Origin of the sequence: Microcystis protocystis FBCC-A270 (assembly GCF_050500235.1) — a bacterium.
GTDB lineage: Bacteria > Cyanobacteriota > Cyanobacteriia > Cyanobacteriales > Microcystaceae > Microcystis > Microcystis ichthyoblabe_A.
The window spans coordinates 399,159-514,501 of record NZ_CP191407.1; the positions used below are offsets into that span (position 1 = coordinate 399,159).

A 115,343-nucleotide genomic window follows, 5' to 3' on the forward strand; every position below is an offset into this window, starting at 1 on the left:
TTTTTGTCCTTTTATCTTTTATTGCCTATAATTTTCTTAATCCTCACTTTTTCAGTTAATAAGGAGAAGACAATCATGCAACCTCTGAACTTTTCTATTATCCAAGAAATCAAACATCAAGGAATTTGTGATGCTTCTGCAGCCACTGCTTTAGGAGAAAATAAATTTGTTATTGGTAATGATGAGGCAGATGTAGAATTAGGTAATATTCTCTGGATTTATTCCTCTCAAGAGTCGGGAAAAGCGCTGGAAACCATTGACATTAATGGTTGGCTAAAAAACAATCCTAAAAATAGAGAAATCGACTTAGAAGGGGTAACTGTGCTAAATGACATAATCTATTGGATTACTTCCCACGGTCGCAATAAAAATGCTGAACAAAAACTCCCTCGTCATCAATTTTTTGCTAGTAAAATTACCGATGACGGCTCTAGTATAGTTCAAGTGGGTGAGTCTTATACTCAGTTAGTATTGCGCGATATTATCGAAGACTCTCAATTGGCTAAAATATTTGATTTCAAAACAGCAGAAACCAAAGCTCCCAAAGCTGAAGGAGGATTAAATATTGAAGGTTTAACGGCAACTCCAGACGGAAATATCTTAATCGGTTTTCGTAATCCTGTCCCCAACGGTAAAGCTCTTTTATTACCCCTAAAAAATCCCAAGAGTTTAGTTACTAATTCAACCACGGCTAAAGCTGAATTTGGTGATCCTATCCTGCTAGATTTGGGAGGATTAGGAATTCGTAGCCTTGAATTTTGGCCAGCTTTAGAAGTATATTTAATTATTGCCGGAGAATTTCATGGAGGCGATCAATTTGTTTTCTATACTTGGTCAGGAAAAAAAGAAGATGCACCGGAAAAGATAGAATCACTGCAATTCCCTGACGGGTTTCGTCCAGAAGCTTTGTTGTTTTATCCCCATTTCCCAGATCGCTTTCAGATTTTAAGCGATGATGGTACAATCGAGCGAGTTGGTAATACTCCCTGTAAAAATACCGATAAAAATAATCCCGAAAAATATTTCCGCAGTATTTGGGTAAAAGTTAATTAATACCAATTCTCACCCATAAAAACTACAGATCGAATTATCGAATTTAAGTTCCCCTTTTCCCCTTTTTCCCATTTTAAGGGAGACGAAGGCAGGGGGATCAAACTCCTGTAGCCGGATTTTGGGGAATTGCTATAATTAGCCATCCTTCTTAGTGGAACCTCAACAAAACCTAGAACAAAAATAGCTTTAAACCCATATAGGGATAAGCTTTAAGCTCAAAAAAACCGTTGATCACGTCTTCTCAATGGTTTTTTATCCTAGAAGCTCTATTAACCTTTTTCTCTGATCCAGAGGACTTCTGGGTTCGCAAAGGGACAAAAAAGTGTGGAGAATCCTCCCATAATCGCTACAATTTTTCTAGAGGCTAAGTATTGCCCTCATTTAAGTTCTTTTGTACTCATTAAAAACCATGAAAATTCTTCACGGTACTTGGATTCCCCAATCAACGGATGAATTTATTCAGAAGGGTAGCTTTTATCTTTGGGGAGAAACTAGCACCCCGAAAAAGAGTCGCACCACTGCCGATAATTATCATCCTTTTCAGTTAAGCAAAGAAGAATTAACTAGCTTTCTCACTGGAGAGTTAGGAATAGTTCAATCGAATTATAATCCTCTTAGTCGGCAATTTGTCCCCCGCTACTTTCTTTTACCTAGTCACGAGAATCAACCTTTACCCTCCTTAGAATTACTGCGTTATCTAGAAAAAGAACCCCCAGAAAATAGCCAATGGCAATCTTGGCAAATTGATTGTTATCCCCTTAATCCTGTACTTAAACTGCTCAATGATCTGCACTTCATCTGTCTTTACAACTCCTCAGAGATTCAGTTAGGTGCAGATCTACTTTTTTGGTATCACTACAGTCAAGCTTTTAAAGAAATAATTCTCAAAGATAACTATATTCCTGCCTTTAAATATCGAGAATTAACCACAAATAACAAGAAAACCGCTAACTTTGCCATCTACCCTCTTTGGGAAATTATATCAGCAACCTACGAAACCAATCTCGATCACTATCTCGAATATCTTCCCCGCATTTGTCTTGCTGGCGCTGAAAATCCCCATGCTTCGCCACAATTATACGATCCCAAAACCCTACTCCAGCACTTCTCCGAATGTCTCCTCAATGAAATTGTCACTAATACGGCAATTCCTGCCAGTTTTGATAAAAAAATTAGCGAGACAATTATAGGTGATTGCTTCTCTGTGACTAAGACTGCTGGATTTCTGCAAACCGCTGCCGCTTTAGAAAAATATCAACAGTGGCAAACTTGGAGACAGCAATTACTAGGAGACCAAAATATATCTAATTTTACCCTGGGTTTTAAACTAACCGAGGTCCCAGAAAATAATATTGAACAGTGGCAAATTACTTTTATCCTCATCTCTAAACAAGACCCCTCCCTGCGATTAGAATTAGACGAATATTGGTATGCAGTACCCGAAACTAGGACAAGCATACGAGCGCATTTTGGTCAAGATTTAGACAAAAATATTTTACTAAGTTTGGGTTATGCTGCCCGTATTTATCCCCCCATTTGGCAAGGATTAGAAACGGATAAACCGACGGGATTTTATCTCAACCTTACAGAAGCTTTTACTTTCTTAAAAGAAACTGCTTGGATTTTAGAAGATGCGGGATATAAGGTAATTATTCCCGCTTGGTGGACTCCCGAAGGCCGTCAACGCGCTAAAGTTCGGCTAAAAACCACTTCTAAATCAGGCAAATCTACCCCCGTTAGTAAAGGGATTTTTAGCCTCGAAAACATCATTGAATATCAATATGAATTAGCCATCGGTGAAGAAACTATTAGTCAAGAGGAATGGCAACAATTAATTAACACCAAAACACCCTTAGTTAAATTTCGAGGTCAATGGGTAGAATTAGAACAAAATAAAATGCAGCAAATGCTGGATTTTTGGCAGAAATATCAGCAGGAAAATCCTGAGATGAATCTGATTGAGTTAATGAAAAAAGCTGCCGAATATCCAGAGGAGATTATTGTTGAAACCGATGATTTTTTAGGTTCTATGCTAGAGAAATTACAAAATCCTAGTCAACTAGAACCGATCGAAAATCCTCCCCAATTACAAGGAACGCTGCGGGAGTACCAAAAGCGCGGAGTTGCCTGGATTCAATACCTGGAACAATTGGGTTTAAATGGTTGTCTTGCTGACGATATGGGACTGGGGAAAACCCTACAAGTAATTGCTAGATTGATTGGGGAAAGAGAGGGAGATAATAATGTTTTACCAACTCTGCTAGTTGCACCCACTTCCGTGGTCGGAAATTGGGCAAAAGAAATTGAAAAATTTGCCCCCCATCTTCAGGTTTTAATTCACCATGGTAGTAAGCGCTATCAAGATGAGAACGAATTTCAGACAGTAGCTAGTCAAAAGGATATCGTCATTACTTCTTTTACCTTAGTTCGCAAGGATTTGAAATTATTTAACTCGCAATCCTGGCAACGTTTAGTAATTGATGAAGCACAAAATATCAAAAATCCTAAAGCGGCACAAACTAAAGCAATCTTGAGTTTATCTGCACAACATCGTCTCGCATTAACGGGAACTCCAGTAGAAAATAGACTGCTTGATTTATGGTCAATTTTTAACTTCCTTAATCCTGGTTATTTAGGTAAAGAAACTCAATTTCGTAAAGCTTTTGAAGTGCCAATCCAAAAACAAAATGATCGTCTCCAGTCCACGGTTCTCAAAAAATTAGTGGAACCTTTTATTCTGCGTCGGGTAAAAACCGATAAGCAGATAATTAAAGATTTGCCTGACAAAGTGGAAAACAAACAGTATTGTAATTTAACTAAAGAACAAGCTTCTCTCTACGAAGTTGTTATCAAAGAAGTGGAAAAACAATTAGAAGAAGCGGAGGGAATAAAACGCAAAGGATTAATTTTATCTACCCTGATGCGCTTGAAACAAATTTGTAATCATCCCCGTCAATTTTTACAGGATAACAGTGCTTTTACCCCTGAGCGATCGCATAAGTTAGAGCGTTTGGGAGAAATGCTAGAAGAAGTAATTTTAGAGGGAGATAGTCTGCTAATTTTCACTCAATTTACTGAAATCGGTGACTCCTTACAAAAGTACCTCAAACAAACTTTTCGCTATAATACTTATTATCTTCACGGGGGGACTTCTCAACCAAAACGAGAACAAATGATCGAAGAATTTCAACATCCTGAAACAGAACCTTCCGTATTTATTTTATCCCTAAAAGCTGGGGGAGTGGGGATTACTTTAACCAAAGCAAATCATGTTTTTCATTTCGATCGTTGGTGGAATCCTGCGGTGGAAAATCAAGCAACCGATCGCGCTTTTAGAATTGGTCAACAAAAAAATGTTTTCGTGCATAAATTTGTCACATTGGGAACCTTAGAGGAAAGAATTGATGAAATGATCGAGGAAAAGAAAAAGGTAGCTAATGCTATTGTTAGTAATGATGAATCCTGGTTAACGGAATTAGATAACGAAAGTTTTCGTCAGTTAATCGCATTGAATAAACAGACAATTATTTAATCGAGGTAAACCTATGAATAAATTTAGTAAAACTTGGTGGGGACAACGCTTTATAGAAACATTAGAGGAATTTACCGACTCAGCGCGTTTGAGTCGAGGACGTTCCTACGCTAAAAATGATAAAGTCAAGAATTACGAAATTGACGGTAATTTAATTACTGCTCAGGTGCGAGGTTCCATTAATCCCTACTTTGGGGTTTACAAAGAACCTTTGTATAAGGTGAGTATCGAGATTAAACCAATTACTAAAGCAGAGTGGTCACAAGCTTTATACAATCTTGGTTCAAGAGCGAGTATGATCTCTAAACTGCTGCTCAAAGAAGTTCCCGATAATATTGATGAAGCATTTAGCGATCTGAATATCCACTTATTACCCCACAGTCAAAAGGATTTTATCACCAATTGTTCCTGTCCCGATTGGGAAAATCCCTGTAAACATATTGCTGGAGTTTATTACCTCGTTGCTTCCCAATTAGATCAGGATCCTTTCCTCTTATTTGAATTACGGGGTATCTCTCGTCAAAAATTACTGCAAGAGTTAGCAAAAACTCCCCTCGGTAAGCTGCTTTCCTCCTCCATCCAAGAGGAAAAAATTCCTCTTAACCCCGGGACTTCCTATCACACTAAACCCGAAACCATACCAGCAGCACAAACAATTGATCTCAAAGAATTTTGGCACTCCCATCACCGTTTACCAGAAAATCCTCAGTTAGTTAAATCCGCAACTATTCCTGCAATTGTTATTAAAAAAGCTGGTGATTATCCTGCATTTTGGGATAAGGATACTTCCTTTATCGAAGTAATGGAAGAAATGTATCAACGGGTACGCAATAAAAATGCTGGTATGTTATAATTAGGTGGGTGTTAAAAATTGTCAGACACCCTTCTTATTAAGAAAAAATTAAGGCTAGATTAAGGGGAGATCAGCACCCCCCTTATCAAGGGGGGCAGGGGGGATCAGAAGTTTGAAAAATCCTTCTATTTTTTAAGACAAGCAGAATCTATGAACCAAGAATCTCTCAGCTTTGTCGATGGGAATGTCAAGTTAGCCGATCGCTTTTTAGTTTGTGGATTGGGTAGTCTCGGACAACACTGCGTCAAGTCTTTAAAAGAGTTTGGGGTTAGCGTCGTCGGTATCGAACTAATACAGCCTCCCAGTTGGGAAATTAATGATTTTCCCGATTTATTAGAGGAAATAATTATCGGTGATTGTCGTCAAAAAAACATTTTAGCAAGAGCGGGAATCGATCGCTGTCGGGCTGCTTTAATTGTCACCAGTGATGAGCGAATTAATGCCACTACTGCCCTAATTATTCGGCAATTAAATCCCCTTACCCGCTTAGTGGTGCGTTCTTCTAAAGATAATCTCAATCAGCTACTCAAGGAACGTTTAGGCAATTTTATCGCCTATGAACCCACCCAACTACCCGCCAATGCCTTTGCTTTAGCCACATTAGGCACAGAAACCCTCGGTTTTTTGCATCTCGACGGTCAGAAATTGCGGATTATCCAGAGACAAATTAGCCCCGAAGATGGTTTACTCGATCGCTTTTTAGGTGATTTAAATACTCCCACCCGTCGTCTGTTAGCACACACAGCCCCCGATGAACCTTTAAGGGCCGGATTTTATCAATGGTCTCCCACCACCACTATCAGGGCTGGTGATACCATTACCACTATAGAGACTACCTATCAAAACATCGATTCTACCCGCCAGAAACCGTCAAATTCTCCCCAGAAGTTGCGGGATTTTTGGCAGAAATTCCTCAAAGAAATCCAACAATTCTGGCAATTGAGTTTTCAGCAGCAAATTCATCGGGTGGCTTTCCTGTCAGTATTTATCATTATCCTCCTAGTAATTATCGGGACTTTTCTTTTCCATCTCTACGCCCCGAGAGCTTCCTTTATTTCCTCTCTTTCAGGAACAGCGATCCTTTTATTAGGTGGTTACGGCGATGTTTTCGGTGGCTCTAACCCCGAAGATTTAAATGCGGTTCCCTGGTGGATGCAGCTATTTAGTCTCTTTTTAACCTTAGCTGGAACCGCTTTTATCGGGGTTCTCTATGCCATTTTGACAGAAACTTTATTATCATCAAGATTTCAATTTATCCCTAACCGTCCCCCAGTTCCCCAACAGAATCATATCGTTATTGTTGGCTTAGGTCGAGTCGGCAGAGAAGTGGCTAATTTATTACTAGAAATGCAACAGGCGATCGTCGGGGTGAGCTTAAATAGGGATTTTGATGGGACTATGCTGCCAAAAATGCCCCTGATGACGGGAAATATCGAAGAATCTTTAAAAAATGTCAATTTAGATAGGGCCAAAAGTATAGCCATCGTTACCGATGACGAAATCCTCAATTTAGAAGTGGCCCTAACCACCCGCAAACTCAACCCCCAAAGCTACTTAGTCATCCGCACCACCGACGACAACCTTAGTCAACAATTAAGTCAAATTCTGCCCCGATCTCACATTTTAGGAACCAACACCGTAGCGGCAGAAGCCTTTACGGGAGCGGCTTTCGGAGAAAATATTATCTATCTGTTCCGTTGGGCGCAAAAAACGATTCTGGTGACAGAATACGAGATCGAAGCCGGAGATACTCTCAATGGTAGCTCGATCGGGGATATTGCCTACGGTTATCGAGTCGTGCCGATCCTACACCAACGAGAACGGCAAGCCCCGAAATTAATGCCCGAAGATTATCTCAATTTACGCATCGGCGATCGCATTGTGGTGCTGGCCACCATCAACGGACTGCGACGGGTGGAGCAGGGTCGTCGCACTCCCAAAACTTGGCGCGTGCGGGTGGAAAAAGCCTTTAACCGCAATATTGCCGCGGAAGCACCCACCGTGATCAGTCGTTTTTCTAATTGTCCCCTGAAAACCGCCAGCGATCTCATGGAAAATTTGCCAGCGACTCTCGGCGCCCCCCTCTACGAACAGCAGGCGATTCGATTAGTTTCCGAGTTAAAAAAAATTCAAGTTCAAGCCTTGGCTATTCCCATTAACCCGAAATCGGGGTAAATGGGAGTTATCCTTTTTTGTCTGGAGGTAGTCCCTGTCCAGTGGAACTAGCCTCTACAGTTACTTTTTTCTCTACTTGACTAATTAAATCGGGAATAAGACGTTCGCTAAATCCAGCCACAAAAGCCATTGCCAAAAGTAAATAGGTGTCATTCCCCTTATCTCCATTGCCACTCCGAATTTGTATAGGAAAAATGTTAGATTGAAGAATTAGCATAATAAAGAAAGCGAAACTTCCCCCTAAAATGGGTTTGGTTAAACCAATTAACAATGGCAAGAGGTCATCGTCATATTTTTGATTTTTGGGATTATCAAAATCTTGCAAACGAGTTAGAAGACTAACTCCTCCCCCTAAAGTGCCTGTTATCCACATCAAACGTATAATTGCCTGAGTATTTTGGTTACCTTTTCCCTGAGTATTTTGGTTACCTTTTCCCTGAGTATTTTGGTTACCTTCTCCTGGAGTATTTTGGTTACCTTCTCCCTGAGCATTTTGGTTACCTTCTCCTGGAGTATTTTGGTTACCTTTTCCCTGAGTATTTTGGTTACCTTCTCCTGGAGTATTTTGGTTACCTTCTCCTGGAGCATTTTGGTTACCTTCTCCTGGAGTATTTTGGTTACCTTCTTCCTGAGTATTTTGGTTACCTTCTCCCTGAGTATTTTGGCTACTAGATTTTATGATTGGAGGTAAGGAGAGTAACTCTTTCACCGGAGAGAAGTTCATAATAAACCAATTTACAGGGAAAGCGAACACTAATCCAATTAAAACTTTCGTAGGTATTTTGAAAGAATGGAAAAGATTATCTGTGAAGTTTGCTAAACGACGTAAACGACGACTAGAACCTTTTTGGATTTCTCTTAATCCCGTTGTTGCAGCGTAGCGTAATTTTTGTGCCAAAACAATATTAGGTTGACCTGTTAAAGATTTAATCGCAATTTCTTCGGCATCTACTACCGACTTTACTTGCATGATATCACAAGGTTTTGAAATGTTCATGAGTTCTACCTGCGCTATCCCTAGTATTTTAATTAATTTGGCTAATTCTCCCTGTACTTCCCGGTCTAATTCTGGAGGGAATCCCGCTACTTGTTCTTTGGTTTTTTCCAGCAAAATATCAATTCTTTTATTTAGTTTGATCACCTCATTAGCTTTAATTTCATTGATTAAATCGTCTAAAGTTTGAAATAAAACACTTGCTTCTTGTAGTTGTGCAAAATTATCTTTAAATTCCTTGACTAACTCTTCAAAGGGTTCATCTACTTCAGGAATTGAACTATATTTGTCTAAGTTATCCTTCAGTTCAGCAATCAAAGACTCATTTTTCTTTTGTAATTCCACAGTGGCGGAAAATTTAACCAAAGTATCTTTAACTTTTGTTTGCCAAGCAGTTAGCTTTTCCTTGAGTTTTGGCAAGTTTGCATCGTTAGCATTAGCATCGAATAGAGTCGTAATTGTTGCAACTAAACTATCAGTTTCTTGGGTGAAAGTATCAAGAGGAGTTTCTGAACTTTTGCCAGTAGATAAAAGGTTGATTGTCTCCACAAGCTGCTCTGTATGAGCTATTATTTGTTTTTCTAATTCTTCTCTGCTAGGTAAAGGGTCTGAAAAAGTTAATCCACCTAGTTTTTGAATAAGTTCATCTTTTAAATTCTTCGTTTCTTGAATGATATCTGTGGCTTCTTTTTGGTGAGCTAATTTAACTTTCAGAATAAATTCATTAATTTTTTGTTCGATAGCAGGATTAAGATTAATCATGATTGTCTTCTCCTAAAAAAAGGCGAAAATGGGCTAAAATTCGATTATCTCCCCGATGCTACAATAGTTATCATTGATTTTCTGCAATTATTCATAAATCTTGATAAATTTTTATTTTTTTAACTCAATTCAGTCTGCCGTGGGGAGATAACACCCTGATCTCCTCAATGACCGCACACCTAGATTAGCACTCAAGCCCTAAGAGTGCTAAATTAACTATAAGGAGTCCTATCACAACAGCGATACCATGTCCAAAATCATTGCCTTTAAAGATGAATCCCGTCGCGCCCTAGAAAAAGGTGTCAACGCCTTGGCCGATGCGGTAAAAATCACCCTCGGTCCGAAAGGACGCAATGTCTTGTTAGAAAAGAAATACGGCGCCCCCCAGATCGTTAATGACGGTATCACCGTCGCCAAAGAAATCGAATTGTCCGATCCCCTCGAAAACACCGGGGCGAGATTAATTCAGGAAGTAGCGTCAAAAACCAAAGATTTAGCGGGCGATGGCACCACTACCGCCACCATCATCGCCCAGGCTTTAATTAAAGAAGGTCTCAAAAACGTTACCGCCGGGGCCAATCCCGTCGCTTTAAGACGCGGACTAGACAAAACCATCGCCTATCTGGTGGAAGAAATCGCCGCCGTCGCTAAACCGATCGCTGGAGATGCGATCGCTCAAGTGGCCACCGTTTCTTCCGGCAACGACGAAGAAGTGGGACAAATGATCGCCACCGCCATGGAAAAAGTCACCACCGATGGCGTAATCACCGTGGAAGAATCGAAATCCCTAACCACGGAATTAGAAGTAGTGGAAGGGATGCAGATCGATCGCGGTTATATCTCTCCCTATTTCATCACCGATCAGGAAAGACAGATCGTCGAGTACGACAACCCCCTGATCCTGATTACCGATAAAAAAATCAGTGCGATCGCTGAATTAGTCCCCGTCCTCGAAGCCGTTGCTCGTCAAGGTCGTCCCCTATTAATTATCGCCGAAGATGTGGACGGCGAAGCCTTAGCCACTCTAGTGGTCAACAAGGCCCGGGGGGTCTTAAATGTCGTCGCCATCAAGGCCCCCAGTTTCGGGGAACGTCGCAAGGCGGTTTTACAAGATATTGCCATCCTCACCGGTGGTCGTCTGATTTCCGAAGAAGTGGGCTTGAGTCTTGACACGGTTAGCCTCGATCTGCTAGGGCAAGCAGCAAAAATTACCCTAGAAAAAGACAATACAATTATTGTCGCCTCCGGGGACAGCCGCAATAAGGCCGATGTGCAGAAACGTCTCGCCCAACTGAAAAAACAGTTAGAAGAAACCGATTCCGAATTCGATAAGGAAAAATTACAGGAACGCATCGCTAAATTAGCCGGCGGTGTGGCCGTCATTAAGGTCGGGGCGGCCACAGAAACCGAACTCAAGGATCGCAAACTCCGCATCGAAGATGCCCTCAATGCCACCAAAGCCGCCGTGGAAGAAGGTATCGTCCCGGGCGGTGGTACAACCTTGATTCATCTGGCTTCTAAGGTGAAGGCTTTCAAAGCTTCTCTCACTAACGATGAGGAAAAAGTCGCCGCCGATATCGTCGCCAAAGCCCTAGAAGCCCCCCTGCGTCAGTTAGCTAATAACGCCGGTGTGGAAGGCGATGTGATCGTGGAGGGTGTGCGCGAAACCGCTTTTAGCGTCGGTTACAATGTCCTCACCGGCAAGTACGAAGACTTAATCGCCGCCGGAATTATCGATCCGGCTAAAGTGGTACGGTCAGCCGTTCAAAACGCCGCTTCTATCGCCGGTATGGTCCTAACTACGGAAGCCCTCGTGGTCGAAAAACCCGTTAAAGAAGCCGCAGCCCCCGATATGGGCGGCATGGGTGGCATGGGCGGCATGGGTGGCATGGGCGGCATGGGCGGCATGGGTATGATGTAATTCCTGATGCCGTCTGGCCCCTGAAAATAATCTCATTCCATTGAGCCAATCTGTCCCTTTTCTCGTTATCGTCGGCATTAGGGACAGGTTTTTTTTCATCGGGAAAAACTTTTTCAGCAGAACCTGCTTAATCTATCCTTTGCATTAGTCCAGACACTACACTAGAAAAGAAGGATTATTCCCAGAAATCATGACACTGCTGACGGTTCGATCGCTCAAAAAAGACTTCGGTATCAAGGAAATTCTCAAAGATGCGAGTTTTAGTCTCGATGATCGCGATAAAGTCGGCCTGATCGGTACGAATGGATCGGGAAAATCGACCCTATTGAAAATGATCGCCGGATTAGAAGCGATCGATGGTGGCGAAATTCAAATCAATTCCGGGATGAAAATCGTCTATTTACCCCAGCAACCGGAGCTAGACGACGATAAAACGGTTTTAGAGCAGGTTTTCGCCGATAGTGGCGAAAGTATGACTTTAATTAAGGAATACGAGGAATTGTCCGATCGCCTTGTCCATGAGCCAGAAAATCTGGATACTATTATGGAGCGTTTGTCAAGGGTTTCGCAACAAATTGATAAACTTGCCGCCTGGGATTTAGAAACTAACGCTAAAGTTATTTTAAGTAAACTGGGCATCGATAATTTTAATGCTCGCGTGGGAGATTTATCGGGGGGATATCGCAAAAGAATCGCCATCGCTACCGCACTTTTAGCCGATCCTGACTGTTTATTGATGGATGAACCCACCAACCATTTAGACGCGCTTTCCGTGGAGTGGTTACAGAGTTATTTGTCCCGTTTTCGGGGAGGATTATTATTAATTACTCACGATCGCTATTTTCTTGATCGAGTGACTAATCGCATCATTGAAATCGATCGGGGAGATTTATCTACTTATTCCGGTAATTATGCCTATTATCTAGAAAAAAAAGCCTTAGCGGAAGAATCGATCGCCAGTAGTCAACGCAAACACGCGGGAGTTTTGCGACGGGAATTAGAATGGTTATCCCGGGGACCAAAAGCGCGCAGCACCAAACAAAAAGCGCGGATTGATCGCATTCAAGCAATGGGTAATAAGGAATTTAAACAGGTGGAGGGAAAAGTCGATATTGCCACCGCAGGAAGACGCATCGGCAAAAAAGTTATCGAAGTAGAAAAGATATCGAAAGCTTACGGCGATCATACTTTAATTAAAGATTTTACCTATATTTTTACCCCCGAAGATCGCATCGGTATTATTGGCAGTAACGGGGTAGGAAAATCTACTCTCATGGATATTATTACCGGGAAAACTCTCCCCGATTCAGGCACGGTTGACATCGGTTCCACTATTCATATTGGTTACTTCGATCAACAATCCGATGATCTCAATATCAACGAAAATCAAAGAGTAATCGAATATCTGAAAAGTGTGGCCGAATTAGTCAAAACCCTAGACGGCAGCGTCATCACCGCTTCCCAGATGTTAGAAAAATTTCTTTTTCCTCCCGATCAACAGTATGCACCAATTTATAAACTTTCTGGAGGGGAAAGAAGACGCTTATTTTTGCTACGAGTTTTGATGAGTGCGCCTAATGTTTTAATCTTAGATGAACCCACCAATGATCTCGATGTGCAGACTTTAGCAATTTTAGAAGAATATTTAGAGGACTTTAACGGTTGTGTGATTGTCGTTTCCCATGATCGCTATTTTCTCGATCGAGTAGTTGATACTATTTTTGCCTTTGAAACCGGGGGTAATATCCGTCAATATCCGGGTAATTATTCCCTTTATCTCGATCAGAAAAAAGAGGAGGAGGAACCAAAAGAAAAAAAAGTCACCCCAAAAACTGTTAAAGCTTCTCCCTCACCCGTCAATAAGAAAATCTCTTTTAAAGAGAAAAAAGAATACGAAGATATCGAAAAACAAATACCAATTTTAGAATCAAAAAAAGCTGAAATTGAAAAAATACTTTATGGAGAACCCCTAGAAGATTTTACCAAAATAACCACCCTGACCGAAGAATTAGCTCAATTAAGTCAAAAAATTGATAATTTAACCGATCGCTGGTTAGAATTAGCGGAAAAATTAGGCTAGGATAATCCCTATTTTCCCGATCAATTTAGTTAAAACTGAGTGATAATTTCTGGTGAATCATCCTCATCCATAACCAGATCTACCGACTCCACCCGCAAGAGGGCCAAATTATCGTTAACCACCCCTTGAAGATAGATTTCCCCCATCCCTTCACCCCCCAGATCGATCGAGCCAAAAACTTGACCGGTTTTTGTATTAAAATTAAACTGAAAATAATTAGCTGAGGAAATTCCCTCGCTGACATTATCGTATCTAGCGATCTCTTGACCACTGTTATCATAAAAAGATACCTGAAAATCTTCTAAGACTCGCATTTTTCCCGAACCTTTTTCCGAAAAGATAGTCGGGGCCGTTTTTTCATCATAACTAAAAGAACCTTTAGCTGTATAACCCTGATTTCCCAACCATTGAAAATCGATCGTCACCGCTAAAACCCCTTGGCTATTCATGTTAGCAACTAAAAGCAAAGCTAATAGTAAAGTCAATATCCTCTTTTTCATGGTCAATCCGAATATCATTAGTCGGTTATTTCAGTTATCAGTGATCAATGACTACAACCAGTCTTCGGGGGAATTTTTATAAGGGACTCTGTCTATCCCTATAAACCTTAAGAAAACTTCAATTACATGGGTACAAGAAAAGGAAACCCAAATGCTCTTTTGTGGGGGGGGTAACTTCTGTTTGCTGATATTACCCTATTTTAAGACAAAAATCGTCAAAAACCGCCATAACGTTCCTCCAACCAGGGATCACCTCGTCGATGGTAGCCATTAAGTTCCCAGAAACCCAATTGCTCTCGATCGAGAAATTCTAAGCCATTAATCCATTTAGAACTTTTCCAAGCGTAGAGATGGGGGACAACTAAACGCAGCGGACCACCGTGGTCGGGGGGTAAAGGTTGACCAAACAGTTGAAAAGCGAAAAAATTATCCTCGTGCAGGAATTCCTCTAGGGTGAGGTTAGTGGTATAACCACCATAACAGTGTTGCATGACGTGGGTAGCCTCCGGCAACAGGTCAATTAAGGTGATAAAATCCGATACCTTAATTCCCGTCCAAGTCACATCTAATTTTGACCAACGGGTGACACAGTGAAAATCCTTAGTAAATTCCCACTGCGGTAGGGCCATAAAATCCGACCAGTTAAAAATTTTAGTCGTGGCCACCTTTCCCCAAACCTTGAATAACCATTCCTCGGTCTTGATTTGGGGAGTATCTCCGTAGGTAAGCACAGGAAAACCACTAGCGAGATATTGGCCCGGAGGAACTCGGTCTTGATCGGGAGATTCTGGTTTTTTAAAGAATTTGCCTAACATTAGTTGAGACTCACAACGAAAACCCTAAACAAATCTTAAAATACTAGGGAGCGAAAAGGTTTTCTCCACCTCACTCCCCATCATCAAGTTATTCCTCGTCTTCCCCTTCTTCTTCCTCTTTAGTGGGATAGACAAAGCTGTTAGAACGACCAGAAAGAACAGATTTACCCAAAGATAAGGCTTTTTGCGCTTCCCGAGCCGCTTGCTTTCTCCAGTGCGCTCTCCGTTGGTCGCGCTTGGCATTTGAGGTTTTCTTCTTGGGACAAGCCATAGTATTTTAACGATAGTTATAGACTCACAACCTTTCTATTCTACTCCCTATTTCCCTAATCGGCTCGCTACTTGTCTGATTCCCTTGCTCACTACTGCCCAAAATATTGATAAAACTTAATAATTATCATTGGCTTACCTATTTATGTTTAAAATCTTATATAGCTATGTAGTCAAGTAATTTCCATCATGGTCACTACCGTCGAACCTCCCTCCCAGAAAAAAGCTGCTCTGCGCGAAACTATCCTCACCCCGCGTTTCTATACCACCGATTTTGAGGCTGCCGCTAATTTTGACCTTTCTTTGCAAGAAACCGAAATCAAAGCGATGTTAGAGGAGATGCGGACCGATTACAACCGGCATCACTTTGAACGTCAGCAAGAATTTGAGAACTATCAAGATAATCTCGATGAAAAAACGAGAAATGCTTTTATAGATTACCTAGAACGCTCCTGTATCTCCGAATTTTCTGGCTTTTTGTTATTTAAGGAACTGTCACGACAACTAAAAAGCCGTAATCCCTTGTTAGGGGAGATATTTCATCTTATGGCTAGAGATGAAGCGCGCCATGCAGGATTTCTCAATAAAGCCATGGCTGACTTTAATATTTCCCTCGATCTAGCCAAAATTACCAAAACCCGCACCTACACCTTTTTCCCCCTTGAATGGGTGTTATATACGGTCTATCTCTCCGAAAAAATCGGTTATTGGCGTTATATCCTCATTTATCGTCATTTAGAAGAACATCCCCAGTATAAATTTAATCCTCTCTTTAATTACTTCGAGAGTTGGTGTCAGGACGAAAATCGCCACGGAGATATCTTTAAAACCTTACTGCGAGCTAAACCACAATTGTGGAATAATTGGCGATCGAGATTATGGAGTCGTTTTTTTCTGCTTTCCGTCTTTGCTACCCACAGTTTAACTGTACGCGAACGCTCAGACTTTTATGATGCTTTGGGAATGGATGCGATCGCTTTTGATCAAGAGGTAATTCGTCAGACTAATAATACCTCTGCTCGCGCTTTTCCCACCATTTTAAATGTGGACCATCCCCAATTTTTCCCCCGTTTAAACCGTTGTGCCGAACGTAATTTACAATTAAAAGCGATCGATGAAAGTAGCGCTCCTCAATGGCTAAAAACAATGCGTAAGTTACCCTTACAGTTAGGTATCGTCGGAGATCTGTTGCGATTGTATCTAATTAAACCCATAGATGCAGAGGCCACCAGAGAAATGGTACTTTAATTAGTTATCAGTTATCAGTTATCAGTTCACAGCAAAAAACTCCCCAATTTCCAATTCATAATCCATAATTCCCACACCCTACACCCCACACCCCACACCCACGAAAAACTGGTGGTGATTCGGTAGTAGTGATGGCGGCTTAATCCTTTGCTTTGCTGTGCATTGTAGTCATGGATAAAATACCAAAGGGTTCCCCAAGGTGATTCTCCATTTTTTTAGAGAAAGATAGACTCTCTCTCACCAGCCGAGAAATCCTTTGTCTAAAGGTATTATTTAATCTTTCAATATGATTAGTTTGACCAGTTTCTTTTCCGACTGGTCGATGACGTTTACTAGGAATTACTGTCTTATAGGACTCCCAAAAGTCTGTGTAAGCAACAGCACATTGTCGGTAAATATCGGGTAGGCTTGCCCAAAGTTTTTTGGCTGATTGACGACTCCTATCTCCGCGCATAGCAACCAATAATTTCCCTTGTTTTTCTATCAATTAACCGCCAAATATACACCTTGATTGTTTTAGAAAAAACAAAAGACCACATCTCATCACATTCTATAACTAATTTACCTTTTAGTTTGTCTGAAACCTTTATTTGACGGGGTACAGCCGCCAGTTTATTGTTGACATAATTTTGTAACCATGACCAAATTACCCCTGTTACTCTGGCAATTCCTCGCCAGGAAATTCGTTCGAGCAAGAGTTTATCAATTAATTGTTTGGTTTCCTCAGAGACGGTTTTATTAGTGGGATTGATCACAAACTGACGACCACATTCTTTACATTGACGTTTGGGTTTTCCATTATGAATAGAACCATTCTTAATCCTATGGTGAGAACCACAATTAGAACAGGGGAATAGAGGTGAACTAGGGGGGGATTTTGTTCGGTGCTAGACTGATATTTGAGTAAGCCAGACAGAAGCCAGAAAAAGATATTTATCAGAAAAGTCATGATCAAGCTAGAGGTTTAAAGACTGATCGGGTTCCAATTATTTTTATTCATAAATATTTTACACAATTCATACCAGGTAAGCAACAGAGCTACGCCACTACTACCGAATCATTACCTTCTCGAGAAAAAAAACTGGAGCGAGCGCTTTTCGCCACCCCAGTGCTGTCACGGAATTCAATTCTGTATCTAAATTAACACATTATTGGCAGCAAGCATGATTAAGGAAATTGGAAATTTTTCCGAAAGGGGTTTCCAAAGGCTGTAACCTTGACTGACAGGGGATTTCGAGCCTGATAAGGCCAAAGTTTTTGAAGTCTATCCTCGAAAATTAAACTTCGGCACTGAGATGTTCCCCCAGATGAACGGTTTTCACCCATTTTAAACGTTTAGGACGCAAAGCCATCCGGAGGCTGACACTGGGAATAATAATAAACCAGTGCATCATATAAATCATGCCGCGAAGGGTTTGAGCAAGGATGTCTAAACCGAGAGCGAAAGTGAATTTTCTACCCGTATTGACTCGGATTAATCCTGTCACCATCCCCCAGAGAGAAAGGGAAAGAGCCAAACCAGTTAAAGGAGTTAAAATCGGAGCTTGATGCTGGGTAATAGTGATTAAAAGATCGGGAATAGCGGCCGCAGGTAAGATATATTGAACGAGCAAAAAAGCAATTAAATCAAACTTTTTCGGCCAAGGCATGGGAGACTTTAAAATTGCTTTCCAATAGTCGAGATAACGCTGAAAACCACCTTCGGCCCAACGATTGCGCTGATGCCATAAAGCGATCGCAGTTGTCACCCCTTCTTCTGCTACTGCGGGAAAATTTAAGACATTAATTTTCCAATTATCGATATGGAGACGAATAGTTAAATCAAGATCATCGGTGATCGTTTGTTCATTCCAACCCCCGCAACGATTTAAGGCACTACGACGGACAAATTGACCATTTCCGCGCAATTCTCCGATCCCTCCCACCGCGATCCGTTGCTGTTGGAAACAGCTATCAAAGATCATTTCTACCGCTTGTCCTTTTGTCCAGAAGTTTTCGGCGGCATTGGCGATCGCTTTTCGCACCTGTACCGCACCCACTTCTCGATCGTCGAACATTGGGACCACATGACGGAGTAAATCGGAGGATAATCCCGCATCGGCATCGAATACGCCGATAATTTCCCCGTTAGTCAGGGATAAAACCTGATTCAAGGCGCCGGATTTGCCACCTCCGGCATTAGCAGGACGATGGAGAATTTTTAATTGGGGATATTCTAAAGCAAGGCGATCGAGAATTGCACCGGTGTTATCGGTGCTATAGTCATCGACGATCCAAACTTCTAACTTATCTTGGGGATAGTCTAGATGACAGAGATAATTAACCAGTTTCGTGATTACGGTTTCTTCATTTTTGGCCGCTACTAAGAGGGACACCCTGGGGACAGAGGTTAAATCCCAATCTGGTAAAGGAATTGGCGGCGTTTCTGGTTTCGTGAACAGCAGCCGCAAAGCTTGCCCCGATAGTACCATAGTTAGGGCGATAATTGCCCAATAACCCCAACTCAGCCAATGAAGTCCGATAATTATTGTCCAGATCGCCATGAGGCTAAAAGCCGCTTTCTGTCTGCGTCCCGATCGGCCTTGAAAAATTTCGCTCCTAAATTCGTCCTCCTCATCTTCGGGATCGGACCAGTCAGATAGGAGGGAACCAATCGGGTCTAATTCTTCGTTATCATCCTCTCGCGACCAATAATTTTCTGCCATAATCGACTCAGGTTAAGTAACTGTTCAAATAGAAGCTTATTTCTTGCTTTATCTTACCGAAAATTGTTAAAATTTTTAACGGAATCTTAAGTTTTTTTCGGGAAAGAAACCCCAGTTTTTCAGGCTATTGGTTCCTTTTACCCGATAAATGCGCTTTTTTGGGCTAAGATTACTTTGTTTACATTCGTTGAGAAAATTTAACATTTATCCCCTATGTCAAACCTGCTCCTCTGTGTCGGACTGATTTGTGGCTCAATTATTTGGGTGGAGATCGTGCGTGATAGCTATCATGCTCTGGCCCACCATTGGCAGCCCCTTTATCGTCTGCACGTCTGGCATCATCGGGTTTTTCGTCCCGATCTGTCGGTAATGAGCGAGGAAATTTATCGTCGGGCCCACTGGTACAATGATGTACCGGAGGCCTTGGTTATGTTGGCTGCCAGTGTTTTACCGGTACTACTGGCCTACTCTTGGGGTTTCGATCGCCCTTGGTTGGGTTGGTTAGGTTCCCTTTATACTTTGGCTTTTCTCAGTACGGCGATCGGTCGAGGTTTAGGGATCGCCAATCTGGAGGAATTAACCGATTTAACCCATCGTCCGGGGCAATTTGAGAGTTTCCCCGCTCAATGGCGCGTTAATCGTACTTACCACTGGCGACACCATTTTGATAACCAAAAGGCTTATTATTGTGGAACTTTCACCTTTATGGATAAATTGATGGGGACGGCACTTTCTCTCAAGGGTAAAACGATCGCCATTACTGGAGCGAATGGAACATTAGGGCGATCGCTGTTAAAGTACCTACAACTGAAGGGAGCCAAGGTAATCGCGCTCACTTCTGGGGAGAATGCGATCGCTATTGAAATTAACGGCGAATCAGTACCTGTAAAAACCGTACAATGGCAAATCGGTGAAGAAACGCAACTTGAGGACCTATTTAAGTCTGTAGATATACTGATTTTAAATCATGGCGTTAATGTCCACGGCCAAAGAACCCCAGAAGCGATCGAATTAGCCTACCAAGTGAACACTTTTTCTGTCTGGCGTTTAATGGAATTATTCTTCAAAACTGTCCGCACTAACGAGCAAATTGCCCGCAAGGAAGTCTGGGTGAATACCTCGGAAGCGGAGGTTAATCCTGCCTTTAGTCCCCTCTACGAACTCAGTAAACGGGCGATCGGTGATATGATTACCCTGCGTCGTTTAGATGCTCCCTGTGTGGTAAGAAAGCTAATTCTTGGCCCTTTTAAGAGTAATTTAAATCCTGTGGGTATTATGTCCGCCGATTGGGTGGCTAAACAGATTATCAAGGCGGTACAAAGGGATAGCCGCAATATTATTATTACTATTAATCCCTTGACTTTTATCACCTTTCCAATTAAAGAATTCTCGGTTTCTACCTACTTAAAACTATTTACTCGTTCCCCAAAAAAACAGAAAAATCCCTAACTATTTATCCTTAATCGGGTATCAGGACTATTTTTCCTCGCACTCTTTCCGATTCACTATAACTATGAGCTGCTGCCACCTGGGAAAAAGTATAGGTGCGATCGATTCTAACAGTTAATTTACCCGATTCGATCGCTTCTTTGAGAAATTGCCAGTCAGACGCTTGTGCTTGAGCAAAAAATATCAGTTTCCCTTTTTGGGGCAACCAAGCACCGAGATAATTTAGGAAGATAATTCCTGGATTTGGGAGGGTGGTTATATAGGTGCCTTGGGGTTTTAAAAGCTGACGACAGTGCCAAAAAGAAGACTTAGCCACAGCATCGAAGATTATATCATATTTCTGCTCGGTTTTTCTCCAATCTTCTTGGGTATAATCGATAACTTTATCTGCTCCTAAAGAGGTGACATAATCGATATTTTTGCTACTACAAACTCCATCCACTTGCGCGGAGAAAATTTTCCCTATCTGCACAGCAAAGCTACCCACTCCTCCCGATGCACCATTAACTAAAATCCGATTTCCTGCTTGAATATTGCCAAAATCTCGCAAGACTTGCAAAGCGGTAGAAGCAGCTAAAGGAGTGGCGGCAGCTTCAATAAAACTCTGATTATGCGGTTTTTTAACTAAGAGGGAAGCGGGAATAATTGCATATTCAGCATAGGTTTTACCGGGCAATTGATTGAGAAAACCAAAAACCTCATCTCCGATCTGAAATTGTTCCACCTGACTACCTTTTTCAACGATAATTCCACTATAATCAAAACCTAATTGCAGGGGAAATTTATTACCTGTGGCTATTTTGAGCATCCCCCGACGAATCTTCCAATCAATCGGATTAATTCCCGCTGCCATAATCTTAATTAAGACTTCTTTCCCTTGGGGAATTGGCTTTTCTATGTCTGTGTATTGGAGAACATTACTATCGCCATAGCGATTAATGATAATAGCTTTCATAATTAAGAAAAAAGTTGATAAAATAGTAAGGGAGCAAAAGTAATGACCAAGAGAACCAAAATCCAAACTCGTCCCGCTAAAAGATTATAATCTTGCCCTAATCTTGACCAAGAGTGACCGGCGATAAAATGGCCGAACAGAAATTCAAAACCCACTGTTAATAGTAACCAAATTAAACCGATAGTAATTGCTTGACCGGAGGATTCTAGACCCCAAAAATAGACAAGAGTGCCAATATAAAGACTAAAAAAGAGGATTCCTGTCAGGGTAGAAATTTGATGAGCGCGCAGTTCATCGAGATATTTTCCGTAGGTGCTTTCCCTGAGAATACCGTTACTAATTCCTATTACGATCATCGGGAGCCATAGAATAATGTAGCGACTAATCATAAGTTGTTGGTTTAGAACTCGCTCTAATTGCATTATATACCGCAGCTGCTCTGGGCAAATCTCTCAAGGCAAGAGAAAAAGACAAAAATTGCATTTATCCCATTAATTGACCATTTTTCTAGTTACGGCGTTTCTCATAAAGATGAAGTATAAACTGATCGGGTATCGTCTCGGAGTCTCACCAAAACGAAAACCTCATACCTCACCATTAAGATAACTGCCATAAGTGAGGATAGGGGTGACAGTAGGGTAAATTGTTAATTTTTTTGCTAATTCAGCTAAATCATCCGAAAAATGTCACACTAGAGGTAGAGGAGCGTCAACTATCAATCATCAGCTTTCAGCAATTTTTGGCTATTTCCCCGGGGTATTGCTGGCAGCCGATGGGAAAAAAGATTAACTTCAACCCTGACGTTATCTGCTATCGAGGAGGTTAATTCGATGAATAATACGGAAACACTCTCAGTCGATCGGGATACCAACAAACTCTATAATAAAATTCTCGTGGCTGTGGATTATCAAGATCCCACTCCAGAGGTTTTGAATGCGGCTATTCTCTTAGCGAAAACCTACGCTAGTGAGTTGCGAATTGTTTATAGTATGTCTCAACCTTTGACTCCCTACACGGAAACTTTTATTTATGGTAATCTGATCGGTTATGGTGGCGGTTATCCCCCTGATATGATCGCCTTAGAACAACAAATCACCGAAGAAATGCAAGCGGAATTACAAGCTTGGTTAAACGGTTTAGTCGATCGAGCTAAGGAAGATAATATCACGGCCAAGGCTGATTATTATATCGGTGATCCGGGGCAGAAAATTTGTCAAGTTGCCCAGCAGGAGGGGATAGATTTAATTATTGTTGGTCGTCACGGTCGATCGGGTTTATCTGAGTTAATCTTAGGTAGTGTCAGTAATTACGTGGTACATCATGCTCCCTGTTCAGTTTTGGTGATACACATCACTCATTAATTAGAAAGGGTTGAAATCCATTTTTTGCTGTCCATTGAATCGCTCCATCTCTCCCGGTCCAGTAAGTCTTAATCCGGGCCTTTCTCAGTTGATTTTTGGCATTGCGGGAGAGATTGTTAGTGACAGCGATCGCTGTTTGGGGTCGAATTGACTCTAGCCATTGTTTATCTAGATTGCTTCCCTGCCATAATAACACTAGGGGGCTGAATTCTTGGGATAAATTAACGGGAATTTTCGGGTTGACAATCCATAGCCAAGATTGATTTTTTACCTGAAATTTAAATAAATTTTTCTCGAGCAATTGTCCAGTAATTTCACCAAGATTAAATTTTTCTAACTGGGATAAATTAATAGTTTTTTTGATCGGTATGCTCTCACTGATAGTTGAGAATTGCGCCGAATTATTGACGGTTATTGCTCTTTGTATTTGATTAATTCCCTCCTGTCGCAAAAAAGGCAAAACTGTATAACGTGCTGTTGCGGGTTCCTCCCCATTAATTAAGAGAGTATTTCCTCGATTTTGAATAATGATTACCGGTTGCGATTTGGTGGCTAAAACTGTCACCTGAGTTAAAGTAAAATGCTGATAAATAATCGGTATTAAAATTAAAGTGAGGATAAATAAACCAACTAAATGCCACCGTTGACGAAACCAGAGGTTGCAGCAGATTAAGGTAAGGCAAATATAAATAATTAACATCACTCCTAAAGATAATTTACCCGTGGAGTAGGTACTAAAAGGAAGCAGACTAAAAAAGTGGGTAATTTGCAGTAATAACTTGAGAGGGTAATAGAGAATACTAGCGCCGATACTGCCCAAAGGGGGATAAATTAAGCCTAAAAAAGCAGTAAAAACTCCTCCTAAACTAATTAGGGTAATTAGGGGAGTTGTGATAATATTAATGGGTATATTATAAAGAGTGATCGAGTTAAACGTAAACATTAATAAAGGCATAGTCCAGAGAGTGGCAGCTAGACTAATAGCTATAGGTTCAGCGATTAAATTAGGGAAATAGTCAATTTTATTTTTCAGTAAGGGAACGGTAATAATTAATCCCAAAGTCGCTAAAAAACTTAGCTGAAATCCTAAATCCCAAATCCAGAGAGGCTGCCATAATAATAGAATTGTAGCTGCTAGTAATAGGGAGCCTAAACTATTAACTTGTCGATTATAAAGCAGACCGATTAATGCCCCAATTCCCATCAAAATCGCCCGCATAACTGAAGGTTGTAACCCTGTTAAGGTGCCGTAAATTATTAAGATAGTAACGGCAATAATAAACTGTTTTTTGGGGGATAAATTGCGAGTAATAGTTAAAACAAATCCCAACAAAATAGCCACATGAAAGCCAGAAGCTGCTAAAATGTGAGCTAATCCAGTTTTAATAAATAAATCTGTGATTTTTGCTGGCAAATTAACCGCTTGTCGTCCGAGGGTAATGGAACTTAATAAAGTCCCTTTTTCTTGGCCTAGTCCTTGAATTTGTGCCTCAACAATGCGCTGACGAATCTGCCAAACTCCCCAAGTCGGTGACTTTTTATCAATAATTATTTCCCCTTTTAAACCAGCAAAAGCACCCTGACGCGCTAGATAATTAGCAAAGTCAAAAGCACTGGGATTATTGGCACGACGGGGACGATAAAGTAATCCTTTAACTGTTATTTCTTGTCCGGGATAAACCTGATTTTCTGCTAGATTTGGTAGAGTAACGTAGAGTTTACCCTCGGATTTTTTTGTGGGTAAATTCTTGAGGCTAAATTCTTTTACTTCTAACCAAAATTGTAAATTTTCTCGGCGATTGAGACGGATTTCTGATATAATACTCCCCGTGATTTTAATAGAGTTAACTACATTATTTTTTAAAAGATGACTGATATCGTTTGCGCTGGGGTAAGGAGTGCGAATTTCTAGATAAACAACGGCAAATATAGCTATTAATCCCGCTATCAGCCAAATTTTTTTCGGGGGACTTTGCCACCAAAAACGACGGATAAAAATTGTGGTTAACGTGGTAATTAGACTAAGAATAACAATTCTAATTACCACTTCTTGCCATCGGTTTAACTGGGGACTAAAATCTACCAGACCTGTAGATAATAATCCCAGAATATAGGCTAAACCAAGAATAACACTATTAGGGCGATTCATAGAAATTTTTGTCAAAGAATTTCAGAATTAGCGAGCATTATTTTTACCTAATATCAGCGAAAATCGAGATTAAAAAGTAACTTAGCATAAACACGATGGGGATCGTTAAATGTAGGTAACTTTAATAATTCCTGCTGAAAATTTTGCCATTCCTGCGTCAAAGGATGATTATTTTTAGTGAGAGGAGGAAGATAGGTTTGTAAGAAATTAGAGAGAAGTTCTTCTTGCCAACTTTGCGATCGAGGATATTCTTGAAGACTCCAATCATCCCCTAATTTAGCTGTTTTGGCCGCATATTGTACTGCCACTTCTAGACCACCAATTTGATCAACTAAACCAATTTTAACCGCATCTTTTCCTGTCCAGACACGACCTTGGGCCACAGTTCTAACCTTGTCTGGGGATAATTTTCGCCCCTTGGCTACCGTCTCGATAAATAAATCATAGAACCGATTAACTGCCGCTTGATAAATTTCTAATTCTTGGGGATTTTTCGGTCTGGTAATAGTAGATATATCGGCTAATTCTCCAGTTTTCACTGTATCCCAATCGATGCCATTATTATTAGCAATCTTCTGGATATTTAACAATAATCCAAACACACCGATGGAACCAGTAATTGTATCATTATCGGCAAAAATTCTTTGACCCCCCATGGCGATCCAATAACCCCCAGAAGCTGCCACATCACCCATAGAAATAATTACCGGTTTGGTCGCATCTAAACGCTTAATTTCCCGCAGAATCACCTCAGAAGCGGTGGCACTTCCCCCCGGACTATTAATCCGCAAAACTACCGCTTTCACCTCCTCCTTCCCCTGTAATTTTCGCAGTTCCTTCGCCAATTTATCCCCACCGATTTGGCCTCTATCTCCCTGACCTTCTACGATTGTCCCTTCTGCATAAACTATCGCTATTTGATTGCTACTATCTTCCTCCTCATCGAGAGAACTAGCATAATTGGCTAAAGAAATTTGCGAAAAAGAGCTAGAATTTCCCTCCTCATTAGTTTTATTTTTTGCTTCTCCCGTCAACTCTTTAGCTAAAACAATTACTCGATCTAAATAGGCCACTTCATCAACAAAACCCGCCTTTTTCGCCGTGGTTGCTTCCAGAATACCTTGAGTATCAGAAATAGTTTGCAGCTGTTGGGGGGTTAAATTGCGACTTTTGGCCACTGTGGAACTATAGTTAGACCAAATTGTATCGAGTAGGGTTTGCAGCTGCTGACGATTCTGGACACTTAAATCCTGACGCGTATAGGGTTCCACTGCACCTTTAAAAGAACCCACTTTTACCACTTGCACCCCCACACCATACTTTTCTAGTGCATCGGCAAAAAAGGTTTGTTGACTACTTAAACCATTAATTTCCATTCTCCCCACGGGATTAATAATCACCGTTTCAGCAACGGAAGCGAGATAATATTCCTTTTCCGTCCATTCCATATCGTAGGCGATAATTTTTTTACCCGATTGGCGAAATTTTGCCAAAGCTTGCCGCACTTCCGTCAGGGTAGCATAGCCATATTCACCGATATTGTCGCGACCATAGAGTAACAGACCGACAATGTTATCATCAAGGGCGGCCTTTTCGATCGCCGCTATCACCTGTCGCAAATTTAAAGTGGTCGTACTCTCACCGGTCAAACTATCGGCTAAACTGGAACTAGGAGGAGCATCGCTGATATTGGTGGCCAAGTTAAAAACTAAGACCGATTTTTCCTTAACTGAGGAGCTATCGCTAGAAATAAGCAAGGAAAGCAGTAAAAATGCTAATCCTCCCACACCTAAGACCGAAAATGCCAATAATCCCAGTAAAGTTCCCAAGCAACTAGCGAAAGTTTGTTTAAAAAACTGCCCCATCGGTTTTCATCTGCTACTAATTATCCTGTTTCCTATTGTAGGGATTCCCCGCCCAGAAACAAGTTTTTTCTTTCCGAACAAATGTACTAAAAACTTTGGAGATAGTGACTGGAGTTGTGAAGTGTCAAGGGATCGGCTAAGATTGTGATAGATAATTTCCAGTAAAAGAGATGAATCAATTAAAACCCAAACTTGTCAATTATCCAGATTGGGATCGAAAAGAACAAATTAAACGAAATCGTTCGGCCTTGGCTATCTTAGAACAAAGACGACAAAAACGGTCACAAATAACCGATGAGCAAGACCAAGAAATTTCCCAGTGTTTGCTCAATTTTCAGACCGCGATTGATAATGCTCGTCCTTTGGGTTCAAAGCTTTATAGCTAAGGATGATTGTCTTTATCGATTCGGGGGTTTTGGGTTTATTAACTCATCCTAAAAAAGCGGGTAAACCGGCTGACTGCGAAGACTGGCTTTATTCACTTTTCTCCAAGGGCGTTTATGTAGTTAGTTCCGATATCTGTGATTATGAAGTCAGAAGAAGCCTATTATTAGAATCGGTCAAAAAAAATTCCTTTAATAGCCCAGATAATCTTAATGAATTACGCAATGTCATTGATTTTTTAAATTTAGATACCGATGTGATGTTAGCAGCGTCACAAATTTGGGTAGAAACTCGAAAGATTGGCAAACAAACGGCTGATAATTACAATATTGATGTAGATATTATTATTCTTGCTCATTGGCAGTTATTAAAAAAACAATATCCGAGTCGTTATCTAGTCATCGCTACTACTAATGTCAAACATTTTCAGGGATTTGCAGAAGCTTTAAATTGGCAAGATATTAACATATAACAGCTTTAAGCTTGATCATTTTTTCACTTTAACTACTTAATCTTATGCAGTTTATTGATCGCGCCGAAATAGAAGTGGAAGGGGGTAAGGGAGGTGATGGAATTGTCGCTTTCCGTCGGGAAAAATACGTCCCCGCTGGCGGTCCGGCCGGAGGTAATGGGGGAAAAGGTGGTTCGGTGATTTTTGTGGCGACTCAGAACCTGCAAACCCTGCTAGATTTCCAGTATAGTCGCTATTTTAAGGCCGATGACGGTAAACGGGGCGGTCCGAACAACTGCACTGGAGCCAACGGTAGCGATCGCATTATTAAAGTTCCCTGTGGTACAGTGGTTTACGATCTCGATAGCGAGGAAATTATCGGCGATTTGGTCACTCCCGAACAGACTTTAATCGTGGCTGCCGGGGGAAAAGGGGGATTAGGCAACCGCCACTTTTTAAGTAATAATAATCGCGCACCCGAATACGCTTTACCCGGTTTAGACGGAGAAAAACGCCATTTACGCCTAGAATTGAAGTTATTAGCGGAAGTGGGCATTATCGGGCTGCCCAATGCGGGAAAATCCACCCTAATCTCGGCCGTTTCCTCTGCTCGTCCCAAAATCGCCGATTATCCCTTTACGACTCTCATTCCTAACTTGGGAGTGGTACGCAAACCCACGGGAGATGGGACGGTATTCGCCGATATTCCTGGATTAATCGAGGGAGCGCACCTAGGAATCGGCTTAGGACACGAATTTTTGCGCCATATCGAACGCACACGCCTGTTAATTCATCTTGTCTCCTTGACAGCAGAAGACCCGATCGCCGATTATCAAATTATCCAAGGAGAATTGGCCGCCTATGGTCGGGAATTAGAAAAGCGATCGCAAATACTGGTTTTCAACAAAATTGATGCTGTGGACGAGGAAACGATAGATAACTATCAAAAGCAGTTTGCTAAAATAACCAATGCCGAGATTTTGACTATTTCCGCCGTAACAGGAGCCGGATTAACCACTTTACTCGCCAAAGTTTGGCAGCAATTAGAGCAACTGGAGAGGGTCGAGGATGAAACCCCTTCCCTGTTTTCCTAAAATCGCTCGTTAGTTGTTGAGCTGCCGGGGTGCAGGTGGTCGGCGATTGCTCGGCCTTCTTTCCGTACCTTCAAAGTTACCATTAGAACGACGGGTGCGGCGCTGTTCGCCTTCATTTTCGGCCGCATAGACTTCTAGATAAAGAGAGCGACCCGCATTTGCGGCCGCCATCTCTAGGGTAGTTCTAATCGCCTGTAAATTGCGTCCTCCCCGGCCGTAAACTTTGCCTTTATCGGCATCATCGAAGGCTACACGCACCCAAAGACGTTCATTTTCCTTACAGCGCTCGATATCCAATCTCAGACTGGCCGGATCTTCCAAAAACGGCTCGATCATAAATTTCACCAGTTCGAGATAATTGGGGGTACTAGGCATTGATTTTCTCGAAAATTTTCTGTTTGGTGAGAATGCTGCGCACGGTGTCCGTCGGTTGCGCTCCTTGTTGTAAGCGTCGGATGATCCCTTCTTCATCGAGACGCACTTCATCGGTGCGGGGATTGTAAAATCCTAATTCCTCTAGGGGACGACCATCGCGACGACTGGTGCTAACGGCCGCAACGATACGATAACTGGCTTCGCGTTTTTTACCAAAGCGTTTTAGACGTAATTTGATCATGGTTACTCAAAAATTCTTCTTTCCGATTCTAACTCATCCCGACGGTATTTCCACAAGTGGTGATCGAGGGAACGGTCGGCAGCCATTCGATATTATTGAAAATAACGCCGATATCTTATCAGTGATCAGTAAACAGTGAACTAAAAACTCAAATCTGATCCCGTCGAGCGTCTCCCGTAGGCTGCATCTCCTATTTGTGACTTTCTCTCACTTATGGTCAGCAGCAGTTATTAAAAGAGGGCGAATGCAATTCGCCCCTACAATAATATTATTGCGCCAATGGTAGGGGCGCACCGTGGTCAGTGAGTTTATCGAACTGCGTGCGCCCAAAATATGATATAGATATTTCTATAAAATTGAGATGCAGCCTTTCACTGATTACTGTTTACTGTTTACTGATCACTGAAAGGCCTCCCGTCTTGACTAGGAAATTAATTTTGCACGACTACTTACCCTTCTCTAACCGTAAACTTTCCCATAATACTCTTGATATTCTTTGGATAACAAAGGTTGCCACCAATCCCGATGATCGAGATACCATTGAATGGTTTTTCTTAATCCCCCCTCTACCGTTTCTTGAGGTTGCCAACCTAATTCGGTGCGAATTTTAGTGGCATCAATAGCATACCGGCGATCATGTCCGGGGCGATCCTTGACAAAAGTAATTAAATTCTGAGCAGGTTTCACGGGTAAATCGGGAGCTAATTCATCCATTAAATCACATAACATCCTGACTAAATCGATATTTTTTACCTCATTATTTCCGCCAATATTATAGGTTTCTCCCGCTTTTCCTTTGTGAATAACTGTATCTAAAGCTTGACAATGATCCCGCACATATAACCAATCTCGAACATTTTGACCATCACCATAAACAGGTAAAGGTTTACCCAAAAGAATATTAATACACATCAAAGGAATTAACTTTTCGGGAAAATGATAAGAACCATAATTATTAGAGCAATTAGTAATAATTGTCGGCATTCCGTAGGTATGAAAATAAGCTCTCGCTAGATGATCACTCCCCGCTTTTGAGGCAGAATAGGGACTATTAGGAGCATAGGGAGTAGTTTCGGTAAAAGCCGGATCATCTAATCCTAAACTGCCATAAACCTCATCGGTGGAAACGTGCAGAAAAAGATAGTTATCGGGTTGGTGATTACTTAACCAATGTTGCCGAAAACTTTCTAATAGAGTAAAAGTTCCCACCACATTAGTTTGCACAAAAGCTCCAGGACCAAGAATCGATCGATCCACATGGGATTCGGCGGCAAAATGGGCAACTGTATCGATATTTTCACTGGCAAATAACTCATCAACTAAAGCTTGATCGCAGATATCCCCTTGCAAAAAACGGAAATTCTTTCTATCTTTCAGTGTCGCTAAATTATGCAAATTGCCCGCATAGGTAAGAGCATCGAGAACAATAACACGATCCTCGGGATAATTCTCGCACCAATGATGAACAAAATTCGAGCCGATAAATCCTGCTCCACCAGTAATTACTATGCTTCTAGCTTGATTTTCTGTCGCCATGGTCACCTCTAGCAAAAGTTCGCTACTTATTTTAGGCTTTTTTGCTTCACACTTCTTCATCAAAAGTGATCTTATCGGAGTGATAATCCGGCGGTTCAACGTGAATTAAAATTCTCACAGGGCTAAATTGTTGGCTTAATCTTGCTTCTACCGCTTCCGTGATTGCGTGAGCAGTTTCCACATCTTGAGCGGAGACAATTAGGTGCATTTCTATAAATACCTGTCTTCCTACCACTCCCCGAGATGCGATCGCATGACAATTAAGCACCCCCGGCACCTCCAGGACAATTTGATGAATCACTTCAGGAGCGATCGCCATTTCATCCACTAACAAAGGTAAATTTTCCATCAGAACTTTCCAACCACTGCTAAACACCAAAAAAGCGACGGGAAAGGACAAAATCACATCTAACCATTGTAATTGGGGAATATTAGCCGTATTACCCACCCAAACCCCAACTAACCCCAATAAAACCGTAATTGTCACCCACACATCACTCATGGTATGACGAGCATCGGCAATCAAAATCACACTACCGACACGCTGCCCCACCGATCTTTCATAGTAGGTGACAAAAATATTTACCCCTAAAACGATAATTAATAGCCATAATTCAGGACCGGCAATCTCGACAGGTTTTCCGCCTTTAATAATACGCATGATCGCCCCCTGCAAGATTTCAAAACAGGCAATTCCCAAAAAGGCAGCGATCGCTAAAGCTCCGATCGCTTCGTATTTCAGATGTCCGTAGGGATGATCTCGATCGGGATAGGGAGAGGAAAACCGCATCGCCACCAATCCCAAGACATTATTAGCACTATCGGTGACACTATGGAGAGCATCCGCTTGCAAACTCAAAGAACTAATTCTCAAACCCACCCCCGCTTTGATCCCCATAACCAAAATGTTCAGCAGCAGGGTGATCCAAAGAACCTTTTGGACAGTAGCCCGATTATCTTTTAAAACAGCCACAGGATTATCAGTTATCAGTGATCAGTGTTAATTTTCCCACTCTTATCTCCGTTTTTTTTCCTTTTTACTTTTGGCTCTTCTAGAGTACTGGACAGTGGGAAGTTCTTGCCGGGGGGGGGAAATCTGACTATCCCCAGGATGTTCAGGCCCACATTCCGCACCCTAAGTGTCACAACGTCTCAAAAGAGGAAGGGGCGTGAGTCAAAATACTTATCTAGAGGAGTGAGTTGGCGGCAAGCTGCCGGCAACTAAGCCGAAAATTTCAGGGTTCCCCCAGTAATTCTCAATAAACAGTGCTTATTGAGAATTACTGGGCAATCAGACTTAACATCTAGGGGGAGATGTTCGAGTAGTGCTTAAGTTTTATTACCCCTTGAAGTCAATACCTCTCGTCAAGATAAGAGATAATATTCTTGGCAAGGTTTGGGAAAAAATCTCAAAATGTTGCGCCTCTCATCCGTTAAGTTGCTAATCTTTTGATTGTCTTGAATAGGTCGGAGATGAATCCCTTGAAAGTTCTGAAATATCCAGCGTAATGTTGGTCGGTCAGTTAACTTACCCAACTGATTTTTCAGTCCCGTCTCCTGCTGTTTTAAGTTCAGACGAAGTTGTCTTTGACCAATAGTATAAACCAGCAGGCACAAGCCCATGAGCATGGCCATGACCTCAATTCTGTGGGGAGATTTGAGAAAGACACTGTGGGCAAAAAAGCAGGGGTCTTTGAGAAAAGAAAATCCTCTTTCTGGAGCTTGTTGCCCTTTATATTTTTTGAGTATATCCTCACTGCTCAATCGTTTTTTCTCCAATTCGTTAGTTGCTAAAACGAATCGTCCTGCTCGTTTCTTTAGCCTCTCAATGGCGGACAAATTTAACTCTAATTCGGCTTGAACTTGATAGCTTTGAGAGGGTAAATCGTCTTTTGATTTGAGTTTTGACCCCTGGGACTCAGGCGGAATGAGATTGACTTTAATCTCCGTTAACTGATGATATTTTAAGGAGTCAGATAATCCCTTGACTATCGCCAAAGCCACCGCTCTATTCTCAAATTCTCTTCGGGATAGTTGGCGGATTTTTTCTTGAGCAGAATTCTTTTCCTGCTCGATTTTTTTCTCTAATTTTTTCAAGTATGATTCTTGTCTAGCTTGACTTTCAACTAGCAACCATCTTTGTTCTATCCCCCCATAGTTAGAGCTTGTTTCCTGCCAGGAATAACCCGGTATTTCTGAATCGGTTAACTCTTTTTCTGAGATGCTATCGACTAACTTTTGAGCCTCTTTAATGCTGAAGGGGACTCGAGACAACCAACGCATTTCTCTCATTAGTTTTAAATTCTCTTTGCTATAGAGGGCGCTATCGCCGACTATTAAACTGTCAAAGTCAACTTGTTTTTTAAATTCTCGGGCGATTTGACCAAAAACCGCTTTGTCCACTTCATTTCCGTCCCCTACTTTCAGGAATAAAGGTACATCTCCATCCCCACTTACGATTAAGTCAATCATAAATTGTTTTAAGTCAGGTCTTCGGTCGCGGGAGTATCCGTGGGTAATTTTTATTGGCTTTTGTCTGGTTTCAATTTCTTCTCCAACTGCTCCTGATTTCAGGATTTCTACTGTTGGGTATTCCTTTTTATATTCTCCTTCCACTGATAGAGAAGTCGAATCTAAATGGGAATTCTCGGTTGCTACACCAAATTTTTTCACGGCGGCTAAACTAATGAGTAGGAAAATGACCGAAACATTAAGTTGATAAAGTTTGTCCATTACTCGACCAATTTTATCATCATTTAATTGTTTGGGTTCGATGCCTTCTCCCAGCAGATGTTCGGTTGCTTTATCTTCAAAAAATTGAGGAAATAAATACAAGGCCCGGGAGACAAATCCCAATCCGTTCAGGATAATTGCTTTGACGACTTGCCCCGCTGTGACAATTTCTCCTTGCTCAATTGAGACTTGTTCGTTGATAATTTCAACGATTCCTATTTCATCGATAATTCCGGCTACTAATCCTAGATGGTCTAGATTTTTGACTTCAATTTCTGTTGATTGATTCCTGGTCGAACAGTCCACTCGCCTCAGTTTTCCAATAATTCCTATTTTTTCATAATTAGGGGTTTCAAGACCCCCCTAGCTGGTGCCGAGAAAACCTTCACCAGCTAAGTATTTTTACTCAAGTCTCTGGAGGGGACAGCTTATGTGACAGTTGAGGGTGCGGAATGTGGGTTTGATTCTTCCACCTCAGCGGCCGACCCCGCTTGATTGTAAAGATTTGTTTAGCTTAACCAGAGGTTGATAGTGCGTAGGCTAAGATGAATTGTAAATGGATTCAAAATGAATTTCAAATGAATTCAAGATGAGCCAATCTGGTGAACTGTCGTATTTTGATCATGGAGTTGCCATTTTGTGAGTAAGAAATGGTTCGCAGATAACAGTTTGTCGATCGGGCGGACTCCTCTAGTGCGCCTTAATCGAATCGTTGGCAACAATCACGCCACGGTTCTGGCCAAGATTGAAGGTCGCAATCCAGCCTATTCGGTCAAATGTCGTATTGGTGCGGCCATGATCTGGGATGCAGAACAACGGGGACTATTGGGGCCGGGCAAAGAACTGGTGGAACCCACCAGTGGCAATACAGGCATTGCCCTGGCCTTTGTAGCCGCCGCTAAGGGGATTCCCCTAACCCTGACCATGCCTGAAACCATGAGCTTGGAGCGGCGCAAACTGTTGCTCGCCTATGGAGCCAATCTGGTGTTAACAGAAGGGACTAAAGGCATGACCGGGGCGGTGGCAAAGGCAGAAGAAATTGCCGCGTCTAATCCCGATCGCTATGTGTTGTTGCAACAGTTCCGCAATGCTGCCAATCCCCGCATCCATGAGGAAACCACCGGCCCTGAAATTTGGCAGGACACAGACGGGGCGATCGATATTCTCGTGTCGGGTGTGGGAACGGGCGGAACCATTACGGGAGTTTCGCGCTATATCAAAAAAACCCAAGGAAAACCGATTTTATCGGTAGCAGTGGAGCCAGAAGCCAGCCCCATACTATCCCAAGCCCGGGCAGGTCAGCCCTTAAAGTCCGGCCCTCACAAAATTCAGGGCATTGGGGCGGGGTTTGTTCCCGAAGTTCTAGATTTATCCCTCGTGGATGGGATTGAAACCGTTTCCAACGAAGAGGCCATTCTTTATGCCCAACGGTTGGCCAAGGAAGAAGGGATTATCTCGGGCATTTCCTGCGGTGCCGCCGTCGCCGTCGCCGCTCGTTTGGCACAACAACCCGAACACCAAGGCAAAACCATTGTCGTGATTTTGCCAGATTCCGGAGAACGGTATTTGAGTTCCATCCTGTTCCAGGGGGTATTTAATGAGCAAGGGTTAGTGGCATGACGAGCGAGCATCCGAGCAGTTCCAGCGCTCTCTCCCAACCCACCTTGTCCTTGGATCTCGATGAAATTATCGCTCAATTGTCTAAACCTCGTGGCGAGTCGTTCCACAGTTGGTCTCAATCACGAAGCCATTTCCCCTTGCCCTCCCGTGAGGCCTTATTTCGGATTGTCGATCGACTGCGTGCCGTTCTCTTTCCCTATCACTTTGGCAATCCCGATTTAGGCGAAACGTCCAGCCGCTATTTTATCGGTCATACGCTCAATGAAGTCTTGCAACTGCTGCATCACCAGGTTTGTCGTGAACAGTGGTTGCTGGGGTCGCAGTTGCACTGGTCGTCAGACCAGATTGAGAAGCACGCCCAAGGAACGGTACAAGCCTTTGCCACTCAATTACCCCATCTGAAGGCTCTGCTGGAAACCGATATCACGGCGGCCTATCGAGGTGATCCGGCGGCCAGAAATTTAGATGAAGTGTTGTTTTGTTACCCCGGGGTAACGGCAATCACTTATCACCGCATTGCCCATGCCCTGTATCGGTTGGACTCGCCCCTGTTGGCGCGGATTATCAGTGAAATTGGTCATTCCTTAACGGGGATTGACATTCACCCCGGGGCGTCGATTGGCAATAGCTTCTTTATCGATCATGGGACGGGGGTTGTGATTGGGGCCACCACGGTGATTGGCGATCGCGTGCGCCTTTACCAAGCGGTCACGCTCGGGGCGAAAAGTTTTCCCCGGGACGAATCGGGCAGTTTAATCAAAGGTCAAGCCCGTCATCCGATTATTGAAGATGATGTGGTGATTTACTCAGGTGCAACGATTCTCGGTCGGGTAACTATCGGTCGGGGCGCCACCATCGGTGGAAATGTTTGGTTAACCCGCAGTGTGCCGCCGGGGGGTTTTGTCTCCCAGGCGCAACTACGACAGGAAATGTTTGATGACGGCTCGGGAATTTGAGGGGCTGTCCGGGCTGTGAATGTTCGGCCATAACAGTCGCTTTGTTACTTTTTTTTTTGAATTGGAGGATTTAACTCAATGACCTATACCCAAGATCATGAATTGCAACTGGCTTTGGGAGATGCTGCCGCTCGGCAGTTGGCCAATGCCACAAAGACCGTTCCTCAGTTATTGACCATTTCGCCCCGGTGGTTCGTTCGCCTCTTGCATTGGCTACCCGTTGAAGCGGGGATTTATCGTCTCAACAAAGTCAGGGATGCCTCCCGGGTTGAGGTGGCTTGCTCTGAACGAGATGAGCGGGAGCTGCCCGAAACCTTTGTGGATTACGAAGAGAACCCCCGGGAGTATTTCTTGAGTGCGGTGAATACGGTACTGGATGTTCACACTCGCGTGTCCGATCTCTACAGCAGTCCCCACGATCAGATCCATGAACAATTGCGCCTGACGATTGAAACGCTGAAGGAACGTCAAGAAAATGAGTTGATCAACAACCATGAGTACGGATTGCTCAACAATATTGTTGATTCCCAGAAAGTGCAACCTCGCAATGGTGCGCCCACGCCGGACGATTTGGATGAGTTGCTGGTGAAGGTGTGGAAAGAACCGGCATTTTTCCTCGCCCATCCTAAAGCGATCGCGGCCTTTGGCCGAGAAGCAACCCGACGGGGTGTACCCCCTGCCACGGTGTCATTATTCGGGTCTCAGTTTATTACCTGGCGGGGCGTGCCTTTGATTCCTTCCGATAAGTTGGCTGTGAATGAACAAGGCAAAACCAATATTTTGTTATTGCGGGTAGGAGAAAGCCGTCAAGGGGTGGTCGGTCTCTATCAGCCCAATTTACCCGGTCAACAGGGAGTTGGCTTGTCGGTGCGATTTATGGGGATTAGTCGCAAGGCGATCGCCTCTTACCTGGTCTCCCTCTACTGTTCGTTGGCAGTGTTGACCGACGATGCGGCGGCCGTACTGGAGAACGTTGATGTCAACCAATACCACATCTACGACTATGACTAACCCCGAACTGATCCCTGAAAAGGCGGCGGGGAATCTACCCTCTGTATCCCCGCCCACGACTGCCCCAACTGAGGTCGAGAATATTTCTCTTAACCCCTTATTTCAACCTGACCTTCTTGAGCATCTCGCCCAGACGATAATTCAAGAACTACAACGGCACGACCTTAAGGCCGAGGTGGCGAAGGGGTTGAGTCCAGACCGGGATGATCTGGTGCCATCCACCCCCGCAACTTCCCCGGCTGCTGTGGGCGAACGGCCCACAGTTCCCTTGGCTGTACCCTTAGCAACCCCCTCTTTCTACTTCATTGAAGAGTTAGAAACAAAAATCCCCGACCTTCCGGCGGTAGTGGCCAAACCGGGCCAGCTTGTTCAAGTCCCAGCGATCGATCCCCTTTTTGTCCCCCATGCCAGCGGGCGAAGCGTTCAACGACCCAGCTTCTTTGATGTTCATACCGTTCGCCTGGATTTTCCTATCCTGCAAGAACGGGTGAATGGCAAACCGCTGATCTGGTTCGACAATGCCGCAACAACTCAAAAGCCCCAAGCAGTCATCGATCGCCTCGTTCATTTCTACAGCCATGAAAATTCCAATGTGCATCGTGCCGCCCATGAATTAGCGGCCCGTTCCACAGATGCTTACGAAGCGGCCAGAGAAACGGTACGCCGTTTTCTCAATGCCTCATCTGCTAACGAAATCATTTTCGTGCGGGGAACAACGGAAGGCATTAATCTGGTGGCAAAAAGCTGGGGACAACAAACCCTGCAAGCGGGGGATGAGATTGTCCTCACCCATCTAGAACACCATGCCAATATTGTGCCTTGGCAGCAACTAGCCGCCCAAACGGGAGCAAAATTGCGGGTTGTCCCCGTCGATGACCACGGGCAGATTTTACTGGCAGAGTACCAACAATTACTCAACTCCCGCACAAAACTGGTGGCTTTTTCCCATGTTTCTAATGCCTTGGGAACCATTACCCCCGCCAAACAAATCATTGACTTGGCCCATCGGGTCGGGGCCAAAGTCTTGTTAGATGGCGCTCAATCGGTTTCCCACATTCCGATCGATGTTCAACAATTAGGGTGTGATTGGTTCGTCTTTTCCGGGCATAAAGTCTTTGGTCCCACAGGGATCGGGGTACTTTATGGTCAAGAAGACCTGTTAAATGCCACGGTTCCCTGGCAAAGCGGCGGCAACATGATCGTGGATGTGACGTTTGAGCGTACCGTGTATCAGGCGGCTCCCACTCGTTTTGAGGCTGGAACGGGCAATATTGCCGATGCCGTTGGCTTAGGGACGGCCTTGGATTATGTTCAGCAGATTGGTTTGACCACCATTGCCAATTATGAGCATGAACTTCTGGAGTACGCCACTGCGGGACTGACAACCATCCCGGGCCTGCGTTTGATTGGGACGGCAGCCGATAAGGCCGGCGTGCTTTCCTTTGTGCTAGAGGGATTTGATGTGGAAGTGATTGGACAAGCCCTGAATCGGGAAGGGATTGCCGTGCGGGCAGGCCATCACTGCGCTCAACCTATTCTGCGACGCTTTGGTTTAGAGGCAACGGTGCGCCCTTCCTTGGCTTTCTACAATACTAAAGCCGAGGTGGATGCGCTGGTGGCTGCGTTGGAACGTCTGCAACACCAATAAACTGACGGTCATGGGTGGGGCAGCTTGTACACCTATTCCAGTTCTCCCTAAACTGCCACCTATTTAAAATGTATAGGAGGGTGGGGAGCGGGTTTTTCAAGTTGGATTGGGAGTTAATTCTCTTATTAAAAACGGATTGGTCTGACTTTCCTAAAGAGGCAAAAGGGGGAATAAATAATCAGTTTTTAATAACCAGATTTAGTATAATTAGAACCACTTACTTAGGGTAATCTATTTTACTCTCCGTTCTCTGTCACCTAAAAATGACTACCATGTCCGATTCTCCTGAATCTATCCGCAATACTAGCGTCAGCGATCAAGCTACTAATAATGATGCTCTCGGATTTGAGCCTTATGTAATAGCGATCGCTGAATTTTTGTTGCATGAGCAGACACAACCACCCCTAACTTTATCGGTTGAGGGAGAGTGGGGTAGTGGCAAGTCTTCTTTTATGAAAATGTTAGAGGAATATTTACGAAAAAAAGGAGGTCGGACGGTTTGGTTTAATGCTTGGCGACACGATAAAGCGGAGTCGGTATGGGCGGCTTTTGCGCTGTCTTTTATTAAGCAGATTTCTACGCCCAAAAATTGGCGAGATTTGCCTCGAATTATCCTAGGATACTTTAAATTACAATTATTGCGTTTTAACCTAGAAAAAGGCTTATTTGAATTAATTAAAGCTTTACCAGTAATAATTTTTGTGATTTGTGCCTCAATTGCCATTCCCTTTATTTTAATCATTTATGGAGTTGAAGGAATTAACGAATTAATCGGACCAACAACCTCTCAAGATGTTTTTTGGAGCAAAATTAATTCAGTTTTTAAATTATTATTTACCGCTGGAGGTGTCACCTTATCAGGAGCAGGAATTTTCGCTGGTATTAAGAGTTTATTGAGAAATTTTCAAAGGTTACTACAAAACCCCAAAAACAACCTAATTAAATACATAGAAGCCCCAGATTATAAAAAACAATCGGCATTTGTAGAAGAATTTCATGAAGATTTTGCTAAAATTGTTGATGCTTATATTGGCAATGATCGGGTATATGTATTTATTGACGATTTAGATCGTTGTGAACATCCAAAATCAGCGGACTTGATGCAAGCGATTAACTTGATGATTGCTGATGATCCTTCAGTGGTGTTTATTTTAGGAATGGACAGAGAAAAAGTAGCCGCTAGTTTAGCGGTAAAATACGAAAACATTCTCAAGTATTTACCGTCGGAAACCACAGAAATTGATCCTGATATTTTAGCGAGACGTAGTGCCAATAAAGGGTTAGCTTATGGTTATACCTTTATTGAAAAGTTTGTCCAGCTTCCCTTTTTAGTTCCCCAACCATCCCAGTCAGATTTTGAGCGTTTTTTGACTCAGCTTGCTACTTCAACTCCTCCCAATTTACAGCCAGCTAAACCTCATTTTACATTTTTTCAGTCATTCTGGGGTAAGTCAGCTTTATCACCGAGAAATAATTCTAAGAAAGGTTCCATTTCTCCAATAAGGGAATCAAACCCCTCATCCTCACATGATACCACAATAGAATCCGAACAAACCGAAAAAGAGAAAGCACGAGCAGCTGTAATTAAGCGATTAGAAGCGATTCAAGTCAACAATTTTGATAAAGATTCCCCAACAGTGCGGAATATCATTATGATGGTGGCTCCCGCATTGGATTACAATCCGCGACGGATTAAACACTTTATCAATGTCTTTCGTCTCAAGGTTTATATCGCTAATGAAACTGGTTTATTTTTCGAGGAGCGAGATGAGAAGGATAATTTGTTAGTTCCTTCTCTAACTTTTGAACAGTTAGGTAAATTTACTGCGATTAGTTTAAAATGGCCATTGTTATTGTCAGATTTGGAAAATGATAAGCAAATTTTAGCAAAATTAGAAAAATTTGCACGGGGAGAGTGGAGTCCACCAAATGAAGAGGAGTCGATTCGCTATTGGGGTAGTCATACTAAGCTTAAAGCTTTAATGGCTTACAGTTATGAAAAATCGACAACCGAGGAGGTCTTACAAATTAACCCCAAATTCAGCTTTGCGAAGGTAAATGTTGATAAGTTATTACAAGTATCGCCCAAGATAATTCGGCAAACTGAAACTGTAATTTTACCAAACTTTAACCCAGAAATGGTGGATATACACGCCGGTAAATTTAACATGGGTTCTAATGAGCATGAGAATGAAAAACCGATACATGAAGTAATTGTGCCAGCATTTCAGATAGGCAAATATCCTATCACCCAAGCACAGTATCAAGCGGTGATGGGATATAATCCTTCAAGGTTTTCAGGAAATCCCCAGAACCCGGTAGAATCTGTTACTTGGTTTAATGCTCAAGCTTTTTGTGAAAAACTGAGCCAGTTAACTGGAAAAAACTACCGTTTGCCTACAGAAACAGAATGGGAATATGCCTGTCGCGCTGGTACTGAAACCCTATTTAGTTTTGGCGATGATAGAGAGCAACTAGGAGATTATGCTTGGTTTGATGGTAATTCAAATAATACAACTCATCCTGTTGGGGAAAAGCAGCCTAATCCCTGGGAAATCTATGATATGCACGGCAATGTTTGGGAATGGTGTGCTGATCAACATCATGAAAATTATGTTAACAAACCAGACAATATTAGAGAAAATGGCAGTCTTGCATGGAGAGATAACAATATAACTAATGCATGGAGAGATAACAATATAACTAATGCGTCATCAATAATACGGCGTGGCGGTTCGTGGTGCCGCGACCCTTTGGTCTGTAGTTCAGCATATCGAGGCAGAAGCGTTGCCGAAATTTGCAACCACGATATCGGTTTTCGTGTTGTGTGCGATCTCCCCTAATCAGTTAACAGTTAACTGTTATCAGTTGGGGGCCACCATTGGCGCAATAACATTATTGTAGGGGCTAATTGCATTCGCCCTCTTTGAATAACTTCTGCTGCTCACCTATAGATGAGGGAAAGTCACAAATAGGAGATGCAGCCGATAATTTTCTGGAAATATAGTCTTTAAACCCTTGTCTGGCAAAACTACAAGGAATAATCAGCACTGATTATCACACAAAATCGAGGAGAGCCATAGGGCGAGCCTGAGAATGGAGATCGCTGTAGTTGCCCATCACCGCTTTTCAAGGTTACTTTAATGTTAGAATCGAATCACTTCTTTTAGGTTTTGCTATGCGTGCGATTGAAACCACTGGTATCCTCAATACCCAAGGACAAATTCAACTTGATCATCCTATTCCCCAAGAAAAAGATCGGTTTGTACGCGTCATTCTTTTGATGTCAGAGGATGAACTGAACGAAAAAAACTGGCTAGATGCCGTTTCCCATAACCCTAGCTTTGCTTTTCTGCAAGATCCCGAAGAAGATATTTATACCCTTAACGATGGACAACCTGTAACTAATGAAGGGTAAAATTGTATTAATTCAATTTCCCTTCGACGATTTATCTTCCAGTAAGGTTCGTCCTGCTTATTGCCTAACCAATCAAATTGGAGGCTATCAACATAACCCATGCCGCACAGGATTGTAATGAATATAATCACAGTGTAAAGATTCAATCTTGTAAATTGCGTTACCCAACCTACCTTTTTTCTCTGAATTATGATTTTTATAAAAACTCAACATTTTTATACATATAATCAGGCTCTAAACATTCCCAAATTAAAACTAAATCACTAATAATTTTGCCAATAGATTGACGTTGATGTGAATAAATAATCCCCCAATGCTCTAATCCCATTGAAGACAAAACCAGAAAATCATCATCAAAAGTAAAAATGACTCGGCCTTGCGATAAAGCATAAGCTAATTGTTCCTCATCGGAAGACCCCATCAGTCCTTTTTCTGGAGAAGTTGTAACATCAATCCCTCGCATTCTTAAACCTTTAGCGATCGCATTAGAGACGCTTTCATCTAGGTGAAACTTAAGCTTATTGGCCATTATTTCCCTTTAAAAGTTTTTCGACCAATGAAGGTTTATCCCCTTGTAACTGTTTAGCAAAATTTTCGCTGGATTCAATATCTTGGCGAATTTCTTCTCGATGATCATGGTAATAAGCTAAAGCTGCATAAACATCAGCTAAAGTAATCGTTGGATAATTATAAACAATTTCATCAGGACACATCGCCATTCTTTCATGCCAAATAACAATGTCTTGTACCTTAATACGATGTCCAGCAATACGAGGTTTACCGCCACAAACACCGGGTGTTACTTCAATATGCTGTTTAAGCACTAAAGATGACATAATAACTCATTTACTCTACTTCTAGATATCCTAGCATTTTTCTTGAAAAAACGCAACCACCGATCTTTTAGGATACGTTACCTAACGTGCCTTTTAATGTGAAACATTTTAGACATTTTCATATTATTATCCGTTACGCTATGCTAACATATTCTACCGTTACTGCTACAATTGGCTCCAAAGACCACTATAACCAACTAAAACCATGACTCAAGCCACTTTTGCAGAAATACTAGAAGCAACCGAACAACTTCCCCCAGAAGATCAAGAACAACTGATTCACATTTTAAAAAAGTGAAAGACATGGACGAGGCTCAACAATACCTCAACAGCTAATGGAAAGTATTCCGGCATGATTAAAATAAATTAAGGTGATCTGGCCGCAGTCAGTTTTAACCGACTGAAAATATTACTTGGTTTGAGGAGCTTTTTAAATTGACAGACGATCGCGTTTATTGGTTAGCATGGTCAAGTATTGCTGGAGTTGGGTCAATTTCCCTGAAGCGACTCTATCAACATTTTGGCAGTGTCGCTGTGGCCTGGAATGCCACCGATACTGCGATCGCAGAAGTGGCGGGATTTGGCAAAAAGTCAATGGTAGCGGTACGGGAGGGGCGATCGCAAATTGACCCAGAAGCTCTTTTCGCCGAACATATCCAGAAAAACCCCCTTTTTTGGACCCCTAGCGACCCAGAATATCCCCGCTTTCTCTGGGAAATTCCCAGTCCTCCCCCCTTACTTTACTATCAAGGAAAGGTCAATTTAGAGGAAAATCAGGGAAATATCCCCACCGTCGCCATTGTGGGTACTCGTAACCCCACGGATCACGGCCGGCGCTGGGCGCGGCGCTTAAGTACCCTTTTGGCCCAACAGGGATTTACTATTGTTTCTGGGATGGCCGAAGGAATTGATGGCGAGGCACACCAAAGCTGTTTAAAAGCAGGGGGAAGAACGATTGCCGTCTTGGGAACGGGGGTCGATGTGGTTTATCCTAGTCGTCATCGGCAGCTACACGCGGACATCCAAAAGCAGGGTTTAGTCATTAGTGAACATCCTGCGGCAACTCAACCGAATAAAGCTCATTTTCCCAGTCGTAATCGCATTATCGCCGGTTTAAGTCGCGCGACTATTGTTATCGAGGCCCCCGAAAGGTCAGGCTCCCTGATTACGGCCAGTTATGCCAACGAATTTGGCGGCGATATCTATGCTTTACCCAATTCTCCCGATATTGCCACCGCTAGGGGTTGTTTACAACTGATTCATCAGGGAGCAGAAATTATCGTTTCTGAGGAGAAATTACTACAAATGTTGGGGGCAATTCCCACCGCGAACCAATCCGCACCGGTTAATCTCTCCCCTTCACTCCCTCCAGACACATCCCCGGTCGTTAATGCTGCTCCTCCAGCGAATCTAGAACCCAGACTAGAACAAGTGTATCAGTTATTTGACAGAGATGCCCTGTTGTTTGACATTATTGTTGAAAAAATGCAAATCCCCACCTCAGAAGTGGCGGGGATCTTATTGGAATTAGAATTAATCGGTTTAGTGACTCAGTTACCCGGTATGCGTTACCAGAAAACCTAGTTAACCCCCAAATGCTTATTTAGGGTATTAGCTAAAGTAGTTTTCGGTGCAGCCCCGACCACTAGATCAACTTTTTGACCCCTTTTGAGGATCATCAGGTTTCAGGTGTTTATCTATGGTATTAGCTAAAGTGGTTTTCGGTACAGCCCCGACCACCATATCAACTTTTTGACCTCCTTTGAAGATCATCAGAGTAGGAATACTGCGAATCCCATACTGACTAGCGATATTGGGGTTTTCGTCGGTGTTGAGTTTCACCACCTTGACTTGCCCTAGGAACATTTCGGCAATTTCTCCGACAACGGGAGCCACCATTCGACAGGGGCCGCACCAAGGAGCCCAGAAATCCACTAGGACAAGGTTGGCACTATCTAAAACTTCATCTTTAAAGGTGGCATCTGTAACGGCAGTAACCTCTGACATACTTAAGAAATCCTCTAGTAATCACGGTTATCTAGAATACGCAAAAATTCCATTCTAGAGATTCGTGGTGCGATGTTGACATTCCACTGGTGAAAAGGACGAGAACTAGCTCTAAATCCACTTTAGAGGCCTTAACTTGCATCAGAGGTAGCTTCTTGGATTAATTTCACAAGGGGTATTCTTGTATTTTATAACCCTAGAGGCTCTATTTTGACTTTTTTTTGATAAAGTTTTGTAATATTGCCCGAGTCAGGGATGGGTGATCACAGCCGGATAAAATTTTCCTGAAGAAAAACCCGAAAAGTCAGCGATTTTATCTAGACTTAACCTGAGTTTGATTATGATCAGCACAAGCCCCTCCTAATTGAGCTTTTTTATGAAAATTCTGGTCTTAAATGCGGGATCGAGCAGTCAAAAAAGTTGTTTATACGATTTAGATATTCTCCCCTCCCATCCTCCCCAACCAATTTGGGCAGCGGGGATCGATTGGACGGTTAACCCTGATTACGCGGTTTTAACGGTAAAAGCTCAGGGAATTAAACAGGAAATTAATCTTTCTAGTCAGGATCGTCCGGCGGCAATTGCTTGGATGTTAGATACCTTAGTAACTGGAACAACTAAGGTGGTGGCCAATCTCACCGACATTAGTATAGTCGGTCATCGAGTTGTCCATGGTGGCACAGAATATTCCCAGGCAACCATGATCACTCCCCAAGTCAAAGAAACGATTAAAAAGCTGATCCCCCTTGCTCCTAGCCATAATCCCGCTCATTTAGAAGGAATTGAAGCGATCGAGCAAGTTTTGGGCGATGTTCCTCAAGCAGCAGTGTTTGACACCGCTTTTCATCGTTCTATCCCTCCTGAGTCTTCTCTTTATCCCATTCCCTACCAATGGAGTGAACTGGGAATCCGTCGCTATGGTTTTCATGGCACCAGTCATCAATACTGCTCCCAACGGGCCGCCGAATTGTTGGGAAAACCCCTAGAATCCTTGAAAATGGTCATCTGTCATCTAGGCAATGGCGCTTCCCTATCGGCAGTCAAGGGGGGTAAAAGTATCGATACTACTATGGGATTTACTCCCCTAGAGGGATTGATGATGGGAACCCGCAGCGGTTCGATCGATCCAGGGATTCTGATTTATCTAGAGCGAGAATATCAATATAATCCCGATAGTTTAAATGGCTTGCTCAATAAAGAATCCGGTTTAAAGGGAATTTCTGGTATTTCTGGGGATATGCGGGCAATTACCACGGCAATGGCCGAAGGCAACCAGAGGGCAAAATTAGCATTTGAGATGTATATTCATCGTCTGAAAAGTTTAATCGGATCGATGATTGCTTCTCTAGAGGGGTTAGATGTCTTGGTATTTACGGCAGGAATCGGCGAAAATTCAGCTTTAGTACGGGAAAAAGCCAGTCAAGGCTGGTCTTTTTTGGGTTTAAAGTTAGATTTGGCTAAAAATGCCGCTCGTCCCCGGGATGAGGATATCGCCACCGACACATCTAAAGTACGCGTGATGGTAATTGCTACGGCGGAAGATTGGGCGATCGCACGAGAATGCTGGCATTTATTTCAATAGACCTTACCTTTGACCATTCTCTTTTGGTTGTTCCGCTGCGGGAATCTCTATAATCGGATGGTTGAGAGCAATCATCAAATGGTCTCCCTCTTGGCTAATACTGCTCGGACTGCTCGCCATTTGGGAGAGGGGATCATTGCGTCCCGAGACGAAGTAGGAGCCAACAGCGATCGCCATAGCGGCGAAAATCGCGCCACCATAAACATAATATTGCCGACGACGCTGACTATCGACTTTTCTGAACACCTGTTCTGCCAATCGGTCGCTGGCCATAGTAGCCGGTACGGGGATTTGCCTTAAATTAGTTTGTAATCCCAAGAGCTGCCGATAGAGTTTTTTAGCAGCAGCATCATGGTCCAACCAATGCTGAACTAGCTTCCTTTCCTCTACCGTTACTTCGTTATCAATATAGGCACTAATTAAATCGAAACGATGAGCTTCTTCGTTATCCTCATCTGAGAATAAAATATCCTCGGTTGCGGAGTTGCAATCGCTGTCATCGCGACGTAACAAAGACTTGATCCATTGAACGTCTTCGGGTTGATAATTATTCATGGTTGACCTCGACCAGAAGCGATCGGTATGCAATCACTTTTCACCAGCACGGAGCTAGTTAAATTTAACGACTCCTCACTTCGGCCGTTAGTGCCGAATCACCACAATATTCTTTAGCCTTCAGTAAAATAGGGCTGTAAAACAGATTGTAATTTAGCGCGAGCGCGAGCAATGCGAGATTTAACAGTTCCTAAAGAAACTCCCGTCATCTCGGCAATTTCTTCGTAGGCCATACCTTCAATTTCCCGGAGAATAATAGTTGTCCGAAAAGCTTCTGGCAAATCAGCGATCGCCGCTTGTAATTGATCGTAGAATTCGTGGGTGGTGAGATGTTCATCGGGACTGGGGTAATCGGACTCGATATCCCAATCGATTTCGCCATCTTCCACGCGTCGGGGAGCATCGAGGGAAATGGGGTGATTAACCCGCTTGCGTTTCCGCAATTCGTCGTAAAAAAGATTAGTAGCAATGCGACTTAACCAACCGCGGAACTTGAGGGGTTCATGGAGACGGTTAATATTGCGATAGACGCGAATCCAGACCTCTTGAGCCAAATCAGCGCGATCTTGCCAATCGGGAGCCAAATGATAGAGTAATTTATCAACATGAGCCTGATAGCGCCGCAGCAGTTCCGCAAAAGCTGCCCGATCCGGCTGACACCCTTCCTGACAGCGTGCAATTAGATCGTAGTTGGAGAGTTTGTCAGGGGACACGGGGTTTTGAGACTTTTTGGCCTCAAGTGACCAAGATGCTGGAATCGATTGACTCATGGGATTTCCTCAAGGGTATAAGCTCCTCACTCAGAGGTTGAGGACGGGAGAAGTCAGTAAAGGTTCCCGAAAATAAATAATTTTTTTCCCATGTTTTGATTCTAACTGATCGAACCGAGTTCCTGGACTGAGATTTGCTCGGGGCATTCAATGTTTGACCTTCTCGTTCGACTACGGGGCTGAAAACCTTACTAAGCAGTTATTTCAGCCACTGCATCCCTATTTGATGCCTAAACAGTTCCCACCTATGAGAAACGCTGTCACCGCCATCGAGAGCTAATTAGAACAAAATTACTAGACAAAAACAACCCACCAGAAAAAGGGGAAATAGCTGAAAAGCTTACGTGGCAAGGGATAGAAAAAATATCAAAAAATTTTGCCAAAAGGGGTTGACAAACCAGGGGAAGTTAGATACATTGGTAAATGCGCGGTTGAAGCAAAGCGAAAGCGAAGCGAAACAAACGACGCTCGAACCTAGACAAAACAATAGTTTGAAAGCCAAGCAAAAAAAGCCTCGTTTAGAAGCAATTCTATAACAAAAAAGTCAAACCCGCAAGGGGGAGACAAAAAAAAGTCAAAAGAGTCAAACGATTCATCATGGAGAGTTTGATCCTGGCTCAGGATGAACGCTGGCGGCGTGCCTAACACATGCAAGTCGAACGGGAATCTTCGGATTCTAGTGGCGGACGGGTGAGTAACGCGTAAGAATCTAACTTCAGGACGGGGACAACAGTTGGAAACGACTGCTAATACCCGATGTGCCGCAAGGTGAAAACTAATTGGCCTGAAGAAGAGCTTGCGTCTGATTAGCTAGTTGGTGGGGTAAGAGCCTACCAAGGCGACGATCAGTAGCTGGTCTGAGAGGATGAGCAGCCACACTGGGACTGAGACACGGCCCAGACTCCTACGGGAGGCAGCAGTGGGGAATTTTCCGCAATGGGCGAAAGCCTGACGGAGCAACGCCGCGTGAGGGAGGAAGGTCTTTGGATTGTAAACCTCTTTTCTCAAGGAAGAAGTTCTGACGGTACTTGAGGAATCAGCCTCGGCTAACTCCGTGCCAGCAGCCGCGGTAATACGGGGGAGGCAAGCGTTATCCGGAATTATTGGGCGTAAAGCGTCCGCAGGTGGTCAGCCAAGTCTGCCGTCAAATCAGGTTGCTTAACGACCTAAAGGCGGTGGAAACTGGCAGACTAGAGAGCAGTAGGGGTAGCAGGAATTCCCAGTGTAGCGGTGAAATGCGTAGAGATTGGGAAGAACATCGGTGGCGAAAGCGTGCTACTGGGCTGTATCTGACACTCAGGGACGAAAGCTAGGGGAGCGAAAGGGATTAGATACCCCTGTAGTCCTAGCCGTAAACGATGGATACTAGGCGTGGCTTGTATCGACCCGAGCCGTGCCGAAGCTAACGCGTTAAGTATCCCGCCTGGGGAGTACGCACGCAAGTGTGAAACTCAAAGGAATTGACGGGGGCCCGCACAAGCGGTGGAGTATGTGGTTTAATTCGATGCAACGCGAAGAACCTTACCAAGACTTGACATGTCGCGAACCCTGGTGAAAGCTGGGGGTGCCTTCGGGAGCGCGAACACAGGTGGTGCATGGCTGTCGTCAGCTCGTGTCGTGAGATGTTGGGTTAAGTCCCGCAACGAGCGCAACCCTCGTTCTTAGTTGCCAGCATTAAGTTGGGGACTCTAAGGAGACTGCCGGTGACAAACCGGAGGAAGGTGGGGATGACGTCAAGTCAGCATGCCCCTTACGTCTTGGGCGACACACGTACTACAATGGTCGGGACAAAGGGCAGCGAACTCGCGAGAGCCAGCGAATCCCAGCAAACCCGGCCTCAGTTCAGATTGCAGGCTGCAACTCGCCTGCATGAAGGAGGAATCGCTAGTAATCGCCGGTCAGCATACGGCGGTGAATTCGTTCCCGGGCCTTGTACACACCGCCCGTCACACCATGGAAGCTGGTCACGCCCGAAGTCATTACCTCAACCGCAAGGAGGGGGATGCCTAAGGCAGGGCTAGTGACTGGGGTGAAGTCGTAACAAGGTAGCCGTACCGGAAGGTGTGGCTGGATCACCTCCTTAAAGGGAGACCTAATTCAGGTAGGAGACGAAAAAAAAGTAGTCGCTACCAAGAATCAATCCCAAAAGGTCGGAGCGAGGCGAAATTGGCTTTCAAACTAGGTTCTGGGTTCAAACAAGACCTGAATCAGGAACAAGGGCTATTAGCTCAGGTGGTTAGAGCGCACCCCTGATAAGGGTGAGGTCCCTGGTTCGAGTCCAGGATGGCCCACCTGTACAGGTGGCAAAAACAAGAGAAGCGAGGAATCAGCACCTTATCTTACTGACATAGTAAGAGAGAATGCTGGCTCTGAGTTCAGAGTCCAGAGGAACCTTGAAAACTGCATAGAGCTAGGTGAAAAAGCCAAAAAAGAAGACCGCAAGGTCAAGCTAATAAGGGCTAACGGTGGATACCTAGGCACACGGAAGCGAAGAAGGACGTAGTTACCGACGAAACGCTTCGGGGAGCGGGAAGCAAGCATTGATCCGAAGATATCCGAATGGGGCAACCCTAAACACGACCACCTGAATACATAGGGTGGAGCGAGCAAACCTGGTGAACTGAAACATCTTAGTAGCCAGAGGAAAAGAAAGCAACAGCGATTCCCCCAGTAGCGGCGAGCGAAAAGGGAACAGCCTAAACCAAGTTCTTCGGAACTTGGGGTCGTGGGACAGTAACAAAAGACTGGGAAATTTAGACGAAGCGGCTGAAAACCGCACCAGAGAAGGTGAAAGTCCTGTAGTCGAAAAAGGAACCAGCTTAACTGCATCCCGAGTAGCATGGGGCACGTGAAATCCCGTGTGAATCTGCCTCGACCACGAGGTAAGGCTAAATATTCCCGTGTGACCGATAGAGAAACAGTACCGCGAGGGAAAGGTGAAAAGAACCCCGGAAGGGGAGTGAAATAGAACATGAAACCGTTAGCCTACAAGCAATGGGAGGACGATTGAACGTCTGACCGTGTGCCTGTTGAAGAATGAGCCGGCGACTTACAGGTTATGGCAGGTGAAGGGGGAAGACCCCACAGCCCCAGCGAAAGCGAGTCTGAATAGGGCGAAACGTCATAATTTGTAGACCCGAACCCGGGTGATCTAACCATGGCCAGGATGAAGCTTGGGTAAAACCAAGTGGAGGTCCGAACCGACTAATGTTGAAAAATTAGCGGATGAGCTGTGGTTAGGGGTGAAATGCCAATCGAACTCGGAGCTAGCTGGTTCTCCCCGAAATGTGTTGAGGCGCAGCGGTAGTGGAAGTTTAGTCGGGGTAAAGCACTGTTTCGCCGCGGGCTGGGAGACCGGTACCAAGGCGAGGCAAACTCTGAATACGGCTAAAAAAACTACCAGTGAGACGGTGGGGGATAAGCTTCATCGTCAAGAGGGAAACAGCCCAGACCACCAGCTAAGGTCCCCAAATGATAACTAAGTGAGAAAGGAGGTGGGAGTGCATTGACAACCAGGAGGTTTGCCTAGAAGCAGCAACCCTTAAAAGAGTGCGTAATAGCTCACTGGTCAAGCGCTCCTGCGCCGAAAATGAACGGGGCTAAGTTATCTACCGAAGCTGTGGACTACATTGTAGTGGTAGGGGAGCGTTCTATAGGGGGTGAAGCAGTAGCGGCAAGCAGCTGTGGACTCTATAGAAGTGAGAATGTCGGCTTAAGTAGCGAAAATGTGGGTGAGAATCCCACACCCCGAAACCCCAAGGTTTCCTCCGCAAGGCTCGTCCGCGGAGGGTCAGTCAGGACCTAAGGCGAGGCTGAAAAGCGTAGTCGATGGACAACGGGTTAACATTCCCGTACCGATTAATGATTGTGCCGGAGAACGGAGAAGGTCAACGTCAGCTGGATGTTGGTTACCAGTGCAAGCAGTCGAGGCGATGAGAGGTGGAGAAAACACCAGGAGCTAAGACGCGAGTCCCACCTCCCACGGGAGGGAAGTGGCGTTGATCAAGCTTCCTAGAAAAGCCCGAACCACGTTAATCATTAATTGCCTGTACCCGAAACCGACACAGGTGGGGAAGTAGAGAATACTAAGGGGCGCGAGATAACTCTCTCTAAGGAACTCGGCAAAATGACCCCGTAACTTCGGGAGAAGGGGTACCCTCGCAAGAGGGTCGCAGTGAATAGGCCCAGGCGACTGTTTACCAAAAACACAGGTCTCCGCCAAGTCGTAAGACGCAGTATGGAGGCTGACGCCTGCCCAGTGCCGGAAGGTTAAGGAAGTTGGTCAGGAGTAATCTGAAGCTGACGACCGAAGCCCCGGTGAACGGCGGCCGTAACTATAACGGTCCTAAGGTAGCGAAATTCCTTGTCGGGTAAGTTCCGACCCGCACGAAAGGCGTAACGATCTGGGCACTGTCTCGGAGAGAGACTCGGCGAAATAGGATTGTCTGTGAAGATACGGACTACCTGCACCTGGACAGAAAGACCCTATGAAGCTTTACTGTAGCCTGGAATTGGCTTCGGGCTTCGCTTGCGCAGGATAGGTGGGAAGCTTTGAAACTCTCCTCGTGGGGAGGGTGGAGCTAACGGTGAGATACCACTCTGGCGAGGCTAGAATTCTAACCCTGACCCCTAATCGGGGCGGGAGACAGTTTCAGGTGGGCAGTTTGACTGGGGCGGTCGCCTCCTAAAAGGTAACGGAGGCGCGCAAAGGTTCCCTCGGTCCCGTTGGAAATGGGACGATAGAGTGCAAAAGCAGAAGGGAGCTTGACTGTGAGACCCACAAGTCGAACAGGGACGAAAGTCGGCTTTAGTGATCCGACGGCACCGCGTGGAAGGGCCGTCGCTCAACGGATAAAAGTTACTCTAGGGATAACAGGCTGATCTCCCCCAAGAGTTCACATCGACGGGGAGGTTTGGCACCTCGATGTCGGCTCATCGCAACCTGGGGCTGAAGTCGGTCCCAAGGGTTGGGCTGTTCGCCCATTAAAGCGGTACGTGAGCTGGGTTCAGAACGTCGTGAGACAGTTCGGTCCATATCCGGTGTAGGCGTAAGAGCATTGCGAGGAGCCTTCCTTAGTACGAGAGGACCGGGAAGGACGCACCGCTGGTGTACCTGTTATCGTGCCAACGGTAAACGCAGGGTAGCCATGTGCGGAGCGGATAACCGCTGAAAGCATCTAAGTGGGAAGCCCACCTCCAGATGATTGCTCTCATGGCATTAAGCCAGTAAGGTCTCGGGTAGACTACCCGTTGATAGGCTCTAGATGGAAGCTCGGTAACGAGTGCAGTCGAGGAGTACTAACCGACCGAGGGCTTGACCTGATTCTTCTTTCACCACTTTTTCCCTAGCTTTTGCAGTCTTGAGGGTTCTACCCTTCCTGGTGTCTTTAACGTGATGGCACCACTCCGATTCCATCCCGAACTCGGTTGTGAAACTTCACCGTGGCCAAGATACTTGTCGGGTTGCCGACCGGGACAATAGCTCGATGCCAGGATTATTCTTTCCTACCCCTCAATCCGACAAGATTGGGGGGTTTGGTTTTATCTAAGCTATGCTCTGAATTAACACAAAAGGTTGCACGATTAGTGTATTAAAAAGGTTATCGGGATGGGAATTCCAATCACTTAACTGCTCTTGTGTCGGTTTTTCTAGTAGTTTTTCCCCGATCCAATTCTGCACTTGAGCAACCTGATCACCAGCGATCGCTTCTGCCACTTCGATTAAATTGAGGGAATCGGAAACCAGGATCAGCGCATCCCTTTGAGCATGGGGGATCAAGTCACTCCACTCCACTTCGGCTAATTCCTCTAATAACTGCTCGTGAATATTACCCATACTGTCAATCCTTGCGAAAAAGCTCGCTCAATAACGAATTAGCTCCTCTTTCTAGCATACAGGCAAAGGGACAGCCGATTTCCATATACAGTAATTAGGGTTGGCTGAATAAATCTAAAAACCTTGTTGGGTAAGACTTTTAGACTTTTTGTCAATCAAAAAGTACCAGACTGGGAGTGATCAGGGGGAAAATTCAGGTACTTTTTCCCTGAAAATTAGGTAGTTGACCACCTGAAAATCGGTAAAACCCTACACCCCACACCCCACACCCTGCCCCCAAGAAAAACTTTTGGCTCTTCTGGTTTCTGTGTGGAAACGAGGTCTATACTGATAGTTTCTTCGACAAAATAGTCCTAAAAGTGTTACCCGATAAGCATTTCACGATTCCATAAGCAAAAATTATCACACAAAGTCGAGAAGAGCCAACTTTTTGCCGCAAACCCTAATTATCACTGTTTACTGATCACTGAAAAAGCTGACGGCTGACGGCTCAGATGTGTAATTAATTGTGCTTAGAACCTTATGACCGAAGCGATTCGCGCCCCTGGGAAAGAAAGGCAGTGCTTCTCCTTCTCTGCTGTCCCAAGAGAGTCCTTCCACAGAGTCAATGCCACTGGCGGCTTGACACCTCTCCTGAACGGTTACAAAATTACTACTGGACTTGACAATTAAATAATTAAATTTTGTTTAACTGAGTATTTTTACTTAGGGTAAGCCGCTAAGATAAAAATAGGAGCGGTAAAAATAAAAAACAGTAAGCAGTCTTTATTGAGTTTAGGTAAAGTGAACCCAGAGGAGGGATAGGGTAATCGCATAAAAAGACCTCTTGACAGATACAGCTTGGCCTCAACCATTGACCATGCAAACGTTTCAGACTTTTGCTTTGTAACGAAACAGTCATAAACCTGACGTAAGCAATACTAAAGCAAATATTCGGTCAAAACCCAAAACCCTGTATCAGCAAAACTTTTTGCCATTCTCAATTGTCAGGTTATGTTGAAGTGCGTGCGATTGCCCTGTAATTAGTTTTATGTTAAAAGAACTTCAGAAATCAGTTGTAGAGGAAAAAATGCTTTGTTTATCTGTAGAATCAAAATCTAAAGGCGAAATTTTTCAGGACATTTCTACTTTTGTAGATATCTTGAACCATAGAGCATTGCAGCAAGCCGAGCAAACAGCTTATATCTTTTTGGCTAATGGAGAAACAGAAACCGCCAGACTGACTTATCAGCAATTAGAGCAAAAAGCAAAAGCTTTGGCGGCTCAACTTCAGTTACAAATGTCTCCGGGAGAAAGAGCTTTATTGCTCTATCCATCGGAGGAAGAATTTATCATTGCTTTCTTTGCCTGTTTATACGCGGGTGTTATTGCCGTTCCCGTTTATCCTCCCCGACGTAATCAAAAGCTCTCTCGACTACAAGCAATAACTAAAGATGCCCAAGCCAAACTGGCCTTAACTACTACATCCTTATTAAATACTATTGAGGAAAAATTTTCGAGTGACCCTGAGTTAATAACAGTACCTTGCCTAGCTACTAATAACATCCCGGATAAGCAAGCAGAAAACTGGCAAAAACCGAATCTTTCTTTAGAGGACATAGCTTTCCTACAATATACTTCTGGTTCCACAGGTATGCCTAAGGGAGTTATGGTTAGTCATAAAAATTTACTTTATAATGAAAAACTGATTGCTTCTGCCTTTGGACATACAAGCGAAACTATTGGTGTAGGATGGTTGCCACTATTCCATGATATGGGACTAATTGGTAACGTATTACAACCAGTGTACGTCGGATTTCCTTGTGTGATTATGCCCCCAGAAGCATTTATCCAAAAACCGCTCCGATGGTTACAGGCTATTTCTTGCTACAACGCTACCAGTAGTGGCGGTCCTAATTTTGCTTACGAATTATGTGCTGATAAAATTAAACCTCAAGAGCGAGAAAATCTGGATTTAAGTTGTTGGGATGTGGCTTTTACTGGGGCCGAAACTGTTCGAGCAGCTACCTTAGAAAAATTTGCTAATACTTTTGCTGATAGTGGTTTTAAGAGAGAGGCATTTTACCCTTGTTATGGGATGGCTGAAACTACTCTATTTGTGTCGGGTGGAATTAAAAGCCAATCTCCTGTGATTGCAGCAGTTGATAAATTAGCTCTTTTAGAAAATAGTGCCGTTACTATTAACTCTCAACACCCGAATGCTCAATTATTAGTTGGTTGTGGTCACGCTTGGTTATCAGAAAAAATTGTAATTGTGAATCCTGAATCTTTAACTGAATGTCGAGATGGGGAAATAGGAGAAATTTGGGTATCTAGTGACAGTGTAGCTCAGGGTTATTGGAATCGACCCGAACAGACAGCAGAAACTTTCAAAGCTTATTTAGCTGATACCCAGGTTGGGCCATTTCTGCGGACAGGAGATTTAGGATTTTTACTGGCTGGTGAGTTATTTATCACAGGAAGAATCAAGGATTTAATTATTGTTCAAGGACGTAATCATTATCCTCAAGATATTGAATCCACCGTCGAAAAAAGTCACCCAGGATTGCGGCAAGGGTGTGGAGCAGTATTTTCAGTGGAAATTGCTGGTCAAGAAAGGCTAGTAGTTGTTCAAGAAGTCGAACGAAGCTATCTGCGTAAATTAGACTCACCAGCGGTAATTGAGCAAATTATTCGCTCTGTTGCCGAAGAACATCAACTAGATGTTTATGCCGTGGCACTGCTGAAAACAGCAAGTATTCCCAAGACATCTAGTGGCAAGATTCAACGTCAAGCTTGCCGAGCTAGTTTTCTAGCAGGAACTCTTAATGTGATTGGGGATTGGAGTAAAAATCCTGAACATAAGAAGGGATTTAAGCAGCTTAAATCAGATATTAACTCTCTGCTAAAACAAGTCAAAAGTTATCAGGTTGTTGAAGAATTCTCTGAGGTCAGTCAGAATCAAATTGTGTCCGATACTCAAGAAGCAATTGAAGAGTGGCTAATTAAAAAAGTTGCAGAGATCTTGCAAATAGCACCAGAAAAAATAGATATTCAACAAGACTTAGCAAGTTATGGACTGAGTTCTTTAGCGGCAGTAAGTCTTTCGGGAGAGCTTGAGCAATGGCTGGGTAAAAGTGTATCTCCTATGCTGGTTTATGAATATCCTAGCATTCATGCGGTTGCTCACTATTTAGCCCTAAATGGATTAAGTTCTGAAGCTCTAGCTACAACTTCATCCACAGTCGCTCAAAAAACCTCATCACAACCTCAAAATGAACCGATCGCTATTATCGGTATTGGCTGTCGTTTTCCTCAAGCTAAATCTCCAGACGCATTCTGGCAACTATTACGCCAAGGAGGGGATGCAATAACAGAATTATCTTCTCAAAGATGGAATCATCAAGAACTGGGCAATTTAAACCCCATAAATGGTGGATTTTTAGATAATGTTTATGATTTTGATCCTCAATTTTTTGGCATCTCACCTCGGGAAGCAGTGGAAATGGATCCCCAGCAAAGACTTCTCTTAGAAGTTAGTTGGGAAGCTCTCGAAAATGCTTGTATTGCCCCCGAAACTTTAGCAGGGAGTCAAACAGGTGTATTTGTTGGCATCAGTAGTGATGATCATGCTCGCTTGTTATCTAAAGATAATGAGTCTATAGGCACTTACTATGGCACGGGTAACGCTTTTTGTGTGGCGGCTAATCGTTTATCTTATTTTCTAGATTTCCATGGGCCTAGTTTAGCTATAGATACGGCCTGTTCTTCCTCGTTAGTTGCTGTCCACGAAGCTTGTAAGAGCTTAACAGATGGGGAATGTCATCTCGCATTAGCAGCCGGGGTAAATTTGCTGCTATCTCCCCAATTAACTATTAATTTCTCAAAAGCAGGGATGTTAGCCGCTGATGGTCGCTGTAAAACCTTTGATGAACGTGCTAATGGCTATGTAAGGGGCGAAGGTTGTGGGGTGGTTATCCTCAAACGCCTAGAGAAGGCTATTCAAGACGGCGATCGCATTTATGCAATTATTCGCGGTTCAGCAGTTAACCAAGATGGTCACAGTAATGGACTAACTGCACCCAATAAACAAGCTCAACAAGCTGTTATTAAAAAAGCCTTAGCCAAAGCTCAGGTAAGCGCCAAAGATATTAGCTACGTGGAAGCTCATGGTACAGGTACATCTTTAGGGGATCCGATTGAGCTTAATGCTCTCAAAGAAGTATTAATGGAGGATCGTCAATTAGATCAGCCCTGTTGGATCGGCTCTGTAAAAACTAATATTGGTCATCTCGAAGCAGCCGCAGGAATTGCCGCACTGATTAAAGTTTGCCTCGCTTTACAAAATCGTGAAATTCCTCCTCACCTTCATTTGCAAAAACTCAATCCTTATATTTCTCTAGAAGGAACTTCCTTATCTATTCCTACTCAATTACAGCCTTGGAAAAAGGGTAAAAAAGGGCGATTAGCTGGGGTATCTTCTTTTGGTTTTGGTGGCACTAATGCTCATGTTATTTTAGAAGAATTTGTTCCAGAAACCTTGGAGCAAGAGCAAAATAAACCATCTCTTGCTATCTTGACTATTACCGCTAAAACTAAGTCATCTTTGCGAGAATTAGTATCAAGTTATCACAATTATCTTCAAGCAAATCCGCAAATCAACTTACAAGACTTTTGCTTTAGTGCTGATGTGGGGCGCTCGCATTTTCATCATTGTTTAGCTATTCAAACTGAGTCTTTAACTCAATTACAATCCCAGTTAGAGGCTATTATTGAGGGCAAAGAAGCTGGGGGAATTTTGACCGGTGAACTATCGCACCAGAAGCACCAGAAAATTGCGTTTCTTTTTACAGGTCAGGGGTCACAATATATCAATATGGCCCGGGAACTTTATGAGACTCAACCTACTTTCCGTAGAACCCTTGAACACTGTCAAGAGATTCTTAGTATCTATTTAGACAAACCTTTGCTATCTATTCTCTATCCTCAAGAGGGAGAGAACTCACCCATAGATGAAACAGCTTACACCCAACCCGCCTTATTTGCCATAGAATACGCACTCGCTCAATTATGGAAATCTTGGGGTATTGAACCTAGTGCAGTTATGGGTCATAGTGTAGGAGAATATGTGGCCGCTTGCATTGCCGGGGTGTTCAGTCTTGAAGATGGGTTAAAACTCATCGCTTATCGAGGTCGTTTAATGCAAGCATTACCGTCTAACGGTAAAATGGTGGCAGTTACTGCCGACGAAGAAACTGTCAGACGTGCCATTATTTCTTATGAAAAACAGGTTTCTATCGCTGCTATTAATGGGCCATCTAGCATTGTTATTTCTGGGGACAGTCAAACCGTTGATGTAGTAGTCGCTAATTTAGATACCGAATGGGTGAAGACAAAAACCTTACAAGTTTCTCATGCTTTTCACTCACCTTTGATGGAGCCAATATTGACCGAGTTTGCCAAAATTGCCCGAGAAATCACCTACTCAAAACCAAATATTAGCTTAATTTCTAATGTCACTGGTAAAATAGCGACAGCCGAAATAGCTACGCCTTCTTATTGGGTAAATCATATTCGCCAGACCGTAGAGTTTGCCGCAGGAATGAATACACTAGCGAGCCACGGTTATGAGGTTTATCTAGAAATTGGTCCCCAACCCATTTTAATAGGAATGGGAAGTCATTGTATTCCAGAAGGCAAGGGAGTATGGTTGCCAAGTTTGCGATCTAGAAAATCAGATTGGCAACAAATGTTACAAAGTTTAGCAGAATTATATGTTAAAGGAACACCTGTAAATTGGACTGGATTTTCAAAAGATTATTCCTATCATCGTTTGAGTCTGCCAACTTATCAATTTAGCCGACAATTGTATTGCCATGGCAGTATATTGTCCGACTGCTCCACTACAAGAGTTGAGTCAACCAATGGTAAAGGACATATTTCTCACAACAATCCTCAGGGTACTCAGCAATTTGAGTTATACTCTAGCCATGGCAATGGACATCTTCATCCTTTAATAGGAAAACGGTTACATTTGCCACTAAAACCAATTATCTTTGAATCTCAAATCAGTCAAGATTGTCCCAATTATATTCAACACCATCAGATTCAAGCAACCACTATTTTCCCTGCTACTGCTTACTTAGAAATGGCTCTTGTCGCCGGGATCAATGTTTTTAAATCCGACTCAATCAGCCTAGAAGATGTGAAGATTGAGCATCCCTTATTTTTCGAGGGTAATCAAGTCAAAGACATCGAGTTAATTCTGACTCCTCAAGATTCCCAGACTTATACCTTTGAAATCTTTAGTCTTAATCCTGTTGGCGATTCTTGGACACTTCATACTTTGGGTAAAATTATCAAAGTAACAGATATTACTCAACCCAGTCCAGTCAACTTAGAAAACTTATCAATTGATTCTCTTGAATCCGTAAATGTTGAAGATTATTATCAACAATTACAACAACGAGGAATGGACTACGGAGCAAGTTTTCAAGCCATTACAGACCTGTGGCAGTATGAAGGAATGGCTCTCGGACAGATTCAGTTACCAGAATCCTTAGTTAATGAAGCTTGTAACTACAAATTACATCCCGTTTTACTGGATGCTAGTTTACAAGTATTAGGGGCGGCTTTATCAAGAGAAGACTCTGGCGATGCTTACCTACCTGTGGGTTTAAAGCAATATCAAGTCTATGGTTCTGTACCCCTTCATCTATGGAGTAGAGTTAAGTTAAATCAAGACTCTTCTGAGCCTTCCCAAACCATCACCGCAGATGTGGATTTATTTGATGACAGTGGGGTACTGCTTGCCGAAATTCAAGGATTATCAGTTAAGCGTATTAGTTCTCAAAAACTGGGGCAAGTTGTGCAAAAAGAGGAGACAGAAAACTGGTTATATGAAATAGTCTGGCGACCACAAAACCGTGATTTGAACTTACCTTTAACTGGAGCAGAAAATCTTGGCACTTGGTTACTGTTTACCAAGGGTGATGGAATGGGTTCATCTTTAGCTAATCAACTAACACAATTAGGTGAATATTGTATTATCGTTTCTGTTGGCTCTCACTATCAAAAGCTAAACCCAGAAAGTTATACAGTTAATCCTCTTGTTACCGATGATTTTACCAAACTTTTCCAAGAGAGCTTAGAAAATAAACCTCCCTTAAAAGGAATAGTTCATTTATGGAGTTGTGAGAATAATTCATCTACAGATTTATCTCTAGAAGCCTTACAAAAGGCGCAAGAAATAGGCTGTGGTAGTGTCTTGTCTCTAGTTCAAGCTTTAACTCAAAAACGAGGTACAAATTTACCCCGTCTTTGGTTAGTTACTCAAGGTGCACAAACTTTAGAACCCTCAGACACATCCTTAGCTATTGAACAAGCGCCTTTATGGGGACTTGGCCGAACGATCGCCCTAGAACATCCAGAATTACAATGTGTATGTGTGGATTTAGAAGCATCACCCAATGCTAACCAATCCCTACTTTTAGCGGAAATATTAGCTCCTGACAGCGAAAATCAGGTTATTTATCGTCAAGAAATCCGTCATGTTTCTCGACTGGTGCGACATAGCGCTCAATCCCTAAATGTTGAGAATCAACTGGGAACTAAACCATTCCAAGTTAAAATATCAAACTATGGGATCTTAGAAAATCTGACCCTAGAACCCCTTGAACGTCGCCAACCAGGGCCACTTGAGGTAGAGATACAGGTCTATGCGGCTGGACTTAACTTCCGAGATGTTCTTAACGCGCTAGGACTTCTGAAAGAATATACCCAACAGTTAGGGATTTCTTCTGCTACTGAGATCCCCTTTGGTGGAGAATGTGCTGGTAAAATCGTCGCAGTAGGGGAAAAAGTTTCTCATTTCAAGGTTGGGGATGAAGTCATTGCCGCTATGGCCGTAGGTAGTTTGAGCAGTTTTGTCACCGTAAACGCTGCTTTTGTAGCAACTAAACCCGTTAATATGACTTTTGAAGAAGCTGCTACTCTTCCTATCGCCTTCTTGACAGCTTACTACGGATTACATCATCAAGCCAAAATTCAAGCGGGCGATCGCGTGTTAATCCATGCCGCCGCCGGTGGGGTAGGACAGGCCGCCGTTCAACTCGCTCAACAGGTAAAAGCAGAGATTTTCGCCACTGCTAGTGGGAGTAAGTCTCAATTCCTGAAATCTATAGGGGTAGAACAAGTAATGAACTCCCGCACCCTAGATTTTGCTGATCAGATCCTATCTCTTACCCAAAATAAAGGGGTTGACATCGTTTTCAACAGCTTAAATGGTGAATTTATTCCCAAGAGTCTTGACGTATTAAACACAAAAGGGCGATTTATTGAAATTGGCAAAATTGGGATTTGGGATGAAAACCAAGTCTTGCAAAAATGCCCCGAAGCTTCTTATCATCCCTTTGATCTATTAGAACTAGCCGAAAAAGACCCGAACTTAATCACACAAATGCTCAATCAATTGATGGAACATTTTCAACAACAAACTCTCAAACCTTTACCTTACAAAGTGTTCCCCATCGTGCAAGTAGTAGAAGCATTTCGATATATGGCACAGGCCAAACATATCGGTAAAGTTGTGATTTCTCTGCCAGTTTTAGAACAAGCGCAAACAATCCGTTCTGATAGCAGTTATTTAATTACGGGAGGTTTAGGAGCATTAGGGTTAAAAGTAGCTGATTGGATGGTTTCTCAAGGTGCTAAATACTTAGTTCTCACCGGACGAAGTGAACCAAATACAGAAGCTATCACATTGATTGAACAATGGAAACAGGCAGGAACTGAGGTAGTTATCATCAAGGCTGATGTTTCTAAACAAGAGGATGTTCAAAAATTATTCCAGAAAATTACAGCATCCTTACCCGTTATGCGTGGAATTGTTCATGCAGCAGGAGTGTTAGATGATGGACTCTTATCACAACTAGATTGGCCACGTTTTACCCGTGTTATGGCTCCCAAAATAACAGGAACATGGAATCTACATTGTTTTAGTTGGGATCTACCTTTAGATTTCTTTGTCTGTTTCTCGTCCATAGCCTCATTAATGGGTTCACCGGGTCAAGGTAACTATGCCGCAGCTAATGCGTTCATGGATGCTATAGCTCACTATCGCCGGAGTTTAGAACTACCCGGATTAAGTATTAACTGGGGTCCTTGGTCTGAAGGGGGAATGGCTACCCGTCTTGATAGTTATTCACAAGACCGTTTTGCTACTCAGGGACTGGATATGATTTCACCCCAACAAGGATTACAAATATTAGAGGAACTATTAGGGCAAAATGCTGGACAAGTCGCGGTTATGCCTGTCAACTGGTCTAAGTTTCTTAATAGTCATAAAGGAGCGAAACCTCCCTTATTCAAGGAATTAGCTTCCTCCCCAGAACAGGGAGATAAAATGCCACAAGTAAAACAAAATACGCTGGTCTGCCAATGGCAAAACTTGAATCCTGACTCACGCCTTGATTGGCTCATAAATTATCTTAAAAATGCTGTGGCGCAGATTTTCGGTTTGGAACTCTCTCAGATTAATATTGAGCAGCCTTTACAAGATATAGGTTTTGACTCTTTGATGGCTGTTGAATTGAAGAATCGGTTAAATACCGATTGGGAAGTTGAAATTCCTCTAGTGAAATTCATTGAGGGTGTTACTGTTACCAGTTTAGCCCTACTTCTGAATGAGCAAATCCTAGAAACTCACCAAATTTCTTCTGATAAACCATCAGCTAATTCCCAGAACTCTTTACCAACTCATTTTGACCATTCATCAGAACTGATGTTGAAACAGATAGATCAACTTAGTGATGAAGATGTTGATGCTCTACTCAGTTCGATGTTATCTAAATAGGAGACAAATTCACCATGGCTACAAATATTGATACTCTAAATCAACTTTCTTCCTCTCAAAAGCGTCATCTTTTGAGCCAACTCATCCGAGATAAATCAGCCTCACAAAAATCGGTAAAATCCCATGTATGGGGTAATAAAAAATTTCTTGAAGACTCTGAAGCCAGCGGATTTCTTTATGGAGGGATTCCGGTTATGGATGGGATGAGTGGCTCTCATATTAAACGGGATGGACGAGAACTGATTAACTTATCAGGGATTAATTTTCTGGGATTACAACAAGAACAGCATTTCATTGATATGTTTTGTGAAAATACCCGTCAATATGGATTAGCCACTGGGGGTTCTCGTCTTACTCAAGGAGTTTGCCGTCCTCATATTTTACTTGAACAAAAGATGAACGAAATATGGCAAAAAGAATATACCTTAACTTTTGGAACTGGGGCTTTAGCTAACATCGGTTTTATGAATGCCATGACCAGTTCTTTTGGATTTGATGAAACGGTAACAATAGATAACCATGATGTGGTCTTTGTATTGGATCGAGATTGTCACTGGAGTTTATGGAATCCCCTATCTGGACTAAAATTTGGTTCTCAGGTTTTCGCTTTCAAACATAATGATCCTTCCTCCCTTGAACAAGTTTTAAAAACGATTCAATCCCCTAAAATTGTTGTGGTTTTTGAAACGGTATATTCTTCGGATGGAAGCATTGCCCCTGTGGATCAATTACTTGATATATGTGAACGTTATGGGGCTTTATCTTATGTTGATGATGCCAATGGATTTATGATTTATGGTAATCCTAATCGACCTTTTTATAAGGAATATCAAACTTTAAAGAGAGCCACTTTTATTATGGTTTCTTTTTCTAAAGCAGTGGGAATTGAAGGCGGAGCAATCAGTGGACCCGAAGAATTTGTTAAATCTTTTGAGATTCTTTCAGGGACTTCATTATTCACGGCTACAATGCAGCCAGCAACAGCAGCGACTAATCTGGAAATTATCAACTACTTGGAAAGTCATCCGGAGATCATGGATAATTATCTCAAGCGTTGTTTACAACTGCGAGAAAATTTAATTGATTTAGGTTTTCATCTTAATGATACACCATCCTATATTACTTCAATTATTATTGGTGAGGATGAAGTAGCTGAACAAGTACGACGAGATTTACTGGAAATGGGGTATTGTATTCCTATATTCCGTTATCCTGCCGTAGAACGTGGCAAAGCTTTAATCCGATTAATGATCAATAATAAGCATACTGATGAGGATATTAATCTCTTTGTTGAAGCTCTCAAAAAAACCCGAGATCACTATCAATTTTAAAGCCGACAATATCCAACTTCTGTCAATTAAGTTACCATCACAAAACTGAAAAAAAAGGGTAACTTACCCGATTCACAAAACAAAAAGGAGAAAAATGATGATTGCCAATAATTTACAAGCAGAAAAATGCTCAACTCTTAACGCCACTGTCAACTCTTATAATGAATGGGATCCTTTAGAAGAGGTAATCGTTGGAAGTTTGGATAATGCGATGTTTCCCCCGAATCATCTTAGTGTTAACGCCACAATTCCTCAAAGTTTATCAAAAATATTGATGTTATTTGGTAGCCGACGTTATCCAAAATTTTTAATAGAAGAAGCCAGTAAGGATTTAGAACATTTCATCCATATTTTAGAATCTGAAGGAGTTACCGTCCGTCGTCCCGATGTTATGGATTTTAGCGTGACCTACAAAACCCCTGATTGGAAATCAAAAGGGTTATGTACTGCCTGTCCGCGAGATGGTTTGTTAGTATTGGGAGACGAAATTATTGAAACCCCGATGGCATGGCGTTCTCGATATTTTGAACTCCACGCTTACCAAACATTATTAATTGAATATTTTCAAAAAGGTGCACGATGGACTGCCGCACCTAAACCCAAGTTAACCGATCGACTCTATGATCGCAACTATCAGATACCTCAAGAAGGGGAACCGATTCGCTACGTAATCACGGAATGCGAACCTGTCTTTGATGCGGCGGATTTTATTCGCTGTGGTAAGGACATTTTTGTTACGAGAAGTAACGTGACAAATGAGATGGGAATTCAATGGCTAGAACGCCATGTTGGGGATAAATTTAATATTCATAGAGTCGAAAGTAAATGCCGACAACCAATGCACATTGATTCTAGTTTCATGCCTCTGGCTCCTGGAAAGTTATTAGTGAACCCAGATTATATTGATGTTGCTAAAATCCCAGACATTTTTAAATCTTGGGATATTCTCATTGCTCCTAAACCCGATATTGTCACAGGAGGTTTTTTCAATGCCAATGCTAGTATGTGTAGTTTATGGATTAGCATGAATGTATTAATGCTTGATGAAAAAAGGGTAATCATTGAAAAACATCAAGAAACGATGATTCGATTTCTCAAAGATCATGGATTTGAGCCAATTCCCTGCCCTTTCATGAATTACGCGCCTTTCGGTGGCTCTTTCCACTGCGCTACCTTGGATATCCGTCGTCGAGGGACACTACAATCCTATTTCTAGTCTTAATCCAATGCTTACCTTGACCATTTTGTGGCTGGCTTTTATTGATAGCATCAATCCCACCCCTATTGCCATCGCTATCCTGATATTTTTGTATCGGGGGACTGGGGGAGTTTCGGCTTACGTCTATGGTATTTTCTTGACTACTTTGGTTCAATCATTCGTTTTTTACTTCGGATTAAGTGAACTGCAAGAGATAATATCGAGACAACACCTATCTTCTGTTAACTGGGGCTGGCTGTTAATTCTTGTTGGAGGGATGGTCAGTGCTTATGGATTATATCGCTGGTGTCATAGAAAGGAAATTCCAAATCTAAGGAGGTGGGACTCTCTCCCCCCCTTAGATTACGCAAATCGACTCAAATTCTTGGCTTTTGGTAGCGCGACAACCCTCGCGGAGACACCAGGAGCATTCCTACTGATTCTGGCTATTATTGAAATCAGAAAACTAGCAACTCCTTTCGTGTTTTTACCATTTTACTTAGGTCTTTATGCTACGATTTATACCTTGCCTATTATCGCTTTAAATTTTGCAGCTATTTGGCAAGAAAGACGATTAAAAATTTGGCTGAGTCGACGAAAAAACTGGATCTATATCCGATTAAATATCCTACTCAGTTTATCTTTGCTTGCTCTTGGTGTTTTTTGTTTGGCACTCGGACTAGGACAGTTATAAGTACATTATGTTTGCTCAAAGCCTTATAACTGATGAGTTTATTTATAACGGATGTATGGTATAATTAAATCAGTAGTTGAGGAAGCCGAAGTATGCCCAAAGTCGTAGATCACCAGCAATACCGTAAGGAACTATTGAGCAAGAGCTTTAACCTGTTCGCACAAAAAGGTTATGCCACTGTCACCATGCGCCAAATTGCTCAAGAGCTTGGAGTTTCAACCGGCACACTTTACCACTACTTTCCGAGCAAGGAAGCTTTATTCTTACAGTTGGTTTTAGAGCAAACACAGGAAGATACTCTTAACTTTCAATCTGCGACGAAAGATACTGGTGCTTTGTCAGAGCGAATAGCTACACTGATGGAATTTGTAGACCACAATAAAGATTACTTTTGTCAACAAATTCTAATTTGGATTGATTTTTATCGAACAAAAGAGCCTCAAGAGTTTTTTGAAAATGAGATTTTAAAACAAGCTAACAAAAAAGTTCGAGAGGTTATTAGAGATTATTTACACTTAGAAGATCAAACAGTTGTTAATTTAGTTGTCAACCTACTTCACGGTTTACTTTTGGTAAGACTATTTGAGGGAGAAACCATATCTTTTTCTGAGCAGGGTATCTTACTCAAAAACATGATTACCAGTTATCTAGAGCAAAAACAAAACGGAAGAAATAGCTATGAAAAATGATTCATTATCCAAGCATTCTCATCCTTTACGCTGGATTTTAGCCATTGCTATTGCTGCTACAACTATCACCAGTGTGGGGGTAGTTTATCAAGTTTTCCCCCTCAGATGGAATAATTCATCGCCCTCTGAATCAAAAGCAACAACGCCCCCCATTACTAAAGTAGCAGCATTAGGAAGATTAGAACCGGAAAGTGAAGTTATCCGTCTAGATGCTCCCTTGCCTTTAGATGGCGATCGCGTAGAACAATTATTAGTTAAAGAAGGAGATAAAATAGTCACAGGACAAATAATTGCGATTTTAGATTCTCGTAACCGTTTACAATCAGTAGTTAAACAAAATCAAGAACAGTTAAAAGTAGTTCAAGCGCGTCTAGCTCAAGTTAAAGCAGGGGCAAAGGTTGGAGAGATTAATGCTCAAAAAGCGACGGTAGAAAAGGCTAAAGCTGATTTAGAGGGACAAACTAGAGAGCAAAAGGCAACTATAGCCAAACTACAAGCACAGTTACAGGGAGAAAAAGCCACACAAAAAGCGACAATTGCCCGTTTACAAGCAGAACTAGAAAATGCTAAAACTGAATGTCAACGTTATCAGATGTTATATCAAGATGGAGTCGTATCTAGTTCTGATTATGATAGTAAGTGTCTCAATCAAAAAACCCTGCAAGAAAGTCTCAAAGAAGCGCAAGCAGATCTACAACGTATTATTACCACTTATCAAGAACAGATCGCCGAAGCTCAAGCTAACTTAGAGCGTACTAAGGCAACAGGAATACAGCAAATTCAACAAGCAAAAGCTACCCTTAATCAAGTGGCTGAAGTTCGTCCAGTTGATCTACAAATAGCGCAAGCAGAAGTTGATAATGCTGTGGCTAATTTACAACAAGCACAAACGAACTTAAATCAAGTTTATATCAAGAGTCCTATTAACGGACAAATTCTCAAAATTCATACGCGAGTTGGCGAAAAAATTGGTGATTCTGGTTTGCTAGAACTAGCACAAACAAATGATATGGTGGCTGTAGCAGAGGTGTATCAAACTGATATTGATAAAGTGAAACTGGGACAACAAGCTGTCATTACTAGCCAAGCTTTTTCGGGTAAATTAAAGGGTACTGTCTCTCAAATTGGTTTACAAGTAAATCGGCAAAATGTCTTTAGTAGTCAACCAGGAGAAAATCTAGATCGCCGAGTCATAGAAGTCAAAATTCGTCTCAATTCTCAAGATAGTCAACGGGTAGCCAGCTTAACTAATTTGCAAGTACAAGTGGAAATACAAGTTGACAATCCTAATTCCTAAACCCTTAATATTGAGCCAGTATATGCCCAAGAAACTGTTCCGTAAAACTCCCTTAGCATGGCATCAGCTAATGAAGAAAAAAATTCGTCTTTTCGTCGCAATAGCAGGAATTGCCTTTGCTGATATTCTGATGTTTTTCCAACTAGGAATGTTAGATGCTTTGTTTGATGGATCCGCAAAATCTTATCAACTTTTACAAGGGGATCTAGTCTTAGTTAACTCTCAGTTTCAAACCCTATACATAGTTAAACAATTTCCCAGAGAGCGATTATTTCAAACCCTCGCCTATGAACAAGTTGAATCAGTGTTGCCTATCTATATGGGTTTTGCTCAATGGCGTAATCCTCAAACTGAGATTAATCGTACTATTTTAGTTTGGGGCATTGATCCAGTTAACCCACCTTTATCCTTAGTAGAACTTGAGGAAAATCAAACAAAATTAAAACTACTTAATCGGGTATTATTTGACCAAAGTTCTCGACCAGAATACGGACCAATTACTGATTTATTCAAACAGCAAGAAAATCTAGAAATCCAAGTTAATGATAAAACTGTAGAGGTAGTTGGTTTATTTAATATAGGAGCTTCCTTTGTAACTGACGGGAATGTCATTACCAGTGATTCAACTTTTCTTAACCTTTTTCCTGATAATAAACCTGAGCAAATATCTATGGGTCTTATTAAATTAAAACCGGGAGTAAATGTTCAAGAAATTCAAGCAAAAATTACAGCAAATTTACCCAAAGATGTAAAACTACTTACTCCATCTCAATTGGCACAAAATGAAATTCATTATTGGAGCACTCAAGGAATCGGCTTCATTTTTAGTTTAGGGGTGATAGTAGGATTTATTGTTGGTATTGTGATTGTTTATCAAATTCTTTATTCTGATGTGTCAGATCATCTACCAGAATACGCTACTATGAAAGCTATGGGTTACAGCGATCGCTACTTACTTGGTGTCTTAATGCAAGCTGCCTTATTATTAGCTATTTTGGGTTATATCTCCGGCTTTTTCCTGTCTTTAGGACTCTATCAAGTTGGTTCAAGTGCTACTCAATTACCAATTATGATGAAACTTGGACGCGCTGTAATGGTATTAATATTGACAATTACTATGTGTGCTGTTTCTGGAGTGATCGCCATGAATAAACTGCGTTCTGCTGACCCAGCGGATATTTTTTAGTTTCGAGGATAGTTACAACTATGGAAATGCTGCAAATTGAATCTGTAACTTCATTAGAACCTGTTATATCTATCAATTCTCTTAATCACTATTTTGGCGAAGGAAAACTGCGTAAACAGGTATTATTTGATATTACTCTTAATATTAATCTAGGAGAAATTGTCATCTTAACAGGTCCTTCCGGCTCCGGCAAAACTACCTTACTAACTCTGATGGGGGGGTTACGTTCCGCTCAAGAAGGGAGTCTCAAAATTTTGGGACAACAAATATATGGAGCAAGCAAAAACCAATTAACCCAGCTTCGTAAACAACTTGGCTATATTTTTCAAGCACATAATTTAATGAGTTTTCTGACTGCTAAACAAAATGTTCGCTTATCTCTGGAACTTCATGAAGAATTTCTTCATGAAGATTTAGACGCCAAAGCACAAGCGATCTTAGAAACAGTTGGCTTAGGAAACCGAGTCGATTATTACCCAGAAAATTTGTCTGGGGGACAGAAACAACGAGTGGCGATCGCTCGCGCCCTCGTCAGTCATCCCAAATTAGTCCTCGCTGATGAACCGACCGCAGCCTTAGATAGACAATCCGGGCGCAATGTGGTGGAAATCATGCAGAAATTGGCAAAAGAACAAGGTTGCACGATTTTACTTGTCACCCACGATAACCGGATTTTCGACATCGCCGATCGCATTGTCAATATGGAGGATGGTCGTTTAGGCGATTAACTGCCCAAAAATTACTTGCCAAAAATCGGCCTTTTATGTTAGACTAAAATAATGTCATCTTGGAGAGGTGGCAGAGTGGTCGAATGCGGCAGATTGCTAATCTGTTGTACGAATCGTAAGACCGTACCGAGGGTTCGAATCCCTCCCTCTCCGTCTTCTTTCGGTATTTTCGATGACTGCTCGCCAAGATTATTTCTGCTCCGTATATGGTCCGGTTGCCTCTTGGCGTTTCGGCAGTTCCTTGGGCATCGATCCGATTGGTTTAGTTTCTACCTGTTCCTTTAACTGTGCTTACTGTCAGTTAGGAGAAATTGAGCAAAAAACCGAGCAACGAAGAATTTTTATCACCAGCGAACAAATTAGCAGGGATTTAAGTGCTTTTGCCCCCTGGGACGTGGATATAGTCACTCTCAGTGGTAGCGGGGAACCCACCCTCGCCCTCAATTTAGGGGAAATACTGGCCACCGTCAAGGAAATGACCAGGCGGCCGGTGGCGGTCTTAACCAATAGTACCCTCTTGGGAGATGCCCGAGTGCGTCAAGACTTGAGCAAAGCTGATATCGTCGCCGCTAAAATCGATGCTGTTTCCGAGGCCCAATGGCGACGGGTTAACCGTCCGGTCTCCGGTCTGGATTGGCAGGAGCTTTGGTGGGGATTAAGACAATTGCGCCAAGAATGGTCGGGAAAACTAGCAATTCAAACCATGCTACTGGCCTCTTGGTCGCCCCAAGATCAAGACCGATACATCGATTTGATGCAACAGCTACAACCGGATGAAATTCAACTTAACACCCCGACCCGTCCCCGGGCAAGACAAAGACAATTAGAAACTCGCGGTAATAATCCCCTCAGCGCAGGCGACGGAATGCAAATTCTCAAACCCGTAAACGCTGAAATATTGGCGATTTGGGCGCAAAAAATCGCAAAGTCCACGGGAATTACCGTGCGCTGTGTGCCGCTTACCGCCACAGGTCTCTAGGGCTTCGGCCGGGGTTTTTCTTCTTTGGGTTTGACATTAAAATAAGCCTCCATTACCTGACGTACCATAGGTGCGGCCACTTTACCACCACCACCGCCGGAATGTTCCGCAAAGGCGACCACGACAATTTCGGGCTTGTCGAAGGGTGCAAAAGCTCCAAACCAAGCGTGGGACTTGCCTGGAGGTGCTTCTGCTGTGCCGCTTTTGCCCGCTACAGGCGGTAAAGCGGGGTCTGATAGGGCCCGCCCCGTTCCTTCCGCTACCACGGCTCTCAGGGACTTTCTCAGGGTGTCTAGGGTGCTAGGTTTCATGTTCAAAGACTTGCGCCATTCCTTAACATCCCGGGCATCCTGTAAAAGGTGCGGTTTCACCAAAAAACCGCCGTTAGCGGGGACAGCAAACATCACAGCTACCTGTAGGGGAGTCGCTAGGGTAAATCCTTGACCGATCGACATATTAATCGTATCCCCTACCGACCAATCCCAGTTTTTAAAATTACGCAGTTTCCAATCGCGATCGGCAATTAACCCCGGAGTTTCTTCCGCTAATTCTATCCCAGTTTTCTGACCGAAACCGTAGCGCCGAGCCGTGGCAATTAAAGTCGGTCCCCCCACCCCGCGACCAATTTGACCGTGAAAAGTGTTACTACTCATGGCCATGGCCCGGACAAAACCGATCGGACCAAAACCGGCGTGATTCCATTCTCCGAAAGCTGTCCCCCCCACATAAAGGGCAGCAAAGGTATTTAAGACCGTATTTGGCGGAAATTTACCCGATTCCATGCCAGCAGTGGCAGTGACGACTTTAAAGGTGGAAGCGGGGGGGAATCCTTGCAGAGCGCGGTTAACAAACGGGTTGCCCTCCGCTTGTAGTTTTTTCCAAGTGGCGGTGGTAATTGGGGCCGAGAAAACATTAGGATCAAAACTAGGATAACTGACCATGGCCCGCACGGAACCATCCCGGGGATCGATCGCCACGATCGCACCTTTGCGTTTTCCTAAAGCGGCCTCGGCGGCTTTTTGGAGTTTTAAATCTAGTGTCAGGGTGACATCTTGCCCCGGTTTAGCAATTTTTTGGCCGAGAATTTGGATTACTTGTCCCGATCCGTTGACCTCTAACTGCATTCCTCCCCATTCTCCCCGCAATTTTGACTCGTAGGCGGCTTCTACACCCATTTTACCGACGACATCTCCCAATCGGTAGCCCTGTCGTCTTTTGGCTTGATATTCCTCCGGGGTTAGTTCCCCAGTATAACCGAGAATATGCGCCCCGATTTTACCATTGGGATAGTAGCGCACTGATTCCACGTCCACTTCAATGCCGGTTAATTCGTCCTTGTATTCCTCTAGGGCGATAATTTGGGCCGGAGTTAAACCCCTAGCGATGCGGATCAGGGTGGAGGGGTTTTCGTCCGCTTCGTTAATGCGTTTTTCTAGGTCGCTTCTGGGAATGCCTAAAATACTGGCTAAACGGTCAAGATTGAGTTTTTGAGCGGGATTACGCTGGGATTTGGGCCAAATATAGGCCGCATGGGTTAAACGGGCCGTGGCCAAAACTTTGCCATTGCGATCGAATAAGTTGCCCCGGACTGGAGGTTTGGGAAGAATGCGAATCCGATTATTTTCTGCCCTTTCTCGGTTAATTTGTCCTTGCTGCAGTTGTAAATAGGCCAAGCGCGAGCCAACTCCTCCTAGCAGGACAAGGCTAATTAATCCCATAATTAGCCATGACTGACGCTGACGACCGACTAGACGCTCTTTATCTTTGATTTTATTCTGTAATTTATTCGGTGCTGGCCGCGTCGGCGAGGTGAGCGTTTTTTTCCGTTTCAGTTTGACTTTGGTTTTTGATAGGAGTCCGCTATTACGCATTTGCTTAAAGTTAAAAATTTAAAAGTTATTAGTCATCAGTTAGGGACTTGCGTGGGAATAATATCCCAGCCAGAAAATCGCTCTGTAGAAGAATTAGACCGGCCAGATGGCACATTATCAAAGCGCAAGTCCCTAACATCTCGAAGGCTCTCGCCCTACTTAGGGTGATCAGCAAACCTGATCGATCGGAGGGCGCAAGCTTTGCGCCCCTACAGTAACGGATTTTGTCCACAATGTAGGGGCGAACTGCGTTCGCCCAAAAGGTACATTATCAAAGCGCAAGTCCCTTATCAGATTTGAGTTCTAAGTGAGTAGTTTTAAATAGCACTTTCCTGATGTCTTCTCACTGGTCACTGGTTACTGAAAAAGACGCAATACTAGGTGATTTAGCTCCTCTCTTTACTAAAGTTCAGGGTATCTGCAATATATCTTAACAAAATCGGAGTAAATACTGGGAGTGGAAGGAACCACTCCAGACACAGAGGACACAAAGATTGATCGCTTCTATAGTAAGTTAAAGAGAGTCAGGAAACTGGCGCATACATATAGTTAAAAGTTTGTCAAGTGTTTCTTAACTATATCTAACATTATCCCTGTTCAAAATGTAATCACACTGCGGATAGAATCCCCTTGGCGCATCAGGTCAAAAGCCTCGTTAATCCTTGCCAGAGGTAGAACATGGGTGATTAAATCATCAATGTTAATCTTGCCGTCCATGTACCAATCGACTATTTTTGGTACATCTGTACGACCTCTCGCTCCACCAAAAGCCGTACCTTTCCAGACCCGTCCGGTGACTAATTGAAAAGGACGGGTACTAATTTCTTGGCCGGCCCCGGCTACACCGATAATAGTGGCAACACCCCAACCTTTATGGCAACATTCCAAAGCTTGACGCATAATCTGGACATTGCCGATACACTCAAAACTATAATCGGCCCCACCTTTAGTTAAATCCACCAGATAAGCCACTAAATCCCCCTCGATTTCTTGGGGATTAACAAAATGAGTCATCCCGAATTTGGTCGCTAAAGCTTGTTTCTGGGGATTGATATCGACCCCGACAATCATATCGGCCCCCACCAAACGGGCCCCTTGAATAACATTTAAACCGATACCTCCCAGACCAAAAACCACCACTTTTGCCCCCGGTTCCACTTTAGCGGTATTAATCACCGCACCGATACCTGTAGTGACTCCGCAGCCGATATAACAGACTTTTTCAAAGGGAGCATCGGGGCGAATCTTGGCTAGGGAAATCTCCGGCAGCACGGTATAGTTAGCAAAAGTCGAGGTTCCCATGTAGTGATAAAGAGGCTGACCATCGAGGGAAAAACGACTGGTTCCATCCGGCATTACTCCCCGACCTTGGGTAAGACGAATCGCTTGACAGAGATTGGTTTTAAAGCTGAGACAGTATTCGCACTGACGACATTCGGGAATGTATAGGGGAATAACATGATCCCCCACTTTTAGGCTAGTGACACCTTTTCCCACTTCTACCACGATTCCGGCCCCTTCATGGCCTAAAATTGAGGGAAATAAGCCTTCGGGATCGGCCCCAGAGAGAGTATAGGCATCGGTGTGACAAACTCCCGTGGCTTTGATTTCTACTAACACTTCCCCCGCTTGCGGTGCGGCTAATTTTACCGTTTCAATAGTTAGGGGTTTTCCCGCTTCTAGGGCAACTGCCGCTCGAACATCCATAGGCTCAAAGCAATAGGTTTTTTCCAGTATAATACCGTTAAACTGCTGAAGAGTTGTAATAGAACAATTCTCAACTTATCTCTATGTTAGTCCTCACCATCCGCGAAGAAGGAATTAACGATGGTGGCTTTACTGCTACTCTCAATTTTGATAGCGGTAACAGCTACCCAATTACGGTTACTGACCCCTTTACTAACCAAGAAGAAAAAGACCTAGAATGGTACTTTGAGGAATGGTTAGTATTTCCGACGCTAGAGACGGATAAGGCGCAAAAAGCCGCCAACAGTGTCCAAAACTATGGCGAAAACCTATTTAAACAGGTTTTCCAGAGTAATTTAAATGCTTATGGGGAATATCGAGACTTGCGAAAGCAGTTAAGTCAACTGCAAATTATCATCGAAAGTCAGTCGCCAGAATTTCAAGCTTTACATTGGGAAGCGCTGAAAGATCCTGATTTACCGCGTCCCTTTTCTATAGATTGTATCATCTCCCGCCAGCGTCGAGGGGCTACAGTTGTCCCGGTGCAAATGGCCACTTATCCTACTATCAATCTTCTGGTGGTGATTGCGCGTCCTAATGAGGAATCTGATGTTAACTATCGCACGATTTCCCGTCCTTTGGTAGAACTGGTAAATAGTAGTGAAATACCGGTAAAAATTGATATATTGCGTCCCGGAACTTATGAATCACTAACCAGACATCTGGATGAGAAGGGAGAAGGATACTATCATGTTATTCATTTCGATGTTCATGGCGGATTAATGGAATATGAACAGTACCAAAGACAGGTTCACGGGGATTCTTGGCGCTATCAAAGGGGATGGGGACTGGAGGATTTAGCAGAATATGAGGGAGTAAAAGCTTTTCTGTTTCTGGAAGGAGAAGAAAAAGGTCAAGCGACTCCGGTAGAAGCGACGGAATTAGCGAATTTACTCACTGGGAAAAATATCCCTATTTGTATTCTCAATGCTTGTCAGTCAGCAAAGCAAATTTCCCAGGAATCAGAAGACTATCGGGAAACCAGTTTAGGAAGTCGTTTGATGACTGCGGGAATGCAAGCAGTGGTGGCGATGGGATATTCGGTGACGGTTTCTGCAGCTAAGTTGATGATGAAACCAATTTATCAGCAATTATTGAACGGAAAAGACCTAACGGAAGCGATGCGAAAAGGACGGTTAGAGTTATTCAATAATAAGCAACGCCGCGCCTATTATAATACGATAATAGATTTAGAAGATTGGTTATTACCGGTGATTTATTGTCGCGGTAAAATTAATCTCAATTTGCGTCCATTTACTCCAGAAGAGGAGGAAAAATACTGGGAACATATCGGCAATCAATATGTCTTTCCCTTACCAGAATACGGCTTTGTCGGCAGGGATTTAGAAATTCTCAAGATGGAAAAGGCGCTGCTGAAACATAATATCCTTTTACTCAAAGGAATGGGAGGGACAGGAAAAACTACCTTACTCAATTATCTACGAGAATGGTGGCAGAAAACCAACTGGGCGACCCATATTTTCTATTTTGGTTATGATAGAAAAGCTTGGACATTAGAACAGATTGTCCATGAAATCGGTCAGGGAATTTATAATCGCTTTGAACAGGCGAGTTTCCAAGCGATGAACCTGAAAGCGCGGGTAAGGAAACTAGAACAAAAACTCCGCAGTGAGGCGTATATTCTCATTTTAGATAATCTGGAGTCGGTGACGGGACAACCGTTAGCAATTCAGAATACTTTACCGGAGAATGAGAGGGAAGAAATCGCCGAATTTCTCAAGAATTTGGTCGGGGGAAAGACGAAGGTGATTTTGGGTTCTCGCAGTGAGGAAAGTTGGCTGCAACGCAGGACTTTTAAGGAGAATATCTATCCCTTACAAGGATTAGACCAAGAGTCGAGAACTGAATTAGCGGAGAGAATCTTAGAACGTCAGGCGAAGAGTCGGAAAAATGCGATTAAAAAGGATGATTATTTTAAACGTTTGATGAAATTGTTGGCGGGATATCCGTTGGCGATGGAAGTGGTATTAGCGAATCTGAAGCGACAGTCACCGGAGGAGATTTGGCAAGGGTTACAGTTGGCGGAGTTGGTTAATGTGGGGGATGAGGATAAGACTAATAATATCATCAAATGTGTGGAATATTCCCACAGTAATTTGTCGGAGGAGGCGCAGAAGTTGTTACTCTGTTTAGCGCCTTTTAGTGGGTTTATTGATCGATCTGATATTCCTAATTATAGCCAACAACTACAGCAATTAGAACCTTTACAAGGCTATCAGTTTGACCAATTTGATGCAGCGATAGAAGAAGCAATTCATTGGGGTTTGCTTTCGCCGATGAGTGAAGAAATGCCGAGTTTATTGACTATCCAGCCCATTTTTCCCTACTTCCTGAAGACGAAGTTAAAGGAATTAGCACCAGAGACACAAGCAGCAATTTGGGAGGGTTTTAAGAATCATTACCGAGACTTGGCAGGTTATTATGAGAACTTACTAGATTCCAAAAATCCGCAAGAGAAGCAGTTAGGGATATTGTTCTGTCGCTGGGAGTATGAAAATCTGTTTAATGCGTTGCAGATTTGTTTGGAAAAGCAGGAAGATATTGGGATCTTCTTCTGCTTAAATAATTATTTTGATGTTACCAATGATGTTAGTAGCAAACTAAAACTATGCGAGAGTGTTTGTCAAGCTTGTCAAACTTATCCTGAACAGATTAAAACTGGGATAATCGGTGGTAATATTGTCGGGGCTTTGGGCAATCTCGCCCTCGCCTATCAAGAGACAAAAAACTATGAACAGGCGAAACAGACTAATCTAAAAGTTATTGAATTAACTCAAAATCTCCAAGGGGTGGACGAGCAACAAAAAGCCTATTCATTGGGAAATGCCTATCACAATTTGGGAATGGTAGCGCAAGAATTGAGGGAATGGGAGCAAGCCCGAAGCTACTACCAGCAAGCTCTTGAGATCAAGATTGAATATGGCGCTGCCGGAGGCACGCAAAGCGCCCGCTACGAGCAAGCCAGAACCCTGCACCAGTTGGGATATTTAGCGCAAGAATTGAGGGAATGGGAGCAAGCCCGAAGCTACTACCAGCAAGCTCTTGAGATCAAGATTGAATATGGGGATCGCTTCTCCCAAGCCATCACCCTGCACCAGTTGGGATATTTAGCGCAAGAATTGAGGGAATGGGAGCAAGCCCGAAGCTACTACCTGCAAGCTATTGAGATCTACATTGAATATGGCGCCCGCTACGGGCAAGCCAACCCCCTGCACAATTTGGGAAACGTAGCGCAAGAATTGAGGGAATGGGAGCAAGCCCGAAGCTACTACCAGCAAGCTCTTGAGATCAAGATTGAATATGGGGATCGCTACTCCCAAGCCAGCACCCTTGGACAATTGGGAATAGTAGCGCAAGAATTGAGGGAATGGGAGCAAGCCCGAAGCTACTACCAGCAAGCTCTTGAGATCTCCATTGAATATGGCGATCGCTTCTCCCAAGCCAGAACCCTGCACAATTTGGGAGTGGTAGCGCAAGAATTGAGGGAATGGGAGCAAGCCCGAAGCTACTTCCAGCAAGCTATTGAGATCAAGATTGAATATGGGGATCGCTACTCCCAAGCCAGCACCCTGCACAATTTGGGAAGGGTAGCGGAAGAAGTTGGGGAATTGAGCCAAGCCAAAAGTTATTACCTGCAAGCCTTACAAATTTGGGCAGAATTTAACGATGGTTACAGGGTACAAACCTTTTCTTTGCCTAGTCTTGTTGCTCTTTATCGGCAAACGCAAGATGAGGAGATTGTTGTCGGTATTGCTTCTGTTTTGGGGGTTGGGGTTGAGGAGGTGCGGGGTTTGGTCTAACTCCCCCCTAATACTAAATCTGGCTTTAAAAAGAGAGGGTGATGGGGTGATGGGGGGGTGATGGGGTGATGATCCTCCCTCACTCCCTCACGAACCTGGCTTGTTGTTGCGCTTCAGCGCTAACTATTTCGGGCTTGCTGAAAAAGTAAGGGCGAAGCATTCGGATAGGAAATCTACGGTTTCAGCGATAGGTTATCGCCCGAATGCTTCGCCCCTACAATGTTGTGATCTACGGATGAGGTGTAATAGCGAGAATGGTGATTTCCCCCGAATGAGGTCCATAGCACCAGAAAATTCGATAGGCTCCCGGTGTATTCTGTTGGGCGTAGGCTTCAAAAACCTTCTGTGTTGCATCATAAGGGTTATCGAGGGAATTAAATTCGTGGGTTTTTAGTCCCGGATGTCTTGGGTTTGTACTGAGGAGCTTGAGGGCTTTTGTTACCTGTTTGTAGAGACCCTCTTGTTTCGATGCTTTTGTCCTACCTTGAGCTAGGCGAGTCTTTTGAGCCTGTTCCGCTTCTGCTCGCAATTCAGATAGAGTATTTCGAGCTTCCTGTGTCTGTCGTAAAGAAAAACTCACCTACTCCTCGACCTCTTCAGGAATAGATGCAGCAAACTCAAGCATAGCGTCTAAATCGACGGGTTCTTCAGCTAAATTTCCCGTGCTGGCTTCCGCGAGCCCCCGTTTGAGCGACTCGCGGACACTAGGATTCTGAAAAGCCCATAGTTCTCCCTCTGGAATCGCCACCATGGGAACCAAAAGAAGTTCCCCGCTTGCATTCATCAGTATTCGATAGTGACGGTTGCTACATTGAGTCCCAAGGCTAATCCGTCCGCAAGCATCAGCCTGAATATCTTCTTTAATGAGCGAAAAATTCTGATACTCCATCACGTCTCCTCCTCTCTTCATATACTTATTCTAGATAAGTTACCCAATTTGGGCAATGGGGTTATGTCCATTTAGCTTCTCACTATCTAAAGAAAACAGGTTAAACTTGTTCGGGCTGGAGCCTTGACAACAAACCCAGTTTGTTGTTGCACTCTCTTCGCTAAATTCTCTCCCCTTTCCTTGTAGGATAGGGTTCAGGGGAGAGGTCAATAATTAAGAATCCAATGTGATCGCAATATCTGGTAATGATCAAGTATAATAATAAATATGAAGACCAAATTATTCATCTACCGTTAACTTAATGAAAGCCAAATGAACTTATTAAAACAATCGGACATTCAAGAAAATCCCACAACACTTTACGAACAAGATCTTCAGTTGTGGATTGAGCAAACTATTCATCAATTACAGAATCGACAGTTTGAACAACTGGATATAGAAAACTTAATTGAGGAGTTAAAAGATTTGGGTAAGTCAGAGAAACGCGCCTTAGAGAGCAACTTAATGGTCCTGTTGATTCACTTACTCAAATTAAAGATACAGCATGATGCTCCTGAGACAATGAAAGCAAGTTGGTATAATTCAGTAGATGAGCATCGCCAGCGCGTTCAAGATGATTTACTTAAGACTCCCTCTCTTAAATCTTATCTCTTAATCTCCATCACACAAGCCTATTCCAGCGCTCGTAAAGTCGCCATCAAACAGGGTAAACGCGCTCAATTTGGTATTCGTATTCCCCAAGAAAGTGAGTATCCCCTCGCTTGTCCTTTCACACCTGAACAGATTCTAAATGAGGACTTTTACGGGTAAAAACGAAAGTAAACATTATCGATAATAAAACCATGAAACCAGAATAAGTACCTAAGCAAAATTAATTACACATATCTAACCACCTCTTGCCTCTTGCCTATCTTCACTAGGAAATTAATTTTGCACGACTACTTATCAACCATGAAAACAGGTGATATTGTTTTAATGATTAAATTATCATTGAACCCTAACGCACCATCTTCATAAAATTGGTTTGTTACGCTACAAACCACCACTAGATATAGATATAACCCAAGCCAAAGACACGAAGCAAATCTCGGCATCCTTCTTCAAAATTATCATTAAAATTAATAATTTGGAAGCTAGGTAAGACCCAAGAAAGTTTTGTATATTCACAAGGTTGATAGAGAATTGGCAAAATTTTATCTTCAAAACGCTGATCCTGTAAAGTAAAAATTAGTTCTCGCTTTACCCACATAGAATCGACCGCATCAGGAGAGAGAATGATAATAAACCAATCACATCGCCTCAAAGCTTTCCCAATTTCATCATGCCATTGCTGTGCGCCTAAAATATTAGTTTCACTATACCAAACGGGAACTCCATGACGGCGTAATTCATTGGCCAAATGAGAGACAAACTCTCGATTTTTGCTAGAATGGGAAAGAAAAGCTTCTTGGGGAATCATCTCATACCTATAGTTAAAATTAGACAAAGCATAGCTTGGGATGAGACAAGCCAAATCTAAAAGTGGTGTATCTCATGAGTCAGTCCGTCGGAGCTTGTCGTATTTTTAAGTGCCTGTGTAATTTCTTTCAATTCTTGATTGTCTTGTTCAAGATTAGGGACGAAAATCATTGGAAATTTTTTGAGAATCCAAGGAATATGTTCTAGGTTTGAATTATCTGAGGAAGAGACAATAACAGGAATGATACGACCTTGATACTTTTCTTCTCCAATTGCATAACTAATATCAGAAACAACATTAAAAGGCTTCAGTGATTCTGGTGTTAATAAGACTATCATTGCTTCAGATTCTTGTAAGGCTTTACCTATGTTATTAGCCCAGTTTTCCCCGGGTAACATTTCAGCAGCATCCCAAACTTGAAAGCCATCTTCTTTGAGAGAATCAGCAACTCTCTTAGCTAACTTAGCCTCAGTAAAGGCATGACTAATAAAAACTTTCATATTCTTTCTAGCTTCCTCGATATTTAAATTAATTCAACTGATTTATTCATAATCTGCTGACAATTTACTAAGAGTATAGCGTTTTTAGTCGCTAGAGAAACTCATTTACTCCTCGACTTCATCAGGAATAGATTCAGCTAACTTAAGCATAGCGCCTAAATTGACTGTTTCTTCAGCGAAATTTCCTGTGCGGGCTTCTGCGAGTCCCCGTTTGAGCGACTCGCGGACCCTAGTATTCTGAAAAGCCCATAGTTCTCCCCCCAGAATCGCCACCATGGGAACCAAAAGAAGCTCCCCGCTTGCATTCATCAGTATTCGATAGTGACGGTTGCTACATTCAGTCCCAAGGCTAATCCGTCCGCAAGCATCAGCCTGAATATCTTCTTTAATGAGCGAAAAATTCTGATACTCCATCACGTCTCCTCCTCTCTTCATATACTTATTCTAGATAAGTTACCCAATTTGGGCAATAGGGTTATGTCCATTTAGCTTCTCACTATCTAAAGAAAACAGGTTAAACTTGTTCGGGCGAGAGCCTTGACAACAAACCCAGTTTGTAGTCGAAGCTCTCTTCGCTAAATTCTCTCCCCTTTCCTTGTAGGATAGGGTTCAGGGGAGAGGTCAATAATTAAGAACCCAATGTGATCGCACTATTCGGCAACGATCAAGTATAATTAAGATAACAATTTTACTTAAAAAATAAAGTTAAGTTTGAATCTTCAATTAGGGTAACTCATGCAACTCGAAGACTATTTTAATTTTCTTGCTCCTAACGATATTCGGCTAAAAGGAACCCGCGTCGGTATTGAAACCATTTTACACGATTTCATTTACCAAGCCAAAACTCCCGAAGAAATTGCTAATACTTATCCATCTTTAACCCTCGAACAGGTATATGCGACGATTCTTTATTATCTTCATGAAAAAGAAAAAGTGAGCCAATATATCGCCGACTGGCTAGAATGGGGGCGAAAAATGCGAGAAGAACAGCAAAAAAATCCTCCGCCTGTGGTTGAACGACTGAGAAAATTGAAAGCTGAAATAACAGCCAAGCAGAAAGCTAATGACACTGAAATATTTAATTGATGAAAATGTTAATTCGGTGTATCCTCAACAATTGCGTCGCCGAGAACCAGAAATCATTATTCGAGTAGTTGGTGAACCAGATACACCAAAATTAGGTACATTAGATCCAGAAATTTTGATTTGGTGTGAGGTAATGGGTTTTATTTTAGTGACAAATAATCGTGCCTCTATGCCCGTTCATTTAATAGCTCACTTCAGGCAAAATCGTCATGTTCCTGGAATTTTTATTCTCAATCAAGATTTAAGTGTTGGTGATAATTTGTTAGAATTAATTGTAATTGCTAAAGGCTCTTTTGACAATGAATATGAAAACCAAATTATTCATTTACCGTTAACCTGATCAAATTGAAATAATCTTATTAAAATAACTAAGAATCCCAATTCACGATCGCTACGAACCCGGTTTGATGAGGATATTTTCGTTGCTGTGACTGATATTTTGAGGATTGGGATTGAGGAGGTGCGGGGTTTGCTGGAGGGTTAGGATGGGTTTTGGGCGTAGGGATTGTTTGGGCGCAGGGTGCGTGTTTGCGGCTATCAATTCAGTTAACGTAAATCTTAATTAAGGAGGTAAATATGGTTCAAATTTTACAAGCGAAAGAAGTCACTCTTAGAAATTTAATTAATCATTTTCAACTACAGTTTATAGAAGATAAGCATTTTTTTGGGGAATGGCAGCAAGACCTAGAAGCAATCTCTGAACAAGAAAAAGAATTGTTAGATAAAATCAAAACAGGTTATTTAAACTTATTGAATTATCCTCCCTTTTTAGAAACTTCGGTGAGGATGAAGGTTTTAGACCCATTATTATTTATTGGTAACTTTTATCTATTTCCCTTTCACATTAAAGCAGAAGAGTCCGTTGAAATTATTACAGAAGATCAAGATTTAATAATTAAAGGAAGGTTAGATACTTTAATTCTAAAAGAGCAATTATGGGTAATGATTATTGAATCAAAACGGGTTATTTATTCCGTTGAAGTAGGTTTACCGCAATTATTAGCTTATTTAATGGTCAATCCTCATCCCAACCGTCCTAATTATGGAATGTTGACCAATGGTTCCGAGTTTTTATTTGTTAAATTATTATGGGACGGTAAACCTTTATACGGAACCTCTCGTTTATTTGCCATGAGAAATCCGGGGGATTTATATGAAGTTCTCAAAATCCTTAAACATCTCTGTCAACTAATTTGAGTATCAAGATAATCAGTACCTACAAAATCATTACTCTCCTATTTCCCTCTGTTGTATAATTTGCTCTGCAAGGAACAAATCAGTAGGCATAAATAAAAATTATCAGGATTTTTTCGGCTTTTCTTGACTATTTCAGCCTGATTTGTCCTGACAAGCTCAAGAATACGAGAGTTTTTGTCTAGAATTGCCCGGCCTGAGAGGGGAATGGTAAAGTTAGATAAGAAAATTAAAGATGGTGTGATTAAAGTGAAATTTGCTGCTAGTACCTATTTTTCCCTGCTGCGCCATTGTGCCGTTCCTTTGTTGTCGATCGCCACTTTTACGCCAATTCTCTTAACTTATTTAGCCAAGGAAAAACCAGAAACCCCGCAACCCCAGGCAAATCTAGAGACTGCTGCCTCCCCTGCTCCTATTATCCCATCTCCGATCGCCCCCTTAACCGCGCCATCACCGAAACTATCCCCCTCTCCCCAATCTTCTGCGATTCCAAAATCAGCACCCTCTCCTCAGTCTTCCCTCTCAGCGCCGAAAAAAATAGCACCATCGGTTCAAACGTCCCCTAATACTTCCCCTAATACTGCCCCCGCTGCTGCGGCCAAACCGGTAACTAGACAACCCTTAGCGGTTCCCGCTAATTATACGCCGCCGGTCCTAGAAATTCGCGTGGCGATTAAAAGGGATGTGGCCAGTGTTTTGATTGGAGTTAACGGGCCGGCGGTGATCACCGACCGCCAAGGTCGTGGTTTAAAAACGATTGCCACTAACGAGGGTTTACCGGTCATTCCAGGTGCCAATGGCTTAAAAATGGGCGATTTATCGCTGCCAGAGGTGATTTTTGTGCAGCCCACCAGTGCCGATGGTTTAGTTTATGTGGATGATGGTTGGTATCGGGGTAAAGTGCTGCTGGTTGCCCAAGGCGATCGCTTGTTAGTGGTCAATCATGTTAATTTAGAGGCCTATCTCTATAGTGTGGTGGGGAGTGAAATGCACTCCACTGCGCCAATGCACGCTTTAAAGGCACAGGCGATCGCCGCTCGTTCCTATGCCCTAGTACACATGATGCGCCCCGCTAATGCTTGGTTTCATCTGGGCAATACCCAACGCTGGCAGGTATATAAAGGCATTCGCTCGGAGTATCAATCGACTCACCAGGCGGTTAATGCCACTGCTGGGCAGATTCTCAGCTATAAAGGGGGTGTAGTCGAGTCTCTTTATGCTGCCACCGATGAAATTGTCGCTTGGGCCCACGGTGGTCGCGGTATGAGTCAAACTGGGGCTTATAAATTAGCGGAAAAAGGCCTAGATTATCAACAAATTCTCGGTAATTATTATCCCGGAGTTGGTTTAGCCCGTCTAGTGCTACAAAATTAGATTGATTGGCTTTCTCGACTGAAAACTCAAATCTGATCACTGATAACTGATCACTGATAACTGAAATGCCGACCATAGCAGATTTCTAGTAACTGTATTACAATAAACTTTCAAAATGCTATAGCAGTAAATCTCTCTATGAATAGCCCCTTTCTTGACTACCTCAACGGTCCCAAGCATCCCGTCCTCGTCTTTGATGGAGCGATGGGAACTTCCCTACAAAGCCAAAATCTGACGGCCGAGGACTTTGGTGGGGCAGAATACGAAGGTTGTAACGAGTATCTTGTCCATACTAAACCTAGCGCCGTAGCGAAAGTCCACGAAGCCTTTTTAGCCGTGGGTGCGGATGTGATTGAAACCGACACCTTCGGGGGAACCTCGATAGTTTTAGCCGAGTACGATTTAGCCGATCAAGCCTATTATCTCAACAAAAGCGCCGCCGAACTGGCCAAAGCTTGCGCTAATAAATACTCTACCCCCGAAAAACCCCGTTTTGTGGCGGGTTCCATGGGGCCGGGGACAAAACTGCCCACTTTGGGTCATATTGACTTTGATACCCTCAAAAATGCCTATGTGGAACAGGTAGAGGGTCTGTATGATGGCGGGGCAGATTTATTATTAGTAGAAACCTGTCAGGATGTCCTGCAAATTAAAGCGGCTTTAAATGCTATTGAAGAAGTATTTCAGAAAAAAGGTCAACGATTGCCCCTCATGGTTTCGGTGACGATGGAAACCATGGGAACGATGTTAGTAGGAACGGAAATTAACGCCGTTGTCTCTATTTTACAACCCTATAAAATTGATATTTTGGGACTTAACTGCGCCACTGGTCCAGATTTAATGAAACCCCATATTAAATATCTCTCGGAAAATTCCCCTTTTATTGTTTCTTGTATTCCTAACGCTGGTTTACCAGAAAATGTCGGCGGTCAAGCGCATTATCGCCTCACTCCCGTAGAATTAAAAATGGCTTTAATGCACTTTATTGAAGATTTGGGAGTACAAATTATCGGCGGTTGTTGTGGTACTCGTCCCGACCATATTCAAGCTTTAGCGGAACTAAGTCAGGGTTTAACTCCGAAATCTCGTCATTATCATTATGAACCCTCCGCCGCTTCTATCTACAGTACCCAACCCTATATTCAAGATAATTCTTTCCTGATTGTCGGGGAAAAATTAAACGCCAGTGGTTCTAAAAAATGTCGGGAACTGCTCAATGTTGAAGACTGGGATAGTTTAGTATCGATGGCGAAAGCTCAGGTAAAAGAAGGAGCGCATATTCTCGATGTCAACGTCGATTATGTGGGCCGGGATGGGGTGCGCGATATGCACCAATTAGCCTCTCGTTTAGTTAATAATGTCACCCTACCTTTAATGTTAGATTCCACCGAATGGGAAAAAATGGAAGCGGGGTTAAAAGTAGCGGGGGGTAAATGTATCCTCAACTCTACTAACTACGAAGACGGGGAATCGCGTTTTTATCAAGTCTTGGATTTAGCGAAAAAATACGGCGCGGGGGTAGTAATTGGAACCATTGATGAAGAAGGAATGGGACGCACTGCCGAGAAAAAATTCCAGATAGCTAAACGGGCCTATTATGCGGCGATAGAATACGGAATTCCTCCCTACGAAATCTTTTTTGATCCTCTAGCTTTACCGATTTCTACTGGTATCGAAGAAGACCGAGAAAATGGCAAGGCTACTATCGAAGCAATGGGACGAATTCGCCAAGAACTGCCCGAATGTCATATTCTTTTAGGTGTGTCTAATATCTCTTTTGGGTTGAATCCGGCAGCGCGTCAGGTATTAAATTCCGTCTTCCTCAACGAAGCGATGCAGGTGGGGATGGATGGGGCAATCGTCAGCGCCAATAAGATTCTTCCTCTGGCAAAAATTGAACCAGAATATCAGCAAATTTGTCGGGATTTAATCTATGATAATCGTCGTTTTGATGGCGATATATGTGTTTATGATCCCCTGACCAAATTAACCGAATTATTTGCGGGGAAAACTACTAAAAAAGACCCCTCTAGTAATGCTAATTTACCCGTGGAGGAACGCTTAAAACAGCATATTATTGATGGGGAAAGATTGGGACTGGAAGAGGCTTTGAAGCAAGCTTTACAGGACTATCCACCCCTAGATATTATTAATATTTTCCTCCTGGATGGGATGAAGGTAGTGGGTGAGTTATTTGGTTCGGGACAAATGCAGTTACCTTTTGTTCTCCAATCGGCCCAAACTATGAAAGCAGCCGTTGCCTTTTTAGAACCCTTTATGGAGAAAAAAGAGGGGGATAATAATGCCAAAGGGACTTTTATTATCGCAACGGTTAAAGGGGATGTTCACGATATTGGTAAAAACTTAGTTGATATTATCTTGACCAATAACGGCTATAGGGTGATTAATTTGGGCATTAAACAACCCGTAGAAAATATCATCGAAGCCTACAAAGAACATAAGGCCGATTGTATCGCCATGAGCGGTTTATTGGTGAAATCGACGGCTTTTATGAAGGAAAATCTAGAGGTTTTTAATGAAAAAGGAATCACCGTTCCTGTTATCCTTGGCGGGGCAGCTTTAACTCCCAAATTTGTCCATGATGACTGTCAAAAAACCTACAATGGACAGGTTATCTATGGTAAAGATGCCTTCTCTGACCTGCATTTTATGGATAAATTAATGCCCGCTAAAGCTGGCGGTCAATGGGATGATAGTAAAGGCTTTTTAGGTAAGTTTGCCGAGGCAGAAAAAACCCCGGTTGTTGCCGAAGAATTAAAGGTTAATCCCGATACTATTTTTACCGATGGCAGCGTCAACCAAGAATTAGTTATTGATACCCGTCGGTCCGAAGCGGTGGCAGTTGATATTTCCCGACCAACACCGCCCTTCTGGGGTACTAAAATATTAACGGCAGCAGAAATTCCCATCGAGGAGGTTTTCTGGTATTTGGACCTACAAGCTTTATTTGTCGGTCAATGGCAATTCCGCAAACCCAAAAGCCAATCGAAGCCAGAATACGACCAGTTTTTACAGGAAAAAGTTCATCCAATTCTGACAGCATGGAAAGAGAAAATTGTCAAGGAAAATTTACTAAACCCCACATTAATTTATGGTTATTTTCCCTGTCAGTCGTCCGGTAATTCCCTGTTAATTTACGATCCCGAATCGATACAAGCAGGCGAAAAACCCGAAAATCTGCAACCGATCGCCATTTTTGAGTTTCCTCGCCAGAAATCCGGTCGTCGTCTCTGTATTGCTGACTTTTTCGCCCCGCAGGAATCCGGTATTATCGATGTTTTCCCGATGCAAGCGGTGACAGTGGGGGAAATCGCCACAGAATACGCTAAATCTCTCTTTGATGCCAACGAATATACCGAATACCTCTATTATCACGGCATGGCTGTCCAAACCGCCGAAGCCATGGCCGAATGGACCCACACCCGCATCCGTCGCGAGTTAGGTTTCGCAGAGTTCGATCCCGATAATATCCGCGATATACTACAACAGCGTTACCAGGGTTCTCGCTATAGTTTCGGCTATCCCGCTTGTCCCAATATTCAGGACCAATACAAGCAACTAGATCTGTTAGGATGCGATCGCATTGGGATGTATATGGACGAAAGCGAACAATTGTACCCAGAACAATCCACCACCGCCATTATTACCTATCACCCCACCGCTAAATACTTTAGTACCTAATCAGTGATCAGTTAAGTAGCTGGTTATAATTAAATTTAAAATGGATTTTAGGTTCGATCCCCCCTGCCCCCCTTGATAAGGGGGGTTTTGATCCCCCCTGCCCCCCTTGATAAGGGGGGTTTTGATCCCCCCTGCCCCCCTTGATAAGGGGGGTTTTGATCCCCCCTGCCCCCCTTGATAAGGGGGGTTTTGATCCCCCCAGCCCCCCTTGATAAGGGGGGTTTTGATCCCCCCAGCCCCCCTTGATAAGGGGGGTGTCTGACAACTTTTAACGCCTACCTACTTATCAGTAATCAGATTTGAGTTTTCATTGCAATTATCGACTTAGATCTATAATATGCCAGCAATTTTTTTGATTATTAACCACATGACAAAGTGGCCACTGCTGTGGTATTAATTTAGGATAGGAAGTTTTCGGGAGTCAGTCGTCGGTCGTTCATACCAAATTAGCCTACACTTCATCTTGATAGGAAAGGCTAGATTTTTTGCAGCTTCTTAGGGAAATTATGACCACTAATCCTCTTAACTCGCTCATTTTAGAGCAGATTAGTCATATCTGTGAGCAATACTCGATCGAAAGTCGTATTCTCGAAGATTTTGCCGATTTTGTCATCAAAAACCACCGTAAAAAGTCTCCTAAACCATCGTTAACTAAATCAAAAACTACAGCCACCACCACCACAAGCTCAAAAGTTAAACCTTTAACTCTAACGCAACTTAAACAGGCAGTTTATGCCTATTTTGAGGTTAGCAATACCACAGAATTAAAAAAATCGAGTATGTTTCAAATGGCTACTAGAGCCTTTGATAACATCAATTTATCTCAGCGAGAAAGTTGGGAGGTTATCTACAGGAAATATATCGGTATTCTTCCTGAAGAAGATTACGAACAGGGGAAAGATTGTATCAACGGTATCAATATTTTTAAATATTTTCGTCCCTATCGTGTTTTCGATCTTGATCCAAATACTGCCAGCAAGGAAGACATTAAAAATGCCTATTATCGTCTTTCTAAGATCTATCATCCCGATAACCAAGAAACAGGAAACTCTCACATCTTTGATCGTTTGACTGTGATGTATAAATCTATCACCACGGAGATAAAATAATCATGCCTCAGAAAGCAAATACCTTCCTGATCCGGGATACCGAATTAGCTCAATGGTTTTCTATTACTCTTGAAAAACTAGAAAAAATTGTTGATATTTTTGATGCTGATCCTAATGATGATTGGGATTTAGTTGAAGGTGTCGATTATCAATTTGTCAACAAAAAAGATAAAGTTAGAGTGTTTTCTTTTGAAGGTGCTTTAAAAATTGCTTCCTATATCGAGAAGAATGAAAAGCGAGGAATTATATACAGATTTAGAGAATTTTTTACTAAGCACGATCAAAAAATTCGTCGCTCCTTAGCACGAAAATTAATTTTTGCTGAACTCACTGACTCCGGCGAAATTCAAGTTTATAAAGGACGGCCTATGATTCATAAACAGAGTTTGCGGCGAATTTTAAAAACTAATGGAACCAAGCTAAATAAAACCGTGAATCATCTTCAGCAAAGAACTGATAAACCTCTAGAATTAGGAGTAGATTTTTACGAAGATGAAAAAAGAGAGTTTTGGTTCTCTGAAAGTGGAATAGTGATGATTTCTAAATCCATGAGTGAAACTTTGACGAATAAATCGCGCCAAGAAATGTGTAAAATGATTGCAATGGAGTTTCCTCTTGCCTTTAAAGAAATTCAGGAAAATCTAGATGACGATACCAAACAAAAAATCGAGATTGAAAAGGCTAAAAAACGAGCTAAAACTAGAGATAAAAACACTTGTCAGGTGACAGGGCAAAAACCGGATAGAAATAATAAATTTAATCTCGCTGTCCATCATCTTTACTCTGCCCAGAAATATCCCCATCTAGCGACATTAGATCTGAATTTGGTGACTATTAAAGAAGAAATTCACCAAGAATTCCACGGTAACTTAGGGGGATTTCATCAACCTTGTACCATCGAGGATTTTATCGAATTCTTGCACGTTTACTATCCCGAACATCATGGTAATTTAGCCTTAAAACTTCAGAAAACTAAGAAAAAACTGGAAAAATTAGCTAAATAATCACTCAATTTCGGGGGGTGAATAGCTCCAAAGTGATTATCGATTTTTTTAGGGAAAGAACGACCACATCTCATCATGAGCGATAATTAATTTATCGAAAGTTTGGGTTAAAACTCCTATCTCACGAGGAACAGCCGCATCTAAATCATTGGCAACTATTGTCAACTCCGCCCATAGTATATATGATAGTTGAACTCTAATTTAGGATCTAGCTGGGTCTAGAGAGGATAATATGGATAAGATCAAGGTAGGATTGTTGTTTGGTGGTCGATCGGGAGAACACGAGGTATCTATCAATTCGGCTCGATCGATCCTGCAAGCTTTTAATTACCCCGAAAATCTTGACAAATACGCCGTTATCCCCTTCTATATCGATAAAAATGGCTGTTGGCATTCGGCAGCAACTGCTAGACAAATTTTAACCTCTGGGCAACCCCTAGCTATTGAGAGTAATATAAAAGTCAATATCTGGCAATTTCCTCCAGAAGTGAGCGAAATTGAGGTCTGGTTTCCAATTCTCCACGGACCGAATGGAGAAGATGGCACTTTACAAGGATTACTCACTCTCATGCGGGTTGCTTTTGTGGGTAGTGGGGTACTGGGTTCATGCCTAGGCATGGATAAAATTGCCATGAAAACTGCTTTTGCAGCCGCTGGATTACCCCAAGTTAAGTATAAGGCCATAACCCGCTCGCAAGTGTGGTCAAATGCCTGTGTTTTTCCGCAATTGTGCGATCAAATCGCCGAGGAAATAGGTTATCCTTGTTTTATTAAACCGGCTAATTTAGGTTCTTCGGTGGGTATTAGTAAAGCACGCAACCGGCAAGAATTAGAGGCTGCTTTAGATAGTGCTGCTAGTTATGATCGACGGATTATTGTTGAAGCAGGAGTAACCGCAAGGGAGATCGAATGTGCGGTTTTAGGTAATGATAATCCCCAAGCTTCTTTGGTGGGAGAAATTACTTTTGATAGTGATTTTTATGACTATGAAACTAAATATACTGATGGGCGATCGAGTATGGTGATTCCCGCTAATATTCCCGATAAAATTGCTAATCAAGTGCGAGAAATGGCTGTAGAAGCATTTAAAGCTGTGGATGCTGCGGGATTGTCGCGGGTGGATTTTTTCTATGTGGAAAAGACTGGGGAAGTGTTTCTCAATGAAATTAATACTCTGCCGGGGTTTACTAATTTTAGTATGTATCCCCAACTCTGGAAAGCCACCGGTTTAGAGTTTGATAAATTGGTCGATAAGTTGGTACAATTAGCCTTAGAAAGACAGGAAAAATAAGGTTAAATTACCACCATTTCTAGGATAGGAATTACCTATTAAATAGAAGATAAATTTTGTCTTTGATCCCCCCTTGATCCCCCCTTAATAAGGGGGGAAACTGACAATTTTTAACACCTAACTACTTAGAGATATTGATCAATCAGATAGTTTCGGGATCAATGCCCAATTCTCGTAATTTTTGGGCTAATCTTTCCCTTTCCAAGATAGCTTGTTCTTTTTCTAAAATAGCCTGTTCTTTTGCCTTTCGTTCCTGTTCCTTTTCTAAAAAAATCTGTTCCTTTGCTTGTCTTTGCTCTAATTCAGCTTCTTGGGGAGTGGGAACCAATTGACCATCGACGGTAAAATAACGCAATTTACGGTCAAATATGCCTAAATATAGTTCTAACTGTTCACTCCATAAATAGCCGTTTTCATTAGCAGCAATAGCCTGATATTGTCCCGCAATTAATCTAAATCCTTGCAGTTCTAAACTTTCAGGATCAAACCAGAAATAGTTAGGAGTCCGAAAGGTATTTTGATAGAGATTTTTCTTTTTATTGCGATCAATATTAGCAGTGGATGGGGAGAGAATTTCCACGATCACATTGGGATATTTACCCCCTTCTCCCCAAACCACCCAACTTTTGCGGGGACGTTTTTCTGTATCTAAAACCACAAAAAAATCAGGACCACAAAAATCACGTTTTTTTAGTTGTTCTTCGTTATAGTAGATGGTAAGATTACCCGAAGCGTAGTAATTAGTTCTTTGTTGCCATAACCTTTCTAAACAACCGATCAGAATTGTAATTTGTTGTAGATGTAGATCACTTTCCAAGGGTGGTTCATCACTCCATAAATCGGTGGGGGGACAGGTAACTTCCGGTAAAATGTCGAGAGTTGTCATAGTTTTTCCCCGTTACACTAGCTTTGTTTAATTATAACTGTTACGCTCTTTTCTGGTCATAGAAAACTAATTTTTTGCTGACTCACGAGTAAAACTGTAGATAATTTGGGTAGCTAATTGTGGTAATTGTAAGAAATCTTCATCGGACATTTTTTGACGATCGAGTTTCATTTGTAATCCCGTCATCGAATCGTCTCCGTCGGAAATTAAAAATTCTAAGCGTTCAATTTCCGACCAATCTTTAACGTCATTTAATATTTTGTCAATAACCAAAAGATAAGGATGGGAAGGATTTTTATACCAATTACTGCTGACACCCTGACGAATATCTAAACCTAAATGTACGATCAAAGGGGCGCGATCAAAAAGGGCATTGGCTACCGGTCGGGTTTCTTCTTGGAGAGATAATTGATTAGCGCGACTTAACTGCCGTAATTTCTCTAATTGATGATATCTTTGGGAAATTGACGGCGGATTTTCCCCCCAACTGAGAGCGATGGTGACTAGATAGGTTTGTAGGAATAGATGTCCTAACTTTTCCGCTTTTGTGGCCAGATAATTGGAATTATAATCATTAGCCTCGATCAGCAAAGGTACTCGCTCGACTATTTGCAAACCATAGCCTTTTAATCCGGCAATTTTACGCGGATTATTGGTAATTAAACGAATATTTCTCACCCCCAAATCGTTGAGCATTTGCGCTCCCATGCCGTAATCGCGCAAATCGGCGGGAAATCCTAACCTTTCGTTGGCTTCCACCGTATCTAATCCTATATCCTGTAAAGAATAGGCTTTTAGCTTATTAATTAAACCAATTCCCCGGCCTTCCTGTCGCAGGTAAACCACCACCCCCAAACCGTTGTTTTCAATCATTTTTAAGGCACTTTGTAACTGTTGCCGACAATCGCAACGCAAGGATCCCAAAGCATCCCCAGTCAGGCATTCTGAGTGCATTCGTACCATTACAGGTTGATCATCAAAGAGAGCGGGATCGCCTTTCACAATAGCGATATGTTCGGTTTGATCTAATAAATTTCGGTAGGCATAAAGCTGAAAAGTGCCGAATTGACTGGGAAAATCACAGACTGTTTCCCGATGGACAAAGCGATCGTGTTTTAAGCGATAACTGATCAGATCGGCAATGCTGATTAACTTTAAATTATGTTGACGAGCGTATTCAAATAGTTGCGGTAAACGGGCCATGGAACCGTCGGGATTTTGGATCTCACAGATAACTCCCGCCGGATACAACCCGGCTAACCGAGCTAGATCCACGGCTGCCTCCGTATGACCGGCGCGTTTTAAGACTCCACCGGCTTTAGCACGAATCGGGAAGACATGACCGGGACGGGTGAGATCGTCGGGACGAGTGACTGGATTAATGGCAACTTGTACGGTTTTCGCCCGATCTTCTGCTGAAATGCCAGTTTTAACCCCTAAGTGGGGAGCAGCATCGATGCTAACAGTAAAAGCGGTTTGATTGCTATCGGTGTTTTTTGTCACCATCAAGGGTAATTCGAGAGCATCAAGACGCTCTCCCGTCATTGCCAGACAGATTAAACCGCGAGCTTGCACTGCCATGAAGTTAATCAGATCGGGGGTGGCAAATTGGGCCGCACAGATTAGATCTCCTTCATTTTCGCGATTCTCATCATCAACTACTACAATAGCCCGTCCGGCTTTGATTTCCGCTAAGGCAGTATCGATAGAGTCAAAAGCGATCGAAGTGACAGTCACAGGCATTAAAACGATAGAACTATTTTCATTCTACAGGTTTGCTCGATCTGCTGAGGTTCAATTTCTGTCAGTTCCCTAGAAAGAAGTCTCCCGGTGAACCTGACGGCTGCCCGGGAGACTTTTAGTTATCTTAAGCTAGAAAATTAGTTCAAACTAGCGGGGGTGATGCTGGCAACTTTGCCACCGAGACGGTTGATCTGTTGCAGGGTGTTATTTAACTGTTCAAAGGGGACGATAATCGCTTTGCTACTGCGACGGACACGGGGATAACCTGGTTTGCTAATAGCGGCAATTTCCACGCGATAGAGCTTACCCACATCACCATAGGCCACACTACCACCCAGAGCTTTACTGGGGGTGTTGCGTTGAGCAGAGGGACGATAGGCCCAACCATCGCTGCCACCGGAGGGACCGACTACTGCCGAAGCACCGTTTTGAGCTAATTCCACCGCTAAACGGGAGGTTTTGCCGGCAATCTGAGAGCGATCGCTGTTGGCATAACCGCGATAGAGTTGGAACATCCGGGTAAATCCCACGGTTTTTTGACCGGGTTGGCTGGCAAAACCACGATAGTAGGGAACAATACTATCGCCGAAGTTTTCGGTATATTCGGCGGAATCGATATAGGAGTCGATATCGGCCTCGAATCCTTTGTTTTCGTAGAGATCGAGGTGATAGACCACTTCCGACTCATCGTAGGGAGCGCGACCTAAAAGATGTTTGATATTAAGTTCGATGACGCGGGTTTGGAAGTTACCGTAGAAGAATTTGTTCTTATACAGTTCCGATTTGGCCACGGCGCGGACGAATTCCCGCACGGTGATCGAACCGTTGCAGAGTAAGGATTCGGCACTGGTAAGGCGCTCGGAACGCATGATATAGTCATTGCCTAGCACCTGACGATAGACGGCGCGAATAACCGCCTGTGCGTCGTCACGGGACCAATCGGGACGTAATTCCACGGGAGCAACCTCGCTAAAAGCGGTTGTCCCTAAACGGGAAGCTGAGGTAGTAATTGCCACTAAAGTTCTCCTACAAAAAAATGATCATTTTCTGACCCCTCAAAACTAGGGGAGGATCAGTTCGATTACCTGGCCGCCTTGACGATGGATATAACAAGGTCTGGAAGAACAGGTGATTGCTAACCCTTTTGCTAACAACCTCCTGTCTTTCCAGACCAGCAGTTTTTTCGATTGGACTAGCTGAGAGCGTTGATAGCGTAGTCGATATAGGAGTTGGCTTCTACCGCAGGGTCGCCACTTAAACCATGGTTGGCTTTGATGTATTTGAGGGCTTCGATGTACCAGCTAGGAGACAGGTCGAAGGTGCGGTTGATTTCGTCGATACCAGCGATGAGGTACTCGTCCATCGGACCGGTTCCACCAGCAACTAAGCAGTAGGTCACCATGCGGAGGTAGTAACCGATGTCACGAGCGCATTTTTCTTTACCGCGTTGATCCGCCGCAAAGTTAGCCCCTTGCATTTGGGTGGTGTAGGGGTACTTGTTGTACACGGCTTGAGCAGCACCAGAGATCAAAGAATTGGCTCTTTCGGTCAACACTTTAGCGGCGCTGAGGCCAGCAGAAGCTTGACGAAAACGACCGAAAGCAGTTTGGATTTCGGTGCTGCTTAAGAAACGACCTTGAGAATCAGCGGCTGCTACGGCTTCGGTAAGGGGGGTTTTCATTTTTTGGTATCTCCCAATAATCTTGCAATAAGTTTCCTACGGTTTAATTGAGACTAGCCCCAGGGACTAGGCGACAGCAGCGGCGGCGCGGTCGAAGTAGCTGGCAATTTCAGACATTAAAGCACTGCAATCGCCGGGGGTGATACCGTTGCGATCGTTAGCAATGGATAAAGCAGCTTCTTTCATTTTGCTTACGCCAGCAGCTACGGAAGCTCCTGGTACTCCCAAAGCTACATAGGTTTCGCGCAGACCATTTAAGCAACGATCATCGAGAACACTGCCGTCGCCAGAGAAGGTAGCGTAGGTAACATAGCGCAAGATGATTTCCATGTCGCGTAAGCAAGCGGCCATACGACGGCTGGTGTAGGCATTACCACCGGGGGTGATCAGTTGGGGCTGTTCAGCGAACAGGCTACGAGCGGCGTTGGCAACGATGGTGGAAGCGTTACTGGTGATCCGGTTAACAGAGTCCATCCGTTTGTTGCTGTCGGCAACCATGGCGCTGAGAGCGTCTAGTTGCGAAGAGCTTAAATATTCGCCACGAGCATCAGCTTGGGATACTACCCGGGTGAATGCGTCAAACATTGTGACAATCTCCTAAATTTAAATGGGATTTGCTTGCAATTAAAATTTTCCCTCTTAAGGGATTTCACGGTGAGTCTGGACGAGCCTTGACCGTGATTGTTGCGATTTACTTCAAGAAACCTGAAAAAACTTCACGGCTCTCTCATAAATCACCTAAGGAGGTTAAACAAGTATCCAGCTTAACTTTTGTCTGTTATCTTGGCCCCTCAAGTTAAATTTATACACTGCTGTCGAAACTTTGTTTGTTACATATTATTAAGTTTTTTGCTGTCTTTTTGTAACGGTCACTTAACAATGACTCGATCGAGTTGGTCATCAATTCCTGACATGGCTCAAAGCCTCTCACCGTCAGGAAATCAGAGACAGCAAGGCTTTAAGGGTATAAAGGGCAGCAAGATAGAAAATTTAAGCTTTTTTTTATATTTTCCCGCTTTCCCTTCCCCTATTGCCCAAGGATTGCCCTTTCCGGCGCTCAAATTACGATGAAGTTTTGTAAAGAAGGGTGTGGGGAGTGGGGTGTGGGGTGTGGGGAGAACAAAGCTGTCTCCTGTCTCCTGTCTCCTGCCTCCTGCCTCCTGTGGCTCCTGAAGTTAAACTAGAAACCAGTGATCAAAAAAACTAGCCGTCCGAACCCGATGATTTCCTCCTTTCCTGTCCCCAATAGCTTAAATTGCCCTCAAATTCGCCTTGCTATTCGTTCTCTACAGCCGCAATTAGTCCACTGGCGCCGACAAATACACCAAAAACCAGAACTAGGCTTTCAAGAACATCTCACCGCCTCCTTAATCAGTCAAACCCTGACTAAATACGGAATTGACCATCAAACCGGTATCGCCGGCACCGGAATTGTCGCCACCATCGCAGGCAGTCAACCGGGGCCAGTTTTAGCCCTGCGGGCTGATATGGATGCACTACCGATCGCCGAAGAAAACCAAGTCCCCTATCGTTCCCAACATCCGGGCCAAATGCACGCCTGTGGTCACGATGGTCACACAGCGATCGCCCTCGGTACAGCAGTTTACCTAGCACAAAACCGTCACGATGTCAAGGGGATAGTAAAAATTATTTTCCAACCCGCCGAAGAGGGGCCGGGGGGGGCGAAACCGATGATCGAAGCGGGAGTGCTGAAAAATCCCGACGTGGAGGGAATTATCGGGCTACACCTCTGGAATAATCTGCCTTTAGGGACAGTGGGCGTAAAAAATGGGCCTTTAATGGCGGCGGTGGAATGTTTCGATCTCCAGATTCAAGGCCGGGGAGGCCACGGGGCAATTCCCCATCAAACCGTCGATTCACTACTGGTGGCGGCCCAAATCGTCAACGCCTTGCAAACCATCGTCGCCCGCAACCTTAACCCCCTCGATGCCGCCGTGGTGACTGTGGGTAAATTAGCGGCGGGAAGCGCTAGAAACGTGATCGCCGATAGTGCTAATCTCAGTGGGACGGTGCGCTATTTCAATCCCCAGTTAGGGGGCTATTTCCGAGAACGGATGGAAGAAATTATCGCGGGCATCTGTCAAAGTCACGGGGCCAGTTATCAATTCGATTACTGGCAATTGTATCCCCCGGTAATCAATCATGATCGGATGGCGGAATTAGTGCGCTCCATCGCCGCACAAGTGGTGGAAACCCCAGCCGGAATCGTTCCCGAATGTCAAACCATGGGAGGGGAAGATATGTCCTTCTTTTTACAGGAAGTACCGGGCTGTTATTTCTTCTTGGGATCCGCCAATCCCGAATTAGGATTAGCCTATCCCCACCATCATCCCCGTTTTGATTTTGATGAATCGGTGTTAACCATGGGAGTCGAGATTTTTGTCCGTTGTGTCGAAAAATTCTGTAGTTCTAAGACTTTCTAGCAATCCGTTCAAGGTGAACAGTTTTTGTCAAACCCGAAACCGCTAAACTGGTCACTGAATCAGACAGGTAAAAAAACGCATGAATAATAATATCCAGGAAAACGATGCCCAACGGGTGAAAATCCTCAGCGAAGCCCTACCCTATATACAAGAATTTCGCGGTCGTACTGTCGTGGTTAAATACGGTGGTGCGGCCATGAATAACAGCGATATCAAAGACACGGTCATGCGAGATATCGTTTTTCTCTCCTGTGTGGGGGTTCGTCCCGTGATTGTCCACGGTGGCGGTCCTGAAATCAATAGTTGGCTGGATAAATTGGGCATTGAACCCCAATTTAAAGACGGTTTACGCGTCACCGATGCCGCCACCATGGATGTGGTAGAAATGGTGCTGGTGGGGCGCGTCAATAAAGAAATTGTGGCCCTGATCAATCAAGCCGGCGGTAAAGCGGTAGGATTATGCGGTAAGGATGGTAGTCTGATCACTGCTCGTCCCGTGGGTAAAGAGGGCATTGGTTTTGTGGGAGAAGTGAGCAGTGTCGATACTAGCGTCGTCGAATCCTTGGTCAATAGTGGCTATATTCCCGTGATTTCTAGTGTGGCCGCCGATGAAACCGGCCAAGCTCATAATATCAATGCCGATACGGTAGCCGGAGAAATAGCGGCGGCTTTAGGGGCGGCTAAACTGATTTTGATGACCGATACAGCCGGAATTTTAGAGAATTACAAGGATCCTTCCACTTTATTGGCTAAATTAGATATCCAACAAGCCCGGGAGTTGATTCAAAAAGGTATCGTTGCCGGCGGGATGATTCCCAAAGTTGGCTGCTGTGTGCGATCGCTGGCTCAGGGAGTTCAGGCCGCTCATATTATCGATGGTCGTCTTCCCCACGCCCTTTTACTGGAAATTTTCACCGATCGAGGCATCGGTTCCATGATTGTGGCCTCCGGTTATACTAATCTATAGTAGTAATTACCGTACTTTTGGTTAAAAAGACTTGCCCAAAACCACAGATATGGTGTAAAAGTAAGTTAATAAACGCGCTTCTCGCTCCTTTGTAATGGCAAAAGTCTTAGTCTTGAGTTAGTTTAGTCGGGAAGCGCAAAATCCGAAGTATTCATAGCAATTGAATTTATGACCAAACAAGCTGTAGCTCACCCGATGGTGAAGTTTCAACGCAAGGCTAGCAAGTGGATAGATGCAAAAGTAGTCAAACCTAGCGATAGTATCTGGAAACTGGCTCTTTTATACGGAGATGAGTGGGGATACTGGAAGCAAGAGCTGCTCGATTTCGGTTTCTCCATGCAAGACCCTCTCAGCGAAGTGGTAGCGGTAGAAGCTTGGGACGAGGAATAAGCGACCATCGACTCAAAAGCAGCTTTCTAGCAAGATTATCGCCATGGGATCGACTCCGATTATCCTTTCCGCTCTGGTTATTTTATCCTTAAGCGCGAGTTGTTCTCCCGGGACCGAAACCCAACCACCGTCACCAGCGGCCCGTACTACTACCGTCAACGTCACCACCGCTAAACTGGCAACCATCGGACGCAATCTCGATTACACGGGAACTACCCGACCTTTAAAAGTAGTTTCTCTGCGATCGCAAGCCACCGGTCAGTTACTTAATCTCGTCGTCGATGTGGGAGATGAGGTGCAATTAGGACAAATCCTCGCTCATGTTGATGATCGTCTCCTTGCCACCGTTGTCCGGCAAGAAAAAGCCGCCCTGTCCGCCCTAGAAGCGGAATTAGCCCGGGCGAGAATTGAAGTCAGTAACGCTGAAATTGAAGTGGAGCGCCTACAACTACAATACCAACAGGCCAAAAATGATGGCGAGCGCCTGCAAAAATTAGCCCTAGAAGGAGCGATTCCCCTGCAACAGGGCGAAACAGCCCAAACCACGGCGGCAGTGGCTTTAAAAGCCGTTAATAGCGCGAGATCGAGAATTAAAGTCGAGGAACAGGTGGTGGCGGCAATTATCGGCAGAATTGCCGCCCAAAAATCGGTCATCGCTCAGGAACAACAACGTCAGGCCTACGCTATTCTTAAATCACCGGCGACGGGGATAGTTATCGAAAAACTAAAAGAGCCGGGGGATTTAGTCAGTATCGGCGATGAAGTCCTCAAAATTGGTGATTTTCAACAGGTCAAGGTAGTAGTATTATTATCGGAATTGGATTTAAAAACGATTAATTTAGGACAAACGGTTAATGTCAGCCTTGATGCTTTCGGTGAGAGAAATTTTTCCGGTCGCATCAACAGGATTTTTCCCCTCAGCCAAGGCACGGCCCGGCGGATTCCCGTGGAGATTACTCTACCCAATGGGGATGGTTTAATTAAAGGGGGATTATTGGCCCGGGTGCGGTTTAATAATAATTCTGCCCCTCAGGTGATTGTCCCCGAAACAGCAATTGTCAGTCAGGGGGAATCCCCAGCCATTTTCGTCCTTTCCGAGTCTAACTCGCAAGTGCAAAAACGTCCCGTTCGTCTCGGTCAAGCGCTCGACGGTCAAGTAGAAATTATCACCGGACTTGAACCGGGGGAGCGTTTCGTCGTTAATAGTAGTAAACCTTTGCAAAATGGCGAAAAAGTCCGGGTCAGTATCCTGAGTAATCCTTGATTAGTTGGGGATTGCTAAGTAGTTAGGTATTAAAAACTGTCAGATTACCCCCCTTATCAAGGGGGATCCCCCCGCCTATCGGCACCCCCCTTATCAAGGGGGGCAGGGGGGATCAAACCCCCCTTATCAAGGGGGATCCCCCCGCCTATCGGCACCCCCCTTATCAAGGGGGGCAGGGGGGATCAAACCCCCCTTATCAAGGGGGATCCCCCCGCCTATCGGCACCCCCCTTATCAAGGGGGATCCCCCCGCCTATCGGCACCCCCCTTATCAAGGGGGGACTAAGGGGGGATCAAACCTAAAATCCATTTTTAATTTAATTATAACCAGCTACTTAATTCCTCTTGACAAAATCCCAGCACTTGACATATACTTATTTATATAATAGGAATCCGTGCCTGCCTGCGACCCCCTCATTTTCAGGCAAGATAGACTTAAGAAAATTAAATTTTGAGCGCACATGATGCGCTTCTACTATTGGTACAATCATATTATTCTCTGGAGCGATTGCATTCGTCCTCTTTAAGGGGGAATAATAATACAATTGAGAATGCAGTCAATCCCCCCAATCTCTATGGTCAATAAACTATACTACGGTGATAACCTAGAAGTGCTGCGGAAATATATCAAAGATGAATCGATCGATCTTTGTTATATCGATCCACCCTTTAATTCTAAACGCAATTACAACCAAATTTATAACAACTTAGGCAAGGAAGATCAAGCACAAGCACAAGCGTTTGTAGATACCTGGACATGGGATAATCACGCTAACGAAGCTTTAGAAGAAATTCAAAGCAACTATCAAGGTAAATTTACCAGTCAGACTATCGATTTAATTGACGGTTTAACCAAAGTTTTAGGTAAAGGTAGTCTTCTCGCTTATCTGGTGAGTATGACTCTGAGGATCGTGGAAATCCATCGAGTTTTAAAATCTACCGGTAGCTTTTATCTCCACTGCGATCCTACTGCTAGTCATTATTTAAAAATAGTTTTAGATACTATTTTTTGCTCTCAGGGGGGTGATTATATTGCTGAAATTACTTGGGAAAGAACATCTGCTCATTCAGATTCCAAGACTTTTGCTAATACCACTGATGTTATTTTTTTATATTCCAAGCGAATTTTGATGTTTAATCAACAATTTAAGCCATATTCAGAAGAATATCTGAAAAAATATTATAAGCATCAAGATGGCAAAGGAAGATTTTTAGATAGAGATTTGACTGCTGGTGGACTGTCAGGTGGTGGTTATAACTATGATTGGAAAGGAATTAAAAAGCTGTGGAGATGCCCTATAGAAACAATGCAGAAATACGAAGAACAAAATAAATTATATTACACAAGAAATGGTACTCCTAGATTAAAGCAGTATTTAGAAGAAATGCCTGGAGTACCACTGACAAATTTATGGAATGATATTCCTCCAATTAACTCACAAGCATCTGAAAGATTAGGATATCCCACACAAAAACCGGAGGCATTGTTAGAAAGAATAATCAAAGCAAGTAGTAATAAAGGAGACATAATTTTAGATGCCTATTGTGGGTGTGGAACGACTATCGCTGTAGCAGAGAGATTAGAGAGAAACTGGATTGGAATTGATATAACCTATCAGAGTATTAGCTTAATGTTAAAGCGATTAGAGGACTCCTTTGGTAAAAATGTTTTAGATAAAATTGAACTGAATGGTATTCCCAAAGATATAGAATCAGCCAAAGCATTAGCCACTAAACCCGATGATCGTACCCGCAAAGAATTTGAGAAATGGGCGGTTTTAACCTATAGTAATAACCGGGCTGTGATTAATGACAAAAAAGGGGCAGATAAAGGAATCGATGCTATTGCCTATTTTCAGGGAGATAAAGACAATCGGGAGAAAATTATTTTTCAAGTAAAATCTGGTAATGTCAAATCAGGAGACATCAGAGATCTACAGGGAACTATGACACTACAAGGGGCAGCCCTGGGTATATTTATCACCTTGAAACCCCCTAGCAAAGATATGGTTCAAACAGCCAAATCTGCGGGAATTTATCGCGGTCGTTACATGAGTCAAAGTGTGGATAAAATTGAGATTGTGACGGTACAAGAAATCCTTGAACAGAAAAAACGTCTCGATGTTATCCTCACCTTTGAAGTCCTGAAAGCTGCCGAAAAACAAAGGGAAACCCAAGGACAACAAATGAGTTTAGATATACCCTTTCCCGAATAAAACTCTTTTTGTTATTTTTGGGGATAGGGTGTTAAAAAGTTCCAAACCGACCCTAAGGAAGATATTCCCTGTAGAATGCTAGATTATGCCACCAGACTCTATTGACGCTATCCCCATAAACCTATCCATTCAGTGGTTATTTATCGGGTGCATCTCATATTTTTGGCTCTCTCGTAAATTATTCTATTAAGTGCTATAATTTTATTGATGAAAGAATTTTTGCTGGTAGCTAGTTAAGCTTAGAAGGAGTTGATATTATGTTAGTTAAAGGAATTAAAAAAGGCAAAAATATTGAGTTATTAGAGGAAGTTGATTTTCCTGATAATGAAGAGGTATTAGTGGAAATTAGAGAGGTTAATGATTTTTGGTCAACCTTGCAAGATTTTAGGCAAAGAGTAGATTTGGCAAGTCTTGATGATGATACTTTTGATAATTTACGCGACAATTCAACGGGGAGAGATGTTCGTTTATGACTCTCAAATATTTGCTAGATACTAATATTTTGTCAGAGGCTAAACGACCTCACCCGAATCAGAAGGTCATGACGAAGCTAAGATTATCTAAACGGGAAATAGCCACAGCTACTCTGGTAATCCATGAGCTATTATTTGGTTGTTTTCGACTTCCTCTGTCTAAAAAACGCCAAGACTTAGAGGATTATGTAAATAACGTTATTTTAGCCAATCTACCTTTATTCGATTATGACTTAAAATCAGCCCAATATCACGCACGGGAAAGGTCAAGGCTGTCTAAAGTCGGTAAAAGTCCTGCTTTTGTTGATGGTCAAATAGCGTCTATTGCTTTTACAAACAATTTGAGTTTAGTTACCAATAATGTTGATGATTTTAAAGATTTTAAGGGTTTAATGATTGAAAATTGGTTTATCTAATCTGTAATTGTTCTGTGTTAAGTAGCTGGTTATAATTAAATTAAAAATGGATTTTAGGTTCGATCCCCCCTGCCCCCCTTGATAAGGGGGGTGCCGATCCCCCCTGCCCCCCTTGATAAGGGGGGCATCTGACAACTTTTAACGCCTACCTACTTAATACTCGATAAATCATTTCAGCTAAAAAGGTCTGGGGTGAATAATCTTAGCCGTCACCTTTCCCACCCCATAATGCTCCCCCAGAAAGGTAATCACCGCATGAAAGAGATTTTTTGTTGTGGGCGGAAAATAGTTGTAAGGCCATAAAAAAACGTTGAAAGGCCGCGCTCCCAGTTGCTCTCTATATCTAAAAGTATCTCGCTCCGACAAACTCACCACCGCACCGAGTCTTTGGGCCAGGGCGATACAGTTCTGAAAATTTTGGGTGGCATAACATTGAACGTCAAGCTGATTGCACCGACCGCGCTTGACTAAATCCGCCTGAAATGGCTGAATGCTGCAAAAAATCGGTTTCTGGTACTGAAAATCTAGAGACTGGAACTCCTCCTCCGAATAATGGGCAAAAAAATGGTCATCGACCTGAATCCCATCGCCATGGCGAGCCTCGTGGATCAGTCCGGCGACGGTCAGGGAACGATACTGGGGCGACTGAACCCAGACCACCGGCATTAACTTGTACTCTCGCGCCTCCCAAGTCACCCGCCGCTGTACCTCATCGGACACCCCCCGAAAATCCAGGAAGACCACCTTATAGTTTTGGCTTTGGATGTCTTTCATGACCTGGCCGAGGGTATTAGTGGAGGAATAAAACCGAATTTGAGGTTGAGAAAGCCAAGTTCCATTGGGAACTCCGGCGATCGCTAATCCTGGACAGAGGCATCCCCACAAAGTTGCCACCCAAATTGCCGTTTTCTGAGATAGTCGTCGGTACTCCCCGGTCATTAACCTATCCATTGTTCGCATCTTCCCTCCGATTTTTCCACTCCGCTCTACATACTGTAATTCTCAATCCGCCCATTTCTCCATTTTCTCTCCCTGTTGATAGAGTTCTTGGCAGTAAGCTAAGGTATTGTCCGATCGAGACAAGATTAAAAACTGCCACGCTTCGATCGCCGTGTCAGTCGAGATAGACCGTTCAAAAACAGCAACCAAACCACCACCACTAACCAATGCACCACCGAGATCGTCCAGAGAGAACCGGTCAGCCAATAGACAACAGTGCAAGTTAATCCCAATAAAGCCGCTAAAATCAAGAAAATAGGCTGAAAAAAAGTCGGATTGCCCTTTTTGTAAAAAATAATTGCATTGAGGGGATGATAGACGGTAAAAAGCGTGATGCTGACCAGAGCAGAGAGGATCAGGTTAGCAGTGGAAGTTGCCGTTTCGGGATGGGGAATTAACAGCACCCGAAAGACGAATTCCTCCCACAATGCCGGGGAGAAAAAACAAAAGACGAGCATTTTCAGTATCTCTAACGGTCTCCGTTCGGGGGAGCGCCAACGTAAAAAACCCGACCAGAAACCGATAGTTAAGGCGATCGCACCGTATAATCCCAATCCAATCGCCGTCACCCCCCAATCCCGACCGGTAAGGGGCAGCACGATCGCTCCCAGGCTGCGACGGAGCATCGGCGCGATCATCGGCATTTCCCCGAATAACTTGGTCGGTGCGAGGGGTAAAATCTCCGGCATCGCTCCCCCGACCTGATTAGTACGGAGGAACCAGAGAGTAGCTCCTGACCGCAGGAAAATCTCACCGATCACATCATTGCTGCCTCGCGGTAACATCGATCGCCAGCTTAGTAGAGCGTTAGCCAGTGTATTTTCCCGAATCAAGCCTTTTCCGCGACTATCGGTGATACCGGCGAGAATTTCGGCGTTTTGCCGCCAATCAGCCCGGATCACCCCCCGGGGAGCTAATACTTGTTCCAAACGATCGCCCAATTGTCCCAAACGTTGAAAACGCAAAGTTTCTGGGTCATCGGCATGGGTTGTCAACCAAGCGGCGATCTGCGGATCGGTTTCAAACTGGTGGCGCAGGGTAGCGATCGTGATATAAAGGGCCTGATTCGAGTCCTGGACGCAGGAAGTCGCGGGGGTAACACTAGAAACCCCGGTCCCGTCCCCGATCCGGTAGCGAGCCATCATGATCTCTAACTGCTTGCGGAATTCTGTCAGGGGGGACAGAGAAACCCCGCCAAAGTTGTAATCCTCCAATAGGTCTAATTTCACGATCGCATCGGATAGGGGTCGGGAATTAAGCCATCCCCGCTCTAAACTACCTGTATAGTTCGCCCAACTCTGATATCCCGATAAAATCCCCTGGGGATTGTGAGCGTACACCTGATCATAATCGAGCTGCCACTGCAGCTCTCCCGTCTGGGCATCCCGAATCACTTCGTAGAGAAAATAGGAAAAATGACCCGTTACCGTTGCCAATTGTATTGATTCGCCTTTTTTACCGCCGATTCCGCCGAACAGATGAATTCCTATGCCTTTATCGCCCTCTTTCCATGATTTTTTTTCACCCTCCGGCAGGACTGTTACCCGACTGGCGGTTCCTTTGCGGGCGGGGGTATCGTTCCAAGTGCCACGGGTGATGTAATCTTGGCCCGATCGCAGCCCAGTCAGGGTTTCCGTCGGCTGCAGTTGAAACAGCGATCGGGGTTTGAGCGCTTGAACGGTAAAGAGGTTATCCCGTCCCTGCGCCCCGTAGATATACCAGCCCTCCTTTCCTTCGCTTGCTGCTGCTAACTGTCGAGGGGTCGAGATAAAACGTCCTCCAGAAACTAAGGGTTGTTGGGGAATGCGGATCACTTCCGAGCTGCCGTCGAATTTTCCACTGTCGCGGTTATAGTGTTGCACTCGGAAAAGTTCGCTGCCACAGGGGGGTGAACCGGGGCAAACCTTGGGGATGTCGCTGGAGGTTCGGGGGGGAGCTTCGCCGATAATTTTCACCAATGCCACAAAGCGCCCAGTAACGATCAAGGGCATTCGCTCCACTTGTAATGACGTTTCCCCGATTTCTGCATCGGGAAAGCTGACCACCACATCATCGAGCGGTCGCGATCCGGCCAGTGCTTGCAGTGGTCCGACCCCTGAACGACCATTCAAGCGAGTCGGTAGGATATTTCCCTGTTTTTCACTCTCGATCGCCTCCGGGGTGAAGCGAATATCCTTAGTAACCAGTCCTAAATATCGAGCCAGTGCCGGGGATTGCCGCCAACCTAAACGAACTTTTTGACCGACTAAATCCGGCTGGGGTGCTTGGTAAACCTGCAACCAAGTCCAATCTTCCCCAGGTGTCGCCGAATATTCCTCCGGTTTTGGCAAAATCAGGCGACCGATCCAGGGGGCGATCGGGCGATACCATCGCGGATCGAGGGATTGCTTTAGGGGAAAATAGCCCGGTTGATTGACCGCTAACCGACTCATGATCCAGTAGTCAGCCTTGGCTTCTTCCACAGGCCGCGGACTGAACAGAAAAACCGCTAGAGCGATCGCTGCTAGGGAGAGAAGTATCCAGACAATCCGGGAAATCGTTCTTTTCATGGCATAGCTGACGCTCATAGATCGAGTCAGGTTTCTCCAGCCTACAGCCTTTATACTAGGGTGTGCTGAAAAAGTTTGTTGGTCGGGTTAAGGAGTCAGGAGTCAGTAGCCGGTCGTCAGGAGTCGGGAGTTTCAGGCTTTGTTGCCCTCTCTTTTTGTACCAATATATGTATTATAAGAAGGAAGGATAATGCAAGGTTTTTGAGAGTCCCAATCCGATTTTCGCAGCATGAACATCGGATTTTAACAGGTCAAAAGCCTTATTTTAAAAGGGTTTTACCATTATTCAGCAAACCCTATGCTAAATCCGTTGAGTATAGGCTACTTATCAGGAGAGGCACTCATGCAAAAGGGGGAATAAATAATCAGTTTTTAATAACCGGATTTAGTATTGTAAAGTTTCAATACAAATATAGTCAGATATAGTCAGGCGTGGTAATATATCTGGACTTCCCCGTTGACAAAAGGCCATAACCTATGCTGTAGGAGGGATTAAGAGAATTTCCGCCGCCCCGTTACTGGGTACAAATCAGGGAAACTCCCAATAAATCTAACGCTTTTTGTTGCAGTTGGGTCGGTCGAGTTATCTTAGAAAAACGATAACTTCCCTCCCTAATCGTACATTCCACTGTATTCAAGCAAATTGTCCCCAGGTCTTCCAACAAAGTCCGAAAGCTATGCACAGGGAGGTTCTCTTGATTCCGTTTTTTTCTCTCTTTAGACTGAGCGGATTCACTGCGACTCGCTTTAATCACATTCAGAGAACCATCATCAATTTCTTCATCCTCAAATAACAAAGGAGCCAAGCACTGTTTTAAATGCCATTCCACATAATAAGCCAACATACATAAAAAGATATGAGCTTTGACTCTATCACCCTGATAATGATAGATAGGACGTACCTTTAAATCAATTGACTTATAACAGCGAAATGCCTCCTCCACTTGAGACAAACTTTTATAAGCTTTAACCGTCGTCGCTGCATCCATCAAAGTTGACTCCAGAGAAGTTCTTAACACATACACACCATCCAAAGCCGTTTCTTGAGCGATTAATTCCCGCTGACGCTGATAAGAAAAGCCTTCCTCTGTTATCTCTAGGTTATAGTATTTATTGACCTTAAACTGATTAAGAACCTTGCCCACTCTCAAAGCTATCTTATCTTGACCCTTTAAAGCTCTTTTCTCCCTTTGAGTCGCCTGAACAATCAAATCTAGTTCCTTCTCTACCGCTTCTAATAATGCCTCTCTTTGTAGTTGATTTTTCTGGGCGATTAAGGGATTCCGACAAGCAATTAATCTTTCATCGGGATAATCTTCACTCTCAAATTCCACCAAGTTTACCTGATCAAATAATCCTAATTGAATCACTTCTACCTCAGCCAGTTTCCGAATTTGAGGCTTAGTTAAACCAGTAATATAGTCTAATCCTTCTATGGGTTTTACTAATTCGTTGATTTTCGAGTTGGTTAAAATTCCTCTATCGCTTACCCAGACAACATTCTCAATCCCCCAACCCTTTCTGACTTTCTCAATTTGTCCGCTTAAAGTAGCACCGTCTGAAGTGTTTCCTTCAAATACTTCTACCGCTATCGGACAACCCTTGGCTGAACAGAGCAGACCAAAAACTATCTGAGTTTTCCCTTTCTTTTTATCTCGGTTATAACCATATTTTCCCAGTTCACAACCATTTCCTTCTAGGTAGGTAGAAGTGACATCATACAAGACTAATGTTCCTGATTCTAAGTGTTTAATTGCTAGGTGCTTCTCAATTTTCTCTTGTTTTTCTAATAACCAATCTAAGGCGTTATATAATTCGTCTTCATCGGCTTTCTCTAAGTCTAACAATTGTCCTAAACTCTGACTACAAGTCTCGCTATTAAACCCTCTCGCTGTGGCTAGTTTCGATTTAGGATTGATGATTCTTGCCACAATCATCGCCACCACTAAGTTTCTGATTCGTGAGGATTTTTCACTGATTATTTTATCTAAACCTAATTTTTTAATCGTCTCTAAAATAGCCATTACATGACCATGAGGAAGACTTCTAATCACTTCAAAATGATTGGGAATGCCTTCAGTCATGGACAGTGTTGCGCCTTTAAGAGCCAGTTTCAGATTGTCGATAATATCATCGGGTAATTTTGAGAGATTGGCCAGGGTTCTTTTTTTGACTTGATCTCCTTCTCGGTAGGACTCCCGAAGAAGAACGGCGGGGGGGGAATTACGGTTAGGAACTTTTTCTATATACATGGCTATCATTCTAGCAAATAGAGAGAATTCTTGTCCATTAAGAAATGTTACAAATTACATGGGTACATTAAGAAAAGTTAAGGGGCGTATCCATTGATGGATAAGGGTTTTCGGCTATTATAGTATATATGTATGGGGGAAGTTCAGTTATCTACAAGCATAGCATTTTCCAAAAGTGATAAAAGAAATGTAAAGTTATTTTATAGTAGTTGTCTTTGGTGTCTGTCTGTGTTACAATTACCACAGCTAGTGATTATTAACACTTAGCTGTAGATAAATCATCTTTTTTGAATTGAAATAACGGACTAACCGTGAAACTAATGAAAATTCAAAAAATTTTAAAAGGATCAATGTCGTAGACATTGATCCTTTTAAAAATCCCTTTAGCAACGACTCCTCTGCTCTTGTTCGGTAACAATGCTAAAGCTGAACCAATTAACCAGATTATTTTGGCTCAATCAAAACGGTGCTTGGAACCGGGAGAAAGAAAACAAATTACTTATCAAATTGAGGGGATCGAACGGGAAATAAAACAGCTAGAAGATAGAATAAAAGAACTGGAGAAGAAATTCTCGGACTGGCAGGAGGAGAGGAGGAGATTATATCCATTGTTTGTGCGTTATACAGTTGTATATCCTCGCGAAAACGGTGGAAGACGACATCCTAAAGACCAGGAAATAAAACGTGAGTATGAATATGCTGGACAACAGCTGATTTCAATCAATAAAAAGATGGACGAAATAAGTGCAAAAATATCGAAACTACAAAATACCATCTCATCCCTGCAACGATATCTGAACTTGCCTGACTGTGTCAAGAACCCTTGTCCTTGGAATGATATGGTATGTCAGAATTTGTATGGGGTGCCTGCGCGGTGATTTTTCCCGTGTCACTATCAAAATTAGGAGAAAGTGGCCTAATATATATATGAGGGTGCTTATTTCCTATTAAAAACCGCCAACAACCCAATGAAAACTTTAAATCAGAATCCCTGGCAAGTAGAGGGAGGAGAAACCCTGCCCCTACTTTACGAAATTGATCAACACCTTTGGTTAGAGGAAACAATAAAAATCCTCAAGGAAAATCGCTTAGATGAATTAGATGTAATCCATTTAATTGAGGAATTAGAAAGCTTGAGTAAAAGAGATAAAAACCGAGTCAGTAGCTTACTTGAACAAGTGATCAGGCATTTATTACTTTTACACTATTGGACAACAGAAGCAGAAATAAATCGGAATCATTGGCGAGCAGAAATTATCAGTTTTCGCACGCAATTAAGAAAATATTTAACGACGAATTTACAGAATTATTTAGCTGAGGAATTACCGATAATCTATCAGGATGCTTTCGATTATGTTCAACAAAAAACTGGTTTTTCTGGCGATTTTCCCTCAGAATGCCCTTACAGTTTAGAACAGTTATTAGATAAAAATTGGTTCAACTGTGAAGATTAGACATTAAAGATGATAGAATCATCAAGGAAAGCCGTTCTCAAACGATGGGGTTTTTAACCGAAATTTGCGATAATTAAGATGCGCTTAAATTATCAACTGGGCATCAATGCAGATTTTTAGTTCTTTTGTCTCATCTACGGCGACTTTTGCCGAATTATCCCTACAAGCAGCCAAGGCCCCTGTTGATACCCTCACTGGTTGGTCATTAGAGGATCGCGATCCGCAAGTGATCGAAAAATTTGTCCCCCTTCTGGATTGGTTTTATCACCATTATTTTCGCGTCGAAACCGATGGTTGGGAAAATATTCCCCCCTCAGGACAAGTATTATTCATCGGCTCCCATAACGGCGGTTTAGCGGCTCCCGATATGTTTATGATGATGTATGATTGGTTTCAACGCTTTGGCAGCGATCGCTTAGTCTATGGTTTGATGGATTCGCGAGTCTGGCGATTTTTTCCATCCCAAGCGCATCTAGTGGCCCAAATGGGAGCTATTCATGCTCATCCGAAAATGGCGATCGCTGCCTTGGATAGTGGCGCTAGTGTCCTAATTTATCCAGGAGGTGCTACGGATGTTTTCCGTCCCCACAGTTTAAGAAATAAAATTCATTTTGCCGGTAATCAAGCTTTTGTTAAACTAGCTTTACAGTACGAAGTGCCGATTATTCCCGCCATCTCCCACGGCGCTCACTCGACCCTGTTTGTCCTCGACGATATTTATCCTCAATTAAAAGAATTACATGAAAAGGGTATGCCTTGGCCTTTCGGTATTGACCCCGGGACCTGTCCCATCTATTTCGGTTTACCCTGGGGACTAGCTATCGGTCCCTTGCCGAATATTCCCTTACCCGTAGCGATACAGACGCGGGTTTGTCCCCCAATTATTTTTGAACGTTACGGCAAAAAAGCGGCCCGGGACCGCCGTTATGTACGCGAATGTTATGAGAAAGTCTGTTATTTGATGCAGCAACAACTCGATCAATTAGTGGCGGCCAATTCCCCCTGATACTATACAGGAAAGTGGGGACAGAGCGATCGCCATTGAGGATTGCTGCGGTCAGATTAACCCGCTTGTGAGATAATGAATTGTTTTGAGCAAAGTTATCAGTACAAAGTTTTCTCTTGAGATTTGACGATTATTTGGGGAATGCAGAAAATTATGAAACTATTACCCGCAGAATGCCAGCATTTACAAGACAAAGTAGCCATAGTAACCGGGGCCTCGCGAGGGATCGGTAAAGCGATCGCCTTGGAATTAGCCAGCCAGGGTGCTACTGTAGTGGTGAACTATGCTAAATCTAGTAGTGCTGCCGATGCCGTTGTCGAAGAAATTACCGCGGCCGGGGGAAAGGCAATAGCTCTACAAGCAGATGTGGCTAAAAGCGAAGAAGTGGATAATTTAGTGGACAGTACCAAGCAAAAATTCGGTCATATTGATGTCTTAGTTAATAATGCCGGTATTGCCCGGGATACGCTAATGTTAAGAATGAAATTAGAAGACTGGCAAGCGGTCATCGATCTCAATTTAACCGGGGTTTTTCTCTGCACTCGCGCCGTCGGTAAATTGATGTTAAAACAGAAAAGCGGCCGCATAATTAACATCACTTCTGTATCTGGTTTGATGGGTAATCCTGGTCAATCTAATTACAGCGCCGCTAAAGCCGGTGTTATCGGTTTAACGAAAACTTTAGCCAAGGAATTTGCCAGTCGAGGCATCACTGTTAATGCCGTGGCCCCTGGCTTTATTGAAACTGATATGACTCATGACCTCAAAGCAGATGAAATTCTCAAATATATCCCCCTCTCCCGTTACGGAAAACCGGAAGAAGTCGCCGGCATGGTGCGTTTTTTAGCCGCAGATCCCGCCGCTATTTATATCACTGGTCAAGTCTTTAACGTCGATGGTGGTATGGTTATGGCTTAATTCAGTTATCAGTTATCAGTTATCAGTTATCAGTTATCAGTGATTAGTTATCAGTTATCAGTGATTAGTTATCAGTGATTAGTTATCAGTGATTAGTGATCAGATTAAAGTTTTAAGTTTTAAGTTTTAAGCTTTAAATGATATTATTCACCGCTCACTCTTCACTCTTCACTCTTCACTAATTACTGTTTACTGTTTACTAATTACTGATTACTGTTCACTGATTACTGACAACTGAAAATGACTTACTGTTTAGGAATTATCAATCGTTTTGGCATTGTTATGGGGGCGGATTCTCGCACGAATGCGGGAGTCGATTATATCTCGGCCTATCGGAAATTATTTGACTTTTCGGTGTCGGGAGAAAGGGTAATTATGGTCTGCACATCGGGGAATTTATCGATTAGCCAAGGCGTGATTCACGAACTAAAAAGAGATCTGCACAATCAAGAGGATAAAAGTCTCCATTCTCTGACTCATCTCTACGATATGGCCCACTATATCGGTGATAAAAGTCGTCAAGTACAAGCTAGGGAAAGGACTTGGCTAGAACAAGATAATATTGATTTCCAATGTAACTTTATTCTTGGGGGACAAATTAAAGGAGAAGACCCGCAATTATTCCTGATTTATTCCCAGGGAAATCATATTCAAGCCACCAAAGAAACGCCCTTTTTACAGATAGGTGAAACTAAATACGGTAAACCGATTCTCGATCGCACCATTACCTATGATACACCCCTAGAGGAAATGGCTAAATGTGCCTTACTTTCCATCGATTCGACCATGAAATCGAATATTTCTGTCGGACCGCCTATCTATTTGAGTATGTATGAAGCTAATAGCCTAAGCCTACGTCATAAGTTACAATTGCGTCTAGGAGATCCCTACCTAGCCAAAATGCGGAAACTCTGGGAGGATTACGTCCGGCAAGCTTTCGAGGCTATGCCGAATGTGGAATGGCAT

General features: G+C 43.2%; 88 protein-coding genes, 2 tRNA genes, 3 rRNA genes and 1 pseudogene (1 of these 94 only partly in view). 58 read left to right on the forward strand and 36 right to left on the reverse strand.

The window, feature by feature from the left end; genetic code table 11:
• Positions 1–75: 75 nt before the first annotated feature.
• The 4 genes from ACQY1X_RS01965 to ACQY1X_RS01980 all read left to right on the forward strand — a co-directional run bounded on the left by ACQY1X_RS01965 (position 76) and on the right by ACQY1X_RS01980 (position 7,613).
• The gene (locus ACQY1X_RS01965) at positions 76–1,053 is read left to right on the forward strand and encodes a DUF3616 domain-containing protein (RefSeq protein WP_002737462.1); all 978 of its coding nucleotides are present in this window, start codon (positions 76–78) and stop codon (positions 1,051–1,053) included.
• A gap of 409 nt (positions 1,054–1,462) precedes the next feature.
• Positions 1,463–4,585 carry a DEAD/DEAH box helicase gene (locus tag ACQY1X_RS01970; RefSeq protein ID WP_430013859.1) on the forward strand — a complete coding sequence of 1,041 codons (3,123 nt, stop codon included), beginning with the start codon at positions 1,463–1,465 and terminating at the stop codon, positions 4,583–4,585.
• Between the two features lie 13 nt (positions 4,586–4,598).
• The gene (locus ACQY1X_RS01975) at positions 4,599–5,438 is read left to right on the forward strand and encodes an SWIM zinc finger family protein (RefSeq protein WP_430015318.1); all 840 of its coding nucleotides are present in this window, start codon (positions 4,599–4,601) and stop codon (positions 5,436–5,438) included.
• Positions 5,439–5,588: 150 nt separating this feature from the next.
• Positions 5,589–7,613, forward strand: a complete 2,025-nt coding sequence (locus tag ACQY1X_RS01980) for a potassium channel family protein (protein WP_430013861.1) — start codon at positions 5,589–5,591, stop codon at positions 7,611–7,613.
• 7 nt (positions 7,614–7,620) lie between these two features.
• Here the strand turns inward: ACQY1X_RS01980 and ACQY1X_RS01985 are convergent, their stop codons facing one another.
• Positions 7,621–9,369: a hypothetical protein gene (locus ACQY1X_RS01985; RefSeq protein ID WP_430015319.1), complete on the reverse strand. Its 1,749-nt coding sequence runs from the start codon at positions 9,367–9,369 to the stop codon at positions 7,621–7,623.
• A 247-nt stretch (positions 9,370–9,616) separates the two neighbouring features.
• Here ACQY1X_RS01985 and groL point away from each other — a divergent pair, with 247 nt between their 5' ends.
• Together groL and ACQY1X_RS01995 are read left to right on the forward strand one after the other, a co-directional pair.
• Positions 9,617–11,290 (forward strand): chaperonin GroEL, encoded by a 1,674-nt coding sequence (gene groL / locus ACQY1X_RS01990; protein WP_430015320.1) that lies wholly within the window; start codon positions 9,617–9,619, stop codon positions 11,288–11,290.
• 190 nt (positions 11,291–11,480) lie between these two features.
• On the forward strand, positions 11,481–13,370 hold the full coding sequence (locus ACQY1X_RS01995; protein ID WP_430015321.1) for an ABC-F family ATP-binding cassette domain-containing protein: 1,890 nt from the start codon (positions 11,481–11,483) through the stop codon (positions 13,368–13,370).
• A gap of 29 nt (positions 13,371–13,399) precedes the next feature.
• Here the strand turns inward: ACQY1X_RS01995 and ACQY1X_RS02000 are convergent, their stop codons facing one another.
• The 3 genes from ACQY1X_RS02000 to rpmF form a co-directional block, all read right to left on the reverse strand.
• On the reverse strand, positions 13,400–13,870 hold the full coding sequence (locus tag ACQY1X_RS02000; RefSeq protein WP_042790607.1) for a hypothetical protein: 471 nt from the start codon (positions 13,868–13,870) through the stop codon (positions 13,400–13,402).
• Positions 13,871–14,085: 215 nt separating this feature from the next.
• On the reverse strand, positions 14,086–14,685 hold the full coding sequence (locus ACQY1X_RS02005; protein ID WP_002737593.1) for a sulfite oxidase-like oxidoreductase: 600 nt from the start codon (positions 14,683–14,685) through the stop codon (positions 14,086–14,088).
• An 88-nt stretch (positions 14,686–14,773) separates the two neighbouring features.
• Positions 14,774–14,956 carry a 50S ribosomal protein L32 gene (rpmF, locus tag ACQY1X_RS02010; RefSeq protein WP_002742494.1) on the reverse strand — a complete coding sequence of 61 codons (183 nt, stop codon included), beginning with the start codon at positions 14,954–14,956 and terminating at the stop codon, positions 14,774–14,776.
• A 188-nt stretch (positions 14,957–15,144) separates the two neighbouring features.
• On the opposite strand from rpmF, the gene acsF reads away from it, so the two are divergent.
• Positions 15,145–16,203: a magnesium-protoporphyrin IX monomethyl ester (oxidative) cyclase gene (gene acsF, locus ACQY1X_RS02015; RefSeq protein WP_288136863.1), complete on the forward strand. Its 1,059-nt coding sequence runs from the start codon at positions 15,145–15,147 to the stop codon at positions 16,201–16,203.
• Positions 16,204–16,361: 158 nt separating this feature from the next.
• Here the strand turns inward: acsF and ACQY1X_RS02020 are convergent.
• Together ACQY1X_RS02020 and ACQY1X_RS02025 are read right to left on the reverse strand one after the other, a co-directional pair.
• Positions 16,362–17,024: pseudogene (locus ACQY1X_RS02020) on the reverse strand (IS1 family transposase); the annotation flags it as partial.
• A 456-nt stretch (positions 17,025–17,480) separates the two neighbouring features.
• Positions 17,481–18,908: a glycosyltransferase gene (locus ACQY1X_RS02025; protein WP_002774578.1), complete on the reverse strand. Its 1,428-nt coding sequence runs from the start codon at positions 18,906–18,908 to the stop codon at positions 17,481–17,483.
• A gap of 213 nt (positions 18,909–19,121) precedes the next feature.
• On the opposite strand from ACQY1X_RS02025, the gene ACQY1X_RS02030 reads away from it, so the two are divergent.
• Positions 19,122–20,357: a bifunctional sterol desaturase/short chain dehydrogenase gene (locus tag ACQY1X_RS02030; protein WP_002774580.1), complete on the forward strand. Its 1,236-nt coding sequence runs from the start codon at positions 19,122–19,124 to the stop codon at positions 20,355–20,357.
• A 10-nt stretch (positions 20,358–20,367) separates the two neighbouring features.
• Here ACQY1X_RS02030 and ACQY1X_RS02035 read toward each other — a convergent pair whose 3' ends face one another.
• Together ACQY1X_RS02035 and ACQY1X_RS02040 are read right to left on the reverse strand one after the other, a co-directional pair.
• Positions 20,368–21,312: an NAD(P)-dependent alcohol dehydrogenase gene (locus ACQY1X_RS02035; protein WP_002735742.1), complete on the reverse strand. Its 945-nt coding sequence runs from the start codon at positions 21,310–21,312 to the stop codon at positions 20,368–20,370.
• 2 nt (positions 21,313–21,314) lie between these two features.
• On the reverse strand, positions 21,315–21,701 hold the full coding sequence (locus ACQY1X_RS02040) for a hypothetical protein (RefSeq protein ID WP_069473856.1): 387 nt from the start codon (positions 21,699–21,701) through the stop codon (positions 21,315–21,317).
• 441 nt (positions 21,702–22,142) lie between these two features.
• On the opposite strand from ACQY1X_RS02040, the gene ACQY1X_RS02045 reads away from it, so the two are divergent.
• Complete coding sequence (locus ACQY1X_RS02045) at positions 22,143–22,673, forward strand: universal stress protein (RefSeq protein WP_430015322.1); 531 nt, start codon at positions 22,143–22,145, stop codon at positions 22,671–22,673.
• Here the strand turns inward: ACQY1X_RS02045 and ACQY1X_RS02050 are convergent.
• Together ACQY1X_RS02050 and sppA are read right to left on the reverse strand one after the other, a co-directional pair.
• On the reverse strand, positions 22,663–24,822 hold the full coding sequence (locus ACQY1X_RS02050; RefSeq protein WP_430015323.1) for a ComEC/Rec2 family competence protein: 2,160 nt from the start codon (positions 24,820–24,822) through the stop codon (positions 22,663–22,665). The genes ACQY1X_RS02045 and ACQY1X_RS02050 overlap by 11 nt on opposite strands.
• Positions 24,823–24,875: 53 nt before the next feature.
• A complete protein-coding gene (gene sppA / locus ACQY1X_RS02055; protein ID WP_430015324.1) occupies positions 24,876–26,687 on the reverse strand; it encodes a signal peptide peptidase SppA in 1,812 nt (603 codons plus the stop codon).
• 170 nt (positions 26,688–26,857) lie between these two features.
• Here sppA and ACQY1X_RS02060 point away from each other — a divergent pair, with 170 nt between their 5' ends.
• The 3 genes from ACQY1X_RS02060 to obgE are packed head-to-tail and all read left to right on the forward strand — an operon-like array spanning position 26,858 to position 28,616.
• Positions 26,858–27,073, forward strand: a complete 216-nt coding sequence (locus ACQY1X_RS02060) for a hypothetical protein (RefSeq protein ID WP_430013867.1) — start codon at positions 26,858–26,860, stop codon at positions 27,071–27,073.
• A gap of 2 nt (positions 27,074–27,075) precedes the next feature.
• Positions 27,076–27,543, forward strand: a complete 468-nt coding sequence (locus tag ACQY1X_RS02065; protein ID WP_430013868.1) for a type II toxin-antitoxin system VapC family toxin — start codon at positions 27,076–27,078, stop codon at positions 27,541–27,543.
• A 44-nt stretch (positions 27,544–27,587) separates the two neighbouring features.
• A complete protein-coding gene (gene obgE / locus ACQY1X_RS02070; RefSeq protein ID WP_002746946.1) occupies positions 27,588–28,616 on the forward strand; it encodes a GTPase ObgE in 1,029 nt (342 codons plus the stop codon).
• A 9-nt stretch (positions 28,617–28,625) separates the two neighbouring features.
• Here the strand turns inward: obgE and ACQY1X_RS02075 are convergent, their stop codons facing one another.
• Both ACQY1X_RS02075 and rpsP read right to left on the reverse strand, forming a co-directional pair.
• Positions 28,626–28,991: a KH domain-containing protein gene (locus ACQY1X_RS02075; RefSeq protein ID WP_002736767.1), complete on the reverse strand. Its 366-nt coding sequence runs from the start codon at positions 28,989–28,991 to the stop codon at positions 28,626–28,628.
• Entirely contained in the window at positions 28,984–29,232 is a 249-nt protein-coding gene (gene rpsP / locus ACQY1X_RS02080) for a 30S ribosomal protein S16 (RefSeq protein WP_002736858.1), read from the reverse strand. Before rpsP ends, ACQY1X_RS02075 begins: the two co-directional genes overlap by 8 nt.
• On the opposite strand from rpsP, the gene ACQY1X_RS02085 reads away from it, so the two are divergent.
• A complete protein-coding gene (locus ACQY1X_RS02085; RefSeq protein ID WP_155119094.1) occupies positions 29,231–29,371 on the forward strand; it encodes a hypothetical protein in 141 nt (46 codons plus the stop codon). The two genes, rpsP and ACQY1X_RS02085, sit on opposite strands and share 2 nt — an antisense overlap.
• Before the next feature lie 320 nt (positions 29,372–29,691).
• Here the strand turns inward: ACQY1X_RS02085 and rfbB are convergent, their stop codons facing one another.
• The 3 genes from rfbB to ACQY1X_RS02100 all read right to left on the reverse strand — a co-directional run bounded on the left by rfbB (position 29,692) and on the right by ACQY1X_RS02100 (position 33,807).
• The gene (gene rfbB, locus ACQY1X_RS02090) at positions 29,692–30,768 is read right to left on the reverse strand and encodes a dTDP-glucose 4,6-dehydratase (RefSeq protein WP_430013869.1); all 1,077 of its coding nucleotides are present in this window, start codon (positions 30,766–30,768) and stop codon (positions 29,692–29,694) included.
• Positions 30,769–30,814: 46 nt separating this feature from the next.
• Positions 30,815–31,741, reverse strand: a complete 927-nt coding sequence (locus ACQY1X_RS02095) for a cation diffusion facilitator family transporter (RefSeq protein WP_016514250.1) — start codon at positions 31,739–31,741, stop codon at positions 30,815–30,817.
• A gap of 392 nt (positions 31,742–32,133) precedes the next feature.
• Positions 32,134–33,807 (reverse strand): IS1634 family transposase, encoded by a 1,674-nt coding sequence (locus ACQY1X_RS02100; protein WP_430015325.1) that lies wholly within the window; start codon positions 33,805–33,807, stop codon positions 32,134–32,136.
• Between the two features lie 333 nt (positions 33,808–34,140).
• On the opposite strand from ACQY1X_RS02100, the gene cysK reads away from it, so the two are divergent.
• The 6 genes from cysK (at position 34,141) to ACQY1X_RS02130 (ending at position 42,154) form a co-directional block, all read left to right on the forward strand.
• Positions 34,141–35,121: a cysteine synthase A gene (gene cysK, locus ACQY1X_RS02105; RefSeq protein WP_272103431.1), complete on the forward strand. Its 981-nt coding sequence runs from the start codon at positions 34,141–34,143 to the stop codon at positions 35,119–35,121.
• Entirely contained in the window at positions 35,118–36,077 is a 960-nt protein-coding gene (gene epsC / locus ACQY1X_RS02110; RefSeq protein WP_103113158.1) for a serine O-acetyltransferase EpsC, read from the forward strand. The genes cysK and epsC overlap by 4 nt, the downstream gene beginning before the upstream one ends.
• Before the next feature lie 78 nt (positions 36,078–36,155).
• The gene (locus ACQY1X_RS02115) at positions 36,156–37,088 is read left to right on the forward strand and encodes a family 2A encapsulin nanocompartment shell protein (protein ID WP_002735851.1); all 933 of its coding nucleotides are present in this window, start codon (positions 36,156–36,158) and stop codon (positions 37,086–37,088) included.
• On the forward strand, positions 37,081–38,736 hold the full coding sequence (locus ACQY1X_RS02120; protein WP_430015326.1) for a family 2A encapsulin nanocompartment cargo protein cysteine desulfurase: 1,656 nt from the start codon (positions 37,081–37,083) through the stop codon (positions 38,734–38,736). The genes ACQY1X_RS02115 and ACQY1X_RS02120 overlap by 8 nt, the downstream gene beginning before the upstream one ends.
• A gap of 272 nt (positions 38,737–39,008) precedes the next feature.
• Positions 39,009–41,579: an SUMF1/EgtB/PvdO family nonheme iron enzyme gene (locus ACQY1X_RS02125; RefSeq protein WP_430015719.1), complete on the forward strand. Its 2,571-nt coding sequence runs from the start codon at positions 39,009–39,011 to the stop codon at positions 41,577–41,579.
• Positions 41,580–41,914: 335 nt separating this feature from the next.
• Positions 41,915–42,154: a hypothetical protein gene (locus tag ACQY1X_RS02130; protein ID WP_002750429.1), complete on the forward strand. Its 240-nt coding sequence runs from the start codon at positions 41,915–41,917 to the stop codon at positions 42,152–42,154.
• Between the two features lie 196 nt (positions 42,155–42,350).
• Here ACQY1X_RS02130 and ACQY1X_RS02135 read toward each other — a convergent pair whose 3' ends face one another.
• Both ACQY1X_RS02135 and ACQY1X_RS02140 read right to left on the reverse strand, forming a co-directional pair.
• Complete coding sequence (locus ACQY1X_RS02135) at positions 42,351–42,683, reverse strand: DUF5615 family PIN-like protein (protein WP_002736383.1); 333 nt, start codon at positions 42,681–42,683, stop codon at positions 42,351–42,353.
• Complete coding sequence (locus ACQY1X_RS02140; RefSeq protein WP_002750425.1) at positions 42,673–42,990, reverse strand: DUF433 domain-containing protein; 318 nt, start codon at positions 42,988–42,990, stop codon at positions 42,673–42,675. Before ACQY1X_RS02140 ends, ACQY1X_RS02135 begins: the two co-directional genes overlap by 11 nt.
• A gap of 435 nt (positions 42,991–43,425) precedes the next feature.
• Between ACQY1X_RS02140 and dprA the strand changes: the two genes are divergently transcribed.
• Positions 43,426–44,574 carry a DNA-processing protein DprA gene (gene dprA / locus ACQY1X_RS02145; RefSeq protein ID WP_069473893.1) on the forward strand — a complete coding sequence of 383 codons (1,149 nt, stop codon included), beginning with the start codon at positions 43,426–43,428 and terminating at the stop codon, positions 44,572–44,574.
• A gap of 66 nt (positions 44,575–44,640) precedes the next feature.
• Here the strand turns inward: dprA and trxA are convergent, their stop codons facing one another.
• Positions 44,641–44,997: a thioredoxin gene (gene trxA / locus ACQY1X_RS02150; protein ID WP_103113154.1), complete on the reverse strand. Its 357-nt coding sequence runs from the start codon at positions 44,995–44,997 to the stop codon at positions 44,641–44,643.
• Positions 44,998–45,373: 376 nt separating this feature from the next.
• On the opposite strand from trxA, the gene ACQY1X_RS02155 reads away from it, so the two are divergent.
• Positions 45,374–46,579 carry an acetate kinase gene (locus ACQY1X_RS02155; RefSeq protein ID WP_430013875.1) on the forward strand — a complete coding sequence of 402 codons (1,206 nt, stop codon included), beginning with the start codon at positions 45,374–45,376 and terminating at the stop codon, positions 46,577–46,579.
• A gap of 3 nt (positions 46,580–46,582) precedes the next feature.
• On the opposite strand, the gene ACQY1X_RS02160 is transcribed toward ACQY1X_RS02155, so the two are convergent.
• Together ACQY1X_RS02160 and ACQY1X_RS02165 are read right to left on the reverse strand one after the other, a co-directional pair.
• A complete protein-coding gene (locus ACQY1X_RS02160; RefSeq protein WP_430013876.1) occupies positions 46,583–47,134 on the reverse strand; it encodes an anti-sigma factor family protein in 552 nt (183 codons plus the stop codon).
• 113 nt (positions 47,135–47,247) lie between these two features.
• Positions 47,248–47,904 carry a sigma-70 family RNA polymerase sigma factor gene (locus ACQY1X_RS02165; protein WP_002735181.1) on the reverse strand — a complete coding sequence of 219 codons (657 nt, stop codon included), beginning with the start codon at positions 47,902–47,904 and terminating at the stop codon, positions 47,248–47,250.
• 594 nt (positions 47,905–48,498) lie between these two features.
• On the opposite strand from ACQY1X_RS02165, the gene ACQY1X_RS02170 reads away from it, so the two are divergent.
• The 4 genes from ACQY1X_RS02170 to rrf all read left to right on the forward strand — a co-directional run bounded on the left by ACQY1X_RS02170 (position 48,499) and on the right by rrf (position 53,399).
• Positions 48,499–49,987 (forward strand): 16S ribosomal RNA (locus ACQY1X_RS02170).
• Positions 49,988–50,121: 134 nt separating this feature from the next.
• Positions 50,122–50,195 (forward strand) — tRNA-Ile (locus ACQY1X_RS02175).
• Positions 50,196–50,346: 151 nt separating this feature from the next.
• A 23S ribosomal RNA gene (locus ACQY1X_RS02180) occupies positions 50,347–53,226 on the forward strand.
• Positions 53,227–53,281: 55 nt separating this feature from the next.
• Positions 53,282–53,399: ribosomal RNA gene (gene rrf, locus ACQY1X_RS02185) — 5S ribosomal RNA — on the forward strand.
• The 16S, 23S and 5S rRNA genes sit together here with 1 tRNA gene alongside, the layout of an rRNA operon.
• Positions 53,400–53,449: 50 nt before the next feature.
• Here rrf and ACQY1X_RS02190 read toward each other — a convergent pair.
• Positions 53,450–53,740, reverse strand: coding sequence for a DUF2288 domain-containing protein (locus ACQY1X_RS02190; RefSeq protein ID WP_002775585.1), 291 nt, complete (start codon positions 53,738–53,740; stop codon positions 53,450–53,452).
• 1,030 nt (positions 53,741–54,770) lie between these two features.
• On the opposite strand from ACQY1X_RS02190, the gene ACQY1X_RS02195 reads away from it, so the two are divergent.
• The 10 genes from ACQY1X_RS02195 (at position 54,771) to ACQY1X_RS02240 (ending at position 71,674) form a co-directional block, all read left to right on the forward strand.
• Positions 54,771–63,572 carry an SDR family NAD(P)-dependent oxidoreductase gene (locus tag ACQY1X_RS02195; RefSeq protein WP_430015327.1) on the forward strand — a complete coding sequence of 2,934 codons (8,802 nt, stop codon included), beginning with the start codon at positions 54,771–54,773 and terminating at the stop codon, positions 63,570–63,572.
• Positions 63,573–63,586: 14 nt separating this feature from the next.
• A complete protein-coding gene (locus ACQY1X_RS02200; protein WP_016517172.1) occupies positions 63,587–64,903 on the forward strand; it encodes an aminotransferase class I/II-fold pyridoxal phosphate-dependent enzyme in 1,317 nt (438 codons plus the stop codon).
• A gap of 97 nt (positions 64,904–65,000) precedes the next feature.
• On the forward strand, positions 65,001–66,119 hold the full coding sequence (locus ACQY1X_RS02205) for an amidinotransferase (protein WP_430013878.1): 1,119 nt from the start codon (positions 65,001–65,003) through the stop codon (positions 66,117–66,119).
• Between the two features lie 10 nt (positions 66,120–66,129).
• Positions 66,130–66,795: a GAP family protein gene (locus tag ACQY1X_RS02210; RefSeq protein ID WP_430013879.1), complete on the forward strand. Its 666-nt coding sequence runs from the start codon at positions 66,130–66,132 to the stop codon at positions 66,793–66,795.
• Positions 66,796–66,887: 92 nt separating this feature from the next.
• Positions 66,888–67,484, forward strand: a complete 597-nt coding sequence (locus tag ACQY1X_RS02215) for a TetR/AcrR family transcriptional regulator (RefSeq protein ID WP_430013880.1) — start codon at positions 66,888–66,890, stop codon at positions 67,482–67,484.
• Positions 67,474–68,781 (forward strand): ABC exporter membrane fusion protein, encoded by a 1,308-nt coding sequence (locus tag ACQY1X_RS02220; RefSeq protein WP_430013881.1) that lies wholly within the window; start codon positions 67,474–67,476, stop codon positions 68,779–68,781. Before ACQY1X_RS02215 ends, ACQY1X_RS02220 begins: the two co-directional genes overlap by 11 nt.
• Positions 68,782–68,803: 22 nt before the next feature.
• Positions 68,804–69,967: an ABC transporter permease DevC gene (gene devC / locus ACQY1X_RS02225; protein ID WP_016517167.1), complete on the forward strand. Its 1,164-nt coding sequence runs from the start codon at positions 68,804–68,806 to the stop codon at positions 69,965–69,967.
• Positions 69,968–69,987: 20 nt separating this feature from the next.
• Positions 69,988–70,695, forward strand: coding sequence for a DevA family ABC transporter ATP-binding protein (locus ACQY1X_RS02230; protein WP_430015328.1), 708 nt, complete (start codon positions 69,988–69,990; stop codon positions 70,693–70,695).
• 61 nt (positions 70,696–70,756) lie between these two features.
• A tRNA-Ser gene (locus ACQY1X_RS02235) sits at positions 70,757–70,848 on the forward strand.
• Positions 70,849–70,867: 19 nt separating this feature from the next.
• Entirely contained in the window at positions 70,868–71,674 is an 807-nt protein-coding gene (locus ACQY1X_RS02240) for a radical SAM protein (RefSeq protein ID WP_430015329.1), read from the forward strand.
• On the opposite strand, the gene mrdA is transcribed toward ACQY1X_RS02240, so the two are convergent.
• Together mrdA and ACQY1X_RS02250 are read right to left on the reverse strand one after the other, a co-directional pair.
• On the reverse strand, positions 71,671–73,545 hold the full coding sequence (gene mrdA, locus ACQY1X_RS02245; protein ID WP_409945031.1) for a penicillin-binding protein 2: 1,875 nt from the start codon (positions 73,543–73,545) through the stop codon (positions 71,671–71,673). The genes ACQY1X_RS02240 and mrdA overlap by 4 nt on opposite strands.
• Before the next feature lie 597 nt (positions 73,546–74,142).
• A complete protein-coding gene (locus ACQY1X_RS02250; RefSeq protein WP_104398183.1) occupies positions 74,143–75,252 on the reverse strand; it encodes an S-(hydroxymethyl)glutathione dehydrogenase/class III alcohol dehydrogenase in 1,110 nt (369 codons plus the stop codon).
• Positions 75,253–75,335: 83 nt separating this feature from the next.
• Here ACQY1X_RS02250 and ACQY1X_RS02255 point away from each other — a divergent pair, with 83 nt between their 5' ends.
• Positions 75,336–79,112 (forward strand): tetratricopeptide repeat protein, encoded by a 3,777-nt coding sequence (locus ACQY1X_RS02255; protein ID WP_430015330.1) that lies wholly within the window; start codon positions 75,336–75,338, stop codon positions 79,110–79,112.
• Between the two features lie 229 nt (positions 79,113–79,341).
• On the opposite strand, the gene ACQY1X_RS02260 is transcribed toward ACQY1X_RS02255, so the two are convergent.
• Both ACQY1X_RS02260 and ACQY1X_RS02265 read right to left on the reverse strand, forming a co-directional pair.
• On the reverse strand, positions 79,342–79,692 hold the full coding sequence (locus tag ACQY1X_RS02260) for a hypothetical protein (RefSeq protein WP_106908415.1): 351 nt from the start codon (positions 79,690–79,692) through the stop codon (positions 79,342–79,344).
• On the reverse strand, positions 79,693–80,001 hold the full coding sequence (locus tag ACQY1X_RS02265) for a hypothetical protein (RefSeq protein WP_430015331.1): 309 nt from the start codon (positions 79,999–80,001) through the stop codon (positions 79,693–79,695).
• 312 nt (positions 80,002–80,313) lie between these two features.
• Here ACQY1X_RS02265 and ACQY1X_RS02270 point away from each other — a divergent pair, with 312 nt between their 5' ends.
• Positions 80,314–80,811, forward strand: a complete 498-nt coding sequence (locus ACQY1X_RS02270) for a DUF29 domain-containing protein (protein ID WP_002798842.1) — start codon at positions 80,314–80,316, stop codon at positions 80,809–80,811.
• 235 nt (positions 80,812–81,046) lie between these two features.
• On the opposite strand, the gene ACQY1X_RS02275 is transcribed toward ACQY1X_RS02270, so the two are convergent.
• The 3 genes from ACQY1X_RS02275 to ACQY1X_RS02285 form a co-directional block, all read right to left on the reverse strand.
• On the reverse strand, positions 81,047–81,460 hold the full coding sequence (locus ACQY1X_RS02275; RefSeq protein WP_430015332.1) for a toll/interleukin-1 receptor domain-containing protein: 414 nt from the start codon (positions 81,458–81,460) through the stop codon (positions 81,047–81,049).
• A gap of 56 nt (positions 81,461–81,516) precedes the next feature.
• The gene (locus ACQY1X_RS02280) at positions 81,517–81,960 is read right to left on the reverse strand and encodes a toll/interleukin-1 receptor domain-containing protein (protein WP_002735722.1); all 444 of its coding nucleotides are present in this window, start codon (positions 81,958–81,960) and stop codon (positions 81,517–81,519) included.
• Between the two features lie 105 nt (positions 81,961–82,065).
• Complete coding sequence (locus tag ACQY1X_RS02285; protein WP_430013885.1) at positions 82,066–82,374, reverse strand: hypothetical protein; 309 nt, start codon at positions 82,372–82,374, stop codon at positions 82,066–82,068.
• A gap of 321 nt (positions 82,375–82,695) precedes the next feature.
• Between ACQY1X_RS02285 and ACQY1X_RS02290 the strand changes: the two genes are divergently transcribed.
• From ACQY1X_RS02290 to ACQY1X_RS02325, 8 genes are all read left to right on the forward strand, one after another.
• The gene (locus tag ACQY1X_RS02290) at positions 82,696–83,046 is read left to right on the forward strand and encodes a DUF433 domain-containing protein (RefSeq protein ID WP_190720862.1); all 351 of its coding nucleotides are present in this window, start codon (positions 82,696–82,698) and stop codon (positions 83,044–83,046) included.
• Positions 83,024–83,386 (forward strand): DUF5615 family PIN-like protein, encoded by a 363-nt coding sequence (locus ACQY1X_RS02295; protein ID WP_002793699.1) that lies wholly within the window; start codon positions 83,024–83,026, stop codon positions 83,384–83,386. The genes ACQY1X_RS02290 and ACQY1X_RS02295 overlap by 23 nt, the downstream gene beginning before the upstream one ends.
• Positions 83,387–83,622: 236 nt before the next feature.
• Complete coding sequence (locus ACQY1X_RS02300; protein ID WP_430015333.1) at positions 83,623–84,243, forward strand: type I restriction endonuclease; 621 nt, start codon at positions 83,623–83,625, stop codon at positions 84,241–84,243.
• A gap of 204 nt (positions 84,244–84,447) precedes the next feature.
• The gene (locus ACQY1X_RS02305; protein ID WP_430015334.1) at positions 84,448–85,614 is read left to right on the forward strand and encodes a SpoIID/LytB domain-containing protein; all 1,167 of its coding nucleotides are present in this window, start codon (positions 84,448–84,450) and stop codon (positions 85,612–85,614) included.
• A 138-nt stretch (positions 85,615–85,752) separates the two neighbouring features.
• On the forward strand, positions 85,753–89,316 hold the full coding sequence (metH, locus tag ACQY1X_RS02310; RefSeq protein ID WP_430015335.1) for a methionine synthase: 3,564 nt from the start codon (positions 85,753–85,755) through the stop codon (positions 89,314–89,316).
• Positions 89,317–89,822: 506 nt separating this feature from the next.
• The gene (locus ACQY1X_RS02315) at positions 89,823–90,425 is read left to right on the forward strand and encodes a J domain-containing protein (RefSeq protein ID WP_069473808.1); all 603 of its coding nucleotides are present in this window, start codon (positions 89,823–89,825) and stop codon (positions 90,423–90,425) included.
• Positions 90,426–90,427: 2 nt separating this feature from the next.
• Positions 90,428–91,429, forward strand: coding sequence for a hypothetical protein (locus ACQY1X_RS02320; RefSeq protein WP_046663498.1), 1,002 nt, complete (start codon positions 90,428–90,430; stop codon positions 91,427–91,429).
• Positions 91,430–91,661: 232 nt separating this feature from the next.
• On the forward strand, positions 91,662–92,720 hold the full coding sequence (locus ACQY1X_RS02325) for a D-alanine--D-alanine ligase family protein (protein ID WP_430013889.1): 1,059 nt from the start codon (positions 91,662–91,664) through the stop codon (positions 92,718–92,720).
• A 142-nt stretch (positions 92,721–92,862) separates the two neighbouring features.
• Here ACQY1X_RS02325 and ACQY1X_RS02330 read toward each other — a convergent pair whose 3' ends face one another.
• From ACQY1X_RS02330 to ACQY1X_RS02350, 5 genes are all read right to left on the reverse strand, one after another.
• Positions 92,863–93,606 carry a Uma2 family endonuclease gene (locus ACQY1X_RS02330; RefSeq protein WP_002775607.1) on the reverse strand — a complete coding sequence of 248 codons (744 nt, stop codon included), beginning with the start codon at positions 93,604–93,606 and terminating at the stop codon, positions 92,863–92,865.
• 66 nt (positions 93,607–93,672) lie between these two features.
• Complete coding sequence (ribBA, locus tag ACQY1X_RS02335; protein WP_430015336.1) at positions 93,673–95,349, reverse strand: bifunctional 3,4-dihydroxy-2-butanone-4-phosphate synthase/GTP cyclohydrolase II; 1,677 nt, start codon at positions 95,347–95,349, stop codon at positions 93,673–93,675.
• A gap of 137 nt (positions 95,350–95,486) precedes the next feature.
• Entirely contained in the window at positions 95,487–96,365 is an 879-nt protein-coding gene (locus ACQY1X_RS02340; RefSeq protein WP_002736362.1) for a phycobilisome linker polypeptide, read from the reverse strand.
• Positions 96,366–96,541: 176 nt separating this feature from the next.
• Positions 96,542–97,030: a phycocyanin subunit alpha gene (gene cpcA, locus ACQY1X_RS02345; RefSeq protein ID WP_103113198.1), complete on the reverse strand. Its 489-nt coding sequence runs from the start codon at positions 97,028–97,030 to the stop codon at positions 96,542–96,544.
• A gap of 66 nt (positions 97,031–97,096) precedes the next feature.
• The gene (locus ACQY1X_RS02350) at positions 97,097–97,615 is read right to left on the reverse strand and encodes a phycocyanin subunit beta (RefSeq protein WP_002735500.1); all 519 of its coding nucleotides are present in this window, start codon (positions 97,613–97,615) and stop codon (positions 97,097–97,099) included.
• 294 nt (positions 97,616–97,909) lie between these two features.
• Here ACQY1X_RS02350 and ACQY1X_RS02355 point away from each other — a divergent pair, with 294 nt between their 5' ends.
• The 8 genes from ACQY1X_RS02355 to ACQY1X_RS02390 all read left to right on the forward strand — a co-directional run bounded on the left by ACQY1X_RS02355 (position 97,910) and on the right by ACQY1X_RS02390 (position 105,199).
• Complete coding sequence (locus ACQY1X_RS02355; RefSeq protein ID WP_133158939.1) at positions 97,910–98,101, forward strand: hypothetical protein; 192 nt, start codon at positions 97,910–97,912, stop codon at positions 98,099–98,101.
• Positions 98,102–98,250: 149 nt separating this feature from the next.
• Positions 98,251–99,474, forward strand: coding sequence for a M20 family metallopeptidase (locus ACQY1X_RS02360; protein ID WP_430015720.1), 1,224 nt, complete (start codon positions 98,251–98,253; stop codon positions 99,472–99,474).
• A gap of 79 nt (positions 99,475–99,553) precedes the next feature.
• On the forward strand, positions 99,554–100,441 hold the full coding sequence (gene argB, locus ACQY1X_RS02365; RefSeq protein ID WP_272105005.1) for an acetylglutamate kinase: 888 nt from the start codon (positions 99,554–99,556) through the stop codon (positions 100,439–100,441).
• A gap of 168 nt (positions 100,442–100,609) precedes the next feature.
• Positions 100,610–100,831 carry a DUF4327 family protein gene (locus tag ACQY1X_RS02370; RefSeq protein ID WP_002749922.1) on the forward strand — a complete coding sequence of 74 codons (222 nt, stop codon included), beginning with the start codon at positions 100,610–100,612 and terminating at the stop codon, positions 100,829–100,831.
• 43 nt (positions 100,832–100,874) lie between these two features.
• Positions 100,875–102,095, forward strand: a complete 1,221-nt coding sequence (locus ACQY1X_RS02375) for an efflux RND transporter periplasmic adaptor subunit (protein ID WP_430013890.1) — start codon at positions 100,875–100,877, stop codon at positions 102,093–102,095.
• A 574-nt stretch (positions 102,096–102,669) separates the two neighbouring features.
• Complete coding sequence (locus ACQY1X_RS02380; protein WP_430013891.1) at positions 102,670–104,310, forward strand: DNA methyltransferase; 1,641 nt, start codon at positions 102,670–102,672, stop codon at positions 104,308–104,310.
• A gap of 257 nt (positions 104,311–104,567) precedes the next feature.
• Positions 104,568–104,783, forward strand: a complete 216-nt coding sequence (locus ACQY1X_RS02385) for a hypothetical protein (RefSeq protein WP_002736470.1) — start codon at positions 104,568–104,570, stop codon at positions 104,781–104,783.
• Positions 104,780–105,199, forward strand: a complete 420-nt coding sequence (locus tag ACQY1X_RS02390; protein WP_002736619.1) for a type II toxin-antitoxin system VapC family toxin — start codon at positions 104,780–104,782, stop codon at positions 105,197–105,199. The genes ACQY1X_RS02385 and ACQY1X_RS02390 overlap by 4 nt, the downstream gene beginning before the upstream one ends.
• A 177-nt stretch (positions 105,200–105,376) precedes the next feature.
• Here the strand turns inward: ACQY1X_RS02390 and ACQY1X_RS02395 are convergent, their stop codons facing one another.
• The 3 genes from ACQY1X_RS02395 to ACQY1X_RS02405 form a co-directional block, all read right to left on the reverse strand.
• Positions 105,377–106,159 (reverse strand): hypothetical protein, encoded by a 783-nt coding sequence (locus tag ACQY1X_RS02395; RefSeq protein WP_430015337.1) that lies wholly within the window; start codon positions 106,157–106,159, stop codon positions 105,377–105,379.
• Positions 106,160–106,284: 125 nt separating this feature from the next.
• Positions 106,285–108,765, reverse strand: coding sequence for a CPBP family glutamic-type intramembrane protease (locus ACQY1X_RS02400; RefSeq protein WP_430015338.1), 2,481 nt, complete (start codon positions 108,763–108,765; stop codon positions 106,285–106,287).
• Between the two features lie 497 nt (positions 108,766–109,262).
• A complete protein-coding gene (locus ACQY1X_RS02405) occupies positions 109,263–110,999 on the reverse strand; it encodes an IS1634 family transposase (RefSeq protein ID WP_430014637.1) in 1,737 nt (578 codons plus the stop codon).
• A gap of 362 nt (positions 111,000–111,361) precedes the next feature.
• Here ACQY1X_RS02405 and ACQY1X_RS02410 point away from each other — a divergent pair, with 362 nt between their 5' ends.
• The 5 genes from ACQY1X_RS02410 to ACQY1X_RS02430 all read left to right on the forward strand — a co-directional run.
• Entirely contained in the window at positions 111,362–111,877 is a 516-nt protein-coding gene (locus ACQY1X_RS02410) for a hypothetical protein (RefSeq protein WP_069475255.1), read from the forward strand.
• Between the two features lie 90 nt (positions 111,878–111,967).
• Positions 111,968–112,453, forward strand: a complete 486-nt coding sequence (locus ACQY1X_RS02415; protein ID WP_002737591.1) for a DUF29 domain-containing protein — start codon at positions 111,968–111,970, stop codon at positions 112,451–112,453.
• A 106-nt stretch (positions 112,454–112,559) separates the two neighbouring features.
• Positions 112,560–113,459: a lysophospholipid acyltransferase family protein gene (locus ACQY1X_RS02420; RefSeq protein WP_002737483.1), complete on the forward strand. Its 900-nt coding sequence runs from the start codon at positions 112,560–112,562 to the stop codon at positions 113,457–113,459.
• 141 nt (positions 113,460–113,600) lie between these two features.
• Positions 113,601–114,377, forward strand: coding sequence for a 3-oxoacyl-[acyl-carrier-protein] reductase (gene fabG / locus ACQY1X_RS02425; RefSeq protein WP_002775997.1), 777 nt, complete (start codon positions 113,601–113,603; stop codon positions 114,375–114,377).
• Between the two features lie 240 nt (positions 114,378–114,617).
• Positions 114,618–115,343: the 5' portion of a UDP-N-acetylglucosamine--N-acetylmuramyl-(Pentapeptide) gene (locus ACQY1X_RS02430; protein ID WP_002737281.1), read on the forward strand. It continues 42 nt past the right edge of the window; only the first 726 of its 768 coding nucleotides appear in the window; its start codon is at positions 114,618–114,620; the stop codon falls past the right edge of the window.

What these genes read in the sequence shown, in the direction of transcription:
- ACQY1X_RS02200 (WP_016517172.1), top strand. Translation starts at nt 63,587, where the DNA reads ATGGCTACAAATATTGATACTCTAAATCAACTTTCTTCCTCTCAAAAG.
- ACQY1X_RS02075 (WP_002736767.1), bottom strand. Translation starts at nt 28,991, where the DNA reads ATGCCTAGTACCCCCAATTATCTCGAACTGGTGAAATTTATGATCGAG.
- ACQY1X_RS02360 (WP_430015720.1), top strand. Translation starts at nt 98,251, where the DNA reads ATGATTTCCTCCTTTCCTGTCCCCAATAGCTTAAATTGCCCTCAAATT.
- ACQY1X_RS01965 (WP_002737462.1), top strand. Translation starts at nt 76, where the DNA reads ATGCAACCTCTGAACTTTTCTATTATCCAAGAAATCAAACATCAAGGA.
- ACQY1X_RS01970 (WP_430013859.1), top strand. Translation starts at nt 1,463, where the DNA reads ATGAAAATTCTTCACGGTACTTGGATTCCCCAATCAACGGATGAATTT.
- ACQY1X_RS02320 (WP_046663498.1), top strand. Translation starts at nt 90,428, where the DNA reads ATGCCTCAGAAAGCAAATACCTTCCTGATCCGGGATACCGAATTAGCT.
- ACQY1X_RS02215 (WP_430013880.1), top strand. Translation starts at nt 66,888, where the DNA reads ATGCCCAAAGTCGTAGATCACCAGCAATACCGTAAGGAACTATTGAGC.
- cpcA (WP_103113198.1), bottom strand. Translation starts at nt 97,030, where the DNA reads ATGAAAACCCCCCTTACCGAAGCCGTAGCAGCCGCTGATTCTCAAGGT.
- ACQY1X_RS02195 (WP_430015327.1), top strand. Translation starts at nt 54,771, where the DNA reads ATGTTAAAAGAACTTCAGAAATCAGTTGTAGAGGAAAAAATGCTTTGT.
- groL (WP_430015320.1), top strand. Translation starts at nt 9,617, where the DNA reads ATGTCCAAAATCATTGCCTTTAAAGATGAATCCCGTCGCGCCCTAGAA.
- mrdA (WP_409945031.1), bottom strand. Translation starts at nt 73,545, where the DNA reads ATGCGTAATAGCGGACTCCTATCAAAAACCAAAGTCAAACTGAAACGG.
- ACQY1X_RS02025 (WP_002774578.1), bottom strand. Translation starts at nt 18,908, where the DNA reads ATGGCAGAAAATTATTGGTCGCGAGAGGATGATAACGAAGAATTAGAC.
- ACQY1X_RS02135 (WP_002736383.1), bottom strand. Translation starts at nt 42,683, where the DNA reads ATGGCCAATAAGCTTAAGTTTCACCTAGATGAAAGCGTCTCTAATGCG.
- ACQY1X_RS02040 (WP_069473856.1), bottom strand. Translation starts at nt 21,701, where the DNA reads ATGATTAGTCGCTACATTATTCTATGGCTCCCGATGATCGTAATAGGA.
- ACQY1X_RS02285 (WP_430013885.1), bottom strand. Translation starts at nt 82,374, where the DNA reads ATGGAGTATCAGAATTTTTCGCTCATTAAAGAAGATATTCAGGCTGAT.
- ACQY1X_RS02390 (WP_002736619.1), top strand. Translation starts at nt 104,780, where the DNA reads ATGACTCTCAAATATTTGCTAGATACTAATATTTTGTCAGAGGCTAAA.
- ACQY1X_RS02300 (WP_430015333.1), top strand. Translation starts at nt 83,623, where the DNA reads ATGGTTCAAATTTTACAAGCGAAAGAAGTCACTCTTAGAAATTTAATT.
- fabG (WP_002775997.1), top strand. Translation starts at nt 113,601, where the DNA reads ATGCAGAAAATTATGAAACTATTACCCGCAGAATGCCAGCATTTACAA.
- ACQY1X_RS02065 (WP_430013868.1), top strand. Translation starts at nt 27,076, where the DNA reads ATGATTGTCTTTATCGATTCGGGGGTTTTGGGTTTATTAACTCATCCT.
- ACQY1X_RS02130 (WP_002750429.1), top strand. Translation starts at nt 41,915, where the DNA reads ATGCGTGCGATTGAAACCACTGGTATCCTCAATACCCAAGGACAAATT.
- ACQY1X_RS02375 (WP_430013890.1), top strand. Translation starts at nt 100,875, where the DNA reads ATGGGATCGACTCCGATTATCCTTTCCGCTCTGGTTATTTTATCCTTA.
- ACQY1X_RS02420 (WP_002737483.1), top strand. Translation starts at nt 112,560, where the DNA reads ATGCAGATTTTTAGTTCTTTTGTCTCATCTACGGCGACTTTTGCCGAA.
- ACQY1X_RS02210 (WP_430013879.1), top strand. Translation starts at nt 66,130, where the DNA reads ATGCTTACCTTGACCATTTTGTGGCTGGCTTTTATTGATAGCATCAAT.
- rpsP (WP_002736858.1), bottom strand. Translation starts at nt 29,232, where the DNA reads ATGATCAAATTACGTCTAAAACGCTTTGGTAAAAAACGCGAAGCCAGT.
- argB (WP_272105005.1), top strand. Translation starts at nt 99,554, where the DNA reads ATGAATAATAATATCCAGGAAAACGATGCCCAACGGGTGAAAATCCTC.
- ACQY1X_RS02155 (WP_430013875.1), top strand. Translation starts at nt 45,374, where the DNA reads ATGAAAATTCTGGTCTTAAATGCGGGATCGAGCAGTCAAAAAAGTTGT.
- ACQY1X_RS02220 (WP_430013881.1), top strand. Translation starts at nt 67,474, where the DNA reads ATGAAAAATGATTCATTATCCAAGCATTCTCATCCTTTACGCTGGATT.
- epsC (WP_103113158.1), top strand. Translation starts at nt 35,118, where the DNA reads ATGACGAGCGAGCATCCGAGCAGTTCCAGCGCTCTCTCCCAACCCACC.
- ACQY1X_RS02400 (WP_430015338.1), bottom strand. Translation starts at nt 108,765, where the DNA reads ATGAGCGTCAGCTATGCCATGAAAAGAACGATTTCCCGGATTGTCTGG.
- ACQY1X_RS02405 (WP_430014637.1), bottom strand. Translation starts at nt 110,999, where the DNA reads ATGTATATAGAAAAAGTTCCTAACCGTAATTCCCCCCCCGCCGTTCTT.
- ACQY1X_RS01985 (WP_430015319.1), bottom strand. Translation starts at nt 9,369, where the DNA reads ATGATTAATCTTAATCCTGCTATCGAACAAAAAATTAATGAATTTATT.
- devC (WP_016517167.1), top strand. Translation starts at nt 68,804, where the DNA reads ATGCCCAAGAAACTGTTCCGTAAAACTCCCTTAGCATGGCATCAGCTA.
- trxA (WP_103113154.1), bottom strand. Translation starts at nt 44,997, where the DNA reads ATGTCAGAGGTTACTGCCGTTACAGATGCCACCTTTAAAGATGAAGTT.
- ACQY1X_RS02000 (WP_042790607.1), bottom strand. Translation starts at nt 13,870, where the DNA reads ATGAAAAAGAGGATATTGACTTTACTATTAGCTTTGCTTTTAGTTGCT.
- ACQY1X_RS02370 (WP_002749922.1), top strand. Translation starts at nt 100,610, where the DNA reads ATGACCAAACAAGCTGTAGCTCACCCGATGGTGAAGTTTCAACGCAAG.
- ACQY1X_RS01975 (WP_430015318.1), top strand. Translation starts at nt 4,599, where the DNA reads ATGAATAAATTTAGTAAAACTTGGTGGGGACAACGCTTTATAGAAACA.
- metH (WP_430015335.1), top strand. Translation starts at nt 85,753, where the DNA reads ATGAATAGCCCCTTTCTTGACTACCTCAACGGTCCCAAGCATCCCGTC.
- ACQY1X_RS02165 (WP_002735181.1), bottom strand. Translation starts at nt 47,904, where the DNA reads ATGAGTCAATCGATTCCAGCATCTTGGTCACTTGAGGCCAAAAAGTCT.
- ACQY1X_RS02085 (WP_155119094.1), top strand. Translation starts at nt 29,231, where the DNA reads ATGGTTACTCAAAAATTCTTCTTTCCGATTCTAACTCATCCCGACGGT.
- sppA (WP_430015324.1), bottom strand. Translation starts at nt 26,687, where the DNA reads ATGGGGCAGTTTTTTAAACAAACTTTCGCTAGTTGCTTGGGAACTTTA.
- ACQY1X_RS02280 (WP_002735722.1), bottom strand. Translation starts at nt 81,960, where the DNA reads ATGAAAGTTTTTATTAGTCATGCCTTTACTGAGGCTAAGTTAGCTAAG.
- ACQY1X_RS02270 (WP_002798842.1), top strand. Translation starts at nt 80,314, where the DNA reads ATGAACTTATTAAAACAATCGGACATTCAAGAAAATCCCACAACACTT.
- ACQY1X_RS02290 (WP_190720862.1), top strand. Translation starts at nt 82,696, where the DNA reads ATGCAACTCGAAGACTATTTTAATTTTCTTGCTCCTAACGATATTCGG.
- ACQY1X_RS02160 (WP_430013876.1), bottom strand. Translation starts at nt 47,134, where the DNA reads ATGAATAATTATCAACCCGAAGACGTTCAATGGATCAAGTCTTTGTTA.
- ACQY1X_RS02005 (WP_002737593.1), bottom strand. Translation starts at nt 14,685, where the DNA reads ATGTTAGGCAAATTCTTTAAAAAACCAGAATCTCCCGATCAAGACCGA.
- obgE (WP_002746946.1), top strand. Translation starts at nt 27,588, where the DNA reads ATGCAGTTTATTGATCGCGCCGAAATAGAAGTGGAAGGGGGTAAGGGA.
- ACQY1X_RS02325 (WP_430013889.1), top strand. Translation starts at nt 91,662, where the DNA reads ATGGATAAGATCAAGGTAGGATTGTTGTTTGGTGGTCGATCGGGAGAA.
- ACQY1X_RS02115 (WP_002735851.1), top strand. Translation starts at nt 36,156, where the DNA reads ATGACCTATACCCAAGATCATGAATTGCAACTGGCTTTGGGAGATGCT.
- rpmF (WP_002742494.1), bottom strand. Translation starts at nt 14,956, where the DNA reads ATGGCTTGTCCCAAGAAGAAAACCTCAAATGCCAAGCGCGACCAACGG.
- ACQY1X_RS02050 (WP_430015323.1), bottom strand. Translation starts at nt 24,822, where the DNA reads ATGAATCGCCCTAATAGTGTTATTCTTGGTTTAGCCTATATTCTGGGA.
- ACQY1X_RS02035 (WP_002735742.1), bottom strand. Translation starts at nt 21,312, where the DNA reads ATGAAAGCTATTATCATTAATCGCTATGGCGATAGTAATGTTCTCCAA.
- ACQY1X_RS02030 (WP_002774580.1), top strand. Translation starts at nt 19,122, where the DNA reads ATGTCAAACCTGCTCCTCTGTGTCGGACTGATTTGTGGCTCAATTATT.
- rfbB (WP_430013869.1), bottom strand. Translation starts at nt 30,768, where the DNA reads ATGGCGACAGAAAATCAAGCTAGAAGCATAGTAATTACTGGTGGAGCA.
- ACQY1X_RS02230 (WP_430015328.1), top strand. Translation starts at nt 69,988, where the DNA reads ATGGAAATGCTGCAAATTGAATCTGTAACTTCATTAGAACCTGTTATA.
- ACQY1X_RS02385 (WP_002736470.1), top strand. Translation starts at nt 104,568, where the DNA reads ATGTTAGTTAAAGGAATTAAAAAAGGCAAAAATATTGAGTTATTAGAG.
- ACQY1X_RS02140 (WP_002750425.1), bottom strand. Translation starts at nt 42,990, where the DNA reads ATGTCATCTTTAGTGCTTAAACAGCATATTGAAGTAACACCCGGTGTT.
- ACQY1X_RS02275 (WP_430015332.1), bottom strand. Translation starts at nt 81,460, where the DNA reads ATGATTCCCCAAGAAGCTTTTCTTTCCCATTCTAGCAAAAATCGAGAG.
- ACQY1X_RS02395 (WP_430015337.1), bottom strand. Translation starts at nt 106,159, where the DNA reads ATGCGAACAATGGATAGGTTAATGACCGGGGAGTACCGACGACTATCT.
- ACQY1X_RS02120 (WP_430015326.1), top strand. Translation starts at nt 37,081, where the DNA reads ATGACTAACCCCGAACTGATCCCTGAAAAGGCGGCGGGGAATCTACCC.
- ACQY1X_RS02060 (WP_430013867.1), top strand. Translation starts at nt 26,858, where the DNA reads ATGAATCAATTAAAACCCAAACTTGTCAATTATCCAGATTGGGATCGA.
- ACQY1X_RS02205 (WP_430013878.1), top strand. Translation starts at nt 65,001, where the DNA reads ATGATTGCCAATAATTTACAAGCAGAAAAATGCTCAACTCTTAACGCC.
- ACQY1X_RS02415 (WP_002737591.1), top strand. Translation starts at nt 111,968, where the DNA reads ATGAAAACTTTAAATCAGAATCCCTGGCAAGTAGAGGGAGGAGAAACC.
- ACQY1X_RS02380 (WP_430013891.1), top strand. Translation starts at nt 102,670, where the DNA reads ATGGTCAATAAACTATACTACGGTGATAACCTAGAAGTGCTGCGGAAA.
- ACQY1X_RS02315 (WP_069473808.1), top strand. Translation starts at nt 89,823, where the DNA reads ATGACCACTAATCCTCTTAACTCGCTCATTTTAGAGCAGATTAGTCAT.
- ribBA (WP_430015336.1), bottom strand. Translation starts at nt 95,349, where the DNA reads ATGCCTGTGACTGTCACTTCGATCGCTTTTGACTCTATCGATACTGCC.
- ACQY1X_RS02295 (WP_002793699.1), top strand. Translation starts at nt 83,024, where the DNA reads ATGACACTGAAATATTTAATTGATGAAAATGTTAATTCGGTGTATCCT.
- ACQY1X_RS02125 (WP_430015719.1), top strand. Translation starts at nt 39,009, where the DNA reads ATGTCCGATTCTCCTGAATCTATCCGCAATACTAGCGTCAGCGATCAA.
- ACQY1X_RS02355 (WP_133158939.1), top strand. Translation starts at nt 97,910, where the DNA reads ATGACTCGATCGAGTTGGTCATCAATTCCTGACATGGCTCAAAGCCTC.
- acsF (WP_288136863.1), top strand. Translation starts at nt 15,145, where the DNA reads ATGGTCACTACCGTCGAACCTCCCTCCCAGAAAAAAGCTGCTCTGCGC.
- ACQY1X_RS02250 (WP_104398183.1), bottom strand. Translation starts at nt 75,252, where the DNA reads ATGGATGTTCGAGCGGCAGTTGCCCTAGAAGCGGGAAAACCCCTAACT.
- ACQY1X_RS01980 (WP_430013861.1), top strand. Translation starts at nt 5,589, where the DNA reads ATGAACCAAGAATCTCTCAGCTTTGTCGATGGGAATGTCAAGTTAGCC.
- ACQY1X_RS02265 (WP_430015331.1), bottom strand. Translation starts at nt 80,001, where the DNA reads ATGGAGTATCAGAATTTTTCGCTCATTAAAGAAGATATTCAGGCTGAT.
- ACQY1X_RS01995 (WP_430015321.1), top strand. Translation starts at nt 11,481, where the DNA reads ATGACACTGCTGACGGTTCGATCGCTCAAAAAAGACTTCGGTATCAAG.
- ACQY1X_RS02305 (WP_430015334.1), top strand. Translation starts at nt 84,448, where the DNA reads ATGGTAAAGTTAGATAAGAAAATTAAAGATGGTGTGATTAAAGTGAAA.
- ACQY1X_RS02350 (WP_002735500.1), bottom strand. Translation starts at nt 97,615, where the DNA reads ATGTTTGACGCATTCACCCGGGTAGTATCCCAAGCTGATGCTCGTGGC.
- ACQY1X_RS02240 (WP_430015329.1), top strand. Translation starts at nt 70,868, where the DNA reads ATGACTGCTCGCCAAGATTATTTCTGCTCCGTATATGGTCCGGTTGCC.
- ACQY1X_RS02255 (WP_430015330.1), top strand. Translation starts at nt 75,336, where the DNA reads ATGTTAGTCCTCACCATCCGCGAAGAAGGAATTAACGATGGTGGCTTT.
- ACQY1X_RS02045 (WP_430015322.1), top strand. Translation starts at nt 22,143, where the DNA reads ATGAATAATACGGAAACACTCTCAGTCGATCGGGATACCAACAAACTC.
- ACQY1X_RS02330 (WP_002775607.1), bottom strand. Translation starts at nt 93,606, where the DNA reads ATGACAACTCTCGACATTTTACCGGAAGTTACCTGTCCCCCCACCGAT.
- ACQY1X_RS02190 (WP_002775585.1), bottom strand. Translation starts at nt 53,740, where the DNA reads ATGGGTAATATTCACGAGCAGTTATTAGAGGAATTAGCCGAAGTGGAG.